This window comes from Amycolatopsis sp. CA-128772 (assembly GCF_002904295.1).
Classification (GTDB): Bacteria; Actinomycetota; Actinomycetes; order Mycobacteriales; family Pseudonocardiaceae; genus Amycolatopsis.
Genome location: NZ_PPHG01000029.1, coordinates 56,404 through 169,839 on the forward strand (window position 1 = coordinate 56,404; position 113,436 = coordinate 169,839).

Annotated in this window: 104 protein-coding genes, 1 tRNA gene and 1 pseudogene (1 of these 106 only partly in view); 54 read left to right on the plus strand and 52 right to left on the minus strand. The window is 71.9% G+C overall.

Going from position 1 to position 113,436, the window contains the following annotated elements; genetic code table 11:
* The 3 genes from C2L59_RS50085 to C2L59_RS48925 form a co-directional block, all read right to left on the minus strand.
* Positions 1–765, minus strand: the start of a protein-coding gene (locus tag C2L59_RS50085; protein ID WP_158263085.1) for an ROK family protein. 1,317 nt of this gene lie to the left of the window's left edge; the window shows 765 of its 2,082 coding nt (coding positions 1–765); the start codon lies at positions 763–765; its stop codon lies beyond the left edge, outside the window.
* Positions 766–893: 128 nt separating this feature from the next.
* Positions 894–3,341 carry a BTAD domain-containing putative transcriptional regulator gene (locus tag C2L59_RS14235; RefSeq protein ID WP_233223501.1) on the minus strand — a complete coding sequence of 816 codons (2,448 nt, stop codon included), beginning with the start codon at positions 3,339–3,341 and terminating at the stop codon, positions 894–896.
* Positions 3,224–3,787, minus strand: a complete 564-nt coding sequence (locus C2L59_RS48925; RefSeq protein ID WP_158263087.1) for a winged helix-turn-helix domain-containing protein — start codon at positions 3,785–3,787, stop codon at positions 3,224–3,226. The genes C2L59_RS14235 and C2L59_RS48925 overlap by 118 nt, the downstream gene beginning before the upstream one ends.
* 367 nt (positions 3,788–4,154) lie before the next feature.
* Here C2L59_RS48925 and C2L59_RS47095 point away from each other — a divergent pair, with 367 nt between their 5' ends.
* Positions 4,155–4,385 carry a hypothetical protein gene (locus C2L59_RS47095; RefSeq protein ID WP_146060385.1) on the plus strand — a complete coding sequence of 77 codons (231 nt, stop codon included), beginning with the start codon at positions 4,155–4,157 and terminating at the stop codon, positions 4,383–4,385.
* A gap of 28 nt (positions 4,386–4,413) precedes the next feature.
* Positions 4,414–5,226 carry a hypothetical protein gene (locus C2L59_RS14245; protein WP_103349984.1) on the plus strand — a complete coding sequence of 271 codons (813 nt, stop codon included), beginning with the start codon at positions 4,414–4,416 and terminating at the stop codon, positions 5,224–5,226.
* A 448-nt stretch (positions 5,227–5,674) separates the two neighbouring features.
* On the opposite strand, the gene C2L59_RS14250 is transcribed toward C2L59_RS14245, so the two are convergent.
* A tRNA-Leu gene (locus C2L59_RS14250) sits at positions 5,675–5,748 on the minus strand.
* 176 nt (positions 5,749–5,924) lie between these two features.
* Between C2L59_RS14250 and C2L59_RS14255 the strand changes: the two genes are divergently transcribed.
* The 7 genes from C2L59_RS14255 to C2L59_RS14285 all read left to right on the plus strand — a co-directional run bounded on the left by C2L59_RS14255 (position 5,925) and on the right by C2L59_RS14285 (position 12,937).
* A complete protein-coding gene (locus C2L59_RS14255) occupies positions 5,925–6,539 on the plus strand; it encodes an ANTAR domain-containing response regulator (protein ID WP_103349985.1) in 615 nt (204 codons plus the stop codon).
* Between the two features lie 423 nt (positions 6,540–6,962).
* Complete coding sequence (locus C2L59_RS14260; RefSeq protein ID WP_103349986.1) at positions 6,963–8,144, plus strand: branched-chain amino acid ABC transporter substrate-binding protein; 1,182 nt, start codon at positions 6,963–6,965, stop codon at positions 8,142–8,144.
* 88 nt (positions 8,145–8,232) lie between these two features.
* Positions 8,233–9,249, plus strand: a complete 1,017-nt coding sequence (locus C2L59_RS14265; RefSeq protein ID WP_103349987.1) for a branched-chain amino acid ABC transporter permease — start codon at positions 8,233–8,235, stop codon at positions 9,247–9,249.
* Positions 9,246–10,391: a branched-chain amino acid ABC transporter permease gene (locus tag C2L59_RS14270; protein WP_103349988.1), complete on the plus strand. Its 1,146-nt coding sequence runs from the start codon at positions 9,246–9,248 to the stop codon at positions 10,389–10,391. Before C2L59_RS14265 ends, C2L59_RS14270 begins: the two co-directional genes overlap by 4 nt.
* Positions 10,388–11,314, plus strand: a complete 927-nt coding sequence (locus tag C2L59_RS14275) for an ABC transporter ATP-binding protein (protein ID WP_103349989.1) — start codon at positions 10,388–10,390, stop codon at positions 11,312–11,314. Before C2L59_RS14270 ends, C2L59_RS14275 begins: the two co-directional genes overlap by 4 nt.
* Entirely contained in the window at positions 11,301–12,014 is a 714-nt protein-coding gene (locus C2L59_RS14280; protein ID WP_103349990.1) for an ABC transporter ATP-binding protein, read from the plus strand. Before C2L59_RS14275 ends, C2L59_RS14280 begins: the two co-directional genes overlap by 14 nt.
* A 161-nt stretch (positions 12,015–12,175) precedes the next feature.
* Positions 12,176–12,937, plus strand: coding sequence for a S9 family peptidase (locus C2L59_RS14285; protein WP_103349991.1), 762 nt, complete (start codon positions 12,176–12,178; stop codon positions 12,935–12,937).
* On the opposite strand, the gene C2L59_RS14290 is transcribed toward C2L59_RS14285, so the two are convergent.
* A complete protein-coding gene (locus C2L59_RS14290; RefSeq protein ID WP_103349992.1) occupies positions 12,903–13,874 on the minus strand; it encodes a LysR family transcriptional regulator in 972 nt (323 codons plus the stop codon). The genes C2L59_RS14285 and C2L59_RS14290 overlap by 35 nt on opposite strands.
* A gap of 4 nt (positions 13,875–13,878) precedes the next feature.
* Entirely contained in the window at positions 13,879–14,319 is a 441-nt protein-coding gene (locus C2L59_RS14295; RefSeq protein ID WP_103349993.1) for a hotdog fold thioesterase, read from the minus strand.
* A gap of 62 nt (positions 14,320–14,381) precedes the next feature.
* Here C2L59_RS14295 and polA point away from each other — a divergent pair, with 62 nt between their 5' ends.
* The 3 genes from polA to C2L59_RS14310 all read left to right on the plus strand — a co-directional run bounded on the left by polA (position 14,382) and on the right by C2L59_RS14310 (position 19,512).
* Positions 14,382–17,123 carry a DNA polymerase I gene (gene polA, locus C2L59_RS14300; protein ID WP_103349994.1) on the plus strand — a complete coding sequence of 914 codons (2,742 nt, stop codon included), beginning with the start codon at positions 14,382–14,384 and terminating at the stop codon, positions 17,121–17,123.
* Between the two features lie 157 nt (positions 17,124–17,280).
* Positions 17,281–17,808 (plus strand): EF-hand domain-containing protein, encoded by a 528-nt coding sequence (locus C2L59_RS14305; RefSeq protein ID WP_233223493.1) that lies wholly within the window; start codon positions 17,281–17,283, stop codon positions 17,806–17,808.
* 102 nt (positions 17,809–17,910) lie between these two features.
* Entirely contained in the window at positions 17,911–19,512 is a 1,602-nt protein-coding gene (locus tag C2L59_RS14310) for a serine protease (RefSeq protein WP_103349996.1), read from the plus strand.
* A gap of 75 nt (positions 19,513–19,587) precedes the next feature.
* Here C2L59_RS14310 and C2L59_RS14315 read toward each other — a convergent pair whose 3' ends face one another.
* A complete protein-coding gene (locus C2L59_RS14315) occupies positions 19,588–20,517 on the minus strand; it encodes an NADP-dependent oxidoreductase (RefSeq protein ID WP_103349997.1) in 930 nt (309 codons plus the stop codon).
* An 85-nt stretch (positions 20,518–20,602) separates the two neighbouring features.
* On the opposite strand from C2L59_RS14315, the gene C2L59_RS14320 reads away from it, so the two are divergent.
* Positions 20,603–21,418 (plus strand): helix-turn-helix transcriptional regulator, encoded by an 816-nt coding sequence (locus C2L59_RS14320; protein WP_103349998.1) that lies wholly within the window; start codon positions 20,603–20,605, stop codon positions 21,416–21,418.
* A gap of 69 nt (positions 21,419–21,487) precedes the next feature.
* Here the strand turns inward: C2L59_RS14320 and C2L59_RS14325 are convergent, their stop codons facing one another.
* Positions 21,488–24,355 carry a BTAD domain-containing putative transcriptional regulator gene (locus C2L59_RS14325; RefSeq protein ID WP_146060386.1) on the minus strand — a complete coding sequence of 956 codons (2,868 nt, stop codon included), beginning with the start codon at positions 24,353–24,355 and terminating at the stop codon, positions 21,488–21,490.
* Positions 24,356–24,486: 131 nt separating this feature from the next.
* Here C2L59_RS14325 and C2L59_RS14330 point away from each other — a divergent pair, with 131 nt between their 5' ends.
* The gene (locus C2L59_RS14330) at positions 24,487–24,936 is read left to right on the plus strand and encodes a hypothetical protein (RefSeq protein WP_146060387.1); all 450 of its coding nucleotides are present in this window, start codon (positions 24,487–24,489) and stop codon (positions 24,934–24,936) included.
* 104 nt (positions 24,937–25,040) lie between these two features.
* Here the strand turns inward: C2L59_RS14330 and C2L59_RS14335 are convergent, their stop codons facing one another.
* The 6 genes from C2L59_RS14335 to C2L59_RS14365 all read right to left on the minus strand — a co-directional run bounded on the left by C2L59_RS14335 (position 25,041) and on the right by C2L59_RS14365 (position 31,216).
* Positions 25,041–25,613, minus strand: a complete 573-nt coding sequence (locus C2L59_RS14335) for a TetR/AcrR family transcriptional regulator (RefSeq protein WP_103350001.1) — start codon at positions 25,611–25,613, stop codon at positions 25,041–25,043.
* A complete protein-coding gene (locus C2L59_RS14340; protein WP_103350002.1) occupies positions 25,610–27,508 on the minus strand; it encodes a YhgE/Pip domain-containing protein in 1,899 nt (632 codons plus the stop codon). Before C2L59_RS14340 ends, C2L59_RS14335 begins: the two co-directional genes overlap by 4 nt.
* Entirely contained in the window at positions 27,505–28,206 is a 702-nt protein-coding gene (locus tag C2L59_RS14345) for an ABC transporter ATP-binding protein (protein WP_103350003.1), read from the minus strand. Before C2L59_RS14345 ends, C2L59_RS14340 begins: the two co-directional genes overlap by 4 nt.
* Before the next feature lie 304 nt (positions 28,207–28,510).
* Positions 28,511–29,431: a GNAT family N-acetyltransferase gene (locus C2L59_RS14355; RefSeq protein WP_103350004.1), complete on the minus strand. Its 921-nt coding sequence runs from the start codon at positions 29,429–29,431 to the stop codon at positions 28,511–28,513.
* Between the two features lie 22 nt (positions 29,432–29,453).
* The gene (locus tag C2L59_RS14360) at positions 29,454–30,368 is read right to left on the minus strand and encodes a GNAT family N-acetyltransferase (protein ID WP_103350005.1); all 915 of its coding nucleotides are present in this window, start codon (positions 30,366–30,368) and stop codon (positions 29,454–29,456) included.
* Entirely contained in the window at positions 30,365–31,216 is an 852-nt protein-coding gene (locus C2L59_RS14365) for a class I SAM-dependent methyltransferase (protein ID WP_103350071.1), read from the minus strand. The genes C2L59_RS14360 and C2L59_RS14365 overlap by 4 nt, the downstream gene beginning before the upstream one ends.
* Positions 31,217–31,532: 316 nt before the next feature.
* Here C2L59_RS14365 and rpsA point away from each other — a divergent pair, with 316 nt between their 5' ends.
* Positions 31,533–33,032, plus strand: a complete 1,500-nt coding sequence (rpsA, locus tag C2L59_RS14370; RefSeq protein WP_103350006.1) for a 30S ribosomal protein S1 — start codon at positions 31,533–31,535, stop codon at positions 33,030–33,032.
* A gap of 137 nt (positions 33,033–33,169) precedes the next feature.
* Entirely contained in the window at positions 33,170–33,640 is a 471-nt protein-coding gene (locus C2L59_RS50365; protein WP_370444741.1) for a transposase, read from the plus strand.
* 87 nt (positions 33,641–33,727) lie between these two features.
* Here the strand turns inward: C2L59_RS50365 and C2L59_RS14380 are convergent, their stop codons facing one another.
* Complete coding sequence (locus C2L59_RS14380) at positions 33,728–34,342, minus strand: TetR/AcrR family transcriptional regulator (protein ID WP_103350007.1); 615 nt, start codon at positions 34,340–34,342, stop codon at positions 33,728–33,730.
* Positions 34,343–34,505: 163 nt separating this feature from the next.
* Here C2L59_RS14380 and C2L59_RS14385 point away from each other — a divergent pair, with 163 nt between their 5' ends.
* Positions 34,506–34,952, plus strand: coding sequence for an OsmC family protein (locus C2L59_RS14385; RefSeq protein WP_103350008.1), 447 nt, complete (start codon positions 34,506–34,508; stop codon positions 34,950–34,952).
* A gap of 67 nt (positions 34,953–35,019) precedes the next feature.
* On the opposite strand, the gene C2L59_RS14390 is transcribed toward C2L59_RS14385, so the two are convergent.
* On the minus strand, positions 35,020–35,268 hold the full coding sequence (locus C2L59_RS14390) for a hypothetical protein (protein WP_103350009.1): 249 nt from the start codon (positions 35,266–35,268) through the stop codon (positions 35,020–35,022).
* A 177-nt stretch (positions 35,269–35,445) separates the two neighbouring features.
* On the opposite strand from C2L59_RS14390, the gene coaE reads away from it, so the two are divergent.
* The gene (gene coaE / locus C2L59_RS14395) at positions 35,446–36,630 is read left to right on the plus strand and encodes a dephospho-CoA kinase (RefSeq protein WP_103350072.1); all 1,185 of its coding nucleotides are present in this window, start codon (positions 35,446–35,448) and stop codon (positions 36,628–36,630) included.
* Between the two features lie 240 nt (positions 36,631–36,870).
* Here coaE and C2L59_RS48930 read toward each other — a convergent pair.
* Positions 36,871–37,228: pseudogene (locus C2L59_RS48930) on the minus strand (hypothetical protein); the annotation flags it as partial.
* Positions 37,210–37,728, minus strand: a complete 519-nt coding sequence (locus C2L59_RS14410; RefSeq protein WP_103350010.1) for a DUF402 domain-containing protein — start codon at positions 37,726–37,728, stop codon at positions 37,210–37,212. The pseudogene C2L59_RS48930 and the gene C2L59_RS14410, both read right to left, overlap by 19 nt.
* Before the next feature lie 104 nt (positions 37,729–37,832).
* On the opposite strand from C2L59_RS14410, the gene C2L59_RS14415 reads away from it, so the two are divergent.
* Entirely contained in the window at positions 37,833–39,482 is a 1,650-nt protein-coding gene (locus tag C2L59_RS14415) for a DUF5685 family protein (protein ID WP_103350011.1), read from the plus strand.
* 150 nt (positions 39,483–39,632) lie between these two features.
* Positions 39,633–41,789: an excinuclease ABC subunit UvrB gene (uvrB, locus tag C2L59_RS14420; protein WP_304485939.1), complete on the plus strand. Its 2,157-nt coding sequence runs from the start codon at positions 39,633–39,635 to the stop codon at positions 41,787–41,789.
* A gap of 346 nt (positions 41,790–42,135) precedes the next feature.
* On the opposite strand, the gene C2L59_RS14425 is transcribed toward uvrB, so the two are convergent.
* Together C2L59_RS14425 and C2L59_RS14430 are read right to left on the minus strand one after the other, a co-directional pair.
* Positions 42,136–42,531, minus strand: coding sequence for a VOC family protein (locus C2L59_RS14425; protein ID WP_103350013.1), 396 nt, complete (start codon positions 42,529–42,531; stop codon positions 42,136–42,138).
* A 59-nt stretch (positions 42,532–42,590) separates the two neighbouring features.
* Complete coding sequence (locus C2L59_RS14430) at positions 42,591–43,976, minus strand: S28 family serine protease (RefSeq protein WP_103350014.1); 1,386 nt, start codon at positions 43,974–43,976, stop codon at positions 42,591–42,593.
* A 234-nt stretch (positions 43,977–44,210) separates the two neighbouring features.
* Between C2L59_RS14430 and C2L59_RS14435 the strand changes: the two genes are divergently transcribed.
* Positions 44,211–44,714 (plus strand): SRPBCC family protein, encoded by a 504-nt coding sequence (locus C2L59_RS14435; protein ID WP_103350015.1) that lies wholly within the window; start codon positions 44,211–44,213, stop codon positions 44,712–44,714.
* Here the strand turns inward: C2L59_RS14435 and C2L59_RS14440 are convergent.
* The 4 genes from C2L59_RS14440 to C2L59_RS14455 all read right to left on the minus strand — a co-directional run bounded on the left by C2L59_RS14440 (position 44,711) and on the right by C2L59_RS14455 (position 49,762).
* The gene (locus C2L59_RS14440) at positions 44,711–45,451 is read right to left on the minus strand and encodes an enoyl-CoA hydratase/isomerase family protein (protein ID WP_103350016.1); all 741 of its coding nucleotides are present in this window, start codon (positions 45,449–45,451) and stop codon (positions 44,711–44,713) included. The two genes, C2L59_RS14435 and C2L59_RS14440, sit on opposite strands and share 4 nt — an antisense overlap.
* A 32-nt stretch (positions 45,452–45,483) precedes the next feature.
* A complete protein-coding gene (locus tag C2L59_RS14445; RefSeq protein ID WP_233223494.1) occupies positions 45,484–45,846 on the minus strand; it encodes a hypothetical protein in 363 nt (120 codons plus the stop codon).
* A gap of 137 nt (positions 45,847–45,983) precedes the next feature.
* The gene (locus tag C2L59_RS14450; protein ID WP_103350017.1) at positions 45,984–46,907 is read right to left on the minus strand and encodes an ABC transporter permease; all 924 of its coding nucleotides are present in this window, start codon (positions 46,905–46,907) and stop codon (positions 45,984–45,986) included.
* On the minus strand, positions 46,904–49,762 hold the full coding sequence (locus C2L59_RS14455; protein WP_103350018.1) for an alpha/beta fold hydrolase: 2,859 nt from the start codon (positions 49,760–49,762) through the stop codon (positions 46,904–46,906). Before C2L59_RS14455 ends, C2L59_RS14450 begins: the two co-directional genes overlap by 4 nt.
* Before the next feature lie 304 nt (positions 49,763–50,066).
* Between C2L59_RS14455 and C2L59_RS14460 the strand changes: the two genes are divergently transcribed.
* From C2L59_RS14460 to C2L59_RS14475, 4 genes are read left to right on the plus strand one after another with little or no spacing between them, the layout of a single operon-like run.
* The gene (locus C2L59_RS14460) at positions 50,067–51,029 is read left to right on the plus strand and encodes a TerC family protein (protein ID WP_103350019.1); all 963 of its coding nucleotides are present in this window, start codon (positions 50,067–50,069) and stop codon (positions 51,027–51,029) included.
* Positions 51,030–51,080: 51 nt separating this feature from the next.
* Positions 51,081–53,036, plus strand: a complete 1,956-nt coding sequence (locus C2L59_RS14465; protein ID WP_103350020.1) for a S9 family peptidase — start codon at positions 51,081–51,083, stop codon at positions 53,034–53,036.
* Between the two features lie 40 nt (positions 53,037–53,076).
* A complete protein-coding gene (locus tag C2L59_RS14470) occupies positions 53,077–53,409 on the plus strand; it encodes a YciI family protein (protein ID WP_103350021.1) in 333 nt (110 codons plus the stop codon).
* Positions 53,402–54,037 carry an HAD family phosphatase gene (locus tag C2L59_RS14475; protein ID WP_103350022.1) on the plus strand — a complete coding sequence of 212 codons (636 nt, stop codon included), beginning with the start codon at positions 53,402–53,404 and terminating at the stop codon, positions 54,035–54,037. Before C2L59_RS14470 ends, C2L59_RS14475 begins: the two co-directional genes overlap by 8 nt.
* On the opposite strand, the gene C2L59_RS14480 is transcribed toward C2L59_RS14475, so the two are convergent.
* The 4 genes from C2L59_RS14480 to C2L59_RS14495 all read right to left on the minus strand — a co-directional run bounded on the left by C2L59_RS14480 (position 54,019) and on the right by C2L59_RS14495 (position 57,994).
* Positions 54,019–54,675 carry an RES family NAD+ phosphorylase gene (locus C2L59_RS14480; protein WP_086680664.1) on the minus strand — a complete coding sequence of 219 codons (657 nt, stop codon included), beginning with the start codon at positions 54,673–54,675 and terminating at the stop codon, positions 54,019–54,021. The genes C2L59_RS14475 and C2L59_RS14480 overlap by 19 nt on opposite strands.
* Before the next feature lie 51 nt (positions 54,676–54,726).
* Positions 54,727–55,308: a DNA-binding protein gene (locus C2L59_RS14485; RefSeq protein WP_103350023.1), complete on the minus strand. Its 582-nt coding sequence runs from the start codon at positions 55,306–55,308 to the stop codon at positions 54,727–54,729.
* Between the two features lie 483 nt (positions 55,309–55,791).
* Positions 55,792–56,769 (minus strand): LacI family DNA-binding transcriptional regulator, encoded by a 978-nt coding sequence (locus C2L59_RS14490; RefSeq protein WP_103350024.1) that lies wholly within the window; start codon positions 56,767–56,769, stop codon positions 55,792–55,794.
* Positions 56,770–56,875: 106 nt separating this feature from the next.
* Positions 56,876–57,994, minus strand: coding sequence for a helix-turn-helix domain-containing protein (locus C2L59_RS14495; protein WP_233223495.1), 1,119 nt, complete (start codon positions 57,992–57,994; stop codon positions 56,876–56,878).
* 84 nt (positions 57,995–58,078) lie between these two features.
* On the opposite strand from C2L59_RS14495, the gene C2L59_RS14500 reads away from it, so the two are divergent.
* Together C2L59_RS14500 and C2L59_RS14505 are read left to right on the plus strand one after the other, a co-directional pair.
* Positions 58,079–58,552, plus strand: coding sequence for an MmpS family transport accessory protein (locus C2L59_RS14500; RefSeq protein ID WP_103350025.1), 474 nt, complete (start codon positions 58,079–58,081; stop codon positions 58,550–58,552).
* A gap of 17 nt (positions 58,553–58,569) precedes the next feature.
* Positions 58,570–59,313, plus strand: a complete 744-nt coding sequence (locus tag C2L59_RS14505) for an ABC transporter permease (RefSeq protein WP_103350026.1) — start codon at positions 58,570–58,572, stop codon at positions 59,311–59,313.
* Here the strand turns inward: C2L59_RS14505 and C2L59_RS14510 are convergent.
* Genes C2L59_RS14510 through C2L59_RS14520 form a run of 3 tightly spaced genes read right to left on the minus strand, consistent with a single transcriptional unit; the run spans position 59,297 to position 62,318 of the window.
* Positions 59,297–59,983 carry a histidine phosphatase family protein gene (locus tag C2L59_RS14510; RefSeq protein ID WP_103350027.1) on the minus strand — a complete coding sequence of 229 codons (687 nt, stop codon included), beginning with the start codon at positions 59,981–59,983 and terminating at the stop codon, positions 59,297–59,299. The genes C2L59_RS14505 and C2L59_RS14510 overlap by 17 nt on opposite strands.
* A 10-nt stretch (positions 59,984–59,993) precedes the next feature.
* A complete protein-coding gene (locus C2L59_RS14515) occupies positions 59,994–61,877 on the minus strand; it encodes a Na+/H+ antiporter (protein ID WP_233223496.1) in 1,884 nt (627 codons plus the stop codon).
* Between the two features lie 33 nt (positions 61,878–61,910).
* Complete coding sequence (locus C2L59_RS14520) at positions 61,911–62,318, minus strand: nuclear transport factor 2 family protein (protein ID WP_103350029.1); 408 nt, start codon at positions 62,316–62,318, stop codon at positions 61,911–61,913.
* 56 nt (positions 62,319–62,374) lie between these two features.
* Between C2L59_RS14520 and C2L59_RS14525 the strand changes: the two genes are divergently transcribed.
* The 3 genes from C2L59_RS14525 to C2L59_RS47500 are packed head-to-tail and all read left to right on the plus strand — an operon-like array spanning position 62,375 to position 64,433.
* Positions 62,375–63,760, plus strand: a complete 1,386-nt coding sequence (locus C2L59_RS14525; protein ID WP_103350030.1) for a carboxylesterase/lipase family protein — start codon at positions 62,375–62,377, stop codon at positions 63,758–63,760.
* Positions 63,761–63,763: 3 nt separating this feature from the next.
* Entirely contained in the window at positions 63,764–64,135 is a 372-nt protein-coding gene (locus C2L59_RS14530) for a nucleotidyltransferase domain-containing protein (protein WP_103350074.1), read from the plus strand.
* Positions 64,125–64,433, plus strand: a complete 309-nt coding sequence (locus C2L59_RS47500; RefSeq protein ID WP_158263088.1) for an aminoglycoside adenylyltransferase domain-containing protein — start codon at positions 64,125–64,127, stop codon at positions 64,431–64,433. The genes C2L59_RS14530 and C2L59_RS47500 overlap by 11 nt, the downstream gene beginning before the upstream one ends.
* A 42-nt stretch (positions 64,434–64,475) precedes the next feature.
* Here the strand turns inward: C2L59_RS47500 and C2L59_RS14540 are convergent, their stop codons facing one another.
* The 4 genes from C2L59_RS14540 to rnhA form a co-directional block, all read right to left on the minus strand.
* Positions 64,476–67,547: a carbohydrate-binding protein gene (locus C2L59_RS14540; RefSeq protein WP_199199072.1), complete on the minus strand. Its 3,072-nt coding sequence runs from the start codon at positions 67,545–67,547 to the stop codon at positions 64,476–64,478.
* A gap of 117 nt (positions 67,548–67,664) precedes the next feature.
* On the minus strand, positions 67,665–68,894 hold the full coding sequence (locus C2L59_RS14545; protein ID WP_103350032.1) for a hypothetical protein: 1,230 nt from the start codon (positions 68,892–68,894) through the stop codon (positions 67,665–67,667).
* Between the two features lie 32 nt (positions 68,895–68,926).
* Positions 68,927–69,307 carry a YchJ family protein gene (locus tag C2L59_RS14550; protein ID WP_103350033.1) on the minus strand — a complete coding sequence of 127 codons (381 nt, stop codon included), beginning with the start codon at positions 69,305–69,307 and terminating at the stop codon, positions 68,927–68,929.
* A gap of 265 nt (positions 69,308–69,572) precedes the next feature.
* Positions 69,573–70,034, minus strand: coding sequence for a ribonuclease HI (rnhA, locus tag C2L59_RS14555; RefSeq protein ID WP_103350034.1), 462 nt, complete (start codon positions 70,032–70,034; stop codon positions 69,573–69,575).
* Positions 70,035–70,108: 74 nt separating this feature from the next.
* On the opposite strand from rnhA, the gene C2L59_RS14560 reads away from it, so the two are divergent.
* The 3 genes from C2L59_RS14560 (at position 70,109) to C2L59_RS14570 (ending at position 72,984) form a co-directional block, all read left to right on the plus strand.
* The gene (locus C2L59_RS14560) at positions 70,109–70,813 is read left to right on the plus strand and encodes a Crp/Fnr family transcriptional regulator (protein ID WP_103350035.1); all 705 of its coding nucleotides are present in this window, start codon (positions 70,109–70,111) and stop codon (positions 70,811–70,813) included.
* Between the two features lie 350 nt (positions 70,814–71,163).
* A complete protein-coding gene (locus tag C2L59_RS14565) occupies positions 71,164–72,117 on the plus strand; it encodes a hypothetical protein (protein ID WP_233223497.1) in 954 nt (317 codons plus the stop codon).
* Positions 72,118–72,201: 84 nt separating this feature from the next.
* Positions 72,202–72,984 carry a DUF1684 domain-containing protein gene (locus tag C2L59_RS14570; RefSeq protein WP_103350036.1) on the plus strand — a complete coding sequence of 261 codons (783 nt, stop codon included), beginning with the start codon at positions 72,202–72,204 and terminating at the stop codon, positions 72,982–72,984.
* Between the two features lie 27 nt (positions 72,985–73,011).
* Here C2L59_RS14570 and C2L59_RS14575 read toward each other — a convergent pair whose 3' ends face one another.
* Both C2L59_RS14575 and C2L59_RS14580 read right to left on the minus strand, forming a co-directional pair.
* On the minus strand, positions 73,012–73,503 hold the full coding sequence (locus C2L59_RS14575) for a hypothetical protein (RefSeq protein WP_103350037.1): 492 nt from the start codon (positions 73,501–73,503) through the stop codon (positions 73,012–73,014).
* 108 nt (positions 73,504–73,611) lie between these two features.
* Positions 73,612–75,594, minus strand: coding sequence for a UvrD-helicase domain-containing protein (locus C2L59_RS14580; protein ID WP_103350038.1), 1,983 nt, complete (start codon positions 75,592–75,594; stop codon positions 73,612–73,614).
* A 101-nt stretch (positions 75,595–75,695) separates the two neighbouring features.
* Between C2L59_RS14580 and C2L59_RS47105 the strand changes: the two genes are divergently transcribed.
* Positions 75,696–76,025 carry a hypothetical protein gene (locus C2L59_RS47105; RefSeq protein ID WP_146060389.1) on the plus strand — a complete coding sequence of 110 codons (330 nt, stop codon included), beginning with the start codon at positions 75,696–75,698 and terminating at the stop codon, positions 76,023–76,025.
* Between the two features lie 234 nt (positions 76,026–76,259).
* On the opposite strand, the gene C2L59_RS14585 is transcribed toward C2L59_RS47105, so the two are convergent.
* Positions 76,260–76,937 carry an MBL fold metallo-hydrolase gene (locus C2L59_RS14585; RefSeq protein ID WP_103350077.1) on the minus strand — a complete coding sequence of 226 codons (678 nt, stop codon included), beginning with the start codon at positions 76,935–76,937 and terminating at the stop codon, positions 76,260–76,262.
* A gap of 110 nt (positions 76,938–77,047) precedes the next feature.
* On the opposite strand from C2L59_RS14585, the gene C2L59_RS14590 reads away from it, so the two are divergent.
* Together C2L59_RS14590 and uvrA are read left to right on the plus strand one after the other, a co-directional pair.
* Positions 77,048–78,253: an acyltransferase gene (locus C2L59_RS14590; protein WP_103350039.1), complete on the plus strand. Its 1,206-nt coding sequence runs from the start codon at positions 77,048–77,050 to the stop codon at positions 78,251–78,253.
* An 89-nt stretch (positions 78,254–78,342) separates the two neighbouring features.
* Positions 78,343–81,204, plus strand: coding sequence for an excinuclease ABC subunit UvrA (uvrA, locus tag C2L59_RS14595; RefSeq protein WP_103350040.1), 2,862 nt, complete (start codon positions 78,343–78,345; stop codon positions 81,202–81,204).
* A gap of 3 nt (positions 81,205–81,207) precedes the next feature.
* Here uvrA and C2L59_RS14600 read toward each other — a convergent pair whose 3' ends face one another.
* Complete coding sequence (locus C2L59_RS14600) at positions 81,208–81,744, minus strand: fibronectin type III domain-containing protein (protein WP_103350041.1); 537 nt, start codon at positions 81,742–81,744, stop codon at positions 81,208–81,210.
* Positions 81,745–81,969: 225 nt separating this feature from the next.
* Between C2L59_RS14600 and C2L59_RS14605 the strand changes: the two genes are divergently transcribed.
* The 4 genes from C2L59_RS14605 (at position 81,970) to C2L59_RS14620 (ending at position 84,329) form a co-directional block, all read left to right on the plus strand.
* Positions 81,970–82,473, plus strand: coding sequence for a hypothetical protein (locus C2L59_RS14605; protein ID WP_103350042.1), 504 nt, complete (start codon positions 81,970–81,972; stop codon positions 82,471–82,473).
* A gap of 146 nt (positions 82,474–82,619) precedes the next feature.
* Complete coding sequence (locus C2L59_RS14610) at positions 82,620–83,171, plus strand: sigma-70 family RNA polymerase sigma factor (protein ID WP_026469270.1); 552 nt, start codon at positions 82,620–82,622, stop codon at positions 83,169–83,171.
* The gene (locus C2L59_RS14615; RefSeq protein ID WP_103350044.1) at positions 83,168–83,884 is read left to right on the plus strand and encodes an anti-sigma factor; all 717 of its coding nucleotides are present in this window, start codon (positions 83,168–83,170) and stop codon (positions 83,882–83,884) included. Before C2L59_RS14610 ends, C2L59_RS14615 begins: the two co-directional genes overlap by 4 nt.
* A gap of 1 nt (position 83,885) precedes the next feature.
* A complete protein-coding gene (locus C2L59_RS14620) occupies positions 83,886–84,329 on the plus strand; it encodes an SRPBCC family protein (RefSeq protein ID WP_103350045.1) in 444 nt (147 codons plus the stop codon).
* Positions 84,330–84,439: 110 nt separating this feature from the next.
* On the opposite strand, the gene C2L59_RS14625 is transcribed toward C2L59_RS14620, so the two are convergent.
* A complete protein-coding gene (locus tag C2L59_RS14625; protein WP_103350078.1) occupies positions 84,440–85,852 on the minus strand; it encodes a DHA2 family efflux MFS transporter permease subunit in 1,413 nt (470 codons plus the stop codon).
* 122 nt (positions 85,853–85,974) lie between these two features.
* On the opposite strand from C2L59_RS14625, the gene C2L59_RS14630 reads away from it, so the two are divergent.
* Positions 85,975–86,370: a helix-turn-helix domain-containing protein gene (locus tag C2L59_RS14630; RefSeq protein ID WP_103350046.1), complete on the plus strand. Its 396-nt coding sequence runs from the start codon at positions 85,975–85,977 to the stop codon at positions 86,368–86,370.
* A 97-nt stretch (positions 86,371–86,467) separates the two neighbouring features.
* Here the strand turns inward: C2L59_RS14630 and C2L59_RS14635 are convergent, their stop codons facing one another.
* The gene (locus C2L59_RS14635; protein ID WP_103350047.1) at positions 86,468–87,811 is read right to left on the minus strand and encodes a cation:dicarboxylate symporter family transporter; all 1,344 of its coding nucleotides are present in this window, start codon (positions 87,809–87,811) and stop codon (positions 86,468–86,470) included.
* Positions 87,812–87,900: 89 nt separating this feature from the next.
* Here C2L59_RS14635 and C2L59_RS14640 point away from each other — a divergent pair, with 89 nt between their 5' ends.
* From C2L59_RS14640 to C2L59_RS14650, 3 genes are all read left to right on the plus strand, one after another.
* A complete protein-coding gene (locus C2L59_RS14640) occupies positions 87,901–89,541 on the plus strand; it encodes a sensor histidine kinase (RefSeq protein WP_233223498.1) in 1,641 nt (546 codons plus the stop codon).
* A complete protein-coding gene (locus C2L59_RS14645; RefSeq protein WP_103350048.1) occupies positions 89,538–90,206 on the plus strand; it encodes a response regulator in 669 nt (222 codons plus the stop codon). The genes C2L59_RS14640 and C2L59_RS14645 overlap by 4 nt, the downstream gene beginning before the upstream one ends.
* A gap of 93 nt (positions 90,207–90,299) precedes the next feature.
* A complete protein-coding gene (locus C2L59_RS14650; RefSeq protein ID WP_103350049.1) occupies positions 90,300–92,054 on the plus strand; it encodes a M64 family metallopeptidase in 1,755 nt (584 codons plus the stop codon).
* 91 nt (positions 92,055–92,145) lie between these two features.
* On the opposite strand, the gene C2L59_RS14655 is transcribed toward C2L59_RS14650, so the two are convergent.
* The 8 genes from C2L59_RS14655 to C2L59_RS14690 are packed head-to-tail and all read right to left on the minus strand — an operon-like array spanning position 92,146 to position 102,050.
* On the minus strand, positions 92,146–93,513 hold the full coding sequence (locus tag C2L59_RS14655; RefSeq protein WP_103350050.1) for a beta-N-acetylhexosaminidase: 1,368 nt from the start codon (positions 93,511–93,513) through the stop codon (positions 92,146–92,148).
* 1 nt (position 93,514) lies between these two features.
* Positions 93,515–94,363, minus strand: coding sequence for a carbohydrate ABC transporter permease (locus C2L59_RS14660; protein ID WP_103350051.1), 849 nt, complete (start codon positions 94,361–94,363; stop codon positions 93,515–93,517).
* Positions 94,354–95,301, minus strand: coding sequence for a carbohydrate ABC transporter permease (locus C2L59_RS14665; protein WP_103350052.1), 948 nt, complete (start codon positions 95,299–95,301; stop codon positions 94,354–94,356). Before C2L59_RS14665 ends, C2L59_RS14660 begins: the two co-directional genes overlap by 10 nt.
* Positions 95,301–96,584, minus strand: coding sequence for an extracellular solute-binding protein (locus C2L59_RS14670; protein WP_103350053.1), 1,284 nt, complete (start codon positions 96,582–96,584; stop codon positions 95,301–95,303). Before C2L59_RS14670 ends, C2L59_RS14665 begins: the two co-directional genes overlap by 1 nt.
* 8 nt (positions 96,585–96,592) lie before the next feature.
* A complete protein-coding gene (locus tag C2L59_RS14675; protein ID WP_103350054.1) occupies positions 96,593–97,723 on the minus strand; it encodes a lactonase family protein in 1,131 nt (376 codons plus the stop codon).
* Between the two features lie 48 nt (positions 97,724–97,771).
* Complete coding sequence (locus C2L59_RS14680) at positions 97,772–99,160, minus strand: GntP family permease (RefSeq protein WP_103350055.1); 1,389 nt, start codon at positions 99,158–99,160, stop codon at positions 97,772–97,774.
* Positions 99,157–100,752, minus strand: a complete 1,596-nt coding sequence (locus C2L59_RS14685; RefSeq protein WP_103350056.1) for an amidohydrolase family protein — start codon at positions 100,750–100,752, stop codon at positions 99,157–99,159. The genes C2L59_RS14680 and C2L59_RS14685 overlap by 4 nt, the downstream gene beginning before the upstream one ends.
* A complete protein-coding gene (locus C2L59_RS14690; protein ID WP_103350057.1) occupies positions 100,752–102,050 on the minus strand; it encodes an amino acid deaminase in 1,299 nt (432 codons plus the stop codon). The genes C2L59_RS14685 and C2L59_RS14690 overlap by 1 nt, the downstream gene beginning before the upstream one ends.
* A gap of 151 nt (positions 102,051–102,201) precedes the next feature.
* Between C2L59_RS14690 and C2L59_RS14695 the strand changes: the two genes are divergently transcribed.
* The 3 genes from C2L59_RS14695 to C2L59_RS14705 are packed head-to-tail and all read left to right on the plus strand — an operon-like array spanning position 102,202 to position 104,275.
* Positions 102,202–103,137, plus strand: a complete 936-nt coding sequence (locus tag C2L59_RS14695) for a sugar kinase (protein ID WP_233223502.1) — start codon at positions 102,202–102,204, stop codon at positions 103,135–103,137.
* Complete coding sequence (locus tag C2L59_RS14700) at positions 103,134–103,892, plus strand: IclR family transcriptional regulator (protein WP_103350059.1); 759 nt, start codon at positions 103,134–103,136, stop codon at positions 103,890–103,892. The genes C2L59_RS14695 and C2L59_RS14700 overlap by 4 nt, the downstream gene beginning before the upstream one ends.
* Positions 103,892–104,275 (plus strand): RidA family protein, encoded by a 384-nt coding sequence (locus C2L59_RS14705; protein WP_103350060.1) that lies wholly within the window; start codon positions 103,892–103,894, stop codon positions 104,273–104,275. The genes C2L59_RS14700 and C2L59_RS14705 overlap by 1 nt, the downstream gene beginning before the upstream one ends.
* A 36-nt stretch (positions 104,276–104,311) precedes the next feature.
* Here the strand turns inward: C2L59_RS14705 and C2L59_RS14710 are convergent, their stop codons facing one another.
* The 3 genes from C2L59_RS14710 to C2L59_RS14720 are packed head-to-tail and all read right to left on the minus strand — an operon-like array spanning position 104,312 to position 106,349.
* On the minus strand, positions 104,312–105,307 hold the full coding sequence (locus C2L59_RS14710; protein WP_103350061.1) for a 1-aminocyclopropane-1-carboxylate deaminase: 996 nt from the start codon (positions 105,305–105,307) through the stop codon (positions 104,312–104,314).
* A complete protein-coding gene (locus C2L59_RS14715) occupies positions 105,304–105,939 on the minus strand; it encodes a GntR family transcriptional regulator (RefSeq protein ID WP_370444742.1) in 636 nt (211 codons plus the stop codon). Before C2L59_RS14715 ends, C2L59_RS14710 begins: the two co-directional genes overlap by 4 nt.
* A gap of 56 nt (positions 105,940–105,995) precedes the next feature.
* On the minus strand, positions 105,996–106,349 hold the full coding sequence (locus tag C2L59_RS14720) for a DUF1844 domain-containing protein (RefSeq protein ID WP_199199075.1): 354 nt from the start codon (positions 106,347–106,349) through the stop codon (positions 105,996–105,998).
* A gap of 203 nt (positions 106,350–106,552) precedes the next feature.
* On the opposite strand from C2L59_RS14720, the gene infC reads away from it, so the two are divergent.
* From infC to pheT, 7 genes are all read left to right on the plus strand, one after another.
* Positions 106,553–107,173, plus strand: a complete 621-nt coding sequence (infC, locus tag C2L59_RS14725) for a translation initiation factor IF-3 (protein ID WP_103350063.1) — start codon at positions 106,553–106,555, stop codon at positions 107,171–107,173.
* A gap of 69 nt (positions 107,174–107,242) precedes the next feature.
* Positions 107,243–107,437 (plus strand): 50S ribosomal protein L35, encoded by a 195-nt coding sequence (rpmI, locus tag C2L59_RS14730; RefSeq protein ID WP_013227847.1) that lies wholly within the window; start codon positions 107,243–107,245, stop codon positions 107,435–107,437.
* Between the two features lie 67 nt (positions 107,438–107,504).
* A complete protein-coding gene (rplT, locus tag C2L59_RS14735) occupies positions 107,505–107,882 on the plus strand; it encodes a 50S ribosomal protein L20 (RefSeq protein WP_004559056.1) in 378 nt (125 codons plus the stop codon).
* A complete protein-coding gene (locus tag C2L59_RS14740) occupies positions 107,879–108,694 on the plus strand; it encodes an RNA methyltransferase (protein WP_255410265.1) in 816 nt (271 codons plus the stop codon). The genes rplT and C2L59_RS14740 overlap by 4 nt, the downstream gene beginning before the upstream one ends.
* A gap of 48 nt (positions 108,695–108,742) precedes the next feature.
* Complete coding sequence (locus C2L59_RS14745; RefSeq protein ID WP_103350064.1) at positions 108,743–109,579, plus strand: DUF6159 family protein; 837 nt, start codon at positions 108,743–108,745, stop codon at positions 109,577–109,579.
* Positions 109,580–109,712: 133 nt separating this feature from the next.
* On the plus strand, positions 109,713–110,774 hold the full coding sequence (gene pheS, locus C2L59_RS14750; RefSeq protein ID WP_103350065.1) for a phenylalanine--tRNA ligase subunit alpha: 1,062 nt from the start codon (positions 109,713–109,715) through the stop codon (positions 110,772–110,774).
* Entirely contained in the window at positions 110,774–113,341 is a 2,568-nt protein-coding gene (gene pheT, locus C2L59_RS14755) for a phenylalanine--tRNA ligase subunit beta (RefSeq protein WP_103350066.1), read from the plus strand. The genes pheS and pheT overlap by 1 nt, the downstream gene beginning before the upstream one ends.
* Positions 113,342–113,436 lie beyond the last annotated feature (95 nt).

Genomic DNA, 113,436 nt, shown 5'->3' on the forward strand with positions numbered 1-113,436 from the left:
CGCGGTGCGCACGACGTCGGCGACCGGTTTGACGGCGGTCCGCAGGAGCTCGACCGCCACCGGGTCGGCGCCGTCGAGCGCCGACCGCAGCGTGGTTTCGAACGGCCCGTCCCCGGCCGGCCGCGACCGTGCCCGCCGGTCCCGGAACACTTCGCTCAGCCGGCGCAGCCCGGTGCCGGAGGCGAACGCCGCGACGTGGCCGGGCTGCCCGCAGTCACACCGGAGCTCGACCGGTTCGCCGTCGACGGTCACGGTCGCGGGCAAGTGGCCGATCTCGCCTTGCAGACCGAGGCTGTCCAGCGGGATCTCGCCGGTGCGCGTGTCGAGGGTCCGGCAGGCGATGCCGGTGCTGACCGTGACGAGCAGGATCTTGCGACGGCCGTCGGCGTGCGGCGACGCGGCGAGGTGCAGAAGGGCGGCAGTGACGTCGTTGACGACGTGCCAGCGGACATCGGGCCGCACGGACCGCAGCGCCTCCCCGAGGTCGAAGGGCTCGACGTGCGACCCCCACAGGGGCGCGGACGCGTAGACAACCCCGCTCCGGTGATCGAGCGCGGCACCGAACGACACCCCGGCGACCCCGCCGGCCGGAACCACTTCGGCCATCGCCTTGACCAGCGACACCTGCAGCTCGCCGACTGTCGCGTGTGGATGGTTGGTGAGACCGGGCGTCGGGACGCGGCGAACCTCGCCGAGCCCGGTTTCGGCCGACCAGCGAGCCGAGCGAAGGTGAGTGCCGCCGACGTCGAGAACGGTGATGGACACGGAAACCCTCCGGTGGTCGTGGGCGCCAAGACGACCACTCCGGCCGACCGGATGTCCACTGTGCGGGTTGCAGGCGCCGAGCTCGTGCGTGCCGGGGCCGAGGACCGGTGGCCTTGAGGTGTCAGAGTTCAGGGAACGAGGATGCGCAACGAGGAGTCGCCGAGACCCAGGCCGTCGAAGGCGCTGCGCCACTGCCGTTCGTGGTGCCCGGCCGACTCCCGGTCACCGAGGGCCGCGAAGACTCGTTCGGCGCGGGCGTGGGTCCGGGCGATCTCGAGCGGCGCGTCGAGCCGTCGCCAGATGGCCAGTGCGCGCGTGAGCGGCGCGACCCCGGCCGTGGGCTGGTCACGAGCGCGGGCGAGATCCGCGACGAGGCCGAGGGCGAGGCCGGGACCGAGCCAGTCGGCGTTGTCCTCGTAGGTACGCACGACGCCGTCCATGGCTTCGGCCGCGGCGCCCCACCCGCCCCGGAGCGCGTCCAGCTCGGCGTGGACGTGGTTCAGGTACGCCGCCATCTGGTCGTTGCGTGTCTCGCGCGCCGTGGCAAGTCCTTGTGCCACCACGGTTTCCGACTCCGCGATCCGGCCGGCCTCCATCAATGCGACCGCGCGTTCCACCTCGCAGCGCAGGCCCAGCCGGACGTCGCCGAGCAGGTCGGCCCCCTCGGCCGCCCGGTCGATGCAGGGCAGCGCGTCCCCCGGCCGCCCCGCCTCGAGGTGCATGCTCGCGGTGGCGACGTCCAAGGAAACTTTGGCCGGCGAGGTCGGGACGAGCCGCGGGCCCAGCTCGGCGATGCGGTGGGCGGCGTCGGTCAGCCGCCCGGCCCGAAGCAGTCCCCAGACGCCGTTGACCAGCGCCCGCTCCTCCGCGGGCCGGTCTCCCAGCCGCCGCGCGAGCTGCTCCTGCTCCGCCGCCAGCGCCAGCATCTGCCGGGCTCGCGCGGTCCGGGAAACCCAGGGGAACAGCACCGACAACAGCCGCAGCAGCGTCTCGTCCGGGCCGGTGCGGCGGACGTGCTCGACGACCGCGAGCAGCCGCCGGCCCTCGTCGGCGGTGAAGGCACGCAAGGTCAAGTAGGCGCCGAGGCTCAGGGCCAGCTCGCCCGCGACCGCGCTACCCGGCAGCCCGCAAGCCTCGTCGACCGCGGTGAGCAGGTTCGGCAGCTCGATGTCGAACCAGTCGCGGGCGTCCGCGGTGGCGTCGGCCAGCTGCCCGTCGGCCCTCCTGGCGCGGTCGAGCCAGGCGCTCAGGTGGCGCTCGACGACGACGGCGCGGGCCTGAGGCGTTTCCTCGGCCAGCGCCCGTTCGCGAGCGAAGGCCGCGACCAGCCCGTGCATCCGGTACCGGCGCCGGCCCAGCGCGTCACGCGCGGCGAGGTCGACGAGATGCAGATCGACGAGGTGGCCGGGCAGCGGGCTCGCGGGATCGTCCGACAGCTCCGCGCCGACCCAGTCGGGCCATTCGGACATCGGGACCAGGCCCAGGTAGCGGAACAGGCGCCGGGACCCGGCGTCGAGCGCCCGGTAACTGAGCTCGATGGCGGCCCGGACGTCGAGGTCCCCGATGCTGAGCCCGTCGAGCCGGCGGCGTTGCTGGGCGAGCTCCGTGGCCAGCTCGGCGATCGTCAGGTCCGGTCCGACGGCGACCCGCCCGGCCGCGATGCACACCGCCAGCGGCAGGCCACCGCAGAGCTCGACGAGCTCGGTCGCCGCGTCCGGTTCCGCCGCGGTCCGGGGCGCACCGGTGATCCTGGTCAGTACCGCCAGCCCCGCGTCCGGTTCGAGCACGGGCACGGTCCAGCGGGACGCGCCGAGCAGCGCGCCGAGGCGACGGCGCGAGGTGATCAGCGTGGCGCAGGACGGCGTGCCGGGCAGCAACGGCCGGACCTGGCGCCCGGCCGCCGCGTCGTCGAGGACGATCAGCATCCTCCGCCCCGCGAGCGCGGTGCGGTACCGGGCGACCCGCTCCTCCGGGTCGTCGGGTACCTCGGGCCCGGCGACCCCGAGCGCCGCCAGCAGCCTGCCGAGCACCGTGTGCGCGTCGACGGCGGCGCCACCCGCGCCCCGCAGGTCGGCGAACAGCTGCCCGTCGGGAAAGTCCCCGGCGAGCGCGGCCCCCGCGGCGAGCGCCAGCGACGTCTTCCCGATCCCCGCCGGGCCCACGAGCAGCCCGATCGGGGCGACGGTCCCCGTGGGCCGGTACAGGGCCGCCCGGATCTCGGCGAGCAACCCGTCCCGGCCCGCGAGCTCGGTCGTCAGCCCGGGGAGCTGCCGGGGTACCGCCCGGACCGGCGCGGCCGCGGCCGCGCCCGTCAACCCGGGATCCTGCCGGAGGATCCGCTCGTAGAGTTCGCGGGCGGCGCAGGCGGGCTCGACGCCCAGTTCGTCACGCAGCCTGGTCCGCAACGCGGTGTAAGCGTCGATCGCGTCGCTCTGCCTGCCCGCGCGGTACAGGGCGGTCATCGCGAGCACGACCAGGCTCTCGCGCAACGGATGGTCCGCGACAGCCTGGGCCAGCTCCTGTGGGGAGGGCGAACCGCCTTCGTCGAGCAGGGTGGCGAAATGACGCTCCAGCAGGGAAAGACGTCGTTCCGCGAGCGCGTCGGCTGCCCCGCGCAGGATCTCGCCGTCCAGCCCGGCCAGGCCGGTCCGCGCCACAGCCGCAGCGCCGCCCGCCGGTCCCCGGCCTTGGCGAGGGCGTCGAAGTCGACGACGTCGCACCGGAGACCCGTGAGGTCCATCCGGAAGCCCGCCCCCTCGGCCACGATGACCGACTCCGGCGCCCCGGCCGCCACGAGCGTCCGCCGCAGGGCGGTGACGAGGTTGCGGACCTGCCGGACGGCGGTGTGCGGGGGTGCGGCGTTCCAGACCGTGTCGACGAGCGAGGAAACCGTCACCAGCCGGCCCTCCGCGAGCGCCAGCGCCGCCAGCAGTTTCTGCTGTCTCGCCCCGCTCAGCGGCACCCGCGCGGCCGCCGCGTGCACCTGGACGTCACCCAGCAGCAGAATCGAGACCTCGCCCACGGTTCCCCTCCCTGTTGCCGACTTCAGCCGCACCGGCGCCGGGAAACGACCCGTCCGCCGGCGGTGCATGCGCGATGCACCGGCGATGCGGCCGCCCGCGAGCCTGGGTGAACCCGGAGAGGTTTCACCGAGGAAAGGGAATCAGCATGCAGGTGAAGGGCAAGGCCGGAAAGCTCGTGCGAGCGGCGGTGGCCGTCCTGGGGGTGGGCATCGCGGCTCCGATCGCGCTCGCCGGCCCGGCACAGGCGTTGACGTATGTCGGCAGCGACGCGGGGGGGTCGAGGGACGCTGCCACAACTCGACCTACTACCTGTGCCTGTACTACAACAGCACCCGGACGACGGCGTGGTGGGGCACCCAGACCTCGGTGTCGGATCTGGGCACCCGGACGTTCTTCGCCGGAACGGGCGCGGGCTCGGGAACACGCGTGAAGGTCAACGCGGCGGCTGTCTCGTGTGACGCCGGATCGAGCTCGATCTGCTACGTCTTCTCGCTGCCCGGCTACGCGGGTGGTCGTGACTGGCTGTACGGCGGCTCGAGCGGCCAGCTGCAGGAGACCTACAACAATGACGCCTCCGTGAAGATCAGCTGGGGCTGAGCCGATGCCCACGCCGTATCGCCGCTTGATGCCCGCTCTGCTCGTCCTCGGCCTGGTGACCGGCTGCTCCGCAGTGGCCGCGGTGCCGGCCCCCAGTCCGGCTCCGCCGGCCGACGTCGTGACCGGCGACCTCGAGCTCCCGATCAACGCCTACCGGTCGAACGCATGGGAGACCGGGGAGCTGATCCTGGCCCGGGCACTCCTGATCGACGACTGCCTGACCCGGTCCGGCCCGCGCCACCGCGCGGCGCCCGACCAGGCCGGGTCCGAGCGGCAAACCCGGAACCGGATAGCCGATTTCGGGTTCCACGGAAACAAGCGGCGATACGGCGTGACCTCGGCCGAGGACGCGCGCCGGTACGGCCACCACCTGCCGACCTCGGTGAACGGCGCCGAGGCCGCCCAGCCGGAGAAGGCGCCGCCGGGCCAGGCGGCATGTGCCGCGGAAGCGGGCAAGACCTTGGCACTGGAAAGCGGCGACGCCGAACTGGCGCGCGGGATAGCGTCGGCCTCCTTCACCGAGTCACTCGGGAATCCACGGCTGGCCAAGGCGGTGACGGCGTGGTCCGGCTGCATGAAAGCCAAGGGGGTCGAGCAGAAGGACCCGCTCACCGCGGTGTCGGCGTTCGACCTGAACGGTGCCCCGACCCAGCGGGAGCTCGCAACGGCCACGGCCGACGTCGCGTGCAAGCAGCAGACGGGTGTGGTCGAAACCTGGCGTGAGGTCGAGACCGAGTACCAGAACGCGAGGATCGCGGAGCACCAGGACGAACTGCGCACCATCCTGGACGAGCACACACAGCTGATGAAGCGCGTGGCCGCGGTCATCGCCGAACACTGACGCGGTGGTTCTGTTCTCGCGTGCCCTGCGCAGTGGGTGCGTGGCTGCTCGACGCTCGAAATCCGGCGTCCGAGGAAATCGTGTGGTCGCGGCGGTCGGCGTAGCCGCGACCGATACGCCGATGGCGGTGGCGTTTCGCTTTTCGCGGGAGGGGGTTCCGGATTTCGAGGGCATCCGGGGGAGGGCCGCAGGACTCGGCGAGGCCGATGTGCGCGACGAGCCCGGGGCCGAACGTCAGCTCGTGCTGAACCCGTCCTCGACGGCTCTGCGCGCTCACGAAACTCCGAGTCGGCATCGACCACGATACGGACCACGCCATGATCGGCAGCACCATGATCGGCAGCACACTGCCCGGCGACAAGATCGAGGAGGTGGCCACAGCCGCAGCTGACGCGGAAGCCGTCCGGATGGCCGAGCCGCAGGTCAACGCTGGTGTGGTTGCTGCGGGTGCCCCCGGTGAGATTCGAACTCACACTGGACGGGTTTTGAATCCGTTGCCTCTGCCAGTTGGGCTACGGGGGCGCGACGTCGTCACCCTACGGGATCGCCGCTCTCCTCCGTCGTCGGGGCGGGGGGAGTGTCATGAGGGCCACTTCGTGGTGAACGCCATCTCTTCCTCTGGATCGTTCCCGGTAGGCTTCGGGTTCGCGGGACGCCGCGAACCGCCAACGCCCGCCTAGTCTTTCAGGAGGACCCCGGTGACCGATCAGGCTACCGAGGCCCACGGTGCCGCCACCGTGCCGCAGCGTCGGGTGCTCGTCGCGGAGGATGAGGCTCTCATCCGGCTCGATCTCGTCGAAATGCTGCGGGAAGAGGGCTATGAAGTGGTCGGGGAGGCCGGTGATGGCGAGCAGGCCATCTCCCTCGCCACCGACCTCAAGCCCGATCTCGTGATCCTCGACGTCAAGATGCCGAAGCTGGACGGCATCGAGGCCGCGTCCAAGATCACCGGTGACCGGATCGCGCCCGTCGTCATCCTCACCGCCTTCAGCCAGCGGGACCTCGTCGAACGCGCTCGCGATGCCGGGACCATGGCCTACCTCGTCAAGCCCTTCGCGAAGCGGGACCTCGTGCCCGCCATCGAGCTGGCCGTCAGCCGGTTCTCCGAGCTGCAGGCCCTCGAGGCCGAGGTCGCCGGGCTCACCGACCGGCTCGAGACGCGGAAGGTCATCGACCGCGCCAAGGGCCTGCTGATGAGCCGGCAGGGCCTGACCGAGCCCGATGCCTTCCGCTGGATCCAGCGCACCGCCATGGACCGCCGGACCACCATGAAGGCCGTCGCCGAGGCCGTTGTGGAGAGCATCGGCAGCTGATCCACCCGATAAGGGGGTGGCCGCGAGCGCGGTCACCCCCTTTTTCGTGACGCTCCGGGTGCCCGAAAGGGCGTACTTGATACCTTTGCGAGCCTTCCCGGCGTGGCCGGGGACGATGATCGACGCCCGGTCCGTAGACTCTGCACACCTTGGACGGACCGTCAAGAGGCAGTCTGCGGGCTGTCGGGCACCGAGAGTCACCACCCGCTGGTCGTATTACGACGAGCGGGTGTAAACCATACGTTAATACTCGTGACGACCGTCACGATGTGGCTACAAGAGCTCGTGTGACTCTGTGCAACGGCCGCCAAGGCGGCTACTTTCAGCGGCCAGTCAGGTCCCACGCCGGGACAGCCGCCCGACCGGGCGGCCAGGTGGCATTTGGAGGAACGAGTGCAGAAAGCACGACTTGCGAGGGTCATCGTGCTGGCCAGTGTCGGGGCCATCGCCCTCAGCGCGTGTTCGGCGCGGACGGACAGCGGCTCGAACAGCAACAGCTCGAGCTCCCAGTCCCAGGCCGCGGCGCCGTCCGCCGCCGCCGACGCGGCCGACCCGGCCGGTGACGGCAAGGCCCAGTGTGCCCCGACCTCCATCGCGTACGCGGGCACCATCAACGGCGCCAACGCCGCGCTGGGCCAGAACATCCTGAACGGCGCGAAGCTCGCCGTCGACCAGCACAACAAGGCCAACCCGGGCTGCCAGGTCAAGCTGGAGCAGTTCGACACCGAAGGCACGCCCGACAAGGCGCCCGGCATCGTGACGCAGATCGTCAACACGCCGTCGATCATCGGCGTCGTCGGCCTGCCGTTCTCCGGTGAGTCCAAGGCCGCCGGCAACATCTTCAACGGTGCGGGCCTGGTCACGGTGACCCCGTCGGCCACCAACCCGACCCTGTCGCAGAACGGCTGGAAGACCTTCTTCCGCGGGCTGGGCAACGACAACACCCAGGGCCCGGCCGCCGCGAAGTTCATCACCGGCGAGCTCAAGGCCAACAAGGTGTGCGTCATCAAGGACGACTCCGACTACGGCACCGGCCTGGCGGCTTCGACCATCCAGGCGCTCGGCGACAAGGGCTCCTGCCAGGACAGCGTCAAGACGAAGCAGACCGACTTCTCGGCCGTGGTCAACAAGATCAAGAGCGAGAAGCCGGACGCGGTGTTCTACTCCGGGTACTACCAGGAAGCTGCGCCCTTCGCGCAGCAGCTGAACGACGCGCGCGTCGAGGCCAAGTTCATCGGCCCGGACGGCGTGAAGGACGAAGAGTTCGTCAAGGGCGCCGGCGAGGCGGCCGCGAACGCGTACTTCACCTGCCCGTGCGTCCCGGCGGACCAGTTCACCAAGTTCTCCGACGCGTACAAGGCGGGCTTCAGCAAGGACCCGGGCACCTACTCGCCCGAGGCCTACGACCTGGCGACGATCCTGCTCAAGGGCATCGACTCGGGCAAGAAGGACCGCGCGGGCCTGCTCGACTTCGTCAAGAGCTACGACGGCCAGGGCATCACGAAGCACTTCAAGTGGGACGACAAGGGCGAGCTCGCGAGCACGACCGTGTGGACCTACAAGGTCGAGGGCGGGAAGATCGTCCGCAACACCGAGATCAAGTAGCGCAACGCTTCCGTTCTGATTACCGGGGTGCACGTCCGGCGGCTGGATCCCGCCGGGCCTGCACCCCGGTCCCACATGGAGAACTAGTGTGTCATTGACTCATGACCTGAGCTCGCTCGTTCTGGCCCAGAGCAGCAGCTGGATCACGTTCGACGTGAACGCGTTCCTCGACCAGTTCTGGAACAACACGTTCGACGGGCTCGCCTACGGCAGCATCTACGCGCTCGTGGCGCTGGGGTACACCCTCGTCTACGGCGTCCTGAAGCTCATCAACTTCGCCCATTCCGAGGTGTTCATCTACGGCGTCTACGCGACGTGGTTCACCTTCTACGGCCTCGGGTTCCGGCCCGGTCTCACCCCCTCGCTCTCGGTGGTGGAGCTCATCGGCTTCCTGTTGCTCGCGTTGCTGGCCTCGATGGCGGTTTCCGGGGGCACGGCGGTCGTCCTGGAACGGGTCGCCTACCGGCCACTGCGAAAACGCGGGGCACCGAAACTGGTCTTCCTGATCACCGCGATCGGTGCTTCGTTCGTGCTGCAGCAGATCATCTTCATCTGGCGCCACGGCAACCCCGAACTCGGCATCCGCCTGATGCGCAACCAGGAAGTCTTCTCGCTCTTCGGCGGCAGCATCACCAACGTCACGATCATCACGGTCATCGCGTCGATCGTGCTGATGCTGGGCGCCAACTACTTCGTCAACAAGACGAAGTTCGGGCGCGGCATCCGCGCGGTGGCGCAGGACCCGGACACGGCGACGCTGATGGGCGTGAACAAGGAACGCGTCATCATGCTGACCTTCCTCATCGGCGGCCTGCTCGCCGGCGCGGCGGCCCTGTTCTACATGATGAAGATCCCGCAGGGCGCCTGGTACCAGGGCGGTTTCCTGCTCGGCATCAAGGCGTTCACGGCGGCGGTGCTCGGCGGGATCGGCAACCTGCGCGGCGCGCTGCTCGGCGGCCTGCTGCTCGGTGTCGCCGAGAACTACGGCCAGTCGCTGTTCGGCGGTGGCTGGCGTGACATCGTCGCGTTCGCCCTGCTGGTGCTGGTCCTGATGATCCGGCCCACCGGCATCCTCGGTGAGTCGCTCGGAAAGGCCCGGGTATGACGACGACCACGAACCAGCCGGCGGTGGCGACCCCCGGCAAGCACTCGCTCCGCGAGCGCTGGAACAACCTCAGCCGCGTGCAGCAGTGGGTCATCCTGATCCCGCTGGTGGTGCTGATCTACTTCCTGCCGGTGCTGAACCCGCCGATCCTGACCACCCAGCCGGGCTACGACTTCCCGATCGCGATGTTCGAGGTGGCCCGCTACGCGCTGGTCGCCATCGGCCTCAACGTCGTGGTCGGCCAGGCGGGCCTGCTGGACCTCGGTTACGTCGGGTTCTTCGCCATCGGCGCGTACGTGATGGCGCTGTTCACCAGCCCCGACTCCTCGCTGTCGCACCTGCCGTTCCTCGTCGTGCTCCCCATCGCGATGGTGGTCACGATGATCTTCGGCGTGATCCTCGGGACACCGACGCTGCGGTTGCGCGGTGACTACCTGGCGATCGTGACGCTCGGGTTCGGCGAGATCGTCCGCCTGCTGGCCGACAACGTCGGTCCGCTGCGCGGCAACTCCGGCTTCCACGAGGTCGGGCACCCGCCGGGCACGAACGCCAACGGCTCGGCGTTGTTCAACAACTCGAACGGCATCCCCTGGTACTGGCTGTGCGTCACGCTGATCATCGCCGTGCTGTTCCTGGTCGGGAACCTGGAGCGCAGCCGCGTCGGCCGCGCGTGGGTGGCCATCCGGGACGACGAGGACGCGGCCGAGATCATGGGCGTGCCGACGTTCAAGTTCAAGATCTGGGCGTTCATCAGCGGCGCGGCGATCGGCGGCCTCTCCGGCGCGCTCTACGCCGGTCAGCTCGGCTTCGTCAACAACCAGAAGTTCGACGTCGTGACGTCGATGCTGTTCCTGGCCGCGGTGATCCTCGGTGGCTCGGGCAACAAGGTCGGCGTCATCCTCGGTGCCTGCGTGGTGGCCTACGTCCCGCTGCGCTTCCAGGCGATCGCCGAGTACAAGTACCTGATCTTCGGTCTGGCGCTGATCATCCTGATGATCTTCCGGCCGCAGGGCCTGCTCGGCGCCCGCCAGCGCCTGCTCGCCTACGGCAGGCAGGCGTACCAGCGGCTGCTGGGCCGGGGTGAGCAGATCAGCAGTGACGGTGCGCTGCAGACCGAACCGACTCCGGGGAGCAAGCCATGACCGACCCCCAGAACGGCGGGCCCGAGGTCGTCGCGGAGGGCGGCCTCGTCGCCGAGCTGCAGCACATGACGGCCCAGGAGCGGGCGGAGCACGAAGCCGAGGTCGCCGAGGCCGTCGCGCCGGACCGCGACATCGAGGTCGAGGTCGGGCAGACGCTGCTCGAGGTCGACGACGTGACGATGCGCTTCGGTGGTCTCGTCGCGCTCGACCAGATCTCCTTCGGCATTCGCCGCGGCGAGATCCTCGGCCTGATCGGGCCGAACGGCGCGGGCAAGACGACGTGCTTCAACGCGATGACCGGCGTCTACCGGCCGACCTCCGGCGAGGTCCGGCTGGAAGGCCGGGCGCTGGGCAAGACGTCGCGGCACGGCATCACCCAGCTGGGCATCGCGCGGACGTTCCAGAACATCCGGCTCTTCAGCGAGATGACGGCGCTGGAGAACGTCGTCGTCGGCACCGACGCGCGACACAAGACCAGCCTGCTGGGCGCACTGGTGCGCTCCCCGCGGCACCACCGCGAGGAGAAGTCCGCCGTCGAGAAGGCGATGGCCCTGCTGGAGTTCGTCGGCATCGCCGACCGCGCGGCCGACCGGGCGAAGAACCTGCCCTACGGCTACCAGCGGCGCCTGGAGATCGCGCGGGCGCTGGCCACCGATCCGAAGCTGCTCTGCCTGGACGAGCCCGCGGCGGGCTTCAACCCGGCGGAGAAGGAAGACCTCATGGGTCTGATCCGGACGATCCGCGACGACGGCTACACCGTCCTGCTCATCGAACACGACATGAAGCTCGTCATGGGCGTGACCGACCGGATCGTGGTGCTGGAGTTCGGCAAGAAGATCGCCGAAGGACTGCCGGCCGAGATCCGCGAGAACCCCGCGGTGATCGCGGCCTACCTGGGGGTGCCTGACGATGACGTTGCTTGAGCTGTCGGACGTGTCCGTCCACTACGGACGGATCCAGGCGGTCTCCGGCCTGTCGATCTCGGTCGAGGAAGGCGAGATCGTCACGCTGATCGGGGCCAACGGCGCCGGCAAGTCGACGACGATGCGGGCGATCTCCGGGATCCGGCCGATCTCCGCGGGCAAGATCACCTTCGCCGGTGAGGACATCTCGAAGCTGCGCGGCGACCTCCGCGTGGTCCGCGGGATCTCCCAGGCACCGGAAGGCCGGGGCATCTTCCCCGGCATGACGGTGATGGAGAACCTCGACATGGGCGCCTACGCCCGCAAGGACCGCAAGGACCTCAGCGGGGACCTGGAACGCGTCTTCGAGCTGTTCCCGAGGCTGGCGGAGCGCAAGACCCAGCTGGGCGGCACGATGTCCGGCGGCGAGCAGCAGATGCTCGCCATCGGGCGCGCCCTGATGGCGAAGCCGAAGCTGCTGCTGCTGGACGAGCCGTCGATGGGTCTCGCGCCGCAGTTCATCCAGCAGATCTTCCGGATCATCACGGAGATCAACAAGCAGGGCACCACGGTGCTGCTGGTGGAGCAGAACGCGCAGCAGGCGCTGTCCCGCGCCCACCGCGCGTACGTGCTCGAGACCGGCCGGATCACCAAGACCGGCACCGGCAAGGAGCTGCTCGCGGACAACAGCATCAAGGAGGCGTACCTGGGCGTCGGCTGACACCCCGGGACGCCGGAAACCGGCCCCGCACGCTCCGGCGTGCGGGGCCGGTTCGCTTTTCCGGCGACAACCGGTGGTTGTCGATCACGCCGAAACGGCTGTTGGACCCGGCCCCCTCCCGGGGGTTTGCTTGGGGCACGAGGAAACCGAGGGAGCGTGAAATGGTGGAAGGGATCGCGGCCGGCGTGCCCTTCGTGGCGGTGCCGCCGGCGGACGAGAACGCGCCGGCGGCCCTGCTGGCGGGCTGGCACCTGATGGACGCGCCGGCCAGTGAGCAGGCGATGGCCGACGCCGTCCCGATGGCGGGCCTGCAGGCGTGGCGGGTGTACTTCGGGCTGCCCCTGTCCGGGAAGCGGCTGCCCGAGGGCGGTCCGCCCGAGGTGTTCCGGCGCGCGAGCGAGGACGCCGTGCTGAACGTGTTCGGTCCGGTGACCGAGCAGGCCGCGGACGAGTTCCCGGCGGCGCTGGCCGAGCTGCGCGACCGGCTGCCGGGCGCGACCGGGCCGCTCGGGGTGTTCGGCGGCTCGGCCGGGTCGCTCGTGGCCCTGGAGGTGCTGGCGCGCGGCGACGCCGCGATCACGGCGGCCGCGGTCGTGAGCCCGGTCGTCCGGCTCTCGCCGATGATCGCCGCCAACGAGCGCCGCTTCGGGGTGTCCTACGCCTGGACGGAGCGGTCACGGGAGGTCGCGGCGCGCCACGACTACCTCGACCGGGCGGCCGAGCTGACCGTGCCGCTGCTGCTCGTCACCGGCGCGGACGACGACGTCGCCGTGCGCGAGCCGGCCCAGGCGCTGCACGAGAAGCTGGGGGCCGAGCTGGTGACCGTCGACGGGATGGCGCACGAGTTCCCGCCGGGGACGCCGGAAGCGGCCCGCGTCGACGCCGCCTTCACGGAGTGGTTCGCGCGGCGGCTGCGAGGCTGACGTCGTCGTCCGGCAGCCAGGCGTGCTCCGGGTCGTGGGCGCACCAGTCCTCCTCGCGGCTGGCGCGCCCGGCCACGGCCAGCAGCCGCCGCAGCGCCGGGTGCGCCTTGCCGCGCCGCCAGACCAGCGACCACGGGAACAACGGCGACGGCTCGAACGGCAGCACCTTCAGGTTCAGCTCGGGCGCCAGCTCCATGTCGGCGCCGGCGAGGGTGACGCGCCGCTTGCCGTACCGCGTCTGTTCGAGGGTGTGCCGCAGGTCGTAGCTGACGCCGGAGTCGTCGATCGGCACCCCGAACCGGGTGCACAGCTCCGCGAGGTAGGACAGCCACTCGGCGGGGCCGCGGAGGCCGGGCAGCCAGATGCCGTCGGCGCGCAGCTCGTCGAGCGGCAGCACGTCCTGCACCGCCAGCGGGTGTTCCGGCGCGAGCAGCGCGACCAGCGGCTCGAGCCGGACGACCCGGTGCTCCAGCTCGTCGGGCAGCGGCCGGTCGCCGCCGGTGACCCGGCCGAAGGCGGCGTCGAGCTCGCCCGACAGCAGCGGCTCGACCGCGTTGGCGAACCCGCCGCCGGCGACCCGGTCGATCTCCAGTCCCGGCTGGCGTTGGGCGAGGCGGCGGAGCAGGAACATGGGGGAGAGCCGGTAGTCGAGGACGTCGAGCCGCAGCGGCCGGTCCTCGGCGCCCACCGCGGCCACCGCGGCGTCGGCCACCCGCAGCAGCTCGCGCGCGTGCGGGAGGAACCGCTCGCCGTCGGCGGTCAGCTCGACCGTGCGGGGCGTGCGCAGGAACAACGGGGCCGCGAGGGTGTCTTCGAGCTTCCGGATCCGCTTCGACAGCGCCTGCTGGGTGAGGAACAGCGCCTGGGCGGCCCGCCCGAAGTGGCGGTGCTCCGCGGTCACCACGAACGCCCGCACCTGGGCGAGGTCGAGGTCCACCGGCTCAGGCGCCCGGCGGCCGGTCCCGGACCACGCAGGTCAGCCGGGCGGTGCAGGTGCGGCGGCCTTCGTCGTCGGTCAGCACGATCTCCGCGGTGATCGTGCCGCGGCCGACGTGCAGCGGCGTCGCCACGCCGGTGACCGTGCCCGCGCGGACGGCCCGGTGGTGCGTGCAGGACAGCTCCAGTCCCATCGCCGCCTTGCCGGGGCCGGCGTTGAGCGCGGCGACCGTGGACCCCAGCGCTTCGGCGAGCACGGCGTTCGCGCCGCCGTGCAGCAGGCCGTACGGCTGGAGGTTGCCCTCGACCGGGATGGTGCCGACCACGCGCTCGGCCGTCGCTTCCAGCAGCTTCATCCCGACCTTGTCGTTCAGCTGCTGCTCCGCCGCCGCCGGGTCGATGCCCGACAGCCGCTCCACGTCGATGGGGGCGGCACTGTCCGTCACACAAAGCTCCTGTTCCTATGCGACACGTAAGAGTGTCAGACCCTCAGCCTAGACTCGGCCTCGTGAGCCCGAGTGAGAAGACGACCGTTGCCAACGCCACAGGAAACACCAGCCTCGCCGAGCGGCCGAAGCTGCTGCTGATCGACGGCCATTCGATGGCCTACCGCGCGTTCTTCGCCCTGCCCGCGGAGAACTTCAAGACGAAGACCGGTCAGGTCACGAACGCGGTGTTCGGCTTCACCTCGATGCTCATCAACCTGCTGCGCGACGAAGCGCCGACCCACCTCGCGGTGGCGTTCGACCTCTCGCGCAAGACGTTCCGCTCGGAGACCTACGCCGACTACAAGGCGAACCGCAGCAGCACGCCGGACGAGTTCCGCGGCCAGGTGGACCTGGTCAAGGAGGTCCTCGAGGTGCTCGGGATCCCGTCGCTGGTGAAGGAGAACTTCGAGGCCGACGACATCATCGCCACGCTCACGACGCAGGCGACGGCCGACGGGTTCGACGTCCTCATCTGTACCGGCGACCGCGACGCCCTGCAGCTGGTCACCGAGCAGGTCACCGTGCTGTACCCGAAGCGCGGCGTCTCGGAGATGACCCGGTTCACCCCGGACGCCGTCGAAGAGAAGTACGGGCTCACCCCGCGGCAGTACCCGGACTTCGCGGCCCTGCGCGGCGACCCCTCGGACAACCTGCCGAGCATCCCCGGCGTCGGTGAGAAGACGGCGGCCAAGTGGATCAAGCAGTTCGGCTCGCTCGACGACCTCATCGACCGCGTCGACGAGGTCAAGGGCAAGGTCGGCGACGCGCTGCGGGCGCACCTGTCGTCGGTCCAGCTCAACCGCCAGCTGACCGAGCTGATCCGCGACGTCGAGCTGGAGATCGCGCCGTCGGGGCTGGAGCTGCGCCCGTGGGATCGCGAGGCGGTGCACGCGCTGTTCGACGAGCTGGAGTTCCGCGTGCTGCGGGACAGGCTGTTCGCGACGCTGCAGAGCGCCGAGCCGGAGGCCGACGAAGGCTTCGAGGTCTCGGGTTCCGCGCTCGCGCCGGGCGCGCTGGGCGCGTGGCTGACCGCGCACGCGGCCGGTGGCGAGCCGGTGGCGCTGTCCTTCCGCGCGGTGGGCACGTCGGTCCGGTCCGACCTGCGCTCGGTCGCCTTCGCGACGGCCGACGGCGAAGGCGCGTATGTCGACGTCACAGCGATGGACCAGGCCGACGACGCGGCGCTGGCCGCCTGGTTCGCCGACCCGAAGATCCGCAAGACCGGCCACGACCTCAAGGTCCCGCTGCACGCGATCCGCGCCCGCGGCTGGGCCCTCTCCGGGCTCGCCATGGACACCGCGCTCGCCGCGTACCTGGTGCGCCCGGGCCAGCGCACGTTCGAACTCGACGACCTGGCGCTGCGTTACCTCCACCGCGAGCTGCGCTCGGAGACCGACGGCGGCGACGGGCAGCTGTCGCTGCTCGACGGCGGCGCGGAAGGCTTGGAGCAGAAGGAGATCCAGGACGAGCTGGTGAAGGCCCGCGCGATCTTCGAGCTGGCCGGCGCGCTCGACAAGGAGCTGGAGCAGATCGGCGGCGCGAAACTGCTCGCCGAACTGGAACTGCCGCTGCTGGAGGTGATCACCGAGCTGGAGGTCGCCGGCGTCGCGGTCGACCTGGAGCAGCTGACCACCCTCGAAGCGCACTACCTCTCGCGTGTCACGCAGGCGGCCGAAGAGGCGTACGCGGTGATCGGCAAGCAGATCAACCTCGGTTCGCCGAAGCAGCTGCAGGTCGTCCTGTTCGACGAGCTCGGCATGCCGAAGACCAAGCGCACCAAGACCGGCTACACGACCGACGCCGAGGCGCTGCAGGGCCTGTTCGAGAAGACCGAGCACCCGTTCCTGCAGCACATGCTGGAGCACCGGGACGCGACGAAGCTGCGCACGACGGTCGAGGGCCTGATCAAGGCCGTCGCCGACGACGGGCGCATCCACACCACGCTGCTGCAGACGATCGCGGCCACCGGGCGGCTGTCCTCGACCGAGCCGAACCTGCAGAACATCCCGGTCCGCACCGAGGAAGGCCGCCGCATCCGCGACGCCTTCGTCGTCGGCGAGGGCTTCACCGAGCTGATGACCGCGGACTACAGCCAGATCGAGATGCGGATCATGGCGCACCTTTCGCAGGACGAGGGCCTCATCGAGGCGTTCAACTCCGGCGAGGACCTGCACACGTTCGTCGCCTCGCGCGCGTTCTCGATGCCGCCGGAGGAGATCACGCCGGAGCTGCGCTACCGCGTCAAGGCGATGTCGTACGGGCTCGCGTATGGGCTGTCGGCGTACGGGCTTTCGCAACAGCTGCGAATCTCCACCGAAGAAGCCAAGGAGCAGATGGAGGCGTACTTCACCCGCTTCGGCGGCATCAGCGACTACCTCCACTCGGTCGTCGGCGTCGCGGCGAAGAACGGCTACACCGAAACGGTCTTCGGCCGCCGCCGTTACCTGCCGGACCTCAACAGCGACAACCGCCAGCGCCGCGAGATGGCCGAGCGGATGGCGCTCAACGCCCCGATCCAGGGCAGCGCGGCCGACATCATCAAGGTGGCGATGCTGAACGTCCACCGCGCGCTCGTCGAGGCGAAGCTGAAAAGCCGGATCCTGCTGCAGGTCCACGACGAACTGGTGCTGGAAGTCGCCGAGGGCGAGAAGGAGCAGCTGGAGCAGCTGGTCCGGGCCGGCATGGGCTCGGCGTACTCCCTGGCGGTGCCGCTGGAGGTTTCGGTCGGCTACGGCCGGTCGTGGAACGAAGCCGCGCACTGAGTCATCCGGGGCTCCGCCCCGGGGCGGGGGCTTCGCCACCCGGACCCCCTCAAGAGGTTCCGCTCACTCCCCGTCACGGCCATCATCACCGGGTCGTGGCGCGGGAGCACTCGGGCGGACGGCGCCGCAGGCACGCACCGCGGCGATGCTGGGCGCCATGGCCAGTGACTTCCAGCGACGCAAGATCTCCGGCGTGTTCGGCGCCATGGACCACGACGGCGACGGGTTCCTGACGGAGGCCGACTTCCGGGCGCTCACCGCGCGCTGGCTCGACCTGCGCGGCACCGACGCGGGCACGCCCGACGGGCAGCGGCTCACCGGCATCATGATGGGCTGGTGGGGCACCCTCGACGACGCCGCCGGCGGTGGCGGCAAGGTCAGCCTCGACCAGGTGCTGCAGGTCGTCGACGCCCTCCCGGCGATGCCGGGCGCGGTCACCGGCACGGCCGAGGCGATGTTCGAAGCCGTCGACGAGAACGGCGACGGCGTCATCTCCGCCGCCGAGTACGACCGCCTCATCGCGGCGTGGAACGGCGTCGGCACGCCGTCCGAAGACGTCTTCGCCCTCCTCGACACCGACGGCGACGGCCGCCTGTCCCGCGAGGAGTTCACCGGGCACTGGTTCGAGTTCTGGGCCGGCGACGACCCGGCCGCGCCCGGCAGCCGCGTCTTCGGACGAGTGTGATCCGGCGTTGCGCCGAACGGAGGACTCCGTTCGGGTGAGCCATTACCGCTGGGTAGGGAGGTCGGCGCCACCGCGTGGCGATCACGGCGTAGGGTCCGCCGAATGGGGTTCGAGCGTGAGCGACGACGCTGGCGGGTCCGGTTGCACGACGAACTCGGCCGGGTGTGCGGAGCGGGCACGGTACTGGACGAGTACCACGTGCTCACGAGCGCGCACGTCGTCGAGACCGCCGGCGGCCCGCGAGCCGCGCTGAGCGTCGACTTCGTCGGCCTGGCCGAGGCGATGCCCGGCGCCGCGACCGTCGTCGAAGGGTGCTGGGTGCCCTCCGACGGCGGCGGCCACGGCGATCTCGCCCTGCTGCGCCTGGAACGGCCCGAATCCCGCGTGTTCCGCGCGCCCCTGCACCGGATGCCGCTCGGCGAGCACCAGCTCGTCCGCGCGTTCGGGTTCCCGCCCGGCTCGGTCGGCCGCTGGACGCACGCCCGCCTCGGCGGCCCGGAGCAGACCGGCGGCGAGTGGGTCCGCCTGTTCCGCACGGCCGAAGCCGAGCCGCTCGGCCCGGGCTTCGGCGGCACCGCGGTGCTCGACGAGGCGACCGGCCACGTCGTCGGCATGGTGGTCGGCAAGGACACCGGCACGTGGATGGTGCCGGTCGAGACGATGCTCGGGCACCTGCCCCAGCTGAGCATCTGGACCTCCGGCAGCCCGGCCGTCGACGCGAGCTTCTCGCGTCCGGTCGGCGAGGCCGTCGACGTGTCCTTCGTGCAGCGCGTCGCCGACTGGTTTTCGAACGCCGAACCGGGGACGGTCTGGGTGGTCGACACGGGCGAGGCCGGTTCGCCGGTCGCGGCGGCGCTGCGGTTCGGGATCGTCCTCGCCGACCGGGAACGCTCCCTCGGCGTGCCCGGCCTGCCGCCCGCGCTGGGCGAGATGCCGCCGCCGGGCAGCGTGGACCTCGCGGTCGACGCGACGGGCCGCACGGCCGACGCCGTCCGCCACCGCATCGCCGACCGCCTCACCAACGGGGTCGCCGGCCGCACCCTGGTCGTCGACGCGATCGACGACTCGGCCGAGCCCGACCGGCTCGTCGGCGAGGTGCTGGCCCCGCTCGCCGGCCGCGCGGCCGAGCTCGGTCTGCGTCTGTTGCTGGGCTTCCGCGAGGAGTCGTCGCCGGGGGTGGCGGCGGTGCGGGCGAGCACGGGCCAGGCCCGCCCGGCCCCGGACGACCTCGCGGGCCGGCTCGAGGTGCTGACCCAGGCGGTGGCGGAGCTGGCGGAGATCGAGGCGTACCAGCTGCGCGTGGCCACGCGCTTCACGGGCGTCGCGATGCTCCCGGCCCGGGCGCAGCGGCTCCGCGGGGCGCTCAAGCAGCTCCGGTCGGCCGAGGTGGACGGCGACGCGGAGTGGGTCGAGCGCCACATCGACAGCCACGAGCACGCGGTGGCCCCGGCGGTGGAGGACGGCCGCCGCCAGCGAGCGGTCCTCGACGGCCTGGTCGCCCGCCGCGAGGAACTGCGCGCGAGACTGTCGGCCGACCACGACCTGGCCCGCGAGTACGGCCTGCTGGGAGACCCGGAGATCGAGCAGGCGTACATCCCGGCGAAGAGGTTGCTGATCGACGGCCCGTGCGAACTGACGGCCGCAGCCACAGCGGTCGACACGTACGCGGCAGCGATCCGGGCCCGCATCGAGGACCGCGGCTGAGCAGGCTGCGGGGCGCCGGAACTGTCGGTGCCTGCCGGTAGCGTGGAAAACGGGGGGCGCCCCGCGGCCCGTGGATCAGACCGTGAGGACCACCTTCCCCCGCAGGTGACCGCCTTCGAGCAGCCGGTGGGCGTCGGCGATGCGGTCGAACGGGAACGTCTCCTGGACGCTGACCCGCAGCGCCCCCTGCTCGACCAGCCCGGCCAGCCCGCGCAGCGCCACCGGATCCGGATCGACCGCGATGCCGCTGAACCGCATTCCGGCCGCCTCGAACCTCGCGATCAAGTCCGTGTCCTCCTCCGCCACCGCCGTCACGAGCTGGCCCCCGGGCCGGAGCACCGCGAGCGAGCGCGAAGCCGTGTCGCCGCCGATCGTGTCGAGTACGACGTCCACGTTCCGGACCACCTCCGCGAAGTCCGTCGTCGTGTAGTCGACGATCTCGTCGGCGCCCAAGCTCGCGACGAAGTCCCGCTTGCCCGTCCCCGCGGTCGTGATCACGTGCGCGCCCAGTGACTTCGCGAGCTGGATCGCCACGTGCCCGACCCCGCCGCCACCGCCGTGGATCAGGACGCGGTCGCCCTTCGTCACGCCGGCCAGGTCGACGAGGCCCTGCCAAGCCGTCAGCCCGACGATCGGCAACGCCGCCGCCTCGACGTGGGACAGTGACGCCGGTTTGCGCACCAGGTGCAACGCCGGCGCGGCCACGAACTCGGCGTACGCGTTGGCCGCCCGGGGGAACAGCGGCATGCCGAACACCTCGTCACCGGGCCGGAACCGCCACGTCTGCGACGCCGGCTCGACCACACCGCTGATGTCCCAGCCGAGGGTGAACGGTGGCGCGCCCAGCAGCGGGAATTCACCGGCCCGCAGGCGTGCTTCCAGGGGGTTCAGCCCGATCGCCTTGACGCGGACGAGGACCTCGGTCGGCTGAATGCGGGGCTCGGGCGCGTCCACGATGGTCAGGACTTCGGGGCCGCCGAGCGTGTGCTGGGTGATGACTCGCATACCCCCACCATGATCGCCGCCGCGGCGGCGTACCACCGGTGTGCCGCCAGGAAATTCCGGAAACCCGCCACCGTAGGGTGAGGTCATGATCGAGCCGGTGTTCCAGAACGGCGCTGCGGCGGCTTGCGGGCCCCTGGCCCACGGCGAGGACGTCGCCGCGCACTTCCACGACTTCGGTCAGCTCCGGTACGCCGCCTCCGGGGCACTGGTCACCACGACCCGGGCCGGCACCTGGGTGGCGCCGGCGAACCGCATCACCTGGGTGCCGCCGTTTTACGTCCACAGCAGCCGCTCGCACGGCGAGACCGTGATCCGGCTGCTCGCGGTGCCGGCGGCCCTGGCCGGGCGATTGCCGGCGCAGCCTTCGGTGTTCGCGGCCAGTGCGCTGATGCGCGAGGCCTACCTGGCGACGGGCACCGAGCCGGCCGGCAGCCCGCGCGCCCGGCTGCTGCTGGAGGTCGTCCTCACCGAGCTCGCCCGCGCTCCGCAGGAACCGCTGCGCCTGCCCGAGCCGGGCGACGCCCGCCTCAAGGCCGTGACCGACCTGCTGCACGCCGATCCGGCCGGCCCGGCGACCCTGGCCGAGCTGGGGCACCGGACCGGCTCGAGCGAACGCACCCTCAGCCGCCTGTTCGGCAGCGAACTGTCGATGAGCTTCCGCCAGTGGCGGACCCTGCTGCGGGTCCAGCGGTCCCTGCTCGAACTGTGCGCGGGCGCCTCGGTCACCGACACGGCGATCCGGCTGGGCTGGGCGAATCCGGGCAGCTTCATCGACGCCTTCACCGACCTCGTCGGCCAGACACCCGGCCGCTACCGCGCCGCGGCGCGCGCCGCCGCCGGTGCGCTGTCCGTGGACGGTGGCGGACCCGGTGACACGCCGGTCGGCGTTCGAGGTGGGTGAACGGCCGCCCGCTGAGTTGCACGCCAGAGCCGGAGCCGGAGCCGGAGCCGCAGCCGCAGCCGGAGCCGATCAGCCGGGCACCGCGTCCAGCGCCGCCTGCACGCCTTCGGCACGCTCGGGCAGGCCGACAGCTCGCCACAAAGCGACCGCCAGGCTCAGGTGGTGCCGGGCCGCGGCCGCGTCGCCGAGTTCGCTTTCGAGCTCGCCGAGCTGCTGCCAGCACGCGGCCTCGTTGCTGCGGTCCCCGTTGAGGCGGAAGACGTGCGCCGCGCGCTGCAGGGCCGAATCCGCCCGGGAGCGGTCACCGGCCTCCGCGTAGATGGCACCGAGCCGTTGGTCGGTGTAGGCGCCGCACCGCTCGTCGTTGATCTCGTTGAAGATCGTCAGCGCTCCGGTGAGGTCGCGCAGCGCGGCCGGGGTGTCGCCGACCCCCTGGTGGTACCGGCTGAGCGTGCGGAGGATCACCGCCTGCCGGTGCCGGTCGCCGAGGTCGCAGGCGATCCGCAGGCCGTCCTCGATCCACGAACCCGAGTCGGCGGCGCCCTGTTCGAAACCGATGATGCCGATGGCGGTCCGGATCTGCGCTTCCGCCTGCCGGTGCCCGGCGGCCACGAGGTGGGCCAGCGCTTCCTTGTCGACGGTCAGCGCCGCGTCGAGTTCGCCGCGGACGCGGTGCACCGTGCCCAGGCTCGCCAGGGCGAGCCCTTCGCCGCGGTGATCGCCGATGCCCTGGTACAGCTGCGCGCACCGGTGCAGGTCGTCGCGGGCTTCGGCCATTTCGTCGAGGTAGATGTGCACCTGGCCGAGCCCCTGCAGCAACGCCGCTTCCCCGTGGGCGTTGCCGGCCGCGCCGGCGGCGGCCAGGGCGATCTGGTGGCTGCGGTTCCAGTCCTGGTACAGGCTGCGGTGGTCGTAGTAGGGCACCGCGGCGATCGCCAGCTCCCACGCCAGTTCGTCCAGCTCCCATTCGGCCGCGAGCTCGATCGCCCGCAGCAACGTCCCGCGTTCGGCGTCGAACCAGGCGATGGGATCGACGACCGTGTGGTCCGGGGTCCAGCGCGGCGCGCGCCCCGGCGTGGGCCGGAACAGGCTGGGGTAGCACAGGTCGCGGGCCTGCTCGGCGAGGGCGAGCCAGGCGGAGAGGACCCGCTCCACCGCCGCCCGGCGGTCCTCGGCCGGGTAGTGGTCGTGAGCGCCTTCCGACGCGTAGGCGCGCAGCAGGTCGTGCAGCCGGTAGCGCGGCTGGCCGGCGCGGTCGGTCGTCACCAGGCGCACGAGGTAGGCGTCGACGAGGGTGTCGAGCACGTCGTCTCCGGCCGGGTGGCCGAGGAGCGGGCCGATCACCCACGCGGGGAGCGTTTCCGCGCCCAGCAGTCCCAGCAGCCGGAACGCCCGCACGGCTTCCCCGGGGAGCAGGCGCAGGCTCAGGTCGAAGTTGGCCCGCACGTCGAGGTCGCCGACCCGCAGCTCGCGCAGCCGCCGGGACTCGTCCTCCAGGCGTTCGCGCAGCACCTGCAGGGTCCACGCCCGCCGGCTCGCGAGCCTCGCCCCGGTGATCCGGATGGCCAGCGGAAGGCGTCCGCACAGCCGGACGATCGCGTCGGCCTGCTCCGGCTCGCGCTCGACACGCTCCGCCCCGGCGATGCGGGCGAGCAGGTCGCGGGCGTCTTCGGCGGACAGCACGTCCAGCTCGACGTGCTCGGCGCCGGCCAGGTCCGCCAGCCGGTGCCGGCTCGTGACCACCACCGCGCACCCCCCGGACGGCGGCAGCAGCGGCCGCACCTGCTGGGCGCCGGCGACGTCGTCGAGCAGCACGAGCATGCGGCGATCGGCCAGCCGTGACCGGTAGAGGGCGGCGCGTTCGTGCAGGCCCGGCGGCATGACCGCGTCCGTGACGCCGAGTGCGCGCAGCAGCTCGGCCAGCAGCATCGCCGGGTCGCGCGGCACGGCGGAGGTGCCGGCGAGGTCCAGGTAGAGCTGGCCGTCGGGGAACGCGTCCCCGGCCTGGCGGAGCGCTCGCACGGCGAGGGCCGACTTACCGGTCCCGGGTGCGCCGGCGACGACCACCACCCGGCGCTCGGCCAGCAGGTCCAGCAGCTCCTGCAGCGGCCCGGCGCGGCCGGTGAAGTCCGGGATGTCCGCGGGCAGCTGGGCGATCGACCGCGGCTCTTCGGTCGCGGTCGCCACGTCGAGCGCCGGATCGGCGCGCAGGATCTGGGCGTGCACGCGCTGCAGGCCGTGCCCGGGATCGGCGCCGAGTTCCTCGGCCAGCAGGCGCTGGATGTCGTGGAACACGGCGAGCGCGTCGCCCTGGCGGCCGCTGCGGTAGAGCGCGATCATCAGCAGTTCCCGCGCGCGTTCGCGGTACGGGTGCTCGTCGGTGAGCCGGGACAGCTCGGGGATGGCCAGCGCGTGTTCCCCGTGCAGCAGGTCGAGCTCGGCGAGGTCTTCCAGCGCGCCGAGGCGGTATTCCTCCAGCCGGCTGCGTTCGGTGGTGGCCGCCGGGGTGTCGAGGCCGCTGAAGGCGGGCCCGCGCCACAGCGTCATCGCCTCGGCGAGGTGCTGCCGGGCGGCGGTCAGGTCGCCGTCGCTCCTGGTTTCGCGCGCCCGGGCGAGCCGCGACGCGAATTGGGCGCTGTCGAGCTGGTCGGGCGCCACCCGCAGCAGGTACCCGGTGCCCACCGTCTGCAGCGAGCCGTCGTCGAGCTCCAGCGACCTGCGCACCTCGCCGACGTACTTCTGGACGAGGTTGACCGCGCTCTTCGGCGGGCCGCCGTCCCAGGCTCCCTCGATGATCTGCTCGCGGTCCACCCGCTGGTTCGCGTGCAGCAGCAGCACCCCGAGCACCCGCAGGCACTTCCCGGACCCCACCTCGACCGGGTCCTGGCCCCACCAGGCCGCGACCGGCCCCAGCACGCCGAATCGGACATCAGACACGCACCAGCCCCCTCCCCGAAGCCGAGCGTACCTCCGACCTGCCACGTTCCGTAAGACTGCAGTGCGATTGCAGTGAGCGTTGCCAAGCTCCCGACGCCAATGAAAACGTGTTGACGCGAGGGAGATCAACCATGGCCGGCACCGCAGTCCGACACCCCGATCGAGCAGGCTCGTCGGTTCCGTTCAAGCGCGTGAAGGCGGCCGCGGCCGTGACCGCGGCCGTGGCGGCGACCGTCCTGGCCGCACCGATCGCCACCGCGGCACCCGCAGCGGATCCCAGCTCCGAGTACCACCTCGAGTACGGCGCGAGCTACGCCCTCGGCCACGTGCGGTGGCACCAGCGATCCGTCGACGTCGACTACTCGATCAAGGCCTACGGCTGCCGCCAGCTGGTGGCGTACGGGTACGACGCCAACGGTGTGAAGCGAGGGTCCAACTACTCGGTGTGGGTCTGCGACACCACGTACACGGACACCATGAACGTGCCGGTGGACATCGCGGGCGGTCCGGCCTTCGTCAGGTTCTACTTCGTCGACGAGAACAACACCACGCTCGACACGAAGAAGTACCTCCACCCGTGATGGGGAGGCGGCCCGGGCCGGGGGGCCGATGACCGGCTCCTTCGTGCCGGAGGTTCGACCTCCGGCACGAGGGAGCCCGGTCGGGTTCGTCCCCGGGCCGCGCGCTAGCGGCGGCCCAGCCCGCGGATCAGCACCATCACCGCGTCCCGGACCTCCGCGCGAGTCCGCTGCGGCCCGAACACCTGCCAGTCCAGGGCCACCACCAGCATCGTCCCGAACAGGCCGGCCGCCGCCGTCGGGATCTGCACCCCCTCCGGCAGGCGCCCGGCCGCGTCCAGCCGGGACAGCTGCTGCTTCACGATCGAGATGATCTCCTCGCGCAGCAGCGACAACGTCCCGTGCCACTGGCCCGGCGTCCGCCACAGCTCGCTCACCAGGATCTGCGAGAACCCCGGGTACTGGGCGATGAACTCCAGCGTCGTGTCGACCTGCGCCTCGATCACGTCCAGCGGATCGGCGTCGGACACCGCCGCGCGCAGCCGGCCCGCGAGCATGTCGACGCCGTACCGCAACAGGGCGTCGACCAGGCCGTCCTTGGAGCCGAAGTTGTAGTACACCGTGCCCTTGGCGACGCCCGCCGCGGCGGCGATGTCGTCGACCGTCAGGCCCACCAGGCCCCGGCTCTTCGAGAGCTCCAGCGTGGCCTCGAAGAGCTTCTGCTTCGTCCCGCCGCTCACAGGCTGAGCTCGGGCTTGAGCGCGGACACCGTCCAAACGCGACGCTTGCGGGCGGCCAGCGTGGACACCAGGATCCCGCCCACCAGGTACGCCAGCAGCACGCCGATGTCGCCGAGCAGCCGGCCCGTCGAGGCGCCGCTGTAGAACAGGTGGCGGAAGCCGTCGATCGCGTAGCCCATCGGCAGCACCACGTGCAGCGGGTACAGCGCGTCCGGGATCGTCTGCCAGGGGAACGTGCCGCCCGCGCTCACCAGCTGCAGCACCAGCAGCACCAGGCCGAGGAACTTGCCGACCGCGCCGAAGAACGCGTTGAGCGCGTGCACCACCGACGTGAACGCCCATGACACCAGCACGGCGAACCCGATCGCGCCCAGCGGGTGGGCGATGTGGATGCCGACCAGCCAGGTCACCGCGCCGAACAGGACGACGACCTGCGCGATGCCCAGCAGCGCCGAGGACAGCCAGCCGCCGACCGCGACCCGGAACGGGGCCGCGCCCGCGGTCAGCGCGCGCGTCGAGAGCGGGCGCAGGATCAGGAACAGCACGAACGCGCCGATCCAGGTGGCCAGCGAGATGAAGAACGGCGCGAGCCCGGCGCCGTAGGTGCCGGCCGACGCCTCGCCGTTGGCGTTGACCGCCACCGGGTCCGCGATCGTGGTGGCCGTCGCGGCGCGCGTCGGGTCGTCCGGGTTCGGGATCTGCTGGAGCCCGGCCGCGAGCCCGTCACGCAGCTTGACCGCGCCGTCGGCGAGCTGGTTCGTGCCGTTGACCGCGGTCTTCTCGCCGTCGCTGAGCTGGGACGCGCCGTCCTTCAGCTGGTTCGCGCCGTCGGACGCCTGCGCGATGCCGCTCGCCAGCTGGGGCGACGCCGCGGCGAGCTTGGCCGCGCCGTCGGACACCTGGCGGGCGCCGTCGGCCAGCTTCGCCAGGTCGCCGTTGGCCTGGTGGATCCGGCTGTTGGCCTGGTCGACGGGGGAGCGCAGCTGGTCGGCGCGCGCCAGGATCTCCTGGACCTGCGTCTCCGGCACGCCCGCGCCGCGCAGGTCGGTCTGGAGCTGGCTGCGGTAGGAGTCGAGCTTGCCCTGGATGTCCGACGACGCCGTCGCGGCGGTCGAAGCCGCGTCGGCGACCTTCTGGTCACCGGCGGCCACCTGCGAAGCGCCGCTGGCCAGCTTCTGCGTCTGCGAAGGCAGGTCCGCGGTGGCGCTCTTCAGCGTGCCCAGGCCGGTCGCCAGCGTCGACGAGCCGTCCGCCAGTTTCGCCGCGCCGTCGGCCAGCTTCTGCTGCCCGGTCTTGAGCTGCGTGGCGCCGTCGGCAAGCTGCGAAGCGCCGTTCGACGCCTCCTGGATCTTGGCGTAGATCGTCGAGAAGCCGACCAGGAACCGGTCCGCGGCCTCGCTGCCGACCTTCTCCGCGATCGTCTTGCGCACCTGCTCGGCGACCTGCTTGGCGATGGTGCCGGAGAGGTAGTTGTTGGCGTCGTTGGTGGTCAGCGTGATGGTCGCCTGCTGGGGCTGGAAGTTGCCCACCGACAGCAGCGCGGCGGAGAAGCCGCTGGGGATGCCGATCGCGAAGGAGTACTTGTCGTCGCGGACGCCGTCGCGGGCCTCCTGCTCGGACACCTCGTGCCACTGGAAGGTGCCGGACTTGAGCAGCTCGTCGGTCACCTCGCGGCCGACGTTGCGCTCCTGGCCGCCGGCGTCCTTCGCGCCGGCGTCACTGGTGAAGACGGCGGCGGGCAGCTTGTCGAGCCGGCCGTACGGGTCGTAGTTCGCGTACAGGTAGAAGGACGCGTAGAGCAGCGGCACCAGCACGAGCGCGACCAGCGCGAGCTTCGGCAGGGTGCCGGTGGAGAGGCGGCGCAGCTCGTTGCGCGCGATCCGGAAGGCGTTCATTCGGTGACTCCGTCAGTGCTCTCGGGGAGCTCTTCGGTGGGTTCGGGTTCGGGGGTTTCCGGGGGAGCGCAGTGCTCCGGGGCGGGCTGCCCGGCCGAGCCGAGGAGCGCGGGCGTGACCGGCAGCGCGGCCGCCGGCGTCGTCGCGGCCAGCACGACCACGGCCAGGCCGCGCGTGGCCTGCACCCGGGCCGTCGCGACCCAGCTGCCGACGTCGCTGGTGTGCCGGTCGGGCGTGTCGAGGACGAGCACGCGCACGCCCTTGCGCTCGGCGGCCAGCTCGGTGAGCAGCCGGGTGCGCACCGCCGGGGCGAGGTTTTCGAACCGCGTGCCGGCGAAGGGCGCGGCGTCGTGCTCGCCGAGCCAGCGGGCGACGTCCTCCTTGCCCGCCGGGCGGTGCGCCAGCGCCAGTTCCTCGCCGACGACCACGCGCAGCGGCAGGGCGTCGTCGGGCTCGCTGACGCCGGGGGCGTCGACGACGGCGACGAGCTCGGTCAGCGGGGCGTCGACGCCCTCGGCGTGCACGGTGCCGGTGGTCGGCTTCAGGCGGCCGGCCAGCGCGAGGCCGAAGGCGGTGACGCCGACGCCGGGTTCGCCGTGCACGATCGCCAGGTCGCCTCCGCCGACGGTCAGCGAGGTGGGCGGTAACAAGGGGCCGTGGTGCCCTTCGAGGGACACCCGATCGGCTCGGACCTGCACGGTTTCTCCCGCTTCGCGAACTTTTGAACTGACCGGTCAGTTCAAAAGCTAGCCCGGGGCGCGGGTGGCAGCAAGATCACCGGACGCACGTCACACTTGTGGGTGGCTCACGAAGGCGATGCGGGCTCCGGGCACGGCCGACTGTCGCATTTCGGCGACACCGGCGCAGCCCGGCCGCCCCGGAGGGGGTATCGCGCAGCCCGGCCGCCCCGGAGGGGGTACCGCGCAGCCCGGCCGCCCCGGAGGGGGTACCGCGCAGCCCGGCCGCCCCGGAGGGGGTACCGCGCAGCCACCCGGGCCGTGCTCACCGGAGGGCCGCCGCCGGGCGCACCTCCCACGTGGTCCACAGCGGACGGTAGCCCTGCCGGTGCCAGAACACCGAGGACAGCGGGTTGGTCGGGTTGTAGTAGAGGTACGTCCGGGTCGCGCCGCCGCGGTGCAGCTCCCGGTGCACGTGGGCCATCAGCGCCCGGCCGAGCCCGCCGCCGCGCTCGCCGGGCGCGGTCACGACGTTGTTCACGTACCCCCAGCGCCCCGCCGGGAGCAGTTCGCCCGCTTCGCTGCCCGGCACCGCGTCGATCCACGCGCAGTGCGCGAACGCGCGGAGCTCGCCGCCGGCTTCGACCAGCCAGACCGGCGGTTCCTCCTCGGCGAGCGCCGCCCGCAGCGACGGCGCCAGCAGCTCGGCCGTGTTGGCCCGGCGGGGCGCGGCGACCAGCCCGGTGTAGTCGAACGTCGCCGCCGCCAGCGCCAGCCCGGCCGCGAAGTCGCCGGGCCCGGCGCGGCGGACGGTGACCCCCGGCTCGGCGTCGGGCGGGGGAGCGGTCCGCACGCCGACCGCCGACAGGGGGACGAGGCCGTGGTCGAGGAAGGCGCGGATCGCCTCGGCGTCCCGGCTGGGCCAGACGACCACGCACGCCGAGTCGTCGCCGGTCGCTTCCGCGGCGAGCCGGCCCTTGAGCGCCCGCAGCAGCAGGTCCAGGCCTTCGGTGCCGGTCGCGCCGAAATACGGGAAGAGCTGCCAGGTGTCGGCGGCCGACCACAGCATCGGGACGTCGCCGGGCGCCAGCCGCTGCCGCTGCAGCACGCCGGTGACCCGCGTGCCGGCGGCGGTCGCCGCGTCCAGGCGCTCGCCCTCGGCCGGGGGCGCGGCGGGCGGCAGCAGCGGGTCGACCGCGGCGAACCGCGCCCGGTGCGCCGCGAGCAACGGCTCGGCGATGTCCATGGTTCCCCCTCGGAGCGCGCGGTCAGGACCAGGCCGGACGCCGGATCCACATGGTCCACAGTGGACGATAGCCCTGCCGGTGCCAGAACACCGGCGAGAGCGGGTTCGCCGGGTGGTAGAAGAGAAACGTCCCGCGCGTCCCGGGCCGGACCAGCTCCCGGTGCGCCACCGCCATCAGCGCCCGGCCGACCCCGCCGCCGCGGGCCGCGGGCGCGACCGACAGCGTGTCGACGTACCCCCAGCGGCCCGGCAGCAGCCGCCCGTGGATGCTGTCGCCCGGCGCCGGCGAGGCCAGCGCGCAGGCGGCCATGCCGGACGGCACGCCGTCGGCCTCGGCCAGCCAGACCAGCCCGCTGAAGCGCAGCGAGCGGACGACCTCCGCGCGCAGCAGCGCGCGGGCGCCCGGGCGCGGCACCGCGGTGCCGACCAGCGACGTGTAGCGCCATTCGGCCAGGCGCAGTTCGGTCAGCGCGTCGACGTCGCCCTCGCCGGCCCGGCGGACGGTCACCCCCGCCGGCCCCGGCTCACCGGGCGGGTCCGGCGGCCGCACCGCCAGCGCCGTCATCGGGGCGAAGCCGTGCGCCAGCAGCACCGCCGCCGCCTCGGCGTCGCGGCTCGGCCAGGTCAGCGTGCAGGCCGAGTCCGGGCCGGCCGGCGTCCCGCGCAGCCGGTCGTGCCACGCGCCGAGCAGCGCGGCCAGGCCGGCCGCGCCGCTGTCGCCCGGCACCGCGGTCAGGTCCCGGATCTCCGCCGGTCCCCAGAGCGTCGGCCAGGACCCCGGCGGGTGCACGACGTGGGTCAGCAGGCCGCCGGCCCGGCGCCCGCCGGCCGTCACGACCAGGGGCTCGTTCGACGGCGACGGCGGGGCCGCGATCGGCGGGAGCAGCGGGTCGAGCGCGGCGAAACGGGCGTTCTGCTGCGCTTCGAGGGGGTTCACGAGCGGTGCGTGCGGAAGATCGCGGTGCCCGGGAAGAGCTTGCCGCGCAGCGGGCTCCACTGGCCCCAGACCCGCGTGTGCCCGGCCGGCCACTCGGGCTCGACCAGGTCGGTGAGGGTGAACCCGGCGCCCGCCAGCGCGCGCACGTAGTCGCCGAGGGTGTGGTGGTACTCGACGTAGGTGGCGGTGCCCTCGTCGTCGACCTCGACGTAGGGCGTGCGGTCGAAGTACGGCTGGGTGACGGTGAGCCCCTGCGGGCCCGGGTCGTCGGGGAACATCCACCGCATCGGGTGAGTCACCGAGAACACCCACGGCGCGCCCGGCTGCAGCACCCGGTGCACCTCGGCGAACACCGCGTCCACCGAGGCCACGAACGGGATCGCGCCGAAGGCCGAGCAGGCCGCGTCGAAGCTGCCCGACGCCAGCGGCAGCTGCTCGGCGTTCGCCTGCACGAGCGGCACGGCCAGGCCGGTGCGCGCGTTGCCGTCGCGGGCGTGGCGCAGCATGCCGGCGGAGAGGTCGGTCGCCACGGCGTGCGCGCCCTCGGCGGCCAGCCAGCGCGCGCAGGCGGCCTGCCCGCAGCCGACCTCCAGCACGCGCTTGCCGCGGACGTCGCCGAGCAGCCGGGCGTCGGCCTCCCGGACCCCCTCCGGGCACCAGACGAAGTCGGCGTCGCCGAGGAACCCGCCGTGCTCGGCCTGGTAGTCGTCGGCGTCGGCGTCCCACCAGGCCAGGTTCGCTGCCGCGGCCTCCGCCCCGCCGACCTCGCGGTAGGCGACCGCCGAGGTGCCCAGCCGGTGCTCCGCGGCGTCGTGGCGCCCCGGCGCGGGCGCCTCCTCCGGTGGCATGATGGTGTCTCCGGTCCCGGTGGGCCTCAGCTGCTCCACCTGCATCTCGGTGCGTGCGGTTTGCTTCCGCGAGGACCTTAGCGAGCCAGGGGGACCCTGATTGTGCCGCCTAGCGGCTGCCGCGTAGGATAAGTGTTAGCGCAGTGGGTTCGCGCTGCCTTCCGCTCAGCTTCTGGTTGGGACTCGGGTCGCGCACCGTATGCGGGTCATGCCGCGGTCGTTCACTGGTGGACGTTTGCTAGCAGGGTCGACGCATGCACCCATTCGCGCCGACAACTGCCAACCCTCGATTCCATCCACCGGAGCAACCCGCCTAATGACCACCGACACCGCCACCGCCCCGACCGCCCCGATCGGGGCCCCGCAGGTCGCCATCAACGACATCGGGTCGGAGGAAGATTTCCTCGCGGCTATCGACAAGACGATCAAGTACTTCAACGATGGTGACATCGTCGAAGGCACGATCGTCAAGGTCGACCGCGACGAGGTCCTGCTCGACATCGGCTACAAGACCGAGGGTGTCATCCCCTCGCGTGAGCTCTCCATCAAGCACGATGTCGACCCGGCTGAGGTTGTCACCGTCGGCGATGAGGTCGAAGCCCTGGTTCTCCAGAAGGAGGACAAGGAAGGCCGTCTGATCCTGTCCAAGAAGCGCGCGCAGTACGAGCGCGCCTGGGGCACGATCGAGGAGCTCAAGGAGAAGGACGAGCCCGTCAAGGGCACCGTCATCGAGGTCGTCAAGGGCGGCCTCATCCTGGACATCGGCCTGCGCGGCTTCCTCCCCGCGTCCCTGGTCGAGATGCGCCGCGTGCGCGACCTGCAGCCGTACGTCGGCCGCGAGCTCGAGGCGAAGATCATCGAGCTGGACAAGAACCGCAACAACGTGGTCCTGTCCCGCCGTGCCTACCTGGAGCAGACCCAGTCCGAGGTGCGCAGCGAGTTCCTCAACGCGCTCGCCAAGGGCCAGGTCCGCAAGGGCGTCGTGTCGTCCATCGTCAACTTCGGTGCCTTCGTGGACCTGGGTGGCGTCGACGGCCTGGTGCACGTCTCCGAGCTGTCCTGGAAGCACATCGACCACCCGTCCGAGGTCGTCGAGGTCGGCCAGGAGGTCACGGTCGAGGTCCTGGACGTCGACATGGACCGCGAGCGCGTCTCGCTGTCGCTGAAGGCGACCCAGGAAGACCCGTGGCGCCAGTTCGCCCGCACCCACGCGATCGGCCAGATCGTGCCGGGCAAGGTCACCAAGCTGGTTCCGTTCGGTGCGTTCGTCCGCGTCGAAGAGGGCATCGAGGGCCTGGTCCACATCTCCGAGCTGGCCGAGCGCCACGTGGAGATCCCGGAGCAGGTCGTCCAGGTCAACGGCGACGTCATGGTCAAGGTCATCGACATCGACCTCGAGCGCCGTCGCATCTCGCTGTCGCTGAAGCAGGCGAACGAGGGTGTCACGCCGGACACCGAGTTCGACCCGACCCAGTACGGCATGGCCGCCGAGTACGACGCCGAGGGCAACTACATCTACCCCGAAGGCTTCGACCCGGACACCCAGGAGTGGCAGGAAGGCTTCGACAAGCAGCGTGAGGAGTGGGAGCGCCAGTACGCCGAGGCGCACACTCGTTACGAGGCCCACATGAAGCAGGTCGTGAAGGCCGTCGAGGCGGACGCCGAAGCGGCGGCCGACGCGGCGACCGGCATCGAGGGTGGCGCGGAAAGCTACACCTCGGGCTCGGCCCCGGCCGACTCCAAGAGCAGCGGTGGCACCCTCGCCTCCGACGAGCAGCTCGCGGCGCTCCGCGAGAAGCTCTCCGGCGGTGCGTGAGCACTAGCTCTCCGAGCTGAACGGCAGAACCCCCGGTCCCTCGTGGACCGGGGGTTCTGCCGTTTCCGGGACTGTTGCTTTCCGCAGCCTGAGCCGGCCGTCGCGCGGGTCAGCGGTTGCGCAGCGCTCCGGCATGCATGGTCGCCGGCGTCGCGCGGTCAGGGGTTGCGCAGCGCTCCGGCGGTGGTGCGGAATCGCGTGGCGGGACGTGCCGGCGGTGTTCGGTCCGTGGCAGACGATGTGGACCTGGCCCCGCTCCACAGGGGGCTGGGTCGAACTACACGGATCTGCTGAGCGAGCCGCCTGATCACGCGATCGGCCGCTCCCGCGGCGGGTGGAGCACGAAGGTGCACCACCTCGTCGACGGCAACGGCCGACCGCTGGTGACGCTGGTCGGGTCCGGCCAGGCCGGAGCTGCACCGATGTTCCCGCACCTGATGCGGCACCTACGCATCCGCCGGGCTGGACGCGGTCGGGCGCGCACGAGACCTCACCGGGTTCGCGGCGACAAGGCCTACTCTTCGAGAACGATCCGCGGGCATCACCGATCAGCGGTCGTGCTGCACGCGGTGGTCACCTGGACCGAGGCATTGTCAGACACGCCCTAGATCAACCCTCCCCATCCCGAGTGGACCGGGGGCTCTGTCGTTTGCAGAGGCTCGCCCTTCCGCAGCCTGAGCCGGCCGTCGCGCGGGTCAGCGGTTGCGCAGGCCGAGGCCGGACATCATCGCGCTGACGCCCTGCCGGTACATCTCCTCGTTGGCCTCGTCGGTGGGCGGGATGAACCAGTCCGCCAGCGGCCGCCGCGAAGCGAGCATCAGTTCCGAGCCGACCAGGCCGTGCATGGTCGTCCACAGCTGGTACGCCGTCGACCGGGCGTCCGCGCCCGGCGGGCAGACCCGGTGGACGCGGGCGATGAACAGGCTGAACGTCGTCCGCAGCACCGCCGACCGCAGCGCCGGGTCGGGGTCGAAGCCCGGGACCGGGCGCTCGAACATCAACGCGTACCGCGTCGGGCTCTCCCGGGCGAAGGTCCGGTACTCCAGCGCGAGGTGCAGCAGGTCCGCGACGGCGTCCTCACTCGACGGCGGCAGGTTCTCCAGCAGCTCCCGCAGCGAGTCGAAGGTGCGCTCGTACAAGGCGTCGAGCAGGCCCGCGCGCCCGCCGAAACGGGCGTACACGGAGATCGTCGACGCGCCGGCCGCCTCGGCCACCCCGCGCACGGTCAGCCCCGGGACGCCCCGGTCGACCAGGACCGACAAGGCGGCGTCGAGGAAGCGCTCGCGGCCGCCCTGGTCGGCCGGCCGCATCGGCAAGTGCCTTGTGGCCACGGCGCACCCCCTTCGCGGCAGCCCGGCGCAAGCGGCGCCCGGGTGACCCACCCGCAGCAGAAGATACGATATCCGCGGCGTCTTGGGAATGTTCTGGATGTCCGGATCCGAGCGCCCCCGACCACTGGGAGGACTGGCGCGGATGGATCACCCCGAACCCGGCACCGTCGTCGTCACCGCGAGCGGCGACGGCACCTACACGCAGCGGGTCACGACGGCGGCCCACGAGCTGCTCGTCGACGAGCCGGTCGCGGTCGGCGGCGCCGACGCCGGCCCGAACCCGTACGAGCTGCTGCTGGCGTCCCTGGGTTCGTGCACGGCGATCACGCTGCGGATGTACGCCGACCGCAAGGGCATCCCGCTCACCCGCGCGACGATCCGGCTGCGCCACGACCGCATCCACGCCGAAGACTGCGCCCAGTGCGAAACCGAGCGGGGCATGCTCAGCCGGATCACCCGCGAGATCACCCTCGAAGGGGACCTCGACGACGACCAGCGCGCCCGGCTGATGCTGATCGCCGACAAGTGCCCGGTGCACCGGACGTTGTCGTCGGAGATCGCGATCGAGACGCGCGAAGCCGGGTCTTGACTCCCGGTTTCAGGGGGCGGGTGGTGAAGCCCCCGGCCCGAGGCGAAGCCTCGGTTGACCAAGACCCTCAGGCGGCGCGCACGGTCACCGCGATCGGGCGGGCCGGGCTGACGACCGGCACCCAGATGCGTTCGAGGGCGGCGGCGCGGGCCTTGCGGCGGAGGCCGGCGAAGCTGTGCTTGGCCGGCACCAGCAGGGCGCTCAGCCAGGTCCGGCGGTAGCCCGCCAGTGCGTCGCCCACCGGATGGTGGAGAAGGCAGTGCACCAGCCCCGGCGTGCCGAGCCGGTGCCGCCCGGCGTGCTTGCTGTCCGCCATCGTTCCTCCGCGTGGACGACTTCGTCGCGGGCACCGTACGCAGCCGGGCGGGGCCCGGTGGGTAAGCAACACGGCGTGTCCGGATATCGGTTGAGTCACGCGTCACGATCGACTTGCGGATCGGCCGTTCTTCGGGCATGCGCGCCGGGCGCCCGGCGGGTGACTAGGGTGATCGTCATGTTGCGTGTGGGGTTGACGGGTGGGATCGGGGCCGGGAAGTCGACCGTGGCGAACCGGCTCGCCGAACACGGGGCCGTGCTGGTGGACTCCGACCGGATCGCCCGGGAGGTCGTCGAACCCGGGACCGAGGGGCTCGAGCAGCTGGTGGCCGGATTCGGCGCGGAGATCCTGGCCGCGGACGGTTCGCTCGACCGGCCCGCGCTGGCCGCGAAGGCGTTCGCCGACGACGACTCGCGGCACCGGCTGAACGCGATCGTGCACCCGCTGGTCGGCGCCCGCACCGGAGAGTTGATGGCGGCCGCGAGGCCCGACGCGATCATCGTCCACGACATCCCGCTCCTGGTCGAGAACGGTCTCGCGACGGCCTACCACCTGGTCGTGGTCGTCGACGCGCCGGTCGAGGTCCGGGTGCGGCGGCTGGTGTCGGCGCGCGGCATGGCCGAAGCGGACGCGCGGGCGCGGATCCGGGCGCAGGCGAGCACCGAACAGCGCCGCGCCGTCGCGGACGTCTGGCTCGACAACGGCGGCGCCGAAGACGCCGTGCTCGCCGAGGTCGACGCGCTCTGGGCGGACCGGCTGGTGCCGTTCGAGGCGAACGTCCGGCTGCGCCGGCCGCGGCCGCCGATGGCGCCGAAGATCGCCGGCTACGACCTCACCTGGCCCGCCCAGGCCGAGCGGGTGCTGGCCCGGGTCCGCGCCGCGGCGGGGCCGCTCGCCCGCCGCGCCGACCACATCGGCTCCACGGCCGTCCCCGGCCTGCCCGCCAAGAACATCCTCGACCTGCAGCTCACCGTGTCCACAATGGACGACGCGGACGCGCTCGGCGAACTGCTGGCGGACGCCGGCTTCCCGCGGCTGGCCGGCGACTGGGCCGACGACGCCCAGGACGGCGACGGGTTGTGGCCCAAGCGCATGCACGTCAGTGCCGATCCGAAGCGCCCGGTCAACCTGCACGTCCGCGCGGAGGAGACGCCCGCGTGGCGGCTTGCCCTGCTCTTCCGCGACTACCTGCGCGCGAACCCGGACGAGCGCGACGACTACCGCGACGTGAAGCTGCGGCTGGCCGAAGCGCACGCCGCCGACCCCGGTTTCGAGGCGTACGCCGACGAGAAGCAGGAGTGGGTCAACGGCGTGTTCGCCCGCGCGGAGAAGTGGGCGGCGGCCACCGGCTGGACGCCCTGAGCCCGCATGTCCTTCAGCTGCGGCCAGCTTCCGGCCCAGCTCCCGGTCCGGCCGCTGAGCGGCCAGACCGGCATGTGCTCGCTGGCGTTGCGGATCCCGAGCCGGTTGCCGAACCGGCCCGACGATGCGCGCGTCGCCGAAGGGTTTCGCGATCTTCGACGGGGTCGTAGCCGACGAAGAGCACGTGGCGGGTGTCGTCGGCGGGACGGCCGAAGGACCAGAAGCCGCGGCTGGGGCTGGCTGCGGCCGGCCGTTCGCGCGCTGCCAGAGCAGCGTGGGCACCAGGGAGGCGGCGGCGATCAGGGCCCCCAGCCACAGCTTCGGCCGGCGCAGCAGCTCCCGCGGCCCGAACGCGAGCACGGCGAGCCCGGCCGGGGGCGAGGGTGTCCATCGCCCGGGCGAGGGCCGGCACGAGGGGTGGCTGGTCGGCGTAACCCCAGGCCAGGTGCTTTCCGGCAGCGAGGAAGTACAGCTCGTCGCCGAAGTAGCCGTAGCGGCCGGCGGTGAGCAGCAGCGCGGTGGCCGTACCCGCCGCGAACAGCAGGACCGGGAGCCGGGCGAACGGGGAAAGCCGCCGGGCTAGGGGTGCCGCCGCCAGGTCAGCGCGATGTCCCGGGTGGCCAGCCAGGCCGTGAGGTCGTAGCCGTGCGCGGCCAGCCCCTCGACGGCGGTGTAGGTGGTCTTCAGCGCGTGCTCGGCCTCTTCGGCGGTGACGAGACCCGCTTCGAGGGCCTCCAGGAGCTCGTCGGTGTCGATCACGCGGAGGGAGAGCTTGTCCTTGAGCACGATGTCGACGTACAGGTCGGTGGCGACCCAGCGCGGGCCGTCCCGGTGGACGCGGACGACGTCGAGGTAGAAGTCCTGGTCGCGTTCGTGGCCGGGGGAGAACCAGAAGTCGGTGAAGCGCAGGCCGAGCCCGGGCACCAGCCAGGACTCGAGGTAGTGGAACTGCGCGCGGCCCGGCGTCGGGCGGGCGAGGTAGAGGCCGAACGGCTCCTCGCGGAACTCCTCGACCTCCCGCACGATGCCCTTCGGGTCGATGTTCGCGCGCGCGGCGGGGTCGAAGACCTCGACCTTCGGGGGGTGCAGTTCGGCCATGCGGGTCATCCTGCCGGGCCGGTCACGAAACGCGAACTCCCGCCGCGGGCGTCACGCGTTCGGGCTAAGGTTCGCCGACCGTCCGTGACCGAGGGGGACTGGGGATGTTCGGGATCATCAGGCCGTGCCGCCACCGGCTGGCCGCCGGCCTGCACGCGGACTGGCAGGCGCACCTGTGCGGGCTGTGTCTCACGTTGCGCGACGAACACGGCCAGCTCGCCCGCATGGTCACCAACTACGACGGCCTGATCATCTCGGTGCTGGTGGAGGCCCAGACGCCCCGCGCGGACGGCCGGCGCGAAGCGGGACCGTGCCCGTTGCGCGGCATGCGGACGGCCTCGGTGGCCCGCGGCGAAGGCGCCCAGCTGGCGGCCGCGGTCTCGTTGGTCCTGGCGGCGGCGAAGGTCGGCGACCACGTCGAGGACCGCGACGGCCCGTTCGGCCGCCGCCCGGTGGCCGCGGCGGCCCGCCGGGTGGCGGCGCGCTGGGCCGAGCAGGGCAGCCGCACGGGCGGCCGCGTCGGGTTCGACACGTCGGTGCTGACGGAGGCGGTCCAAGGGCAGGCCGCGCTGGAGTCGTCGGTGCGGCTCGGCGATTCGCCGCTGGTCGCGACGGAACCGGCCGAGCGCGCGACGGCGGCGGCGTTCGCGCGCACGGCGGAACTGGCAGGCCGCCCGGGCAACGCGGGCCCGCTGGCGGAGGCGGGCCGCTTGTTCGGCCGGGTGGCCCACCTGCTGGACGCGGTCGAGGACGGCGCGTCCGACGCGGCGGTGGGGGCGTGGAACCCGTTGCTGGCGACGGGCACGGGACTGGCGGAGGCCCGGCGGCTGTGTGACGACGCGGTGCTGGGGGTGGAGCTGGCGTTGCGGGAGACGGAGTTCGCCCAGCCGTCGTTGGTGCACGCGTTGCTGGTGCACGAGCTGCGCCAGGCGGTGCGGAGGGCCTTCGGCCACGGCGCGGCTTGCGCTGCCGGGCATGACCCGTCGCCTGGCCACGGCTCACGGCCAGGGGTGGGCTCGTCCTCCGGCCGAGACCTGCTGCCCGGGGACGGCTCGTCGGCCGGGCAGTGCTCCCTGCCCGCCGAAGGCAGTTGGCAAGGCGCCCGGCCGGGCGAGCCGGCCGGGCAACAGCCGCCGCCCGGGTGGATCGGGCCGGGGCCGGCGCCGCAGCAGCACCCGCACCAGGCGCCGCCGGGGTGGATCGGGCCGGGACCGGCGCCGCAGCAGCACCCGCACCAGGTGCCGCCCGGCCGGAGCGGTTCCCCGCGGCCGCAGGGGTTCCCCCCACCGGGGCCGGTTCCGCCGCCGGGTGCCCCCGGTCCGGGCGGTCCGCACGGCCCGAACGGCCCGGGTGGGCCCGGCGGCCCGAACGGCCCCGGTGGGCGCGGCCCGGGTGGGCCCGGCGGCCCGAACGGCCCCGGTGGCCCGGGTGGGCCTGGCGGTCCCGATGACCCTGGCGGCCCCGGCGGCCCAGGCGGTCCCAAGGACCCCGGCGGCTCCCGCGAATCCGGCCCGTACGACGGCCAGGGCGGCGGCCTCTGGTACCCGAAATTCGCCGTCCCCCCGAAGAAGCGCAACTTCTTCCTCGGCTGCGCCCTCACGCCCTACATGTGCTGCACCTGCCAGTTCTGCTGCCGCGATCCCTATCCTGGCCCGTGGAGCGGAAAACCGGTGGCCACCTGCGACGGCTGCGATTGCGGCGGCGGATGTGACGGTTGTTGCGACTGTTGCAGCTGTTGCGACTGCAGCTGCTGAGGCACGGCCCGCCCCCGCTGTCGCCGCGCGAGGTCGACGCCGTCCTGCACTGCGCCGTCGACCGCCCCACTGTCACCTCGGTCACGCTCTTCCGGCCCCGCTGACCAGGGCCGACGGAAATTGTCGGTGGGTCGGCCTACTCTGGTCCACGTGGCTTTCGCAACCGAACACCCCGTGCTCGCCCAGTCCGACTTCCGGCCCGTCTCGGAGATCCCCCGGACCGGCGGCCGGTTCGAGGTGATCAGTGACTACCAGCCCGCCGGTGACCAGCCGGCGGCCATCGACGAGCTCGAACGCCGGGTCAAGGCGGGCGAGAAGGACGTCGTGCTCCTGGGCGCCACCGGCACCGGCAAGTCGGCGACGACGGCGTGGCTCATCGAGCGCGTCCAGCGGCCGACGCTGGTCATGGCGCCGAACAAGACCCTCGCCGCCCAGCTGGCGAACGAGCTGCGCGAGCTCTTCCCGAACAACGCGGTGGAGTACTTCGTCAGCTACTACGACTACTACCAGCCCGAGGCGTACATCGCGCAGACGGACACCTACATCGAGAAGGACTCGTCGATCAACGACGACGTCGAGCGGCTGCGGCACTCGGCGACGATGAACCTGCTGTCGCGGCGGGACGTCATCGTGGTCGCGAGTGTGTCCTGCATCTACGGCCTGGGCACGCCGCAGTCCTACCTCGACCGGTCGTCGAAGCTCGCGGTCGGCATGCAGCTGGACCGGGACGTCTTCCTGCGCGCGCTGGTCGACGTCCAGTACACGCGCAACGACATCGCCTTCGCGCGCGGCACGTTCCGCGCGCGCGGCGACACGGTCGAGATCATCCCGGCGTACGAGGAGCTGGCGATCCGCGTCGAGTTCTTCGGCGACGAGGTGGAGAAGCTCTACTACCTGCACCCGCTGACCGGGGACATCGTCAAGGAGGTCGACGAGGTCCGGATCTTCCCGGCGACGCACTACGTCGCCGGTCCGGAGCGGATGGAAAAGGCGATCCAGGGCATCGAGAAGGAGCTCGAGGAGCGGCTCGCCGAGCTGGAGCGCCAGGGCAAGCTCCTGGAGGCCCAGCGGCTGCGGATGCGCACGGCCTACGACATCGAAATGATGCGCCAGGTCGGCTTCTGCTCCGGCATCGAGAACTACTCGCGCCACATCGACGGCCGCGGTGCCGGCACGGCGCCGGCGACGCTGATCGACTACTTCCCGGAAGACTTCCTGCTGGTGATCGACGAGTCGCACCAGACGGTCCCGCAGATCGGCGGCATGTACGAAGGCGACATGTCCCGCAAGCGCAACCTGGTCGAGTACGGCTTCCGCCTGCCGAGCGCGGTCGACAACCGGCCGCTGACCTGGGAGGAGTTCTCCGACCGGATCGGCCAGACGGTGTACCTGTCGGCGACGCCGGGCCCGTACGAGATGGGCCAGGCCGGCGGCGAGTTCGTCGAGCAGGTGATCCGGCCGACGGGCCTGGTCGACCCGAAGGTGGTCGTGAAGCCGACCGAGGGCCAGATCGACGACCTGGTGCACGAAATCCGGGAGCGCGCGGACAAGGACGAGCGCGTCCTGGTCACCACGCTGACGAAGAAGATGGCCGAGGACCTGACCGACTACCTGCTGGAGCTGGGCATCCGCGTGCGCTACCTGCACTCGGAGGTCGACACGCTGCGCCGCGTCGAGCTGCTGCGCCAGCTGCGGGCGGGCGACTTCGACGTGCTGGTCGGCATCAACCTGCTGCGCGAGGGCCTCGACCTGCCGGAGGTCTCCCTGGTGGCGATCCTCGACGCGGACAAGGAGGGCTTCCTGCGCAGCGGGACGAGCCTGATCCAGACGATCGGCCGCGCGGCGCGAAACGTGTCGGGCGAGGTCCACATGTACGCGGACAAGATCACCGACTCGATGCAGCACGCGATCGACGAAACGGACCGCCGCCGCGAAAAGCAGGTGGCGTACAACAAGGAGCGCGGCGTCGACCCGCAGCCGCTGCGCAAGAAGATCGCGGACATCCTCGACCGCGTGTACAGCGAAGCGGAGGACACCGACCAGGTCTCGGTGGGCGGCTCGGGCCGCAACTCATCGCGCGGCAAGAAGCCGGAACAGGGCGACCGGGTCCGCAGCTCGGGAATGCTGGTGGACAAGAACGTGTCGGCCATGCCCCGCGCCCAGCTGGCCGACCTGATCCAGCAGATGACGGACCAGATGATGCAGGCGGCAAGGGACCTGCAGTTCGAGCTGGCGGCCCGCCTCCGCGACGAGATCTCGGACCTGAAGAAGGAACTGAGGGGCATGGACGCGGCCGGCATCAAGTAGCGCGGCGCCGGGCCGCCCCGGTCCGGGCCGCGGGTCGACTCGGGACCGGGGCCAGGCGAGGCCGCCGCAAGGCGGCTCGGCTCGGCTCCGGCAAGGGGCCTGAGCAAGCCCGGCAGCCCGCGAGCACAAGGCGAGATGGCCGCGGAACAGAACCACCAGCCACACCCCACCCTGCATCCCGATCCGAAGCCCCGACACGGCCGGTGCCACCGGGTCAAGGCACGCTTTCCCGCCTTGAGGCGGTGCCACCGGCCGTAGTCACAATGGGGCATCGGGATGAAGGGTTCTCATTCGGCAGAATCCCGGCCGGATCTCCTACGACCGACTCAGCCAAGCCCGCCCCGAGTCACTCCGGCGCCGGTGCAGGCGCGTTCTCATCAGCCTGCAGCATCCCGAAAACATTCCCCTCCGTATCCTTGCAATACGCCAGCCACCCCACTCCCGGAACCGGGCTCTTCGGCAACGCCAGCGTCCCACCGGCCCGGTTCACTTCCTCCAACGCACGATCCAGATCCGCCACGTCGATCGTGTTGACGAAACCGTGGACCGGAGCCGACGCCTCCGGCGCCGGGCCCTGCCGGGGTATCAGCCCTCCGTCGATACCGTCGCCCTCGCCGGTGGTGACCATCCAATACGGGGCATCGCCCCAGCGGTCGAACTTCCAGCCGAACACCGCCGTGTAGAACGCCGCCGCTCGTTCGGGGTCGCCCGCGTGGATCTCGAAGTGGACGGGACGAGGCATGCTCGCCTCCTCAGGCCGGGCCGTCAGGTGTGGTGAGAGTACGCCCGGCCTGAGGAAAGTTACAGCCGTGCCCGCAGCGTCAGGTCCGCGTCGAAGTCCGGGAAGCCGGCCGGAGCCGAGCGCAGGGCCAGCGATGTCGCCGGTGGCAGACCGGCCCAGCGCCGGACCGTCGCCGTCGCCGCCGCGGCGTCGGGCGTGGCCAGCTGGGCGATCTTCGAGCCGTGGTTGCCGCCCTCGACGTAATAGCGGTACGAATCCCGGCTGCCGAAGCCCAGTTCGAACGGCTCCGCGCCCCACGGGTCGTTCGAGCCGTACACGAACAGCAGGCGCGTGCCGCGGGACTTCACCCAGAAGTCGATGTCCGGCATCGCCAGGTAGTCGAAGCGCGGCAGGCGGATCGACGCCGGCACGAACGTCTTCGGCTGGTCCGCGCCCGGGTAGCGCAGCAGGTCGCGCAGATAACCGTCGTACGCTTCGGGGGAGCCCAGCTGGACCGCCGCCTGGTAGTAGTACGGGATGTAGGGCGCCAGGTCCTGGTCGGAGTAGGTGTTGAGGCTCTCCACCTTCTCGTACCAGGCGTAGACGTCGGCCGCGGGCGCTCCCGGGGCCGGCACCGTCGCGCAGTCGGACTGCTTCTGGTACTGCCAGAACGCGAAGTACGAGTCGATCACCGAAATCTCGAGGGACTTGTCCGCCGAGCCGACGATCGAGAACGTCAAGCCGCGCCGGGCCGCGTCCGCGGCGGCGATCGCGCCCAGTTCGGCACGCCGTTTCAGGGCGTCGCGCTGGATGGCCTTCAACGCGGCGCGGCACGCCGGGTCGGTGCCCACGCGCGAAAGGAACCGGTTGTAGACGTCGACCGGGTCGATGACGTCGTTGGGCGCGACGTACGGGATCGTCGCGTCGACGTCGTCGGGGAAGAAGCGGCGGAAGTACGTCGCGGTCATGCCGCCCTTGCTGCCGCCCGTGGCCAGCCACTTGCCCGGGTAGATCGCCTTGAACGCCTGCACCGCGCGGTGCTCGTCCGCGGCGGCCTGCCAGATCGTCAGCTGCTTCGCCCAGTTCTCCGGCTCCGGCCGCGAAGGCGTGAAGTAGCGGTACTCCATCGACAGCTGGTTGCCGTCGACGATCTGGGTGGGCTCGGACCGGTTGGGCGTGCTGCCGACGTTGTAGCCGCTCGTGTAGGCGACCGTCGGGGCGGCGAAGTCCCGGTGCAGCAGGGTGAACCGCTGCTGGAACGTGCCGGCTTCGGGGTGCCGGTGGTCGGCGGGCTGGGTGTAGGTCAGCTTGAAGAACCGGAACCCGGCCGGCGCCGCGTCCTCCGACACGATGGTCAGCCCGGGGATCCGCTGCAGCTCCGCCTTGATGTCGGGTGCCGCCGCGGCCGCCGGCGCCAGGCCGGCCAGCGCGAGCAGGACCGCACCGGCGGTGAACAGTCTGCGCATTCGAGCACCTTCCCGCTTGGAGCCTTCCGTGGGACCCTCACAGAACGGGCCGGGGTCGGCAATCGGCTGTCCGGGCGCAGAATCGGTCAGGATCCGACTTTCGGCGGGTGGCGCGACGCCCGGGGCGGCGTCCTCCGGTGTGCGCAGCCGCGGGCACCGTGCGAGTTGTCCGGGCGATCGGCGCCGCGTTACGGTCCGAATCCGTAGGCACCGGCATCGAGCGAGGGGTCCGCCATGAAGGTTTCCGACTGCCCTACGACCCAGGTCGAAATCCGCATCGCCGCGCAGCCGGCCGAGGTCTGGTCCTGGCTGCTGGACGTCGACCTGCCGGCCCGGTTCTCGAACGAGTTCCAGGGCGGCGGCTGGGTCGAGGGATCCGAGCCCGGCCTCGGCGCGCAGTTCCGCGGCCGCAACTCCCACCCGGTCGCCGGGGAGTGGGAGACGATCTCGACGGTGACGGGCTACGAGCCCGGCCGCCTGTTCGCGTGGGCGGTGATGGACGTGACGAACCCGGCGGCTTCGTGGCGCTTCGAGCTGATCCCGGACGGCGACGGCACGGTCCTGCGCCAGTGGGCCCAGATCGGCCCGGGCCCGTCCAACCTGACGAAGATCATCAGCTCGATGCCCGAGCACGAAGAGGAGATCGTCGCGATGCGCCTCGGCGAGCTGCAGGCCAACATGCAGAAGACGGTCCAGGGCATCAAGTCCCTCGCCGAGACCGGCGTGCACGCCGCCTAGCGCAGGACCCGGTCCACATAGGACTTCACCGCGGCCAGCGCCTCGGCGGACTGCCACATCCGCTCCACCTGCGGGTCGTCGGAGTGGCGGTATTCGGCGATCCGCTCGTGGAACGGCTGCCGGATCTGGGCCTTCGTGTGCGCGAACGGCTCGGCCGGCAGCTCGCCGAGCCGGGACGCGACGGCGATCGCCCGCTCCAGGACGTCCTCCGGCCGGGCCTGCTCGTCGGCCAGGCCCCGGCCCAAGGCTTCTGCGCCGCCCCATGTTTCACCCGTGCAGGTGAGCGCAGGCAGCTGCGTCGTTCCGTACGTGCAGCGGAGGACTTCCAGGGCGGCGAGCGGGAACGGCAGGCCGACCAGCAGCTCGGTCACGCCGATCGTGCCCGCTCCGAGCACGCGGTGGTCGCAGGCCGCCGCGAGGACCGCGCCGCCCGCGATCGCGTGGCCGTTGAGGGCCGCCACCACCGGGCGGGGGAAGCCGAACACGGCCAGCAGCGCGTCCGACAGCAGCGGGAGGAACTCCGCCACGTACGGTGCGCCGCCGCCGGCGATGCGCTTGAGGTCGACGCCCGCGCAGAAGATGCCCCCCGTTCCGGTGAGCACCACCGCGCGGGCCTGCTCGGCCTCCTCGAGCCGGAGCACCAGCTCGCGGCACGAATCCGTGTCGAGGGTGTTGCCGCCGCCGTGGTCGATCCGGAGCACGGCGAGGTCGCGGTGGCTGTCCAGGGTGATCGGCACGGCCCGACCGTACCGCGGTGCCGGCCGCCCGGTCAGCTCGCGACGCTCAACCGGACGACGCCGAAGTGCTCCCGCCGGACCAGGCCGGCGACCTCGTCGAGGGTCGGCAGCCGGCCGAGGGGGAACCTCAAGCCGATCATCCGGGCCGCCCGGCGCATGCCCAGCCCGGTCATCCGGTCCAGGTAGCTCCGGGGCACCTCGGCCCGGTCCTCGACGAGCACGCCGCGCATCGGCGTCGTCCGGTCGGCGAGGGTGACGTCGACGTCCGCGCCGCCGCGGAAGTCGAGCCGCCGGCCCGCCGGCGTCAGCGCGCAGAGGTCGCCGGCGACGCGGTGGGCGGTGACCGGCACGCGGTAGCGCTGCCCGGTCCGTCGGCCGGTGAAGGCGAGCAGCATGAACTCGCCGACACCGCGGCCGAGCGACTGGGTAGCACGCCGCGCAGCACCACGTTCATCGTCCGCACCAGCGCCGCGGGCGGCTGGTGCCACTCCACTGCGGACGTCATCGATGGAGCGTACGCCCGCCGGAGACGTCAGCTCGTGATGTCTTTTTGAGCGAACCGCCGCCCGGCGAAGAGGAAGAACACCGTCCCGTAGATCGCCGCCGACAGCATCCCGCTCGCCAGGTTGGTCCAGTCGACGTCGGTCGAAATCAGGTCCATCCAAGAGAACGCGTAGTGCGTGGGCAGGTAGTTGCGCAGGCCCTCCAGCGCGGTGATCTGGTCGAGGATCTGCGACAGGATCGCCGCCAGCACCGCGCCGCCGACCGCGCCGAGCGGGGCGTCGGTCGACACGCTCAGGGCCAGCGCGAGCCCGGCCACCCAGGCCAGCTGCAGGATGATGTACACAGTGGACAGTACGATGGCCAGCAGGCTGTCGCCGAAGGACACCGCGTCGCCGGTCGGGCTGATCGCGTCGCCCGCGCCGTACCAGAGCACCCCGACGCCGAGCGACACCAAGGGCAGCAGCACCAGCGCGAACGCCGACAGCAGCCCGGACACGATCGCCTTCTGCCGCAGCACCCGCTGCCGCGGCACCGGCACCGCGAGCAGGTACTTCAGGCTCGACCACGACGCTTCGCTGGCGATGGTGTCGCCGAAGAACAGCGCGACGATCATCGGCAGCAGGAACGTTCCGGACACGAACAGCGCCAGCACGACGAAGTTCGGCGCGGACGCCGTGGCCAGGTCGACGAACCCGCCGCTGCGCCGGTTCGGGTTCGACTGCCCGAGCTCGAACGCGATCACCAGGATGAACGGCAGCAGCGCGACGAACCCGAGCAGCAGCTGCGTGCGCCGCCGCTTCAGCTGGCGCCGCAGCTCGACGCCGAGCCGCAGCGTCCGCCGGGCGCTGTAGCCCTCGACGGCGCCGTCCGGCCCGACGCCCGCGTGCTCGGCCGAAGCGACGTCGCTCAGCTCGTCGAGCGCGTGCGGATCGGTGTGGACGCCTTCACTCACGACTCTTCTCCGACCAGTTGCAGGAACGCGTCTTCCAGCCGGCGCCGGGGCCCCGCCTGCTCCACCGCGACGCCGGCGCGAACCAGCACCGCCACGGCCTCTGCGCGGGGCAGCCCGTCGAGATCGGCGTGCACGAGGTCGCCCTCGACATCAACGGACGTGACCCCGTCCGCCTTCAGCGCCGCCGCGGCCGCCGCCGGGTCGTCGACCCGGAACGTCGCCTCGCCGCCGGCCGCGGCCAGCTCGCCGACCTCGCCCGAGGCGACCAGCGAACCGCGGTGCATGACCACGACGTGCGTGCAGGTCTGCTCGACCTCGGCCAGCAGGTGGCTGGACACCACCACCGTGCGGCCGGTCGCGGCGTACCGCTTCAGCACCTCGCGCATCTGGTGGATCTGGGGCGGGTCGAGCCCGTTGGTCGGTTCGTCGAGCACCATCAGCTCCGGCAGGCCGAGCATCGCCTGCGCGATCGCCAGCCGCTGCCGCATGCCCTGGCTGTAGGTCCGGACGCGGCGCTCGACCGCGTTGCCGAGCCCGGCGATCTCCAGCGCCTCCGCGAAGTGCGCCTTCTCCGCCGGCCGCCCGGTCGCCGCCCAGTACAGCTCGAGGTTCGCGCGGCCGGACAGGTGCGGCAGGAAGCCGGAGCCCTCGACGAACGAGCCGATGCGGGAGAGCACCGGCGCGCCCGGGGTGATCTTGTGCCCGAACACGCGGATGCCGCCCGCGGTCGGCGTGATCAGGCCCATCAGCATCCGCAGCGTGGTCGTCTTCCCCGCGCCGTTCGGCCCGAGCAGGCCGAGCACCTGGCCCGGTTCGACGCGGAACGACAGGTCCTTCACGGCGACGAACCCGCCCGCGTACTGCTTGCGCAACCCTTCGATGACCAGCGGAGTCGTGGCCAGCCCGGGGTCGACGTCGGTGGCGCGGCGTCGCCGAAGCGCCGCGAAGAGCACCGCCGCGAGGCCGACCGCCAGCGTCACACCGATGCCAACGAGCTGCCCGACCGGTGCCGGGGAACCGACCGACGTCCCGGGCACGATCGGCACGGCCAGCGCGGTGCCGCCGGCCAATCCGATGCGGAACACCGCGGGCGCGGCCGGCGCCGCGTAGCCCTGGTCGGTCGTGCCGACGACCAGCCGCAGCGAATGCCCGCCCTCGATCGGCCGGACGATGCCGGGCAGCGTCACGGTGACGTCGACCGGGGTGCCGTCGGCGGGCAGCCCGCTCACCCGGAACGGCGCGATGGCGTTGGCCGGCAGCACCCGCGAGCCGTCCTGGCCGACGTCGTAGAGCTTCGCGAACAGCACCGCGTCCGGCTGCGGGTGCGCCGGGTCCGCGGCGACCTGCAGGCGCACGGTCGACGACCCGCTGATCACGACCTGGCCGTCGAAGGCCGCCGTGGTGAACTGCGCCGCCTGGCCGGGCGGGTCGTTGCTGAACAGCGCACCGAGCCGGGAGGTGCTGCTCGCGATGCCGTTGAGGCCGGGGATCCCGCTCACCGCGGCCGGGTTCGCCCCGGCCGGGCGCACCACCGGCTGCGCGGGCCCGGCCAGCGCCAGCAGCCGCCGTTCGGTCGCCGGCCCGGTCAGCCCAGGGTAGGCGGCCGCGTTGACCGTGCGGACCGACGGCGTCCCGTTGGCGCGCAACGTGCCTTGGACGTCATAGCTGAAGCCGGTGCCCGGGTCGCCGCCGTCCAGCGCCGTCTTCAGGAAGTCACCGATCTTGGCGCGCAGCTGCGGGCCGGGCTTGCCGCCGTCGTGGCCGCCGGTGTACCAGATGGTCTTGACCTGGCCGCCCGCCGCGGTGATCTGCCGGGCGTTCGCGTCGGACTGGTCGAGGCCGAACAGCGTGTCGCTCTCGCCCTGGACCAGCAGCGTCGGCACGGTGATCCTGCTCGTCACCGACGCGGGGGAGACGCGGCGCAGCAGGTCGACGCTCGCCTGGCTCGCCTGCCCGGTGGTGCCGAGTTCGGTGTAGGCGCGGCAGACCGCGGCGGTGAACCGGCCGCACGGGTCGGCGGCCCCGCCGCGAGGCGCGCCCGCACCCGGCGGCGCCGCCGGGAGAGCGGCCGCCGCGTTCCCGGCGGCGCCGGCGGCACCGGTGTCGGTCTCCTGCCCGGCTTCCGGCGCTTCGGCGGACGGCGAACCGCTCGCCGCGGCGCCGGAACCGGCCGAGAAGAAGATGCCGGCCCAGCTCTTCTTGAACACGCCGCCGGTGGCGAACGCGCCGGCCGCCGGGGTTCCCGCGGCCGCGGCCGCCGGGGCCGCCGCGTTCGGGACCAGGCCCTGGGCGAGGTCGTTGTAGGTGATCACCGGCGCGATCGCGTCGACGCGCTTGTCCGTGCCGGCCAGCAGCAGCGAGAGCGCGCCGCCGTAGGAGGCCCCGGTGACGGCGACCTTCGGGTCGCCCTTGGCGTCGAGCGTCACCTGGTGCTCGGCGACGAGCCGGTCGATCAGCCGGCTCGCGTCGGCGACCTCGCCGTCCGGGTCGTTGAGGCCGATCTTGCCGGTGCTCTTGCCGAACCCGCGCGCGGACCACGTCATCACGACGAAGCCCTTCCGCGCGAGTTCGCGGGCGTCGTCGGCGACGCTGGCCTTGTCCCCGCCGAAGCCGTGCGCGAGCAGGACGGCGGGTGCGGGCACGGTCGCCGGGAGGTAGGTGGTCGTGTCGATCTCGACCTGCTGCGCCGAGCCGGGCGCGGCCGGCATGTCGAGCAGGGCGTCCTGGGTGGGCACGGCGGGCGGGGCCGTGTCGCGCGACGCCCAGAGGACGGTCGCGGCGGCGAGCACCACCACGACGGCGCCGAGCGCCGTCAGACGGGCTCGGCGAGTGCGCGGGAGCGGGAGTCGGGGCACGACGTGACCGTAGGTGAAGTTTCCTGAGAGTGTCCTCACCGGCTCACCTTGATCACACCTCCGCGACCACCAGGTGGACCGAAGTGACCGGAATTACAGGCCCAACCCGGTGACGTGCGCGATCCCGGCTGGCTTTCGGGGGGAGGAACCGGCAAACTGGACGCGCTGTGAGGGGAGTATTCCTTCGCGGCGGTGTCGTCAGCACGGTGGCCCTGCGCCCCCGGCACCGTCGGCCGGTGGTTGCCACCGGCGGGAGAGACCTCCGGTTAGTTGCTGCTGCGCACTATCCGGAGGTTCGAGTTCCATGACTGTCCCCCTGTGGCTGTGGATCGCCACGATCGGTGGCCTGCTCGCGTTGATCGCGCTGGACCTGGTCATCGTCGATCGCAAGCCGCACGCGGTGACCACGGGGGAAGCTGCTCGCTGGGTCGTCTTCTACGTCTCGTGCGCGATCGTCTTCGGCATCGGCGTGTGGGTCTTCGCCGGCCACGACCCGGGTGTCGAGTTCTTCACCGGGTACATCACCGAGTACTCGCTGAGCGTCGACAACCTGTTCATCTTCATGATCATCATGGGCTCGTTCAAGGTGCCCGCCATCCATCAGCACCGCGTGCTGCTGGTCGGCATCCTGCTCGCGCTCGCCATGCGGAGCGTCTTCATCGCCATCGGCGCCGCGCTGATCGCCCAGTTCGTCTGGGTGTTCTTCCTCTTCGGCGCCATCTTGATCTGGACCGCGATCAGCATGCTGCGCGGCAAGGGCGAGGACGAGGAGTACCACGAGAACGCCGTCACCCGGCAGGTCCGCCGGTTCGCCCCGGTGACCGACGACTACCACGACCACCACTACACGGTGAAGATCGACGGCAAGCGGATGATCACGCCGATGCTGCTGGTGATCGTGGCCATCGGCTCGGCCGACCTGCTGTTCGCCGTCGACTCCATCCCGGCGATCTTCGGCATCACGCAGGAGGCGTTCCTCGTCTTCACCGCCAACGCGTTCGCGCTGATGGGCCTGCGGCAGCTGTACTTCCTGCTCGGCGGCCTGGTGACCAAGCTCGTCTACCTCAGCTACGGCCTCGCGGTCATCCTCGCCTTCATCGGCGCGAAGCTGTTCCTGCACGCGCTGCACGAGTACCACGTCGTGCCGGACTGGCTGGACATCAACAACTGGGTCTCCCTCGGCGTGATCATCGTCGTGCTGTCGGTGACCACGGCGGCCAGCCTGGCCAAGGCGCGGCGTGACGAGCGCAAGCAGGTCGTGGCTTAACGTCCGGCAAAATCGTTCGCCTCGCTAAGGGTTTCGGGTACCGTCGGTGACGTGCGTCCAGCCGACATCGAAGTCCTCGTCACTCCCGGCCGTCCCGCCCTGCGCGGGGACCTGCTGCTCACCGCGCTGAAGAAGCCGGACCTGAAGGCGAACGCCTCGCTCGGCTCGGTGCGGCGGGTGTCGCTCGACGGCGGCGAGGCCGCGTGGACCCACGGTCCGCGCGACTCCGCCCCGGCGATCTCCCCGGACGGGCGCTGGGTGGCGTTCCTGCGCGCGGGGGAGGGCGACGGTGCCGACGGCAGCCCGCAGCTGCACCTGATGCCGTCGACCGGCGGGGAGGCCCGCCGGCTGACGTCGCTGCACCTCGGGGCGGGCGAGCCGGTGTGGGCGCCGGATTCGCGGCGGATCGCGTTCACCGCCCGCGTGCCCGAGCCCGGCCGCTACGGCACGCCGGACGCCGACGGCGAGACCCCGGAGCCGGCCGCCGAGGCCCCGCGCCGGATCACGCGGATGGACTACCGGATCGACGACGTCGGGTTCCTGCGCGACCGCATGCAGCGGCTGTTCGCCGTCGACGCGGTCGCGGCGCTCGATCAGGACGAGCTCCCGGACCTCGAACCGCTGACCGGCGACGGGTTCGACGCGGCCCACCCGGTGTGGACGCCGGACGGCACGCGGCTGGTCTTCACCGCGCCGCCGGACTGGGGCGCGGCCGAAAGCGACTCGCGCGACATCTGCGCGATCTCCGCCGAGGGCGGCGAGCCCGAGGTTGTGGTGCGCGGCGCGGGCTACTCGGAGCGGCCGGCCTTCGGCCCCGACGGCACGTTGTTCTACTTCGGACAGTCCTTCGAGCACCACCACGAAGCCGCCCCCACCGGGCTCTACGCGGCGACGCCCGAATTCGGCGCCGGCCCGGTGGCCGGCCGGCGGCTCACCGACGCCGAGACCGTGGACTGCGAGGCCGCGGCGGGCCCGCCGGCCCCGCGCGGCGACGACGTCGTGGTGGCGGTCCGCAACCGCGGCGCGGTGGAGCTGCGCGCGGTCTCCGCCGACGCCGCGGACGCCCCGCTGGCCGACCTCGCGGTGGTCCACGCGGAGCAGGCCGCGGTCCGGTCGTTCACCCTGGACGGCTCGGTGCTGGTGGCGGTGATCGCGACGCCGTCGACGCCCGGGGAGGTCGTGCTGCTCGGCGACGCCGGCCCGCGGGTGCTGACCGACTACGCGAAGCCGTTGCGGGACAAGGGCATCCGGCCGATGATCGAGCTGGAGACGACCGCGCCGGACGGCTACCCGGTGCACGGCTGGCTGGTGCTGCCCGAGGGCGACGGGCCGCACCCGGTGCTGCGCGTGGTCCACGGCGGCCCGTTCACCCAGCAGGAGTGGACGCTGTTCGACGAGGCGCAGGTGTACGCGTCGGCGGGCTACGCGGTGGTGGTCGGCAACCCGCGCGGGTCGGCGGGGTACGGGCAGACGCACGGCCACGCGATCACGCACGCCTTCGGCACGGTCGACGTCGACGACGTCCTGGCGCTGCTGGACAAGGCGCTGGAGCGCCCGGACCTGGACGCCTCCCGCGTCGGCATCATGGGCGGCTCGTACGGCGGATTCATGACGAGCTGGCTGGCCGCCCACCACGGCGAGCGCTTCAAGGCGGCGTGGAGCGAGCGCGCGGTCAACGCGTGGGACTCGATGGTCGGCAGTTCCGACATCGGCTACTTCTTCGTCGACGCCTACATCGGCTCGTCGCCGGAGGTGCAGCGCGACCGGTCGCCGCTCTCGTACGCGGCGCAGATCAAGATTCCCTTCGCGGTCGTGCATTCGGAGCAGGACTGGCGCTGCCCGCTGGAGCAGGCGGAGCGGATGTTCGTCGCCCTGCGCCGCGCCGGCGCGCCCGCGGAGCTGCTGGTGTTCCCCGGCGAGGGCCACGAGCTGAGCCGGTCGGGCCGGCCGCGCCACCGCGTCCAGCGCTTCGACGCGATCCTCGAGTGGTGGGCGCGGCACCTCTGACCCTTGTCCGGGGCGCCCCGGCCTGCGAACGTCGGTGGGTATGACGGTGCCCGAGGTGGACTTCGAGCTCGAGACGTGGCGGATGGTGCTGTTCCGGGCGGGCCCGCGGGCGGCGGAGATCCCCGAGGAGATGGCGCGGGAGCTGCGCGCGCGGCACCTGTCGTCGGCCCGGCAGCAGCAGGCGATGGGCACGCTGCTGTTCGCCGGGGCGGTGCCGGAGCCGTCGTCGACGCTGCCGGTGACGGGGGTGGCGTTCTTCCGCACGTCCGAGGCGGAGACCCGGGCGATCCTGGACGCCGATCCGGCCGAGCAGGCGGGGCTGATCGCGTCGGAGATCGTGGGGTTCGTCTGCCCGCGGGGCACCCTTGGCTGACGGCCTGGTCTGCTTCGACGTCGACGGCACCCTCGTGCCCGGCACGAGCTCGTGCGCGTGGGTGGCGGCCGCGCTGGGGCACGAAGCCGAGCTGGTCGCGGCCGAGGCGGCCTACGCGGCCGGGCGGATGACGAACCAGGAGGCGTCGGTGATCGACGCCCGCCGCTGGGCCGGGCACACCGAGGCGGAGATCCGGGCCCGGCTGGAGACGCTGCCGCTGGTCGGCGGGATCGCCGAGACGGTGTCGTGGTGCCGGGACCGGGGCCTGCGCCCGGTCCTGACCACGCTGGCGTGGGCGCCGGTGGGGCAACTGCTCGCCGGCCGCTTCGGGTTCGCCGCGTACTGCGGGCCGGTGCCGGAAGCTCTCGGCGGCCGCTACACCGGGCGGGTCGCCGAGCACCTGGACGAGTACGGCAAGGGGGACTTCGCGCTGGCGCAGGGCTTCGCGCCGGAGCGGTGTGCCGCGGTCGGGGACAGCCGGTCGGACCTGCCGCTGTTCGCCGCCGTCGGGACGAGCATCGGCTTCAACGCGGCGCCGGACGCCCGCGCCGTCGCGACCCACGTCGTCGACGGCCCGGACCTGCGGGCGATCATCCCGGTGCTGGCGGCTCAGTTCAGCAGCGTGTAGTTCAGCTCTTCGCAGACCCGGCCGAGCGGGACGTCCAGGCCCGGGTGGTCCAGCGGCAGCAGCACGTCCGGCGCGATCGGCAGCGCGGCGCCCGCCGGCGGGTCCCACAGGCAGATCGCGGGGTCACCGGAGTCCATCGACGAGCGGTACCAGAGGCCGTCGAGGTCGCTGAACGCGCCGCGGATCGCGCGGGCCCAGGCCTGGGTAAGTTTCTTCGGCCCGCTGGAAATTTCCTGGGACGCGCCGACCCGCGTCGGCCAGAGACCGGTCAGGTCGAGCAGGCGCAGCGTGCGCGTCGGGCGGACGACGACCAGCCGGGGGCCGCGGGTGCGGCGGTCGACGGTCGAGCTCGTCTGGAACACCTCGGCGACCGACGTGCGCACGGTGAGGCCGAAGTAGAGGACGCCGTTCGCGGGATCGGTGACCGGCGCGCCGCCGCGGCCGGGCGACTGCTGGTCGAACCGGCCGTGCGGGAGCGGGCCGGTGTAGCGGAACGAGTTCCACTGCTGGGGGTGGTTGCCGTGCGCGGTGAAGATCCGGACGAGCCTGGTCGCGGGCTGGACCGTCACCACGTCGCTGGCGCGGTTCAGCTGCCGGACCAGGACGGATCGGGCGGGCGGCAGCGGGAGCCGGGCCATGGGTCGGGGGTGGTCCGTCCTTGTCGGTGATCTTGCTCGGGAGGGTCCAGCCTAGAGTGGCGTGCCGAGCGTGGCGATGAGGCGGGCTACGTGGTCCGGATCACCACCGGAGAGGAGCCATTGGCGCGGGGTCGCCGCGTGGTCGTTGATGACCAGGTCGGCCTGCGGCGTGCTCATGAAGGCGGCGACGACGAGCGCGGGCTGGTCGTCGGGCAAAGCCTTCAGCACGACCTCGAGGCCGGGCAGCACGCCGGAGCCGGCGAACTGCCACGCGGGCAGCCGCCACCCGCCGTCCTTCCACCCGGTCAGCCTGCCTTCCTTGAGGCGGTGCCGGATCCGGCTGTCGTCGACCCCGAGGGCCTTGGCGGCCTCGTTGACGCTGAGCGCCCCCTCGGCGAGCACGGCGTGGGCGGCGACGGTCCGGGCCCGGAAGTCGGGTTCGTCTTCCCGGCGTGGCGAGAGGTCCAGCCCGACATCGGCGAGCGCGGCCCGCTGGTCGGCCGAGAAGTAGTGCGACGGATCGGGGTTCGGTGGGGAGAGTCTGCGCGCCGCGTCTTCGACGAGGGTGAGGAACTCGTTCGCGTCGACTTTGAGGCCCGCCTTGGCGAGGATGTTCTCCAGCGCTACAGACATGTGGCTCAGGTTAACCCGAAACAGCGCGCGTGTGCGGGTTCGTGCGGTTTCTTGCCCGGTAAGTGGGCGAATTCACCAGAGATCGACACTTACGGCACATCATCCAACACGTTGAGTAGGCAACTTCCGGTCAGTGTCCCCGGGAGGAGTGGGGTTGTCCAGCCCCGCACCGGCTTGACAGTGGTGGTTCGCGCACCTAGGTTGCCGATGAGTAAACGATTTCCGCTCCGTGCTCACAGGATCCGGCGTTCCGGCGCCGGTCATGGGGGACACAGGGGGTGGGGCGTGCCTGGGGGGCCCGGCACGAGCCGGCCCCCTGGGCACGTCGCTCCCGTCCTGGTGGCTGACCGCCTGGGTGCGCGAGCCGACCGTCTGGGCACGCGAGCCGACTCTTGAGGCGCGGGTGGGCCGCCTGAGCGCCCGGGTCGAACGTCTGGGTGCGCGAGCCGGGTCGGGCGTGCGTGTTCCGTCACCGTCCGAGCGTCAGCGGCGGGAGCTCTTTCGCTCGATCAGGCGAGCCTCCAGCGTCGTGGTCGTCGCTTCGCGGCTGCTGTCGGTGATCCTCGCCAGGAGGAGCTGCGCCGCGACCCGGCCCACCTCGTACGCCGGCTGGGCGACCACCGTCAGCGGGGGGTCGATCAGCGTTGTCCAGGGTGCGTCGTCGAACGAAACGATGCCCACGTCGCGGCCCGGGCGCAGGCCGCGGGCCGACAGGGCCTCCAGGACCCCGATCGCCATCGTGCTGTTCGCGACCAGGAGCGCGTCCGGCGGCGCGGGGGCGTCGAGGAGCTCGAGCGCGGCCAGGCGGGCGCCCTCCGCGCGGTACTCCGCCCGCCGGGACAGGACGTTCTCTTCGCCGACCACGTCCGCGTACCCCGCCAAGCGGTCGTCGGCCGTGCGGACGCCTGCCGGGCCCGTCAGGCAGCCCACGCGTTCGTAGCCGCCCGCGAGGAGGTGGCGCGTCGCCTCGGCGGCCGCGTGGCGGGTGTCGACCAGGACCTGGTCGCCCGCCGCGGCGGGCAACGGCCGGTCCACGGCCACCAGGGGGGTGCCCTGGCGGTGGAGGCCCTCGACGTTCGTCGAACGGCCGGTGGGGGACAGCACCACCCCGGCGACCCGCTCCTGCAGCGCGACCTCGATGTAGCGCCGCTCCTTCTCCTCGTTTTCATCGGAGTTGCAGAGGACCACCGAATACCCGGACCGCTGCGCGAGATCCTCGACGCCGCGCGCGATGGCGGTGAAGAACGGGTTCTCGACGTCGGAGATGATCAGCGCGAGCACCGCCGTCTCCTGCCGACGGAGGTTCCGGGCCAGCCCGTTCGGGTGATACCCCAGCTCGGCGGCGGCCTCCTGGACCCGCGCGGCCAGCGTGGGGTCCACAGTGGACTTGCCGTTGAGCGCGCGCGACACGGTCGCCGTGGAGACACCGGCTCTCGCCGCGACGTCGCTGATGGTGGCCACACGCCCTCCCTGATCACTCGTCGAGGGGGAGGATAGCGCTCTTGGTAGTCGTTTACCGTCCGCTTACCTTTTCGGGTGACCGGCCACTTCCGGTTGTCCGCGCGGGTTACGCCGAACGGAGTCGATCACGCTCCGCCACGTCCACAGTGGAGGGTCGCCGGAAGTAGGCGCGGGGAGTGAGGCCGGTCAGCGCCCGGCAGTCCCGGCTGAGGTGCGCTTGGTCGGCATACCCGGCGGCGGCGGCCAGCGCGGCGAGGGCGGGAATGTGCGGCGCCAGCGCGACGGCCCGCTGGAACCGGCTGACGCGCAGGTAGGTGGCGGGCCCGTAGCCGACCGCTTGGACGAACCGCCGCCGCAGCCGCCGTTCGCTCACCGCAACGGACGCGGCGGGATCTTCGACCCGCCTGGCCGCGAGCTCCGCCGGGCCTGCGCCAGGGTGGCTGGGGGCGGCGATAGTTTCAGGGTTGCGCGCGGCTTCCGGTTTGCCTTGGGCGAGGAGGGCGGCCGCTTGGGCGATGTGCGCGGCTTCCGGTTTGCCTTGGCCGACGGCCGCTTGCGCAATGCGCGCGCCTTCGGAGCCGGCTCGGGCGAGCAGCCTGGCTGCTTCTGCGATGCGCGCGCCTTCCGGAGCGGTTTTGGCGAGCAGGGCGGCCACCTGCGCGGCTCCCGGCCCACCCCGAACCAACCCCGCCACCGCCTCCCCGACCCGCCCAACCCCCGCGTCCAGCCGCGCGATCAACTCCGCCACCGCCAAATCCGGCGGCGCCACCTCCGAAACCCGCGACCCCACCGCCTCCGCCAACGACCACTCACCCGACAACAGCCGCTCCGCCACCGCCTCCCCGGCACGCCCCCACAACTCGCCCAGCGGCACCCGCCGATCCCGCAGCTCGTCCGCCGCCACGCCCAGGACCGCCGCCGCGCGGCCCGGGGTGAAACGGATTCCCTCCAGCACCGCTCCCGGCCGGCTCAGCGACGACCACGCCGTCGTGTCCGGGCCCGCCACGAACACCTCGCCGTCGCCCGTGACCAGGTCCACGCAGCCGTCCGGGACTATGCGCTTCGGTCCCTCCGAAGCCGATCGCCACACGCAGCGCGCCACGCCATGCAGCCGCCGCGGGGGTGCCATCTCCTCGTACACGCCCCCGATCATGCCCCCGGGGTCCGACAATTTCCGGCCGCACCGAAGACCCCCGTCCGGGTGAACATCGAAATCGGCGGCCACGAGCTGCTAACACGCAGTCAGGTCACGGCGAGATATACACCGACGCACTCGACGGAAGTGCGCGGGACGAGAGAAGACCTCTCCATGGGCGTTCCCACCGCCACCCGGGCCCAGCGCGAATGCGCCGGGCGGGCTCGGTCGGCCGGCAGCTTCGTCGTCGTCTTCGGGGTGCTCGCCGCGGCTTTCGCGGTGTCCGCCTACGTCGTGCCCAGATCCGCGCGTGGGCCGGTCGAGGCAGAGCCCGCCACCGCGCCCGTCGCGCCCGCCGCCGTCCGGACCGTGAGCCACAGCGTCGTCTACGAGCTGGTCGGCGCGCACGGTGCCCGCAACGTCACCTTCGCCGCCGCCGGCTCGGCGCTGACCCAGCACGCCGAAGTCGCGACGCCGTGGTCGACGCGGTTCACGCGGATCGGGCCGGCCGGGCGGACCGAGTTCTACAGCATCGCCGCCCGGAACCCCGGGCCCGGCGAGCTGCGCTGCCGGATCGTCGTCGACGGCGTCGTCGTCGCCGAGAAGACCGAGACCGAACCGGACCGCCTCTTCAGCTGCGCCGTCTAGGCGGGAGGATCGGCGGCGTGAACGCCGCGATCACCTTCGGACCCGCCCTCGTGGCCGTCCTGGTCCTGCTCGCCGTCGCCGGCGCGGCCGTCGTCCAGGCCGGCGGCCTCGGCTCGGGTCGCGTCGTCCTCGTCGCCGCCGTCCGGGCGGTCGCCCAGCTCGCCCTCGTGTCGCTGGTGATCACCGCCGTCCTGCGCTCGGCCCCGCTCACCGGCGTCTTCGTGCTGCTGATGTTCGGCATCGCCGCGGTGACGTCGGCGCGCCGGGTCGGCACCCGCCGGAACCTGCCGTGGACGGCCCTGGCCATCGCCGCCGGGGTCGCGCCGGTGCTCGCGCTCGTCCTCGGCGCCGGTGTCGTGCCGCTCAAGCCGATCGCCGTCGTGCCGATCGCCGGGATCGTGATCGGCGGCGCGATGACCGCGACGTCGCAGGCCGCCCGCCGGGCCCTCGACGAGCTCAAAGCCCGTCACGGCGAGTACGAAGCCGCGCTGGCGCTGGGGTTCCTGCCGCGCCCGGCCGCGCTGGAGATCTGCCGGCCCTCCGCCGGGCACGCGCTGATCCCCGCGCTCGACCAGACCCGCACGGTCGGCCTGGTGACGCTGCCGGGTGCCTACGTCGGCGTGCTGCTCGGCGGCGCCGGGCCGGTCCAGGCCGGGATGACGCAGGTGCTCGTGCTGATCGGGCTGCTCGCCGCCCAGGCCGTCTCGATCCTGGTGGCCGTGCAGCTCGTCGCGGCCGGGAAGCTCAGCCGAGCGGCGTAGCCAGGTGCGCGGTGTCGTTGAAGCGCCGCACGATCCAGGTGTCGCCGTGCAGCACCAGGTGGGAAACGGACCCGTTGTCGGCGCCGAGGAACGCGAACCGCTCGACCGCCCGGCTGGCCTGGGCGAACACCTCGCCGATCACGCCGCCGTGGGTGAACACCGCGACGCGCTGGTCGGGGTGCGCGGCCGCGATGCGGGTCAGCGCGCCGCGCAGCCGGGCGCCGAACGCCTCGTCGGACTCGGCGCTCGGGATCACGTCCCAGCGCTGCTCGGTCCACAGCCGGTCGACGATCGGGTGGCCGTCGGTCGTGTACTTCCGGAACAGGCCGTTCTCCCAGTCCCCGAGGTGGATCTCGCGCAGGTCCGGCTCGACGACCGGGGTCAGCCCCAGCTTCTCCGCCAGCGGCGCGGCGGTCTGCGCCGTGCGGCGCAACGTCGTCACGTAGATCGCGTCGATCCGCTCCCCGGCGAGCCGCTCGCCGACGCGCTGGGCGTGGTCGCGGCCTTCCGGGGCGAGGTCCGGGTCGGCCTGGCCGTCGACCAGGTCGAACGGGTCGTCGCCACGGGCCGGAGCGGACTCGCCGTGCCGGACCAGGAAGATCTCCGTCGAGCCCGGGGGCGGGCTGAAGCGGTGCTGGCGGTACTCGATCTCCTGCTCCGGGGTGCTCATGGCCCCGACTTTAACCGAGCTGCTTGTCCACGAAACACCAGCGCCACGTCTCGCCCGGTTCGAAGCTGCGCATGACCGGATGGCGGGATTCGTGGAAGTGCTGGGTGGCGTGCCGCCGGGGCGAGGAGTCGCAGCAGGCGACGTTGCCGCACTTCAGGCACATCCGCAGGTGGACCCACGTGGTGCCCTCGGCGAGGCAGGCCGCGCAGCTGTCGGCCGAGCTCGGGTCCTTGTCGACCCACTCGTGCGCCAGGTGCTTGCACGAACCGGCCGTCGCGGCCGGGGTGCGCAGCTCGCGGCCCTCCACCTCGGGTTCTTCCTCGTCGCGGTCGAGCATCGACTCCTCGATGTCGAGCCGCTCCAGGACCCGGCGCAGGACGTCGTCGTCGGCGCTGCCGCTGTCGCGGGCCTTGAGGAACTGGTCGCGTTCGACCTCCAGCAGCGCCAGCCGTAGCCGGCGGTAGGCGTCGCTCGGGGTCTCGGCCAGCGCGCTCTGCCGGCCGAGCTGCTCCCACGCCGAGTCGGCGCGGTGCTGCAGGCGGTCGCGCAGGCGCTGGATGATCTCCGGCGGGTCGTCGGGCGACTGGATCTCGTCCAGCTTGGCCAGGGCCGCCCGGGTCATGTCGTGCAGGACGGCCGCCTCCTGCAGGGCGTCCTCCGCGGGGTCCGGCCGGGGCAGGCGCAGCCGCCGGATCAGCGGCGGCAGCGTCATGCCCTGCACGGCCAGGGTGCCGGCCACGACGACGAACGCCGCGAGCACCAGCACGGCCCGCTGCGGGGTGTCGGCGGGCAGCACGAACGCGGCGGCGAGCGTGACGACCCCGCGCATGCCCGCCCACGCGATGACGGCGGAGTAGCGCCACGGCCAGATCTTCGCCCGCGGTTTCGCCGGCAGCAGCCGCCGTTCCAGCCGTTTCACCGTGCCGATGCCGATCAGGTACAGCACCCGGGTGAGGATGGTCGCGCCCAGCACGGCGACGCAGATCCAGGTCAGCAACACCAGCGACAGCCCGCTCTCGCCGACCTCGGCGAGGATCCGCCGCAGCTGCAGGCCGATCAGCAGGAAGACCATGTTCTCCAGCAGGAACTGGATGGTCTGCCAGTTCAGCCGGGACGCCAGCCGGGTCGAGCCGGAGAGGATCTGCGGCGCCTTGTGTCCGAGGATCAACCCGGCGATGACGACCGCGAGCACGCCGGAGCCGTGGATCGCCTCGGCCGGGATGTAGGCGATGAACGGGACGGCGAACGACAGCGCGGTGTCGAGCACCGGCTCGTCCATCCGGGCGCGGATGAACGCGGCCACGAACCCGACGACCAGGCCGACCACGGCCCCGCCGATGGCCGCGCGGAAGAAGTCGGCGCCGACCTGCCAGAGGCTGACCGACCCGGCCAGCGCGGCGATGGCCGTGCGGAGGGCGACCAGCGCGGCGGCGTCGTTGAAGAGGCTCTCGCCTTCCAGCAGCCGGATCAGCTTGCGCGGCATGCCGACCCGGCGGGCGACGACGCTGGCCGCGACGGCGTCCGGCGGCGCGACGACCGCGCCGAGCGCGATGCCGCCGGCCAGCGGGAGCCCGGGGATCACCGCCCAGGCGACCAGGCCCACGCCGAGCGCGGTGAACACGACGAGCCCGACCGACATCAGCCCGATCGCGCTCCGGTTCTTCCGGAAGTCGACCAGCGACGTCTGGATGGCCGCCGAGTACAGCAGCGGGGGCAGCAGGCCGAGCAGCACGACCTCGGGATCGAGGTGGACTTCGGGCACCCCGGGGACGTACGAGCCGGCGACGCCGACGACGATCAGGCACAGCGGGGCGGACCAGTCCAGCCGCCGCGCCACCGCGCTGACGACGAGGACGGTCACGACCAGCGCCACTATTTCTGCCGCTATGTGCACGGGGTAATCATCACCCGGGGGTCGCGGCGGGCGTCACCGGGCCGGGCGGGTGAGCACCTCGGCGACCAGCTGGGTGTCCATGTACTCGGTGATCTCGCGGATCCGGCCGTCCTCGAGGCGGAAGACGAAGCAGTACTTGTTGTCGTAGCGCTGCCCGGTCTTGGTGGCGACGCTGCCCTGCGTCTCGACCACGACGACGTCGTCTTCGGCGACGAACCGGCTCGCGGTGCTGGTGTAGGTGCCCTCGAACTGGTCGCCGAGCGGGCCCAGCAGGTCGCGGCGGACCGAGTCCTTGCCGGCGAAGCTGCCGGACCAGCTGTTGTGCCCGCTGACCGTCCAGGTGACGTCGTCGGCCATCGCGGCGAGCAGGGGCCGGATGTCGCCGGCCGCCCAGGCGTCGAACGCGGTTCTCAGCAGTTGCTTGTTTCCGGCTGCGCTCATGGCCGACAGTCAACACGCTGGAGCGCACTCCAGGGCAAGTTCGTAGGCTGGACCGCGTGACGACGGTGGAGATCGCGGCCGGTGCGCTGCGCGGGTCCGGGCGCGACGGAGTCCGGACGTTCCTGGGCGTGCCCTACGCCGAGCCGCCGGTGGGGGAGCTGCGGTTCCGTGCTCCCCGGCCCGCGAAGCCCTGGCCCGGTGAACGTGACGCGACGAAGTGGGCGCCCCGCGCGCCGCAGCCCGAGCTGACCGGGCGGGGCTTCACCGGTGACGAAGACTGCCTCTACCTCAACGTCTACGCACCCGCGGAACCCGGCTCGTACCCGGTGCTCGTGTGGATCCACGGCGGTGGTGGCGTGATGGGCGCGCCGCACCAGTTCGACGCCTCCGCGTACGCGCGGCGGGGTGTCGTCGTCGTGACCGTCGCCTACCGGCTCGGGGTGCTCGGGATGCTGCACCTGCCCGGGGTCGCCGACTCGAACCTCTCGCTGCGCGACCAGGTCGCCGCGCTCGGCTGGGTGCGGGACAACATCGGCGCGTTCGGCGGGGATCCGGGCCGTGTCACGCTCGCCGGGCAGTCCAACGGCGGCCGGACCGTCGGGACGCTGCTGGCCGTGCCCGCCACCCGCGGGCTCGTGCACCGGGCGATCGTGCAGAGCGGCACCGGGGTCGGCTCGGTCGTGCACACGCCGGCCGAAGGCGCGGCCGTCGCCGAAGCCGTCCTGCGGGAACTGGACGCCGGGCCCGGCGATCTTCCCGGCCTCCCGGTGACGCGGATTCTCGAAGCGCAGCAACGGGTTTCGGCGGTGTCGGGCACCAAGGTGACCTACCGCGTGGTCGTCGGCGACGAACTGCTTCCGCAGCGGCCGCTGGACGGCGTCCGCGAAATCCCCCTGCTCATCGGGACGACGGCCGACGAAGAGGACCTGTTCAGCTGGCTGCAGTCGAGGGGCGCGAAGCTGCTGGGCGTCGGCTCGACCATGCTGACCGCCGAAGAGGCCGAGCAGGCCGTCGCGGCCTACCGCGAGCTGCTCGGCTGGCCCGAAGACCAGGTCCGCAACCGCGCCCTGACCGCGGGGGACTGGTGGATCCCGGCCATCCGGTTCGCCGAACGGCAGCCGGCCGCGTGGATGTACCGCCTGGACTGGCGGATCGCCCCGCGGGGCAAGGGACTCGGTGCGCCGCACGGGCTCGACCTGCCGCTGGTGTTCGACGACATCCGCAACCGCAACTGGCGGTTCCTCTTCGCCGGCCGCGCGTTCCCGGCCGAACGGATGCAGGCGGTGGCGACGGAGATGTTCGACGCGTGGGTCCGGTTCATCGCGACCGGCGACCCGGGCTGGCCGCGCTACACCCGCGAAGACCGCGTCACGCGCCTCTTCGACGACGTCTCCACGACGGTCAGCGACCCGGACCGCGACCAGCGCCTGTTCTGGGAATAACCGATGCGAGAGCGGATCAAAAGCACCAACGTGCTGACCGAAGCTCAGCTCGACGAGGTGGAGACAGTGCTGACCCAGCTGGTCGAGGGGGCGAAGGCGGCGCTCGGGAGCGAGTTCGCCGGGGCCTGCCTGGTGGGGTCGTTCGCGCGTGGCGCCGGGGACGAAGCCAGTGACGTCGACTTCCTCGTCGTCACCGAGCACCCGCTCGGTGACGAGGCGGAGCAGGCGGTTCGCCGGCTTCACGCAGCCTTGCCGGAGCAGGAGTCCGCATGGGCGAAGCACCGCCGCGGAGACCCTCCTCGACGCGGTGGGACCCGGCCGGCTGAGGGCCGAGGCCGTCTCCGCCGTCCGCGCCATCGCCGCCGTGGCCGATGACGCGGCTCTCCTCTCCAGCGCGTGGGGCCAGCCGCACTGCGTCCTGGCCCTGTGCCGGTTCCTCTACACCGTCGCCACCGGTTCGGTGGCAACGAAGACGGCGGCCGGGGAATGGGCGATCCGCCACCTCAGCGCCCGCTGGACCGGGCTCATCCGCGCCGCGATCGCGAACCGCCCGGATCCGTGGCGGCGAGTTCACCTCCCCAGCGACCCGGCGACGGTGGCCCCCACCAGGGAGTTCCTGACCAGCGGACCGGCGTTCGCCGAGGAGCTGGCCCGCCGGTCCACCCTGCCGTGAATGGCACATCGAGGGATTCGGTGTGCCATTCACGGACTCGGGCTAGACGGTGATCTTGTCGACGTTCGGGCCGCCGTTGGCGGTCGTCGCGGTCGCCTTGATCTTGGAAGTGCCCGCGGGCAGGGTGACCGGGATCGTGACCGTCTGCCACGTATCCCAGTTGCCCGTGCCGCAGAAGGCCACCCCGGACGCCACCTTCGTGCCGTTGACCGAGATGTCCATCGGCCGGTTCGCCGTGGTGCCGTTGGCGAACCGCAGGACCACATCGGCCGGACCCGCCGCGGCCGCCTTCACGGTGAACTCCACCGCGCTGCCGGTCGCGTTGTCGTAGTTGACGAACCCGCTTCCGGTGTAGCCGGTGTGGTTCGACTCCGCGACGCCGCCGGCGATCGTCGCGTCCTCCGCCTGGTAGTCGGCGGGGGTGCCCGGGCCGGTGGAGCCGTCCGCGGGGATCGTCTTCGTCCCCGTGTTCCAGCCCGCGACCCGCACGGACGGCTTGGCGCCCTTGAGGTCCGCGGTCCGGTACGTCGCCGTCAGCGTCGTCGACTCGCCCGGCCAGAGGCTGACCTGGTTGTCGGTCCACCGCACCGGCAGCACCGGCGCGCCCGCCGCGCCGACCACGTGCGCGTCGACGAAGAACGCCGGCACCTTGCCGGACGAGTCGTTCTTCAGCGTCACCTTGGTCGTCGTGGTGCCGTCGGCGTTGGCCGTCGAGGTCGCCGAAGACCCGACCGTGACCGAAGCCAGCGAGTTGAGCCCGGACAGGTCCGCGTAGGCCGACTGCGGCGTGTAGTACCAGTCGCTCGCGCCCCAGTTCAGCGTGTCGGCCTTGGTGGACAGCCAGTACACGTTCCGGCTGACCTCCTTGCCCGCCGGATCGGTGAGCACCAGCTTCGCCAGGTACGTCGTCGACAGCCCGCTCACCGAACCGATGGTCAGCGCGGTCGTCTTGGCGCCGTCACCGCCCACCGAAACGGCCTTGGACTGGTCGTACTTCGCCGTGCCGTCCAGGTTGAACAGCTGCACGCGAGCGGTGAGGCCCGACGCCGCGTCGTGGTTGTGGTTCACGACCACGACGGACTTCGTGTCGTACGAGTACTGGATGTGCAGCGGCTCGTTCGCCTTCTTGGCCCCGAAGTACGAGCCGTTCTGGTCGAGGTAGGCGTCGAACAGCTGCCAGTGCAGCGACGTCCAGCCGCTGTTGAGCATCCAGTAGATGATCCCGGTGGCCGGGTTCGAGCTGTCGCTGAAGTTCCGCGAGTGCGACTCGAACTCGGCGCGGACGTTCTCGTACTGCGCCAGCTGCGCCTTCCGGACGAAGTCGTCCAGGCTCGCCGGCTTGCCGTAGCGCCCGGTCAGCGCGTCGCCGAAGAGCTTCAGGTCGGCGAACGTCGAGGACGACGACCGGTGGTACTGCGCGGTCGACGGGCTCTTCCACATCGTGTCGAGCTCGCTCGAGGACATCATCCGCTTGAGCGTGTCCATCGTCGGGATGTCCGGCCCCGCGCTGGTCTCGGAGTTGAAGCTCCACGCGCCACCGAGGTCGCTGTGCGCCTTGTCGTACCAGTAGTTCGGCGGGACGTAGTCGTACGGGCCGTTCATCTTCATCCCGGACGACCCCAGCTGCGGCGACGACTTCGCCGACGCGGCCGGCACCACCGGCGTCGGCCAGTCCGCGGCGTTCAGCGCGTCGAGGTAGTTCTTCTCGATCGTCGCGTCGGGGGCGAAGTCGCTGCCGATCAGGAACGAGATGACGCTCGGGTGGTCGCGCAGCCGCTCGGCCTCCGCGGTCATCGACGCCTTCGCGACCGGGTAGTCCGCGGCGGTCCAGGGGTCACCCTTCTCGTCCCCGTTGACCTGCCCTTCCCACTTGTCGCAACACTCCCAGCCGGGCAGGGTCAGCACGCCCATCCGGTCGGCGAGGTCGAAGAACTCGTCCGGCTCGATGTGCCCCTCCAGGCGCACGGTGTTGAGCCCGAGGTCCTTGACGTAGGCGAGCTTGTCCGCCGCGGCCTGGGCGTTCCAGCGCAGGAACAGGTCCGGCGAGTAGCCGCCGCCCTTGATCAGCAGCGGGCGCCCGTTGATCGTGTACGCCCGGCCGCCGCTCGAGTTCTTGTTCGCCGTCACCGTGCGCACGCCGAAGCTGGAGTGCGAGGTGTCCGACGCCGCCCCGCCGGCGCTCGCGGTCAGGTCGAGGTCGTAGAGCGGCTGCCCGCCCATCCCGGCGGGCCACCAGACCTGCGGGTTGTCGATCCCGACCACGCCGAAGGTGACGGTCTTCTTCTCCTTCGCCGCCAGGCTCACCGTCTGGCTGATCGCACGTCCGGCGACCGTGCCCGACACCGTCGTGGAGACGGCGGCCGCGCTGTCGTTGCGGACGTCGGCCTTCACCGTCAGGTCGGCGTGGCTCAGCCCCGTCAGCTTCGTGACGACGTGCCCGCCGCGCAGCGCCACCGGGCCGCTGCGCCGGACGAGGACGTCCCGCACGATGCCCATGTTCTGGTCCGGCGGGGTCTGGGCCCAGTCGATCCAGCCCATCGACAGGTCCTTGTTCGGGTCGTTCGGGTAGACCTTGAACGCGACGCTGTTCGTGCCCGCCTTCACCAGCGCGGTGATGTCCAGGTCGTGACGCGTGTAGGCGCCGGTGACCTGCGTCTTGTCGGCGACGCGCGTCCCGTTGACCCAGACGTCGGCCTTCGACAGCACACCGCTGAAGTCCAGGTACGTGCGCTGGGTGGTGTCGGCGACGGTGAGGTCGGTCCGGTACCACCACGGAACCTGGAAATCCGCGGTCGGCACGTTCTTCATGTTCGTCGAGTAGAACGGGTCGGCGTACTTGCCGTTGGCCAGCAGGCCGGCGTAGACGGTCGAGCGCGGCCCGACCGGGTACCAGCCCGACGTGTTGTAGCCGGGCTTCGAGACCGCGGAGTCGTCGCTGACCTGGGCGGACGTCTGGATCAGGAAGCCGGGGACCGCGGTGGCCGGTGCCGCGGCCGCGACGACGGCTCCCGCGGGTTCCTGCCCGGTGGCGGACGAGACGGTGGCTCCACTCACCGCGACGGCCAGCGAGGCCGCCACGAGTAGTGTCCGGGTTCTTCTCTGCCGATAGCTCACTAGCGCGCCTCCTAGGCATCCACGGCGGCGGGGGACAGCGGACCATCGTTAGGGAACTTTCCTAACAATTGCGGACGATCGTAGCGGGCCGGTCACCCCGGGAACAGGGCCGTTTCGTCAGACCCGGGCGGTCTGCCACGCCGCGGCGGCGCGCAGGGCCAGCAGGAGCGGCAGGGAACCGTCCTCCCAAAGCCGTGGCGGCAGTGTTTCGCTCAGCGGGACGCCGCCGGTCAGCGCGGCGCCGATCGCGGTGAGGTCGACGTCGAAGAGCGTCAGCCCGGCGCTGTAGAGCCGTTCGCCGCTGACCGGGCGGCGCCGCGTGACCTCGGCGCTGTCGACGGCCAGTTCGGTCAGCCCGAAGAACTCGGGCTTGGCGCCGCGTTCCATCCAGCGCGCGAACCCGACCACCTTCGTCGACCGGACGTCGGCGGGCTTGAGCCCGCTCTCCTCGCACAGCTCGCGTTCCATCCCGGCGCGGACCGCGGTGTGCAGCAGCCGGCGCGGACCGTCGGGCGTGCGCAGGTCGCGGGGCTCCAGCGAGCCGCTGCCCGACGGCGCGAGCAGCAGCCCGCTGACCGAGTTGAGCGACGACTGCCGGACGGTGACCAGCTTGCCGTCGGTGGTGAACGCGACCGTCGAGACGCCGACGAGGTCGGCCAGCGTGCTGCTGCTCAGCTCCCGCAGCGCGCCGGCGGTGTCGGTGAGCTCGGCCTTGCGCAGGTCGTACTCCTCGCCGGTGTCGACGCGCGTGATGCGCAGCGCGGCGAGTTCGTTCGAACAGACGGCGTCGAAGAACCGCGCCCGGTGCAGCCGGATCGGCGCGGGCCGCGCGCCGGCGGCGGGCAGCGGGTCGCCGCGCATGCCGACGATCGGGCCGTTGAACAGCAGCCGGCCGCGCGCCCGCAGCGGCAGCACGTGCGGCGCGGTGGCCTTGAGCGCGGGCGGCAGCCGGTAGGGCTCTTCGGCGACCTCGATCGTGTGCCGTTCGGTCCACAGGTCCCGGTCGATGTCCGCGCTGACCAGCGCGGTCCCGCGGGCGGGCACGGCGAGGTAGGCCGGCTCCGGGTAGGCCGCGGGCGGCGGCAGTTCGGCGGTCGGGAAGGGCGCGGCGATGGTGGTGAACTCGAACCCGGCCCACCGGCGGCGCAGCAGCCGGACGTCCCGAGCGAAGGTGGCGACGCCGAGGCCGAGCGCGACGGCGGAGAGCACCACGCCGACGGCGCTCGGCAGGATGGTGACAACGCCGAGCACAACCCCCAGCCCGGAGGCGGCGAGCGGCCACTCCCGGGCGCCGATGAAGCCGAGGTAGTCCGCCTTCGCCCGGGCGCGGCGCGTCAGTTTTCCCATCGCCGCACTGTTTAGCACGACGGCGGCGGGGTTCAGGCCCGGGCGTCGAGATAGACCCAGTGGCCGTCGTCACGCCGGAAGCGGCTGTTCTCTTCGAGGAAGCCGTCCCGGCCCCGGTGGCGGTAGTGCGCCCGGAACTCGACGGTGCCCTCGGTGTGCAGCAGGCCCCCACCGGTGCGGCCGAGGATCTCCAGCCGCGTCCACTCCTGCCCGGGATCGAGCTCGAGCCGGCGGGGCCGCGTGCCGGGGTGCCAGGTCCGGAGGAGGTAGCCGGTGTCCCGCACGGCGAAGGCGCTGAACCGCGAGCGCATCAGCAGTTCGGCGGTGGGAGCACTGAGCCCGCCGTCGTGGAACCGGCCGCAACAGGCGGCGTAGGACTCGGCGAGGCCGCACGGGCAGGCAGCGGGGGGCACCGGGGAATTGTGCCACGGGCCCGGGCCGGCGGCATTCATCCCCGCCATTTGCGGTAAAGGCGGCCGTCCGCGCCGATGGCGAAAGCGTCGATTCGCCCCGGGCCCGGTGTTTCCGCACGGTTTCCCCGCACGCCGATCCGCGGGAGAACAACAGTAGACCGCGTTCGGTGAACGAGGCGGAATCATGGGCCGGGCAAGCCGAACAACCGGCCGGCTCAGCGATATCGCTTGGCGGAAAAGGGTTCCGGCGCCGAAGATCGGTGGATCAACCGGTGTTGACCGGTTTCCCCGTCTCCCGCGCCTCCTGCGCACCCCGTACCGCGAGCCGGTCGGCTCGCTCGTTTTCCGGGTGGCCCGCGTGGCCCTTCACCCAGAGCCACTCGACCTCGTGCTCGCCGACCGCTGCGTCCAGGCGCTGCCACAGGTCCGCGTTCTTCACCGGTGCGCGCGCCGCCGTCTGCCAGCCGTTGCTCTTCCAGCGGGGGAGCCACTGCGTGATTCCGTTGCGGACGTACGTGCTGTCCGTGTACACGCGCACCTGCGACGGCCGGGTCAAGCTCTCCAGGGCGCGGATCGGCGCCGTCAGCTCCATGCGGTTGTTCGTCGTCGGGGTTGCTTCGCCGCCGTACAGCTCGCGCTCGTGGCGGCCGTAGCGCAGGACCGCGCCCCAGCCGCCCGGTCCGGGGTTGCCGCTGCACGCGCCGTCGGTGTAGATCTCCACGTCCACGCGGTGACCCTACCGGTCGTCACCCTCGCGGAACGCCGCCACGCCGGGTTACGGTGAACCTCCGGAGGGGAGTCATGAGCGGGCACGACGACACGGCGGAGGGGGCGCTCCTGGCGTACCTCGCCGACGCCGATCGCGAGTACCTGCTCGCCCGCGGCACCCGGCGCCGGTTCCGCGCGAACGACGTCGTGCTCATGGAGGGTGACCCGTCCGACCACGTCCACGTGCTGGTCGCCGGCTGGGTGCGCGTCTCCACGATCGTCGAGGACGGCCGCGAGGTGCTCTTCGGGCTGCGCGGCCCCGGCGAGGTGCTCGGCGACCTCGCCGCGGTCACCGGGCGGCCGCGGTCGGCGTCGGTGCGCGCGATCGAACCCTGCACCGTCTTCCAGCTGACCGGCGCGGAGTTCGTCGACGTCCTGCACGCGCGGCCGTCGATCGCCATCGCGACCATCAAAACCGTCGCGGCCCGGCTCCGCAACGCCGAATCCGCCCGGGTCGACTCGGCCGCCTTCGACGTCAGCCGCCGGGTCGCGGTGGTGCTGGTCCGGCTGGCCGAGGAACGCGGCCGGACCGTGCCCGAGGGCGTGGTGATCGACGCGCTGTCGCAGGAGGACGTCGCCGCGCAGATCGGCGCGGCCCGGCGTACCGTCGCCCGGGCGCTGCGCGTGCTGCGGGAGCGGGGCATCGTCGAGACGGGCCGGCGCCGGTTCCTCATCCGCGAGCCCCGCGTCCTGCGGGCCTTCGCCCGTTCTGCGCCAAACGGCACACAAGACCGGTGACATCGGGCATCTGAGGAAACCCGCCGCCCGGCGATCCTGGAACCGGCCGGAAAGAAATGCCAGCCGGCCGGTTTTCCTTTTTCGAGCGAGGCCGGGGAGAACCGGGTGGTGCGCGTCCACGGCCCGGATTCCGTCCCTGCGGAAACTGCTTCCCGCCTCGGCCGGGACGCGATGAGGAGGTGTGTCTGATGGAGAGCCACTCGATCTGGGCCTTGATCTTCGGGGTCCGCTGACCCGCGGTGCAGCCCGGCCGGCCGGCTCGTGGGGGGCCGGTCGGCCGGGCATCGGCGGAATTTCCGCCTGTTACCGTGAGCACTCTTTTCTGCGCCGGAAACGAGGGGGTGGGAGCGATGGACGAGCACACTTTGCCGTTCGTGCGGGAGCTGAACGAACTGCGCCGCGGCCGCGGGCTCGACGCGGCCGACCTGCACCAGCGGATCGGTCCCTGCCTGCGGGCGGCGTGCGCGATCACCGAAGCCGACCAGCCCGCCGCCGCGCGCCACAAGCTCGTGCTGCGGCTCACCGAGCTGTGCGGACGCCTGCCGGCGGACCTGCGGCTGGCCGCGCTGGCGGCCCTCGGCCTGCACGAGGAGGCCGCCGGCGAGTTCCTCGACCGGCGGATTTCGTGGCTCGCCACCGTCCTCGACCGCGACCCGCGCACCGCCCGCCGCCGGATCGACCTGGCGTTCCGCCGGCTCGACGAACTGCTCGGCGCGCCCGCACCGCGCGGCGACCGGCACCCGCTGGCCGGCTGGTACGTCGAGTCGATGAAGGCGATCGTCCGGCTCGACCGCGACCCGCCAGACCTGCGGGAGGAACGCCGGATCGTCGCCGAGACCGACGAGCTGGACGAGCTGATCCTGCCCTTCAGCGTGCCGGCGGAGCCGGGCAGCGACGCGGTGCCGGGCATCACCGCGGACGCGCTGTTCGGCGGCGAAGTCGTCGAGACGCGCCCGGTCTCGGCGAGCCACGCGCAGTTCGTCCTGCGGCTGCCGAGCCCGTTGCGGCTGGGCCAGCGGCACGAGTACGGCATCCGGTTCACCCCGCGCCGCGCGGAACTGCGGCCGTACTACGTCATGACGCCGCTGCGCCGCTGCGAGGAGCTGTCGGTGCGGGTGCGGTTCGACCGCGCGGCACCGCCCTCGCGGGTGTGGCGGCTCAACGGCGTGCCGGGCCGGGTGGTCGACGACGGCGTCGACTCGGGCGACGCGCTGGCCGTCAACCGGGTCGGCGAGGTCGGTCTCGAGTTTCACGACCTGCACCAGGGCCTGAGCTACGGCCTGCAGTGGTCCTTCGGGGACTGAGGCCGCCGTCCGGATGCTGGGACGCGGAATAGCGGCGCGGGCGCCGGGTTGGCACCGTCGTAGCCGACGGAAAAGGGGCCCGCGATGAGCACGTTCACGCAGGAGTGGCAGGACTGGAAGGCCCGGCGCGAGGCGGACCTGGCCGAACCGCACGGCTGGCTGGCGCTGGTTTCGCTCGACTGGCTGACCGACGCCCCGCGGGAGTACCCCGGCATCCCCGGCCGCTGGTGGCAGGACGCGGACGCGGCGTACGTCGACCCGGCCGGCGCGTCGCTGGTGCACGAGGGCGAGCCGATCACCGGTGTCCGGCGGTTCGAGCTGGTCAACAGCGGCGCGGGCACCCGGGTGCTGGCCGGTGACGTCGAGATCGAGGTGGCCCGCCGCTCGGGGTACCTGATCCGCGTCCACGACCCGAAGGCCGAGGTGCTGCGCGAGTTCCACGGGGTCCCGGCGTACGAGCCGGCGCCGTCCTGGGTGCTGTCCGAGCGGTTCGAGCCGTTCGAGGCACCGCGCCCGACCACGGTCGGTGCCGTGGTCGAGGGCCTCAGCCACGTCTACACCGCGCCGGGCGTCGTCCGTTTCACCCGGGACGGGCAGGCGCACGCGCTGACGGCGTTCAACGGCAAGGACGGCGGGCTCAGCATCCTGTTCACCGACGAGACGAGCGGCGTGACGACGTACGCGGCCAACCGCTCGCTGCCGGTCGGCGCGCCGGCCGCGGACGGCTCGGTGACGCTGGACTTCACCCGCGCGCAGAACCTGCCGTGCGCGTTCACCGACTTCGCGACGTGCCCGCTGCCGCCGGCCGGCAACCACCTGCCCTTCGCGGTCGAGGCGGGGGAGAAGACTCCGTACGAGCGCGGGTGACTCCCCCGCCTGCCGCTCGGTGTGCTCTCAGTGGGCGACGTCGATGACGACGCGGTTGGGCGCGGTGAGCGTGAAGACGTTCACCGCGGTCCGCGACCGCACGCCGAGGCCGATCGAGAGGTGCGCCTCGAAGTCCCCGGTGACGGCGACGGCCATGACGTTGGCCAGGTTCCGCGTCCGGAACTTCTGCGGCCCGGTGTAGGTGGGTGTGCCGTTGGCGTCGTGCGCGGCGGCGGGTGTCGCGGTGACGTTGACGAAGTACGCACCGGTGAGCCAGACGACCTCGCCGCTCGGGTCGGCGGTGAGCTCGTCGGGGAGCTGGTAGCCGACGGCCGGCGCGGGCCCGGCGCCGAGGTCGAGCACGACCCGGTCGAAACCGGCGTTCACGCCGGTCCGGATGTTCGTCATGGCGGGGATGACGGGCGCGGCGGCCTGCGCGGGCGCCGCGGCGGCGAGGATCCCGCCCCCGCCGAGCAGCATGATGACGGCGGCGAGCGCGCGCCGCGGGGTTCTGGACATGTGGGCCTCCTGGCGGAGAGAACCGATGGAAGTCCCAGCGCTGGGTTTGCAGTGGACGCCCGGTTCGTCCGGTAAGTTGCCCCGCGGCGGTGTTCGACGCCCCAAGCGTTACCCGGCTGCTCCGAACGTGTCCTCGACGACACCCCACCAGAGGAAGTCGCGGGCGCGCGTCGCCGCGACGAGGCGTTGCCGGTCACGCAGTTCCGACGCCTCCTCCGCGGCGGCGCCGGGCTCGCCCGGATCGCCCGGATCGCCCGGCTTGCCGGTGAACTCGACGACCAGGACGGCCCGGAAGTCGAGTCCCTTCGCCCGGTGCACGGTGCCGGCCTTGAGGTGGTCGTCGGGTGCCCCGGAGTAGTCGTCGAGGGAGAGGACGGGGATCCCGGCCTCGCGCAGGATCCGGCGGCAGCGCACGAGGTCCTGGCGCTGGAACACGATCAGCGCGGTCTGCCCGAGCGTGTCGCGGAGTCCGGCGATCCGCCGCGTCAGCTCGGCCGGCAGGTCGCGTTCGGAGCCGCGCCAGGACGCCGTCGTGCCGCCGGCGTTGCCCGCTTCCACGTTCCGCAGCGTGACCCCGGCCGCGCCGTCGAGGTCGTCGACCTCGTTGCGCGCGTCGAACCGCTGGGCGAAGGCCAGTACTTCGGCGCGGTTGCGGTAGTTGACCCGCAGCACCTCGCCGCGGCCCTGGACCGGGATGCCGGCGTCGGACAGCCGCCAGCCGCCCGGGTAGACCTGCTGCTGGCCGTCGCCGACCAGGAGGAGCTGGTTCGGGCCGGTGCCGCCCAGCTCCTTGATCAGCCGGAGCCCGGTCAGGGTGATGTCCTGGACCTCGTCGACGACCACCGCGGCGTAGCGGGTCTCGAGCGGCTGCCGCCGAAGCTCGGCCAGGGCGAGGTCGATGACGTCGTTGTGGTCGTGCAGCCCGCGCTCGGCGAGCATCTCCTGGTACGTCTCGTAGAACTGCCAGACCGCAGCCTTCTGTTCGTGCCCCAGCCGGACTTCGCGCCCGCGCCGCACCGACGGCCGGCGGTATTGCTCGAGCGTGGTGAACCCGCGTCCCTTGATGACGCGGTCGAGTTCGGTCCGCCAGTACTCGTCGTGCCGCTCGATCGGCTCGAGCACGGCGCGGTGCCGCGTCCAGGCGCGGCCGAAGGCGGTCCGCACCCCGCGCGGGTCGACCTCGACCGGCCGGCCCCGCCCGGCCAGGAACCGGCGCACCCAGGCGTGGAGGTGGACGAACTCCGCCCGGTCGCCGAATTCCGGGGCCAGCCGGCGGAAGGCGGCCTCGTGGACGGGCGGGAGGGTGCGCACGAAGGTGGTGAACAGCAGCGGCCCGCCGGTCCGCCGGGCGACGTGCCGCAGCCGGTGCAGCGCGACGACGGTCTTCCCGGTCCCGGCCGGCCCGCTGATCCGGGCGGGCCCGCGGTAGTCGCGGCTGACGACCGCCCGCTGGTGCGGGTGCAGGAAGGTCAGCCACGAGTCGAAGGGCCGCAGCTGGGCGGCGGCGACCTCGGCGTCGACGAGGCTGCCGGCGTCCAGGAACCCGTCGCCGGCCTCCCGCGGCCCGGGCGCCTGGACGCGCAGGGGGACGTAATCCCGGAAGAGCTTCCCGGCCTGTTCGCCGATCGCTTCGACCTGACGGCGGTCGAGGTGCGGTGCGGTGGGTTTGACCAGCTTCGCCAGCTCGGTCTCCGCGAGCACCCGGAACGGCCCGGCATCCGGGACGGCCCGCCGCGGACCGGGGGTGACGAGCACGAAGTGGACGGCGCTGCCGGTGAGCACCCGCCCACGGCCGTCCCGGATACCGGCGCAGCTTTCCTCGGCGTGCCGCACGAGCTCGTGAAGCCCGGGCGGCTGCGGCGGCTCGGGGGCGATGGTGACGGCGAAGAGTCCTTCGGGCCCGACGAGGAAGGCGTCCGCTCGCTCGGCGAGGGGAGCGGCGCGCACGAAGAGGCGCCAGTGGCCCGCGGTCTCGACGAGCAGGGCGGTGAGAACCCGGCGCCGATCGGCGCCGAGGTCCGGGATGTTCTCCTTCAACAGCGCCGAAGCCTGCTGCTGGAGCACCCGCCTGGCGTGCCGGCTGAGCGCCACCGCCCCTCCCCGTCCTGACGTGGTTACCCTCCGACAGTACCCAACCTGCCGCGAACCGCCGTCCGGCTGCCGCGCACGATTCGGAGGGACCGTTGCCGAAGGTGCCTGACGCTCGCCGGCCGGGCCGTGCGGCGGTCAACGCGCTGCGGACGCTCCTGGAGAGGCACAACCCGGAACAGAAGTTGGACGACGAATCGGTTGTGAACTTCGTCGCCGAGGATCTGATCTTCTGGCAGCGACCAGGTGAGGGATTCGCCACCCTGCTCCACAGCGACCTCGGCTGGCCTGCTTCGCAGCGGCCGAGTGGGCTCGTGAACCCGTCGCCGGTGATCCGCCGCTTCGCACCAACGTCGACGCGCGTGACAGCTACGTGGCCAGACGAGTCGAACACCATCTTCGGGTCGAGCCATCGCCGCGGAGCTGGACTCTGATGCCAGACGGTTGCCGAAGCGCTTTCGCAACCGTGGCGCGAGATCGACGAGCAGCTCCGGATCGTCTGGCGATGCCCGCGGCCGGCCGGGGAATACGGTTTCGACGCGCGGATCGGGTGCCCGAGCCTGCGGGAGGCACCGTCCCGCGAGCGCCTTGCGGCTCACAAGCTCAGACCGGGTGACTTCCCTGGAGGAACGGGCCGTCCGTGACATCGGACGGCCCGTCCGGGAAGATCACCAGCCGCGTTCGCGCCACTCCGGCAGCTTCGAACGCTCCGCGCCCAGCGTCGAATCATCCCCGTGGCCCGGGTAGAACCACGTCTCGTCCGGCAGCTCGCCGAAGATCCGCGACTCCACGTCGTCCAGCAGGGATGTGAAGTCCGCCGGCGACCCCGTCTTCCCCACGCCGCCCGGGAACAGGGAATCGCCGGTGAACAGGTGTGGGTGGCCCGCCGGGTCCTGGTACAGCAGGGCGATCGAGCCCGGGGTGTGGCCGCGCAGGTGGATCACCGACAGCGTGACTTCGCCCACCGAAAGCGTGTCGCCGTGCTCCACCAGGAAGTCCGGGGGTACCGGCAGGGGCGCCGCGTCCAGGGGGTGGGCCGCCGTGTTCGCGCCGTTCGCGCCCGCCACCGCGCCCAGGGCCTGCCAGTGGTCCTGGTGCTGGTGGGTCGTCACGACCGTGCGCAGCGCCGGCCGGTCCGGGCCGTGGCCGATCAGGTCGGAGATGCGCTCCGGGTCGTTCGCCGCGTCGATCAGCAGGGCCTCGTTCGACGCGCGGCACACCAGGAGGTACGCGTTGTTGTCCATCGGGCCGACGGACAGCTTGGTGATGGTCAGCGCGTCCAGGGTGCGGCGGGTGGCGTCGCCGCCCGGGTCGACGTGCCCGGTGTAGGTCTCCACGATGTTCACCGTGCACACGGTAGTCGTTTCGCTCCAAGCGGTTCCACCCGCACAAGAGCCCGCACGCCGCGGCACGTAGGCTCAGCGGGACCCCCGCCAGCCCCGACCTCAGGACGACCGTGCCCACCTCCCCGACGCCGCGCCGGATCAGCTGGGACCTCCTCCGGGTCGTCGCCGTTCTCGCGGTCATCCTCGGGCACGTCACCCACCAGGGCGCGCTGCTGCACCCGGAACTCACGGGGTACCCCGTCCGGGTGACCGCCCAGTTCGGGGCCGCGATCCTGCTGGTGATCTCCGCCTTCTTCGTGTGCGCCGGCCTGCGCAAGGGCCATCCCGGCCGGTGGCTGTGGAACCGCGTCGCGCGGCTCGTACCCGCCTACTTCGCCGCCGTCGTGGTGACCTACGTCATCACGCGGTGGGCCGCCATCTCCTTCAGCGGCCTGCCGTACCCGCCGGGCGTCACCGGGTTCCTCTTCGGCGTGCCGCCGGGCCCGCCGGCGGATCCGTCGCCGTGGTACATCCCGACCTGGCTGGACCTCGTCACCAACCTCGGCATGGTGCAGGAGTGGGGCATCCGCTGGGACGCCTTCTACTACCTCGACGGCTCGTACTGGACGCTGCCGGTGCAGCTGCTCGCCTTCACCGGCGCCGCCCTGCTGTGGCCGCGGTCGTGGCGCACCCACCGGCTGACCGTCGCGCTGCTCTGGGGCCTGATCCTGGTCCCGCTCGCGCTGCGCTTCCTCGTCTTCCCGCCCGGCACGGCGAGCCCGGTCGTCGAGACCTTCTACTACGGACTGGGCCTGCACCGGCTGCACGTCTTCGCGATCGGCATCGCCGTCTGGCTGTGGTCGCAGCGGCGGCTCAAGACCTGGCACGCCGCGCTCTTCGCCGTGGCCGCCGTCGCCGCGCAGGACCTGCAGGTCTTCCCGTTCCACGTCGCCCTGCCGCAGGACGCGCAGCGCTGGCCGTCCACCATCGGGTTCGCCGTGCTGCTCCTGCTGGTCTGCGTGGCCGCCCGGGGCCCCGACTGGCGGTTCCCGGGACTGGCCCGGATCGCCCCGGCCGTCACCTGGCTCGCGGGCATCTCGTATGGTCTTTACCTGGTGCACCAGGAACTGGGCTACATCCTGGCCCGCGCCCTGCTCGACCTCGGCCTCCCCGGCTGGCTGCGGCTCCCCGCGGTCATCGGCGCCGCCGTGCTGGCCGGCTGGGCGGTCACCGCGGGGGTCGAACGCCCGGCCCACCGGTGGCTCACCAGACGGCGGAAGCCCGAAGAACCGCAGGTCAAGGACGCGGAACCCGTTTTTGTCGGTGGTGGCTCGTAGCATGGATCGCGGCCACCCGTGCAGCCGTTTCCGGCACAACCGACCGGGTCGGCGACCGCAGCTGAAGAAGACATTGAGAGGACCCTGGCGTGGCTGATCGCCTCGTTGTTCGCGGTGCCCGCGAGCACAACCTCCGCGGCGTGGATCTCGACCTGCCCCGCGACAGCCTGATCGTGTTCACCGGCCTGTCCGGGTCGGGGAAGTCGAGCCTCGCCTTCGACACCATCTTCGCCGAAGGGCAGCGCCGCTACGTCGAGTCGCTCTCGGCGTACGCCCGGCAGTTCCTCGGGCAGATGGACAAGCCGGACGTCGACTTCATCGAGGGCCTCTCGCCCGCGGTGTCGATCGACCAGAAGTCGACCTCGCGCAACCCGCGCTCCACCGTGGGCACGATCACCGAGGTGTACGACTACCTGCGGCTGCTCTACGCCCGCGCCGGCAAGGCGCACTGCCCCAAGTGCGGCGAGGCGATCAGCAAGCAGACCCCGCAGCAGATCGTCGACCAGGTGCTCGCCATGGAGGAGGGCACCCGGTTCCAGGTGCTCGCGCCGGTGGTGCGCGGGCGCAAGGGCGAGTACGTCGACCTGTTCGAGAACCTGCAGCAGCAGGGCTACGCGCGTGTGGTCGTCGACGGCACCATGCACGCGCTCACCGACCCGCCGAAGCTGAAGAAGCAGGAAAAGCACCAGATCGGCGTGGTCATCGACCGGCTGACCGTGAAGGCGGCCTCGCGGCAGCGGCTCACCGACTCGGTCGAGACGGCGCTGCGGCTGGCCGACGGGCTGATCGAGCTCGAGTTCGTCGACCTGCCGGAGAACGACGCGCACCGGATCCGCGGCTTCTCCGAGAACCTGGCCTGCCCGAACGGCCACCCGCTGGCCATCGAGGACCTCGAGCCCCGCTCGTTCTCCTTCAACTCGCCCTACGGCGCCTGCCCGGAGTGCACCGGCATCGGCATCCGCAAGGAGGTCGACCCGGAACTGGTGGTCCCGGACGACGAGCTGTCGCTGGCCGAGGGCGCGATCGCGCCGTGGTCGGGCGGGCAGAGCGCGGACTACTTCATCCGGCTGCTCGAGTCGCTGTCGGAGACCATCGGCTTCCGGATGGACACGCCGTGGCGGCGGCTGCCCGCGCGCGCCCAGAAGGCGGTGCTGCACGGCGTCGACGAGCAGGTGCACGTCCGCTACAAGAACCGCTACGGCCGCCAGCGCTCGTACTACGCGGCCTTCGAGGGCGTCATCCCGTTCCTCGAGCGGCGCCAGGAGCAGACCGAGTCCGAGTACATGCGCGAGCGGTACGAGGGCTACATGCGCGAGGTGCCGTGCCCGGCCTGCCAGGGCACCCGGCTCAAGCCGGAGATCCTCGCCGTGACGCTGCAGCACAAGACCCGCGGTGACATGTCCATCGCCGAGGTCTGCGGGCTGTCCATCGCGGAGGCGTCGCAGTTCCTCGACGAGCTGGAGCTGGGGCAGCGCGAGGCGATGATCGCCGGCGCGGTGCTCAAGGAGATCCAGGCCCGGCTGCGCTTCCTGCTCGACGTCGGCCTGACGTACCTGTCGCTCGACCGCGCGTCCGCCACTCTTTCGGGTGGTGAAGCGCAGCGCATCCGGCTCGCGACGCAGATCGGTTCGGGCCTGGTCGGCGTGCTGTACGTGCTGGACGAGCCGTCGATCGGCCTGCACCAGCGCGACAACCACCGGCTGATCGAGACGCTGACCCGGCTGCGGAACCTGGGCAACACGCTGATCGTCGTCGAGCACGACGAGGACACCATCCGCTCCAGCGACTGGGTGGTCGACATCGGCCCGGGCGCGGGCGAGCACGGCGGCCACATCGTCCACAGTGGACCGTACAAGAAGCTGCTCAAGAGCAAGGAGTCGCTGACCGGGCAGTACCTGTCCGGCCGGCGCCGGATCGAGGTGCCGGCCATCCGCCGCCCGATCGACAAGAAGCGGCAGCTGACCGTCGTGGGCGCGCGCGAGCACAACCTGCGCGGGCTGGACGTCTCCTTCCCGCTCGGCTGCCTGGTCTCGGTGACCGGCGTCTCCGGCTCGGGCAAGTCCACGCTGGTCAACGACATCCTCGCGACGGTGCTGGCGAACAAGCTCAACGGCGCCCGCCAGGTGCCGGGCCGCCACACCCGGGTCAACGGCCTGAACAACGTCGACAAGCTGGTGCGCGTCGACCAGTCGCCGATCGGGCGGACCCCGCGGTCCAACCCGGCCACCTACACGGGTGTCTGGGACCACGTCCGCAAGCTGTTCGCCGCGACCACCGAGGCGAAGGTCCGCGGCTACCAGCAGGGCCGGTTCTCGTTCAACGTCAAGGGCGGCCGCTGCGAGGCGTGCGCCGGCGACGGCACGATCAAGATCGAGATGAACTTCCTGCCGGACGTCTACGTCCCGTGCGAGGTCTGCAAGGGCGCCCGGTACAACCGGGAGACCCTCGAGGTGCACTACAAGGGCAAGACCGTCTCGGACGTGCTCGACATGCCCATCGAGGAGGCCGCGCAGTTCTTCGAGCCGATCAAGGCCATCCACCGCCACCTGCAGACGCTGGTGGACGTCGGCCTCGGCTACGTCCGGCTCGGCCAGCCCGCGCCGACGCTGTCCGGCGGTGAGGCCCAGCGCGTCAAGCTGGCCAGCGAGCTGCAGAAGCGCTCGACCGGCAAGACGGTGTACATCCTCGACGAGCCGACCACCGGCCTGCACTTCGAGGACATCAACAAGCTGATCGGCGTCATCAACGGCCTGGTCGACAAGGGCAACTCGGTGATCGTGATCGAGCACAACCTCGACGTGATCAAGACCTCCGACTGGATCATCGACATGGGCCCCGAGGGCGGCTCGGGCGGCGGTCAGATCGTCGCCGAGGGCACGCCGGAGTACGTCGCCGAGGTCGAGGGCAGCTACACCGGCGAGTTCCTGCGGACGGTGCTCACGGCCGAGTAGCGGCTACCGCTCCTTCCCGGTGGTCTGGTGGACCACCGGGGAGAGCGGGCCGTAATAGAGCGTCCGGAGCCGGAAGGCCGAGCCCTCTTCGCCGGGCAGGAGCGACAGCGCGCACGTCGTCACGTCCGGCTCGGTGACTTCCACCGGGTCGAAGTCCGGCGCGCCCGGGCGCCGGATCTCCAGCAGGAAGCCGGCTTCGTCCGGCGTGCGGTCGGCCCACGTGACCGTCACCGTGCCGCCCACGACCGCCGTGCGCAGGTCCGTCGAGACCGGACCGGTGAACGGCTGTTCCCGGTAGTAGAACGGCGTCTCGGGGATCAGGTCCGGGTGGTGGTAGCTCGTCGTGTGCGCGGGCAGGAACCGCAGCGTCGTCCACGGCCCGGCCGGGTCGTTCGCGTACTCGACGCGGTGGCCCGCGCCGTCGTCCGGCCAGCTCAGCACGACGTCCGTGGGCGAGGTCAGGGTCGCCGTGAACGACGGCGCGGCCGTCGAGCAGCCCGCGGCCAGCAGGGCCACGGCGACGAGGGGTTTCACGGGCACGGCGGCCTCCCGGAACGGGCGGGGGCGGCGGTGCGGACGTGACCAGCTTAGGAACCCCGCCCGCACGGCGACAAGATCGTGCCGATCACCGGGACACACCAATCCGCTCGTGAACCGGCACCGAATCGCGCGAAACCCGGCTGAACCGTTTGCGGCGACCGTCCGTGTTCCCAGGTGTCGAGGTCCGCCGGACGGCGGTGCCGCCCTCACCGAGGAGAGAACGTCATGAACCGTATCCGGCCGGTGGTCGCCAGCGCGGTGGCGCTCGTCGCCGTCGCCTCGTTGTCCGCCTGCGGTGACATGGCCGACGGCGCGCAAGGGCCGCAACACGGCGAGCCGGGGCACAAGATGCTCCAGGTCTCCACGATCAACGGCGTGGGCGCCCTGGTCACCGACGCGGACGGCAAGACGCTCTACCGGTTCGACAAGGACATCGCGCAGCCGCCGACGTCCAACTGCGACGGCGACTGCACGAAGTCCTGGCTGCCGATGGTGGCCGGGGTGGCCACCCCGATGCTCAAGGGCATCCAGGACACCCAGGTCGGCACCGCGACCCGCAAGGACGGCAGCAAGCAGATCACGCTCAACGGCTGGCCGCTGTACGAGTACGCGGGCGACAAGGTGGCGGGCGACATGAACGGCCAGGGCGCCAACGGCACGTGGTTCGCCGTCGCCCCGGACGGCAGCAAGATCACCGCGGGCGGCAAGGCCGGCGGCGCCGGGTCCTGACAGACGACGGTTTTCCGGGCAGCACGAGGAAGGACGGGCAGCCGATGAACGCCATGGTCGCGCTGCGCTCGGCGCACGCACCGCCGGTGGCACTGAGGGTTGCACTACTGTCCTCGACGACTCAGAACACCGTCGGGAGGACGAGGGTGGCCATAGGAGGCAGGCGGCCTAAGAAGGCCAAAGGCGAAGACCTGATTCGGCAGCTGTACGCCGAACACGGGCGAAGCCTGCTGGCCTACGCGACGAGGCTGACCGGGGATCGCGCGGCAGCCGAGGACGTGGTCCAGGAGACGCTCGTCCGGGCGTGGAAACACGCGGACGACTTGCAGAACGACGGCAAGGGCTCGGTGCGCGGCTGGTTGCTGACCGTCGCGCGCAACCTGGTCACCGACCGGGCCCGGGCCCGGGCGGCGCGGCCACAGGAGGTGGCCGAACCGGCCGAAGGCGTGCCGACCCCGGCCGTCGAGCGCGACCACGCCCAAGGGGTGGTCGATTCGATGACCGTGCTCGGGGCGATGGACGGGCTGTCCAACGAGCATCGAGAGGTCCTGGTGGAGATCTACTACCGGGGACGGACGGTGGCCGAAGCGGCGAGAACACTGGGCGTCGCACCCGGTACCGTGAAATCAAGGTCGTACTACGCACTACGAGCACTCAGAGCAGCGATGATTTCGAGCGGAACGGAGGTGGCGCGATGAACTCGGTCGACGAGAGTCACACGCAGCTCGGCGCGTACGCCCTCGGCGCGCTCGACCCCGCGGAAGCGGCCGACTTCGAGCGGCGGCACCTGCAGACCTGCGCGCAGTGCCGGTTCGACCTGAACGAGCTCGTGGCCCTGCGCGACTCGCTCGACGAGGTGCCGCCCGAGGCGTTCCTCGACGGGCCGCCCGAAGGCGGGGACCTGCTGCTGCAGAAGACCCTGCGCCGGGTGCGCGACGAGGAGGAGACGGTGGCGCCGGCCCGCTCGGGCGGACGCCGGGGCCTGGCCCTGGTCGCGGCGGCGGTGCTCGTGGTGGCCGCGCTCGGCGGCGGCATCCTGGTCGGGCGCCAGACGGGCTCGGACAGCGGTTCCCTCGCGGTGCCCGCGCCGGCGACCGACGTCCCCGGCACGAAGAGCGTCGAAGGGCGAGATCCGACGACCGGCGTGCAGCTGGCGGCTTCGGTGAGCCCGTTCCAGGGCTGGGTCCGGGTCAACGTCGCCGTGAAGGGCGTCAAGGCCGGGGAACAGTGCCTGCTGCAGGTCGTCACGAAGGAAGGCCAGGCGGTCACGGCGGGCAGCTGGAAGGTGTCCGAGAAGTGGGAGAGTTCGGGCTTTTCGCTCGACGGGTCGGCGCTGGTCGCCCCGGACGACGTGAAGTCGGTCGACATCGTCACGGTGGACGGCCGGAAGCTGGTCTCGGCCCAGGTGTGACTTGACGGGCGCGCTCTACCGGTTCCGCAGCACGTGGCTGCTGCCGACCAGCGCGCCCGGGCGGGTGTTCGACGTGGTCACCGACCTCGCCGGCTACCCGCGGTGGTGGTCGGACGTCCGCGCGGTGCGCCGCGTGGACGACGACACCGCCGAGCTGGTTTGCCGGTCCCGGCTGCCGTTCCGGATCACCGTCCGGATGCACCGGGACCACCAGGACGAGCGCACGGGCCTGATGCGGGTCAGGCTCAGCGGCGACCTCGACGGGGTACTGGCCGGTGCGGTCCGCGCGGCGGGCGCGGGCACACTGCTGGAGATCACCCAGGACGTCCAGGCCCGCAAGGAGTTGCTGCGGCGCTTCGACACGGTGGCCCGGCCGCTCTTCCGCGCGAACCACGCGCTGATGATGCGGCGGGGCCACCGTGGGCTTTCCGCCTACCTGGCTTGAGGCCGGGCCCCGAACGCCCCAATGTGGCGTTGGTTGCGCTGGACGCACCCAATGTGGCGTTCGGTGCGTCAGACGCACCGAACGCCACATTGGGGCGCATGAACCGGGGGTTACGCCCGACCGGCGGTGCAGAGCTCGGGAGTGGCGGCGGTGGGACGGGCGCGGCGCCCGAGGACCAGGCCGCCCAGCGCCACCGCCGCGATCAGAAAGCCCGCGCTCACCCCGTACGCCAGCCGGAACCCGGCCGCCAAGGCTTCACGGTGGCCCAAGGGGCTCAGGCTTTCCGTGCGGGACGCGGCCGCCGCGGCCAGCACCGCCGTCCCGACCGCCGCGCCCACCTGCTGGGTCGTGTTGATCAGCCCCGACGCCACTCCCGCGTCCGCGGCCGGGACGTCCGCCATCGCCAGGCCCATCAGCGCGGGGATGGCCGCGCCGGCGCCGAGGCCCATCAGCAGCAGCGGGGGCAGGACGTCGGCGAAGTACGAGCCCGACACCCGGGTGAGCAGCAGCAGCCCCACGATCACCAGGCCGAGCCCCGTGAGCAGCACCGCACGCGGCCCGAACCGCGTCGCGAGCCGGTCCGCGAAGCCCAGCGACGCCACCGCGATCACCACCGGTACCGGCAGGAACGCGACGCCCGTGCCCAGCGCGTCCAGGCCCAGCACCTGCTGCAGGTACAACGCCGTGACGAACTGGAAGCCCAGCATCCCGGCCACCATCAGCACCATCACGACGTTGGCGCCGGCCACCGCGCGGATCCGGAACAGCCGCAACGGCAACAGCGGCGTACGCGCCTTCGCCTGCCGCACCGCGAACGCCGCGAGCAGGACGACGGCTGCGACGAGCGCGCCCCACGCGGACGACGAAATGCCGTACACGCCCAGCATCACCGCGGCGGTGACCAGGATCGCGCCGAACACGTCGAGGCCCGCCCGCAGACCGGTCCCGCGGTCCGGCGAGACCACCCGGACGGCCATCAGCAGGGCCACCACACCGATCGGCAGGTTGACGTAGAACGTCCAGTGCCAGTTCAGCGCCTGGGTCAGCGCGCCGCCCGCGATGAGCCCGATCGACGCGCCCGCCGCCTGCGTGAAGCTGTACACGCCGATCGCCTTCGCCCGGGCGCCCGGCTCCGGGTACATCGTGACGATCATGCCCAGCACCACGGCCGACGCCGGCGCGCCGCCCACGCCCTGGACGAACCGCGAGACGACGAGCACGCCCGCGCTTTCCGAGAGCCCGGCCACCAGGGACGCGAGGGTGAACAGGCCCAGCCCGCCCAGGAAGACGCGGCGGCGACCGAGCAGGTCGCCGAGCCTCCCGGAGAGCAGCAGCAGGCCGCCGAAGGCGACCAGGTACGCGGTCACGACCCAGGCGAGCCCGGCGGCCGTGAAGCCGAGGTCGGCCTGGATGGCGGGCAGGGCCACCGCGACGATGCTGCTGTCCAGTACGACCATCAGCGAGGCGGCGCACAGCACCGCCAGCGCGAGGCCGCGGGAGCGGGTGGGGTGGTTCTCGGCCACGTTGTTGTCGAATGGCACAGCAGGCCCCTCCGGTCGAGAGTTCCCCTGGTCATCGCCAGGGCACTTCTTGTAACAGTGCCCATCATGTGTGACCATTGGTGCCCGCGTAAGGAGGCACTTCCATGTCCCAGGGGAACATCGGTGTACCTGTCCAGGTCACCGAGATCGACCCGGAGAAACTCGACGTCTGCACGGTGCTGGAGGTCATCAACCGGATCAGCGGCAAGTGGGCGATCGGCATCCTGCTGGAGGCCATCCGCGGGCCGGTGCGGTTCACCGAGCTGGAACGCGCGGTCGAGGGGATCAGCCGCCGAATGCTGACGCTGACCCTGCGCAACCTCGAGCGCGACGGCCTCCTGGTCCGCACGATCTACCCGACCGTTCCGCCGCGCGTGGAATACGAGGCCACGGCGATGGCGAAGGAGCTCTACCAGTCGCTGAACGGCCTGCTCGGCTGGGCCGAGCGGCACCGCGACGACATCGCCGCCGCCCGCGTCACCTACGACGCGGCCGGCTGAAACGTGGAACGGGCCGCGGTGCGAAGTCGGGGGACTCGCACCGCGGCCCGCGGTGGCTCGTGCTCAGCGGGGGCAGTGAGCACGAACGTTCAGGGGGTCACCTCGCCGGCGCTTCCTCGGGCTCGGGCTGCTGCTCTTCGTCGATCAGCGTGGCCTCGTCGAACGGCGCGTTCCCGGCGAACACCCGTTCCGCCTGCTCCCGGTCGAACTCCTTGGTCCAGTTTCCGATGAGGACGGTCGCGACGGCGTTGCCGGCGAAGTTCGTCAGCGCGCGCGCTTCCGACATGAACCGGTCGATGCCGAGGATGAACCCGACGCCGTTGACCAGTTCCGGCCGGTGCGACTGCAGGCCGCTGGCCAGGGTGGCGATGCCGGAGCCGCTGACGCCGGCCGCACCCTTCGACGCGATGATCATGAACACCAGCAGGCCGATCTGCGAGCCGATCGACAGCGGTTCGTCCTGGGCCGCGGCGATGAACAGCGTCGCCATGGTCAGGTAGATCGCCGTGCCGTCCAGGTTGAACGAATACCCGGTGGGCACGGTGATGCCGACGACCGACTTGCCGACCCCCAGGTGCTCCATCTTCGCGATCAGCCGCGGCAGCGCCGATTCCGACGACGACGTCGACAGGATCAGCAGGAACTCGCGGCCGAGGTAGCGCAGCAGGTGCCAGATGTTGACGCGGGCGCCGAGCCACAGCACCAGGCCGAGGACGACGAACACGAACACCAGGCAGGTCGCGTAGAAACCGATCATGATCACGGCGAGGCTCTTCAGTGCCGCCCAGCCGGTCGCGCCGACCACGGCGGCGATCGCGCCGAACGCACCGATCGGGGCGGCCCACATGATCATCGCGAGGATCCGGAACACCAGCCGCTGGATGTGCTCTACGCCGCGCAGGATCGGGGCGCCCTTCGGGCCCAGCTTCTGCAGCGCGAAGCCGACGAGCAGCGCGACGAGCAGCGTCTGCAGGACCTGGCCCTCGGTGAAGGCGGACACGAGCGTCTTCGGGATGATGTGGAGCAGGAAGTCGACCGGGCCGTCGGCGCCGGTGGCGGACTTCTGGACGCTCTTCACGTCGGCGGGGTTGAGGTGCAGCCCCTCGCCCGGGTGCAGCAGGTTGCCGACGACCAGGCCGATGGCGAGCGCGAACGTCGACATCACGATGAAGTAGACCAGCGCCATGATGCCGACCTTGCCGACCTTGGCCGCCTTGGCGACCGAGCCGACACCGATCACGATGGTGCAGAAGATGATCGGCGAGATCATCATCTTGATCAGGTTGACGAACCCGTCGCCGAGCGGCTTGAGGCCCTTGGCGAAACCGGGGAAGAGAAAGCCCACCAGGATCCCGAGCAGGACCGCGACGATCACGGCCAGGTACAGGTAGTGGGTTTTGTCGCGGCGGCGCGGCGCCGCGTCGGGGGTCGGTGTAGGCACCGTTGCCTCCAGCTAGGGGTGTCCAGGTTGCGGCACACTGTAGGCGCAGTTCGGTGATCCGGCTCACTTGTGTTCATTGAGTTCGTGTGATGATCGCACCGTCCCGTTCGGACACCGGCGCGCGCGTGTGCTGGTATGAGGAGGTGCCCCCGACGTTGCGGTCCCGCTGGAGCCTGGCCCGCCAGCTGCTCGTGCTGCAGCTCGCGGTGCTCTGCGTGCTGGCCGGCGCCGGGGTCGCGTTCGCCTACCTCGACGCCCGGCGGGCGGTGGACGAGAACGCGCGCGACCAGGTCCGCGCGGTCGCGGCGACGGTCTCCGACTCGCCGGCCGTCGCGGCCGCCGTGACGACGCCGGACCCGAGCGCGACGCTGCAGCCGTTCGCCCTGCGCGTGCAGGCCCACACCCACGTCGACTTCATCACGATCATGAACCCGGCCGGGATCCGCTACACCCACCCGAACCCGGCCCTGATCGGGCAGCACTACATCGGCACCATCGACCAGGCCCAGCGGGGCGGGGAGCTCACCGAGACCTACACCGGCTCGCTCGGCCCGTCGGTGCGCACGGTCGTGCCGGTGTTCGACGCCGGCCACCGGGTGGTCGCGCTGGTCGCGGTCGGCATCACCGTCGCGGCGATCTCGGCCGAGCTGCGCGAACGGCTGTGGCCGCTGTTCGGCGTCGCCGCCGCGGTGCTGCTGGTCGGGGCGCTGGGCGGCTGGCTGATCAGCGCCCGGCTGCGGCGCCAGACCCGGGGCATCGCACCGGACGAGCTGAGCAACCTGTTCGAGTACCACGAGGCCGTGCTGCATTCGGTGCGCGAAGGCGTGTTGCTCGTCGGCCGCGACGGGCGGATCGGCCTCTGCAACGACGGCGCCCGCGCCTTACTCGGGCTCGGCATCGACCCGGTCGGGCGCGACCTGGCTTCGCTGGGTCTGCCGGACGGGCTCGCAAAAGCGTTCAGCTCGGCGGAAAACCGGGCCGAGGAGCTGCACCTGACGGACTCGCGCGTGCTGCTGGTCAGCACGTCCGCCGTCCGCTCGGGCGGCCGCGCGCAGGGCACCGTCGTCGTGCTGCGCGACCACACCGAACTGCAGACGCTCACCGGGGAGCTGACCACCGCCCGCGGGCTCGCGGAAGCGTTGCGGTCGCAGGCGCACGAGGCCGCGAACCGGCTGCACACGGTGGTTTCCCTGGTGGAGATCGGCCAACCCGAGCAGGCCGTCGAGTTCGCGACCGCCGAACTCGCGCTGGCGCAGGAGCTGACCGACCGGGTCGTCGGTGCCGTCGCCGAGCCGGTGCTGGCCGCGCTGCTGCTGGGCAAGGCCGCCGAGGCGAGCGAACGCGGGGTCGAGCTGACCGTCACCCCGGACACCGTGATCGACGACGTCTCGCTCGGCATCGAGGCCCGCGACCTGGTGACGATCCTCGGCAACCTGATCGACAACGGCCTCGACGCGGCCGTCCGCGGCGGCGGCAGGCCGTCGGTCGTCGTCACCGCCCGCACCGGCGACGACGGGCTCCTGCTGCGCGTCGCGGACACCGGACCCGGCGTGCCGGAGGGCGCGGACGTGTTCCGCCGCGGCTGGTCGACGAAGGCGGAGGACGGCCACGGCCTCGGCCTGGCCCTGGTCGGCCAGGCGGTGCGCCGCTACGGCGGCACGGTCGACGTCGGCCGGGACGGCGGCGCGGTGTTCACCGTGCGGCTCCCGCGGCAGGAGGCCGGCCGGTGATCCGGGTACTGGTGGTGGAGGACGAGCCGGTGGCCGCCGAGGCGCACCGCGTCTACGTGGAACGCCTTCCGGGCTTCTCCGTGGCGGGAGTGGTCCATTCCGGCGGGGACGCCCTGCGGTTCTGCGAACGCGAGCCGGTCGACCTGGTGCTGCTCGACTTCTACCTGCCGGACACGCACGGCCTGGCGGTCTGCCGCTCGCTGCGCGCGGCGGGCCTCCCGATCGACGTCATCGCGGTGACGTCGGCCCGCGACCTCGGCCTGGTCAAGGCGGCGGTGTCGGTCGGCGTGGTGCAGTACCTGCTCAAGCCGTTCACGTTCGCCACCCTGCGCGAAAAGCTGGAGCGTTACGCGGAATTCCGCGACGCCTCGGGCGAGGTGACCGGCCAGGCGGAGATCGACCGCGCGCTGGGCGCCCTGCGCACGACCGAGCAGCCGCCGCTGCCCAAGGGGATGAGCGTCCAGACCCTGGAGGCGATCACGGACGCGCTTTCCGGTGCGGTGGAGGGCCTTTCCGCGGGCGCGGCGGCCAGTGCGATCGGCGCGTCCCGCGTGACCGCGCGGCGGTACCTGGAGTACCTGGCCGACAACGGGATGGCCCAGCGCGAGCCGCGTTACGGGCAGGTGGGCCGGCCGGAGGTGTGGTACCGGCTGGCCCGCGTATAACGACCTATACCTTCGCGTCTGCGACTTCCGGCGGTTCCGGCGGCGCTTCCCGTGCGGTAGACCGGGAAGATCACCGACCAGGGGAGTGCCGCCATGCGGAAGTGGGCCGGGTTCGTCGCAGCGCTGGTGGCCGGTCTCGGGGTCGCCGCGCCGGCTCACGCCGCCGAGCCGGCGGCCGCTGTCACCGAGGTGCAGGTGACCGGGCCGGTCGCGCAGCGGTTCACCCTCGTCGTCCTCGGGGACGGCTACACCGCCGCCGAACGGCCCAAGTTCCTCGCCGACGTCGAGCGGCACGTGAGCACCCTGTGGTCGCTCGAGCCGTTCAAGTCCTACCGCAGCTACTTCAACGTCTACGCCGTCTCGATCGCCTCGCCCGAGTCCGGTGTGGACTGTGACCCGGCGCTCGACGCGCCGCGCCGGGACACCCCGCTGAACATGGGTTTCTGGGGCGGCTGCAACCCGCAGAGCGTGCAGCGGCTGCTGACCGTCGACGACGCGGCCGCGCAGCGGTACGCCGGCCTGGTGCACGGAACGACGGCGGCCAACCGGCAGATCCTGGCCCTGGGCAACAGCACCACCTACGGCGGCGCGGGTGGCGCGTACGCGACGGCGTCGGGCGGCAACGCGCTGTCGGCGCTCATCTCGCCGCACGAGCTGGGGCACTCGCTCGGCGGTCTCGACGACGAGTACGACTACTACGCCCGCGCGGTTCCCGGTGGCGCCTACCAGGGCGGCGAACCGGCGTCGATCCACCACACCCTGCTGACCGAGGCGCAGATGCGTGCGCAGCACGCGAAGTGGTGGCGCTGGCTGGGGGAGCCGAGCGAGTCCGGCGGCACCGTCGGCCGCTTCGAGGGCGGGCTGTACAGCCAGACCGGCGTGTGGCGGCCCAGTGCGCATTCGATGATGAAGACCCTCGGCTACGCCTTCGACCAGGTCGGCCGCGAGCGGATGACGCAGCGGATCTCGGCGAAGGTCCCGCTCATCGGCGGCGGCACGCCGGCCGGGACGATCGGCGCCGACCGGGTCGTGTGGTTGCGGGCGATGCACCCGGTCGGCCACCGGCTCGACGTCCGGTGGACGCTCGACGGCGTCGCGCTGCCCGGCCGGGAGGCGGTCGACCTGCGCCAGGTGCGCGTGAAGCCCGGACGCCACACGTTGACGGCGAAGGTGACCGACCCGACGCCGTTCGTCCGCGACCCGGCGGTCCGGCCGGCGGCGACCCGCACGTGGACCGTCGACACCGCGGTGGTCACCCCGCCCGCGAGCGGGCCGGCGGTGGCGGCGGCGACGCCGGTTTTGCGGCCGGTCGGCGGCCGTGACGTCGTGTACGTCGAAACCGGGGAGCCGACGGGCTCGATCCCTGGGGTTTCCTGGGCGCTCGACGGCCGGTTCGCCGGCACCGGCGCCGACTTCGCCCTCGGGGAGACGACCGGCACGCACACGCTCACCGCGACGACCGGCGGCACCACGCTGACCTGGACGGTCGACGCGGACGGCCCGACGACCGCGGTGGAACTGCCCCCGGCGACCGGCAACGTCTTCCACGGCTCGTTCACCATGCGCCTGACCCCCTCCGACGGCCGCCCGGAGTTCCGCGTCGACGGCGACGGCTGGCACAAGTACTACGGCTGGCCGACCGACCCGGCGGCCCCGTACGTGTTCACCCCGCGCGGCACCGACATCGACGGCCTGGCGTACGGAAACCTGGGCTCGGGCGGGCTGACGGTGTCGCCGTTCGCCGAGCGGACCCCGGGCTACGGCACCCACCGCATCGAATACCGCTCGCTCGACGCGGCCGGAAACGTCGGCCCGACGCGTTCGGTCACGGTGACGCTACAGCCGTAGCGGGCGGGAAGCCGGATGACGGTGGACGGCGGCTTCCGGGCCCGGCTGCCGGACCGGCATTGCCGGGTGAACCGAAAATCGTCTCCCGGGATCAGCGTGGCCGGCCCGGCACCCCCGGCCGCGTCTGCCACGGATGCGGCCCGTCCAGCGGCCGGTACTCCACGCCGAGGGCGTCCAGGCGCGGCAGGTGGTGCTCGCGCAACCGGGGGAGGAACTCCGCGTAGTCCCGCGGTCCGCTGCTCCACGCCACCTCGGCGAACGCCGACAACCGCGGGAACGCCATGTAGTCCACGCGCCGGACGCTGTCCAGGTGCTCGCTCCACACCTGCGCCTGCACCCCGCGCAGGCGTGCGCCGGTCAGTGCCGGCTCGTAGGCGTACACGTCCTCCAGGGTGTGGATCCAGCCGACCGGGATCGGCTCTTCGGGGTGCGAAGATTGCCGGTGGTCCAGGTACACGTGCTGCTCCGGGCACATCACCACGTCGTGCCCGGCCGCTGCCGCCCGCAGGCCCGCTTCCTCGTGCTGCCAGGCGGCGACGACCATCGGCGGGAGGCCGTCGACGTCCAGAACCTCGTCCCAGCCCATCGGGGCCCGGCCGCGGGCCACCAGGTGCTCGGCCAACTGCCGGACGAATGCGCGGTGCTCGCCGGTCGCGCCCGGTGTCTCGTCGCCGCCCAGCGCGATCACCGGCGAGGGGAAAATCTCCAGCAGGTGGTCGAACACCCGCCGGAAGAAGTCCAAAGTGGACGGCGACGGCGAGAGCAGCGAAGTGCTGATCCCCCAGGAGGTCCAAATTTCGTAGGACGACGACGTCCCCAGCGAAGGGTAGGCGGCCAGCGCGGCTCGCGCGTGGCCGGGGATGTCGATCTCCGGCACGACCGTGATCGCCCGCGAAGCGGCGTAGGCGACGATCTCCCGGAGGTCGTCACTCGTGTAGTACCCGCCATGCGGACGGCCGTCCTGCGCGCCCCCGCTGCCCACCATCGACGACGGCCGCCAGCCGCCCACGGACGTCAAAAGGGGAAACGCCGGCACTTCGAAGCGCCAGCCCTGGTCGTCGGTGAGGTGCAGGTTCAGCACGTTCAGCTTGTGCGCGGCCAGCAGGTCGACGAACCGCAGCACCTCGGCCTTGGTCCGGAAGTGCCGGGCGACGTCGAGCAGGCAGCCACGCCAGCCGAACCGCGGGTGGTCCTCCACGACCCCGCAGGGCAACGACGACGGCGCGAAGCCGGCGACCCGGAACGCGGCCGGGCCCGCCAGCTGCCGCAGCGTCTCCCGCCCGTAGACCTCCCCGGCCGCGTCGCCGCAGTAAATCGCCACACCGGACGGGGCGATCTCGAGCCGGTAGCCCTCGGGCGGCAGGTCGGCGGACCGGACGTCCACAGAGGACGGCCACGGGCACGACCCTTCGGCGGGGGTCACCGAAACCGGGCGGGGGAGCAGGGTGTCGAAAGCCATGTCAGCCCTTCACGGCGCCGGCCATGCCGGACACCAGCCGTCGTTGGACCAGGACGAAGAACACGAGCACCGGGATGGTCATCAGGGTCGAGGACGCCATCACTGCGCCCCAGTCGGTGTCCTCCGGCTTGAAGAACACCAGGATCGCCTGCGGCAGCGTCTGGTTCTCGGTCTTGGAGATGATGAACGTCTTGGCGAACAGGAAGTCGTTCCAGGCGTGGATGAACGCGAGCACGCTCACGGCCACCAGCCCGGGTGCCACCAGTGGGAACAGGATCTGCCAGGTGAACCGCATCCGCGAAGCGCCGTCGAGCTTCGCGGCCTCTTCGAGCTCCACCGGCACCGCGGCCACGAACCCGCGCAGCATCCAGATCGCGAACGGCAGGCTGAACGCCAAGTGCACCAGCACCAGCGAACCCAGCTCGTTCAGCCCGAACGCCGGCACCACGCCGCCGATCTGGCGCATCAGGAAGAACAGCGGGATGGTCAGCGCCTCGACCGGGACCATCTGCGCGACCAGCGTCATCACCAGCAGCACCGTGCGCCCGCGGAAACGGAACCGCGTCAACGCCACCGCCGAGAGGAACGACAGCAGCAGCGACAACGCCACGACGACCAGGGCGACGATCAGGCTGTTGACGAAGAACCGCCCGAAGCCCGACACCGTGAGCACGCGCGAGAAGCTGTCGAACGACGGGCTGAGCGTCCCCGGCTTCGGGTTCGCCGACTGGATTTCGCCGGCCGGCTTCACCGCCGAGAGCAGCATCCAGTACAGCGGGAACGCGATCAGCCCGGCGAGCACGACGGTGACGACTTCGGCGATCAGGCGCCCCGGACGCTTCACAGCCATGCCGCGCTCCGGCGTTGCGTCCGGACGTACAGCCCGGTGACCGAAAGCAGCAACAGCGTCATCACGACTCCGATCGCCGAGCCGAGGCCGTATTCCTGCCCGGCGAAGGCCTGCTGGTAGGCGTAGACGTTGAGGACGAGGTTGCGCCCGGCCACACCGCCGCCGTTGGTCATCACGTAGATCTGGGTGAACACCTTGAAGTCCCAGATGATCGACTGCACGGTGGCGATCATCAGCAGCGGCCGCACCATCGGCAGCACGATCGTCCACGTCGTCCGCCACGCCGACGCGCCGTCGAGCGACGCCGCTTCGAGCACCTCGTCCGGCACGCCCTTGATCCCGGCGTACATCGTGACCAGCACGAACGGGAAGGAGCACCAGATCACCTCGGCGGCGACCAAGCCGAACGCACCGAGCGTGCCGAAGGTCCACGAGTGGTGCTCGAACGGCAGCCCGAGCCCGGTCAGCACCTCGTTGACCAGGCCGAAGTCGGTGTCGAAGAGGAACAGCCAGACGTAGGAACCGGCGATGGCCGGCGTCGACCACGCGCCCAGCGCGGCCAGGAACAGCAGCGTCCGGGGCAGCGATCGCACCCGCGAAGCCAGCACCGCGAGCCCGGTGCCGACGATCAGCGAGCCGGCCACGCAGGCCGCGGCGAACCCGACCGTCTTGCCCAGCACGGTCCAGAACTGCGCCTGGGACAACAGGTCGGCGTAGTTCGCGAAGCCGAGGAAGACCAGCGGCGCGTTGCCCGCGGCCTGCGGCTGGCCGTAGTCGTAGAACGAGATCAGGACCAGCTGGTAGATCGGGTAGGCCAGCAGCGCGGCGAGCAGGATGCCCGCCGGAGCCAGGTAGCGCGCGGCGGCCCCGCCGTCCCCCTTCCGCCGCGGCCGCCGCGCGGGGGCCGTGACGGAAGGGGTCTCTTGGATCGTCACCACTAGCCGAAGGCCTTGTTCATCGCCGCGGCCGCGTCGGCCAGGGCCGCCGCCGGGTCCTTCCCGCCGGTGGCGACCTGCTGCACGGCCGTCGGCAGCACGTTCTGGCTGTCGATCTTCGACCACGCGGGCGTCGCCGGGACGAATTTCGTGCCGGACTTCAGCGTGTCGACGAACGGCTTGAGGAACGGGTCGTTCGCGGCGAGCTTCTGCTGCACGCTGCTCAGCGTGGGCAGGTTGCCCATCGCGGTGTACATCTTCTCCTGGTACTTCGCGCCGCCGAGCAGCTCGACGAACTCCAGCGCCAGGCTGCGGTGCTTGCTCGCCTGGAAGACGCCCAGCAGGTTGCCGCCGGCGAACGCGGGCGCGATGCTCCCCGCAGTGGTGCCCGGGATCGGCACGACGGCGTACTTGCCCTTCACCGCGCCCTGTTCGACGGCCTTGCGGTTGAAGTCGCCGCCGATCGTCATCCCGGCCTTGCCGCCGGCGAACGCCGTGACGCTCTGCGTGCCGGTCAGGTTCGCGCACTGTGCGGGCGGGCAGACGTCGTCCTTGAGCAGGCTCGCGTACTGCGTCACGCCGGCCTTGGCCTTGTCTTCGGTGACGGCCGACGTCCACTTGCCGCCGTCGTCCTTCGCCAGCTCACCGCCGTTGGCCCAGAGGAACGGCAGCATCGCGTAGGTGTACTTGCCGCCGACGGAGATGCCGTAGAGGTCCGGCTTGGCGGCCCGGATCCGGCGGGCGGTGTCGGTCAGCTCGGCGAGCGTCGCCGGCGGCTTCAGGCCCAGCTCGGTGAAGACGTCCGTGCGGTAGTACAGCGCGCGGATGCCGGTGTACCAGGGCAGGCCGTAGGTCTTGCCGCCGGACTTGGCGGTGTCCAGCACGGTCGGGATCAGGTCCTGGCCCGCCGGCCACGCCGCCAGGTCGCCGGTCAGGTCGGCGAGCGCCCCGGTCGCGGCGTAGCTGGAGACGTCGGTGTTGCCGAACTCGGCGACGTCGGGGGCGTTGGCGGGGTCGTTGAAGGCGCCGGAGAACTTGTCGGCGCGGCCTTCGACCGGCACCCACTGGACGTCGACCTCGACGCCGGAGTGAGCCGCCTTGAACTCGGTGATCGCCTCCTTGACCGCGGCTTCCTTCGGCGCGCGGTTGGCTTCGTCGAACAGCCAGACGCGGACGGTGCCGGTCTTGTCGTCCCCGCCGCCGCCCGCGGGCGCGGACTGGGTGGGCGCGCAGCCGGCCAGCAGGGCCAGGCCGGCGACGACGGGCAGGGTGCGGCGCAGTCTCATGGTGAACCTCACGAAGCGAAGTAGACGGAGTTGACGCTGCCGACGGACAGGCTCCCGGCGACCGCGCCGGGCAGGCCGGTGGCCGGATCGCGCGGCAGCCAGGTGACGGTGCCGGAACGCTGGTTCGAGACGTAGAACCAGTTCTCGCTCGGGTCGAGGGCGACGTGCCGCGGCCAGTTCCCGCCGGTCGGCACGGTGGACACCAGCTTCAGCGTGGCGCCGGAAACGGTGAATGTGGCCAGCGTGTTCGGGCCACGGACGGTGGTGTAGGCGAACTTCCCGTCCTTCGACAGGGTGATTTCGCCCGGGTACAGCTCGCCGGTGCTGCCGGCGGGCACGGCCGGGACGACGGAGAGCGCTTTCAACGTCCCGGTGGCAGCGTCCCAGCTCGCCACCGTCACCTCCGGCCGCAGTTCCTGCAGGACGTAGGCGAACTTGCCGGTGCGGTCGAACGCGAGGTGCCGCGGCCCGGCCCCCGACGGCAGCTTGAGCTGCTGGTGCAGCGAAAGCTTCCCGGTGGCGACGTCGAGGGAGTAGACGTACACCGAGTCGGCGCCGAGGTCCACCGACAGCACCCAGCGGCCGGTCGGGTCGTTGACGACCTGGTGCGCGTGCGCCTGCCCGGTGTCGGCGTGGTGGGTCATCAGGTCGGTGGCCGCGCCGAGCTTGCCGCCCGCCTGGATCGGCAGCACGACGACGCTGCCCGAGCTGTAGTTCGCGGCCAGCACGTACTTCTGGCTCGAATGCACGCTCAGGTGCGTCGGCGCGCCGCCCTTCGACGAAACCTTGTTGAGCAACTTCGGTTTCGCGGGGTCGGCGAGGTTCAGTGCCGAGACGTACCCGTTCGGGTCACCTTCGTTGGTGACGTACAGCGTCTTGCCGTCGGCGCTGCGGTCGAACCACGACGTGTCGGTGATGCCGGGCACCGTGCGGACGGGGTTCAGCGCGGCGCCGGACCGGGTCGTGACGTCGAGCCCGTGCCCGTTCGCCCCGCTGGTGTAACTGCCGATGTACACGGTTCCTCCGGCGAAGCAGCCTTTCGGCGTGGTGGCGGCCGACGCGAGCTGACTGCCGAGCACGGTGGCAGCGCTCGCGCCGGCCGCGGCGCCGAGGAACGTACGACGGGTGAGTCCGGTCATCGTCTTTGTCTCCCAACGGGTTTCGGCGGTGACAGGACCCAGTATGGTCTAGACCACGGCCATGAGCAATGCCGAAGCCCCGAAACCCGAAAGGGAAAGCACGGTTTCCAGCGCGGTCCAGGACTTCAGCGTCTGCGGCACGGTGAGGTTGAAGTACCGCGAAACGATCCAGAAGCCGCCGTCGTTGACGTGCGAGGCGATGATCGAGCCGGCCGAAATCGCCATCACCAGCAGCGCCAGCTGGATCTGCGAATAGCCGAGCTGCGCCACGGTCGGGGCGATGATCCCGCTCGTGGTCACGATGGCGACGGTCGCCGAGCCCTGCGCGATCCGCATGCCGCAGCTGATCACGTACGCCGCCAGCAGCACCGGCAGCCCGGCGTCGTGCAGCGAGTCGGCCACGGCCTTGCCGATCCCGGTGGCCGAGAGCACCGCGCCGAAGAACGCGCCCGCGCCGACGACCAGCAGGATCATCGCCACCGGCCGCAGCGACTTCGCGGCCAGCTCGTTGAGGTCCTTGCCGGTGAACCCGCGCCGCAGCCCGAGCAGCCAGGACGCCAGCAGCACGGCGACGGTCAGCGCGACGGCCGGGGTGCCGATGAACGCGGCGACGCCGGCGAGCGCCGAGCCCTTCGGCAGCCAGATGCTGCCGAACGTGCCGGCCAGAATCAGCACCAGCGGCACCGCGATGATCGCCGCGACCAGCCCCAGCGACGGCGGGTTCTCTTCGCGCTCGCCGTCTTCCTCGGCGAAGACCATGTCCTCGGGCACGTCGACCACGATCCGCTTGCCGATCCACGTCGAGTAGAGCACGCCGCCGATCAGGAACGCGGGGATGCCGCAGGCCAGGCCCATCAGGATGATCCAGCCGAGCTCGACGTGCAGCAGCCCGGCCGCGGTCACCGGACCGGGGTGCGGCGGCAGGAAGGCGTGCGTGATCGACAGACCGGCCAGCAGCGGCATCGCGTACAGCACCAGCGACTTGCCGCCCTGCTTCGCGGCGACGTAGACCAGCGGCGCCAGCACGAAGATGCCGATGTCGAAGAACACCGGGATGCCGAAGACGAACCCGGCGACGCCCATGGCCAGCGGCGCCCGCTTCTCGCCGAACGACCGCAGCAGCGCGCCGGTCAGCACCTTCGCGCCACCCGAGCGTTCCAGGATCGACCCGAGGATCGTGCCCAGCCCGATGATCGCCGTGATGTGCCCCAGGATGCTGCCGAACCCCTTCTCCAGCAGTGAGTCCGACGCCTTCTGGGCGCTGCCGACGATGGTGCCGACCGGCAGGCCCGCGGCCAGCGCCGTCAGCAGGCCGACGACGATCAGCGCGATGAAGGGTTCCAGCTTGAGCTTGATGATCAGCACCAGCAGGACGGCGATCGAGACGGCGGCGAGCGTGAGCAGCCCGCCCGTGGTGTGTTGCAGCCAGTGGATCATCGAGCTCTCCGGGGGTTGCGCAGGGAGTGTCCGGCGAGGGCGCCGGTGGGACTTCCGTCGTCGAGGGCGGTGACGCCGTTGACGAAGACGTGGGTGATCCCGGCGGCGGCCTGCCGGGGATCGTCGAAGGTGGCGGTGTCGGTGATCGTTTCGGGGTCGAACAGCACGAGGTCGGCGGCGTACCCGGCGCGGACCAGCCCGCGGTCGGTCAGCCGCAGCCGCCGCGCGGCCCGCCCGGTCAGGTGGGCGACGCACTCGGCGAGGTCCAGCACGCCCAGCTCGCGGACGTACCGGGCCAGGTAGCGGGGGAACGTGCCCCACGCGCGCGGGTGCGGCCGGGCCCCGACGAGCAGCCCGTCGCTGCCGCCGGTGTGCGTGGCGTGCCGCATGATGGCCTGGACGTTCTCCTCGTGCCCGACGTGCATCAGGCACGACGTCCCGAGCCGTTCGCCGAGCAGGGTGTCGAAGTACAGCTGGGCCGGGGCCACCCCGGCTTTCGCGGCCGACGCGGCGACGCTGTGCCCGACCAGGTGCGCGTTGCCCTCGGTGCGGACGCCGTTGATTTCGATGGCGTCCCAGTCGACCGGGACGCCGTGGGCGCCGTCCGAGCCGGTCTCCTCGATCTCGGTGCGGATCCGCTCGCGTTCGTCCACATCGGACAGCCGGGCCAGTGTCGCGTCGAGCCCGCCTTCGGTGGCCCAGCTCGGCAGCAGCGCCGAGAGGTAGGTGGCGCCCGGCAGGTACGGGTAGGTGTCCAGCGAGATGTCGCAGCCCTCGTCGAGGGCGTCGTCCAGGAGCTTCAGCAGGTCGGGCGCCTTGCCCTTGTTGACCGAAAAGTTCATCGTCGCGTGGGCCAGGTGCAGCGGGCAGCCGGACCGGCGCGACACGTCGATCATCTCGGCGAACGCCTCCAGCGCGCCCCTGCCGTAGCTGCGGTGGTGCGGGCTGTAGAACCCGCCCAGCTCGCCGACGACCCGGCACAGCTCGACCAGTTCGCTCGTCTCCGCGTACATCCCCGGCGTGTAGGTCAGGCCGGACGACATCCCCATCGCGCCCTCGGCCAGGCCGGTGGCGACGAGCTCCTTCATCCGGGCCAGCTCGGCGCCGGTGGCGGGCCGGTCCTCCCAGCCGACGGCCAGCATCCGGACCGTCCCCTGCGGCACCAGGTAGGCGGCGTTGACCGCGATGCCCCGGTCGAGGCGGTCGAGGTACTCGCCGACCGACCGCCAGTTCCAGTCGAACCCCGGCGGGTCGTCGTTCCAGCCGGCCAGCTGCTGGCGCAGCGCTTCGAGCACGACGTCGTCGACGGGCGCGTACGACAGCCCGTCCTGGCCGAGGACCTCGGTCGTCACGCCCTGGGTGATCTTGGCCGGGTGCTCCGGGTTGGCCAGCAGCTGCAGGTCGGAGTGCGAGTGCATGTCGATGAACCCGGGCGCGAGCACCAGGCCGCCGGCGTCGATGGTGCGGCCACCGGTGAGCGAGCCCGGGTCGGCGACCTCCGCGATCTTCCCGCCGGCGAGGCCGACGTCGTGGCGGGCGAGCGGGTCGCCGGTGCCGTCGGCGACCAGCGCGTTCCGGACGACGACGTCCATCAGAACCACGTCCGGACGTAGTCGACGACGGTTTCGCCGTCGGCCGCGGTCACCGGCAGCAGCGGCCACTTGTCGAACACCGTGCACGGGTGGGACAGGCCGAGCCCGATCCAGTCGCCGACCTCGACCGGCGATCCCGGCGGCAGGGCGAGGAAGGCGTGCTGGTCGTTCAGCTTCGTGACGACGTGGTCGCCGAGGGGTTCGGCGGGGCCGCCCGGCGTCCGGCGCAGCTGCGGCTCGGGCATGCCTTCGTCGAAGGACGCGTCCCGCTTGCCGATGGTGAGCAGCGCGAGCTCGTCCGACGGCTTCGACGTCACCTGTGCCCACGCCCGCAGCGCCGGCCGGAAAGAGTCGACGCCGTCGATGCGCGGGTGGTCGCCCAGCGGGGAGATTTCGCGGTAGAAGCCGTCGTCGTGGGTCAGGTAGGCGCCGCTGCGCAGCACCGGCAGCACGTCGAGGCCGTCCGGCCACGGCTTGGTCAGCTCGTTCGCGACCTGGTCGAAGTACGCGCTGCCGCCGGCGGTGACGATGATCTGCCCGTCGAGCAGTCCCTTGTCCGCGAACGAGATCGCGAGGTCGCGCAGGCCGTCCACATAGGAGCTGATCTTGTGCAGCGCGGCTTCGTCGGTGCCGTGGGACAGCGCGCCCTCGTAGCCGCCGGTGCCGCGCAGCCGCAGTACCGGGCTCGCCTGGACCGCCTCGGCGATCGCGAGCGCGGTCCCGGTGTCGCGGACGCCGGTCCGGCCGCCGTCGGCACCCAGCTCGACCAGGACGTCCACCGGGCGCTGGGCGCCTTCGAGGGCCGCGGTCATCAGCTCGACACCGCGGACGGAGTCGACCCAGCAGAGGAACTCGAAGTCCGGGTCCGCCGCCAGTTCGGCGGCCAGCCAGCGGAGGCCGGCCGGGTCGAGCAGCTGGTTGGCCAGCAGGATCCGGGACACCCCGAAGGCGCGGTAGATCCGCAGGTGACCGGCGTTCGCGCAGGTCACGCCCCACGCGCCGTGCTCGATCTGGCGCGCGAACAGCTGCGGCGCCATGGTGGTCTTGCCGTGCGGGGCGAGCGCGACGCCGCGCGCGGCGCACCACGCGGCCATGGTCCGCAGGTTGTGTTCGAGCGCTTCTTCGTCGAGCACGACGAAGGGGGCGAAGAACCCGTCGGTGAACAGGTTCAGCCGGCGGTCCGCGGCTTCTTCGAGCGTGAGCCCGGCCAGCGCGGGGGCGGCCGAGCGGAAGCGCCAGTCGATCCGCTCCCGGCGGAGGGCATCGAGCGCGGCGGTGTTCATCGTGCATGCGTTCATCGGCGGCGACCTCTGTTGCATATAGTGCAACGACTGTTGCGCATTTTGAGTGCCATAGGTGTAGCATCCGGGTCGCCACAGGTCAACGGGGTGAAGGGCAGGGAGACGGAAAGTGACGAGCGGGCCCGAGGTGTTGTGTGTGGGCGAGACGATGGCGCTGTTCGTGCCCGCCGAACCCGGCCCGCCGGACGAGGTGAAGCACTGGGTGCGCACCATCGGCGGCGCCGAGTCGAACGTGGCCTGCAACCTGCCGACGCTGGGGATCCGCAGCGGCTGGGTGAGCGCGGTCGGCGACGACCCGTTCGGCCGGGCGATGCTGCGCGAGGTCGCGTCCCACGGCGTCGACGTCAGCGCGTGCTCCGTCGACCCGCTGCGCCCGACCGGGCTCTACGTCAAGGAAAGCGGCGCCGGCGGCAGTCCCGTGCGCTACTACCGGGCGGGCTCGGCCGCGTCCGGGATGGGGCCCGAGCTGCTCGACCGGCTCGACCTCGACGGCGTCCGCGTGCTGCACCTGTCGGGGATCACGCCCGCGCTGTCGGACAGCTGCCTCGCGCTGGTGCGCGCGCTCCTGGAGCAGCCCCGGGGCGACCGGCTGATCTCCTTCGACGTCAACCTGCGGCCCGCGCTCTGGCTGGGCCGCGACCCCGGCCTGCTCGCCGAACTGGCCGGCCAGGCCGACATCGTGCTGACCGGCGACGACGAGGCCGAACGGGTGTGGGGGACCGGTGACCCGGACCGGCTGCGGGCGCTGCTGCCGCGGCCGCGCACCCTGGTCGTCAAGCACGGCGAACGCGGCGCGACGCTGGTCGAGGGCGAACCGCTGTTCGCGCCCGCGTTGCGGGTCGACGTCGTCGAGCCGGTCGGCGCCGGCGACGCGTTCGCCGCCGGCTTCCTCGCCGCGACCCTGCGCGGTGCGACCCCGCTGGAGCGGCTGCGGCAGGGGCACCTCCAGGCCGCCGTCACCCTGCTGACCCACGACGACGTCGGGGTGCCGCTGCCGCCGGAGGTCGTGGATACCCTGCTGCACGCGGACCCGGACGAGTGGCGTTCGGTCCGGCTGACCGGCGAAGGGGTGGTGCGCACGTGAGCCAGAGCCTGGACCGCGCGTTGACGCTGCTGAACTCGATCGCGCAGGACGCGCGCACGCTCGACGACCTCGCCGACGAGATCGGCGTGCACAAGTCGACCGTGCTGCGGCTGCTGCGCACCCTCGAACAGCACCACTTCGTCCGCCGCGAAGGCGCGCGGCACTACCGGCTGGGCAGCGCCATGTTCGACCTCGCCAACCAGGCCCTGGACTCCTTCGACGTCCGGCGCAGCGCGCAGCCCGCCCTCGCCGGCCTCAACGCGCGCACCGGGCACACCGTGCACCTGGCCAGCTACGAGGACGGCGAAGTCGTCTACATCGACAAGTTCGAAGGCCGGCACTCGGTGCGGATGTACTCCCGCATCGGCAAACGCGCGCCGCTGCACTGCACGGCGGTGGGAAAGGTGCTGGTCGCGGCGATGCCTCTCGCCCGCCGGGAGGAGATCGCGCGGTCGATCGAGTACCCGGTCCGGACGCCGAACACGATCACCACGCCCGCGGATTACCTGGCGGAGCTGGAGCGCGTGGACCGGCTCGGGTACGCCGTCGACAACGCCGAGCACGAGGATTTCATCCACTGCATCGCGGCGCCGGTGCGAGGGACCGGCGGCGAGGTGCTGGCCGCCGCGTCGATGTCGGTGCCGAAGGTGCTGCTCGACTACGACGGCCTGCTGGCGCTGGTGCCCGAACTGCGGGCCGCCACCAGGGAAGCTTCCGTCCACAGTGGATGGACGGAGAACGGAAAGGGGCACTGATGAGCAAGACGGCAGTTTCCACCGAGAACGCGCCGAAGCCGCCGGCGAAGTTCTCCCAGGCCGTCCGCAAGGGGAACCTGCTGCAGGTCGCCGGCCAGGTCGCCTTCGACCCGGCCACGAACGAGGTCGTGGGCGACGACGTCGTGGGCCAGACCCGGCAGACGTTCAAGAACATCGAGGCCGTGCTGGCGGAGGCGGGCGCGAGCCTCGCCGACGCGATCATGGTCCGGGTGTACCTGACCGACACGGCCCACTTCGCGCCGTTCAACGAGGTGTACAACGAGCTGATCGGCGACGCCCCGCACGCGGCCCGCACGACGGTGTACGTCGGCCTGCCGGGCGAGCTGCTCGTCGAGATCGACGTGCTCTGCGTACTGGACTGAGCCTTCGGTGGGCCGGGGTTTCCCCGGCCCACCGGTTCAGCCGAGGACGCTCGTGTAGCCGTTCAGGGCCGGCTGCCCACCGAGGTGCGCGTAGAGGACGTTCGAATCGCGCGGGATTTCGCCCTTCGTGACGAGGTCGATGAGCCCGGCCATCGACTTGCCCTCGTACACCGGGTCGGTGATCATCCCTTCCAGCCGGGCGCAGGTCTCGATCGCGTCCACAGTGGACTTGTCCGGGATGCCGTAGATCCCGGCGTGGTAGCGGTCGTCGAGTTCGACCTCGGGGATCTCCCCGGCGCCGATCAGTTCGGCGGTGTTGCGCGCGATGCGCGTGACCTGCTCGCGGGTTTCTCCGGGCTTGGCCGAGGCGTCGATGCCGAGGATGCGCCGCTTCCGGCCGAGTGCCGTCCCGGCGACCATCCCGCCCTGCGTGCTGCCGGTGACCGAGCAGACGACCACGGCGTCGAAGAAGACGCCGAGTTCCGCTTCCTGTCGTTCCAGCTCGACGATCCAGTTCGCGAAGCCGAGGCCGCCGAGCCGGTGGTCCGAGGCACCGGCCGGGATGGCGTACGGCTTCCCGCCCTGCGCTTCGACCTCGGCGATCGCGTTCTCCCACGCCTCCTTGAAGCCGATGCCGAAGCCGGCCTCGACCAGCCGGACGTCCGCGCCGAGGATCCGCGACAGCTGGATGTTGCCGACCTTGTCGTAGAGCGGGTCGTGCCAGTCGACCCAGCTTTCCTGCACCAGCACGGCCTTCAGCCCGGCGCGCGCCGCGGCCGCGGCGACCTGGCGGGTGTGGTTGGACTGGACGCCGCCGATCGACACGAGCGTGTCGGCGCCCTGGGCGAGCGCGTCGGCGACGAGGTACTCCAGCTTGCGGGTCTTGTTGCCGCCGTAGGCCAGGCCCGAGTTCACGTCCTCGCGCTTGGCCCAGACCCTCGCGCCGCCCAGGTGCTCGGTGAGGCGTTCGAGCGGGTGCACCGGCGACGGCCCGAACAGCAGCGGGTAGCGGGGGAAGTCGGCGAGGGTCATCGGTCCTCCAGCAGATCGGTCCAGATGGTCGAGATGACGGAGACGGCCGTTTCGGCGTCCCGCCGCTCGAGCGCGTCGATGAGCATCGTGTGGCGCTCGACGGAGTTCCAGGCCAGCGTCGAGCTGAACCGGGCGTGTTCGAGACGGCGCAGGAGCGGCGTGTAGCGGTCGAGGGTCGCGGCCACCGCCGCGTTGCCCGCCAGGCGGACCGGCACGTCGTGCAGCTCGTCGTCGGCCTGCACGGCGGCCGCGACGTCCCGGGCTTCGATGGCGGCGGCGAAGCGGTCGTTGGCCGCGCGCATCGCGGCGATGTCGGCGGGACGGCACCTCGCGGCGGCCCGGCGGACGGCGAACTCGTGCAGCAGGCGGACGATCTCGCGGGCGTCCAGGACGTCGGGGGACATCACGTCGGAGACCCGCGTGTAGCTCTGCGGCTTGGAGTCGACCAGGCCGTCGTCGGCCAGGCGCAGCAGGGCCTGCCGGACCGGGGCCTTGGACAGGCCGAGCTGGTCCGCCAGGTCGGCGTCCCGGAGGGGGGCGCCCGGGGGCAGCGTGCCGTCCACGATCGCGTGGCGGATGCGTTCGTAGGCCTCGTCGCGCAGCAGCGGACGGGTGACCTTTGAGAGACTCACATGTAACATGTTAGTTGCTCGAAGGCTCGCCCGGCAACAACCGGACGAGTGAAAGGTCAGTAGACGGGACCGGTGTACTTCTCGCCGGGGCCCTGCCCGGGCTCGTCGGGTACGGCCGAAGCTTCCCGGAAGGCCTTCTGCAGCGACTGCAGGCCGTCGCGCAACGGGCCGGCGTGCAGGCCCAGGTACTCCGCGGACGCCGTCACCAGGCCGGCGAGCGCGGTGATCAGGCGGCGGGCTTCGTCGAGGTCGCGGTGCGGGGACGTCTCGGGGTCGGCATCGGCGAGGCCCAGGCGTTCGGCGCCGGCCGACAGCAGCATCACCGCCGCGCGGCTGATCACCTCCACGCTCGGGATGTCCTCGAGGTCGCGGGAGGAATACGGGGGCTGTTCGGAGGGTTGATCTGACACGTCTGGTACCCTTCCACGAGCGACCAGCCCCCGAGCGATCGGGGGCGGCAAGTGGAGCCCCGCTCCCACCCGCGTCACCGTACAGGCGGCCGGGTCCGGTCTCGCCCGGGCGTGCAGCCCAGGGTGAAGTGCCCGGCTTCGCGGCCGGGTGCGATCGGAAACAGAGTGGGCCCCGCGCACCGAACGGTGTCGGGGCCTTCGCTATGTGGGCACCAGGTCGAAACGAGAGCAGGAAACATTCCTCGGACCAAGGAGGCCCCATCAGCTCCGAGACACGCATCAACGACCGTATCCGGGTGCCGGAAGTCCGCCTCGTCGGACCCGCCGGCGAACAGGTCGGCATCGTCCGGATCGAGGATGCGCTGCGCCTGGCGCAGGAGAACGACCTCGACCTCGTCGAGGTCGCGCCGCAGGCCCGCCCGCCGGTGTGCAAGCTCATGGACTTCGGCAAGTTCAAGTACGAGAGCGCGCAGAAGGCCCGCGAGTCACGGCGCAACCAGCAGCTGACCGTCATCAAGGAACAGAAGCTGCGCCCCAAGATCGACCAGCACGACTACGAGACCAAGAAGGGTCACGTGTCGCGCTTCCTGGCGGCGGGCAACAAGGTCAAGGTCACGATCATGTTCCGCGGCCGCGAGCAGTCCCGGCCGGAGCTCGGCTACCGGCTGCTGCAGAAGCTCGCCGAAGACGTCACGGAGCTCGGCTTCGTCGAGTCGTCGGCCAAGCAGGACGGTCGCAACATGATCATGGTGCTGGCCCCGCACAAGAACGTGAAGCCGAAGGCGAAGGCCGAGGCGGCCCCCGAGCCGACCCCCGACGCGTAGGCGCCGACCAGCACGAGTCAGCGGCTCACCGGTTCCTCCGGTGAGCCGCCGCACGAAAGAGGACACCAAATGCCGAAGATGAAGACCCACAGCGGGACGTCCAAGCGCATCCGCAAGACGGGGACGGGCAAGCTGCGCCGCCAGATGACCGGCCGGCGCCACCGCATGGAGAAGAAGTCCAGCCGCGTGACCCGCCGTCTCGAGGGCACCACCGAGGTGTCGAAGACCGAGGCCGGCCGGCTCAAGCGCCTGCTCGGCATCTGATCCCGCAGAACTTGCTGTAACCACCCGGGGCGTCCCCCTCGCCCCCTGAGATCGACAGGATGGACCCGTGGCACGCGTCAAGCGGGCGGTCAACGCCCAGAAGAAGCGTCGCGCAACTCTCGAACTGGCCAGCGGCTACCGCGGCCAGCGTTCGCGGCTGTACCGCAAGGCCAAGGAGCAGACGCTTCACTCGCTCAACTACGCCTACCGGGACCGCCGTGCCCGCAAGGGTGACTTCCGCCAGCTGTGGATCACCCGCATCAACGCGGCCGCCCGTGCCAACGGCGTGACCTACAACCGGTTCATCCAGGGCATCAAGGCCGCGGGTGTCGAGGTCGACCGCAAGATCCTCGCGGACCTCGCCGTCAACGACGCCGCCGCCTTCACCGCGCTGGCCGAGCTCGCCAAGGCCAACGTGAACACCGGCGAAGCGAAGTCGGCCTGACCGGCAGCTTTCCCCGACCCGGGGCGGATCCGTTCACCGAACGGACCCCCCGGGTCGTTGCTGCGCGCAAGCTGACGCGGCGCGCGGAACGCGACAAGGCCGGCCGGTTCCTGGCCGAAGGCGCCAACGCTGTCGAGGCCTCGCTCGCCGACGGCACGGTGCACGAGCTGTTCGTCACCGCCCGGGCGGCGGAGCAGCACGCGGACCTGGTGGACGCGGCCCGCGCGGCCGGCGTCGGCGTCTCGCCGATCACCGACCGCGCCGCCGATGGCCTGTCGGAAACCGTGACGCCGCAAGGCATCGTGGCCGTCTGCGCGCTGGTGGACCGCCCGCTCGACGAGGCGGTGACCCCCGCCGCCCGGCTCGTGGTCGTGCTGGTGGACGTCGCCGACCCCGGCAACGCGGGCACGGTCATCCGGGTCGCCGACGCGGCCGGCGCCGACGCGGTGATCCTGGCGGGCGACACGGTTGACCCCCACAACGGCAAGTGCGTCCGCGCCGCCGCCGGCAGCCTGTTCCACCTGCCGATCGCGCGCGTCCGCGACGTCCCCGCCGCGCTGGCCGCCTGCTCGGCCGCGGGCCTGCGGACGTTCGCCGCCCACGGCTACGCCGACGCCGAACTCGATCGGGTGGACCTCGGCGCGCCGACCGCCTGGGTGTTCGGCAACGAGGCCCACGGCCTGCCCGCCGACGTCCTCGACCGGACCGACCTCGCAGTCCGCATCCCCCTGTACGGCCGGGCGGAAAGCCTCAACCTGGCCACCGCGGCGGCCGTCTGCGTCTACACGAGTGCGATGGCGGTGCGGCGCTGACCGGCCAGTAGGCTGCCGCGGTATCCATTGTGGCCATCGGGGGGATCCATGGGCAGGCTTGCTCGGTCGTACGCGTTGTTCGTCGCTTCGTTCCGGGTGCTGCGCGCCCACAAGGGCCTGGCGTGGTTCCCGGTGCTCGGCGGGATCGCCGGGCTGCTGGTCGCCGCGGCGTTCCTGACGCCGGCCTTCTTCGCGTCGCACGCCGAGATCACTGAGCACGGCCGGCTCACCGCCGGGTCGTGGGTGCTGCTCGGCGCGTTCTACCTCGTCTCGGCGTTCGTCACCATTTTCTTCAACGCCGCCTTGATCTCCCAGGCCGACCTCGCCCTGCGCGGCGACGGCGGCGTACCCGGCATCGGTGCCGGGCTGGCCGCGGCGAGCCGGCGGTGGCCGGCGCTGCTGGGCTGGGCCGGCGTCACCGCGACGGTCAGCCTCATCCTGCGGACGGTGGAGGAACGGCTCGGCTTCCTCGGCGGCATCGTCAGCAGCCTGGTCGGCCTGGCCTGGCGGTTCACCACGTTCCTCGTGCTGCCGGTCGTCATGCTCGAAGGCGCCGGGGTCCGCGGCGGCGTCAAGCGTTCGGTCGAGCTGTTCCGCCGCACCTGGGGCGAGAACGTCGCCGGCGCCGCGGGCCTCGGCGTGATCGGGTTCCTGCTCACCCTCGCCGGCTTCGTCGTGTTCCTCGGGGCCGGCTTCCTGCTCGGCGGCACGGCCACGGTGTTCGTCGCGGTCGGGCTGGCGCTCGTCTGGACCCTGCTGGTGGCGGTGTTCACCACCACGTTGTCCGGCATCTACCAGACGGCGCTGTACCGCTACGCCGCCGACGGCGTGGTGCCCGGCGAGTTCGCGTCGGTCGGCTTCGCGGAGGCGTTCCGCGCGCGCTGACCGTGCGTCCGCACGCTCCCGGGGCGACCGGGGGCGCGCGGACCCGATCCCATAGACTTTTCCCGCCTTTGACCTCTCGCGTGCCGTGTGCGGCGGAGCGCGAACGACCAGTCCCAGCGGACGCCGAGGAGTTATGTCCGGAGCCACGGAGAAGGAAGCCCAGGGCGCGGTGCTCGCCCCCGAGACGCTGCAGGAGGCGGTCAAGGCCGCCCAGGTGGCGTTCGCCGCCGCGACCGGGCTCGAAGCGCTGGCCGAGGTCAAGCCGGCGCACCTCGGCGACCACGCGCCCCTGCTGCTGGCGCGTCGCGAGATCGGCGCCCTGCCCAAGCAGGAGAAGGCCGAGGCCGGCAAGCGCGTCAACGAAGCCCGCCAGGCCGTCCAGGCGGCCTTCGACGCGCGCCGCGCCGAGCTGCAGGTGGAGCGCGACGAACGCGTGCTGCGCGAGGAGGCCGTCGACGTCACCCTCCCGTGGGACCGCGTCCCGCGCGGGGCCCGGCACCCGATCAGCACCATTTCCGAACGCGTCGCGGACGCCTTCGTCGCGATGGGCTACGAGATCGCCGAGGGCCCGGAGCTCGAAGCCGAGTGGTTCAACTTCGACGCGCTGAACTTCGGCAAGGACCACCCGGCTCGCCAGCTGCAGGACACGTTCTACGTCGGCGACGAGGACTCCGGCCTGGTGCTGCGCACGCACACCTCGCCGGTCCAGGCCCGCACGCTGCTGCACCGCGACCTGCCGGTGTACGTCGTCTGCCCCGGCCGGACGTACCGCACCGACGAGCTGGACTCGACCCACACCCCGGTGTTCACCCAGGTCGAAGGTCTCGCGGTGGACAAGGGCATCACCATGGCCCACCTCAAGGGCACGCTGGACGCTTTCGCCCGCGCGATGTTCGGCGAGAACTCGAAGACCCGGCTGCGCCCGCACTTCTTCCCCTTCACCGAGCCGTCCGCCGAGGTGGACGTCTGGTTCGAGGAGAAGAAGGGCGGCCCCGGCTGGGTCGAGTGGGGCGGCTGCGGCATGGTCAACCCGAACGTGCTGCGCGCCTGCGGCGTCGACCCCGAGGTGTACTCGGGCTTCGCTTTCGGCATGGGCATCGAGCGCACCCTGCAGTTCCGCAACGGGATCCCGGACATGCGCGACATGGTGGAGGGCGACGTCCGCTTCACCCTTCCCTTCGGAACGGAGGCGTAGTGCGAGTCCCAGTCAGCTGGCTGACCGAACACCTCGATCTCGCTGAGGAGGTCACGCCGCAGGACCTGGCCGACGCGTTCGTCCGGATCGGCATCGAGGTCGACGACCTGAGCGAGCTCGGGCCGGTGACCGGCCCGCTGGTCGTCGGCCGGGTCGCCGAGGTCGAAGAGCTCACCGAGTTCAAGAAGCCGGTGCGCTTCTGCCGCGTCGACGTCGGCGAGCCCGCCGACGAAGCCGGGGACCTCGACGAACTCGACGACGACGAGGACGAAGACGACGAAGCCGGCGAGCTCGACGAGGGCCCGCACGGCATCAAGACCCGCGGCATCATCTGCGGCGCGCGCAACTTCACCGAGGGCGACCTGGTGGTCGTCGCGCTGCCCGGCGCGGTTCTGCCCGGCGACTTCACCATCGCCGCCCGCAAGACCTACGGCCGGATCAGCGACGGCATGATCTGCTCGGCCCGCGAGCTCGGCCTCGGCGACGACCACACCGGCATCCTGGTGCTGCCCTCGGGCACGGCGAGCCCGGGCGACGACGCGAGCGAGCTGCTCGGCCTCGGCGACTCGGTGATCGAGCTGACCCCGACCCCGGACCGCGGCTACGCGTTGTCGATCCGCGGGCTGGCCCGCGAGCTGTCGAACGCGCTGGACGTGCCCTTCGGCGACCCGTCCCTGCTGGAGGTCCCGGCGGCCGAGGGCGACGCCTGGCCGGTCCACGTCGAGGATCCGGAGGGCTGCCCGCGGTTCGTGCTGCGCCGGGTCACCGGCCTGGACGCGACGGCGCCCAGCCCGTGGTGGATGCGGCGCCGGCTGATGCTGGCCGGCATCCGGTCGATCTCCCTGGCCGTGGACGTCACGAACTACGTGATGCTCGAACTCGGGCACCCGCTGCATGCGTTCGCCACCAAGGCCATCCAGGGCGACCTGGTGGTCCGCCGGGCGAAGCCGGGCGAGAAGCTGACCACGCTGGACGACGTCGAGCGCGCGCTCGACCCGGACGACATCGTCATCGCCGACGACAGCGGGGTCATCTCGCTGGCGGGCACGATGGGCGGTGCCAGCACCGAGATCACGACGGAGAGCACCGACGTCCTGCTCGAGGCGGCGCACTGGAACCCGGCCGCGATCAGCCGCACGGCCCGCCGGCACAAGCTGTTCTCCGAGGCGGCCAAGCGGTTCGAGCGGTTCACCGACCCGCAGCTGTGCGCGGCGGCGGTCGAGCTGGCGGCGCGCCTGCTGCGCCAGTACGGCGACGCCGCGATCCAGCCCGGCCGCACCGACGAGGGCGTGGTCGAGCCGAACCCGCCGGTCGTGATGCCGATCAACCTGCCGGACAAGGTGGCGGGCGTGAGCTACCAGCGCGGCGTGACGGTCCGGCGGCTGACCCAGATCGGCTGCAAGGTCACGGTCAGCACGGGCGACGACGGAACGGGACTGGTCACGGCGATCCCGCCGTCCTGGCGCGGCGACCTGCGCCAGCCGGCGGACCTGGTCGAGGAGGTGCTGCGGCTGGAGGGCTACGACAGCATCCCGTCGACGCTCCCGGCGGCCCCGGCCGGCCGCGGCCTGACCGACGCCCAGCGCCGGGTCCGCGGGGTGGCCCGCGCCCTGGCCGAGGCGGGCTACGTCGAGGTCCGCCCGTTCCCGTTCGTCGGCGACGCGGTCTGGGACGCTTTCGGCCTGCCGGAGGACGACATCCGCCGCAACGCGATGGTGGTCCGCAACCCGCTGGAGGCCGACCGCAACCGCCTGGCGACGACGTTGCTCCCGGGCCTGCTGGACACGCTGCAGCGCAACGTGTCCCGCGGGATGAAGGACGTCTCGCTCTACCACATCGGCCAGGTGGTCCTCCCGGCCCCGAACCCGCTGAAGGTCCCGGACCTCGGCGTCGACCGGCGGCCGTCGGACGAGGAGCTGGCCCTCCTGGAGGCGGCGGTGCCGCAGCAGCCCCTGCACGTGGCGGTGGTCCTGGCGGGCAACCGGCGCCGAGCGGGCTGGTGGGGCGCGGGCGAGCCGGCGAACTGGGCCGACGCGGTCCAGGCGGCCCGCACGGTCGCGGAGGCCGCGGGCATCGAGCTGACGGTCCAGGCGGCCGACCTGCCCCCGTGGCACCCGGGCCGCTGCGCCCAGCTGCGCGTCGGCGACTGGCCGGTCGGCCACGCGGGCGAGCTGCACCCGAAGGTGGTCGAGGCCCTGGGCCTGCCGCCCCGCACGGTGGCGATGGAGCTGGACCTGGACGCGATCCCCCTGCCGGACGCCCGCCCGGCCCCGAGCGTCTCGGGCTACCCCCCGGTCCTCCTGGACGTGGCCCTGGTCGCGGCGGCGGACGTGCCTTCGGCGGACCTGGCAGAAGTGCTGCGTTCGGGCGCGGGCGAGCTGCTGGAGGAGATCACGCTGTTCGACGTGTACGCGGGCGAGCAGGTGGGCGAGGGCAAGCGATCGCTGGCGTACAAGCTGCGTTTCCGCGCCCCGGACCGCACCCTGACGGTCGACGAGGCCACCAAGGCCCGCGACGCGGCAGTGGCCGCGGCCGGCGAGCGTTTCAGCGCAACGCTGCGCGCCTGACGGCGCCGCAGGACGCTGGGTGAGGGGCCGGGAAACCGGCCCCTCACCGCATTTCCAGCCCTTTCGCCTTCCAGACCCGCGAGCCGACCGCCCAG

What these genes read in the sequence shown, in the direction of transcription:
- C2L59_RS14245 (WP_103349984.1), top strand. Translation starts at nt 4,414, where the DNA reads ATGCCCGCTCTGCTCGTCCTCGGCCTGGTGACCGGCTGCTCCGCAGTG.
- C2L59_RS14270 (WP_103349988.1), top strand. Translation starts at nt 9,246, where the DNA reads ATGACGACGACCACGAACCAGCCGGCGGTGGCGACCCCCGGCAAGCAC.
- C2L59_RS14275 (WP_103349989.1), top strand. Translation starts at nt 10,388, where the DNA reads ATGACCGACCCCCAGAACGGCGGGCCCGAGGTCGTCGCGGAGGGCGGC.
- C2L59_RS14280 (WP_103349990.1), top strand. Translation starts at nt 11,301, where the DNA reads ATGACGTTGCTTGAGCTGTCGGACGTGTCCGTCCACTACGGACGGATC.
- C2L59_RS14285 (WP_103349991.1), top strand. Translation starts at nt 12,176, where the DNA reads ATGGTGGAAGGGATCGCGGCCGGCGTGCCCTTCGTGGCGGTGCCGCCG.
- C2L59_RS14305 (WP_233223493.1), top strand. Translation starts at nt 17,281, where the DNA reads ATGGCCAGTGACTTCCAGCGACGCAAGATCTCCGGCGTGTTCGGCGCC.
- C2L59_RS14310 (WP_103349996.1), top strand. Translation starts at nt 17,911, where the DNA reads ATGGGGTTCGAGCGTGAGCGACGACGCTGGCGGGTCCGGTTGCACGAC.
- C2L59_RS14315 (WP_103349997.1), bottom strand. Translation starts at nt 20,517, where the DNA reads ATGCGAGTCATCACCCAGCACACGCTCGGCGGCCCCGAAGTCCTGACC.
- C2L59_RS14320 (WP_103349998.1), top strand. Translation starts at nt 20,603, where the DNA reads ATGATCGAGCCGGTGTTCCAGAACGGCGCTGCGGCGGCTTGCGGGCCC.
- C2L59_RS14330 (WP_146060387.1), top strand. Translation starts at nt 24,487, where the DNA reads ATGGCCGGCACCGCAGTCCGACACCCCGATCGAGCAGGCTCGTCGGTT.
- C2L59_RS14340 (WP_103350002.1), bottom strand. Translation starts at nt 27,508, where the DNA reads ATGAACGCCTTCCGGATCGCGCGCAACGAGCTGCGCCGCCTCTCCACC.
- C2L59_RS14355 (WP_103350004.1), bottom strand. Translation starts at nt 29,431, where the DNA reads ATGGACATCGCCGAGCCGTTGCTCGCGGCGCACCGGGCGCGGTTCGCC.
- C2L59_RS14365 (WP_103350071.1), bottom strand. Translation starts at nt 31,216, where the DNA reads ATGCCACCGGAGGAGGCGCCCGCGCCGGGGCGCCACGACGCCGCGGAG.
- rpsA (WP_103350006.1), top strand. Translation starts at nt 31,533, where the DNA reads ATGACCACCGACACCGCCACCGCCCCGACCGCCCCGATCGGGGCCCCG.
- C2L59_RS50365 (WP_370444741.1), top strand. Translation starts at nt 33,170, where the DNA reads ATGGTCGCCGGCGTCGCGCGGTCAGGGGTTGCGCAGCGCTCCGGCGGT.
- C2L59_RS14380 (WP_103350007.1), bottom strand. Translation starts at nt 34,342, where the DNA reads ATGCGGCCGGCCGACCAGGGCGGCCGCGAGCGCTTCCTCGACGCCGCC.
- C2L59_RS14385 (WP_103350008.1), top strand. Translation starts at nt 34,506, where the DNA reads ATGGATCACCCCGAACCCGGCACCGTCGTCGTCACCGCGAGCGGCGAC.
- C2L59_RS14390 (WP_103350009.1), bottom strand. Translation starts at nt 35,268, where the DNA reads ATGGCGGACAGCAAGCACGCCGGGCGGCACCGGCTCGGCACGCCGGGG.
- coaE (WP_103350072.1), top strand. Translation starts at nt 35,446, where the DNA reads ATGTTGCGTGTGGGGTTGACGGGTGGGATCGGGGCCGGGAAGTCGACC.
- C2L59_RS14410 (WP_103350010.1), bottom strand. Translation starts at nt 37,728, where the DNA reads ATGGCCGAACTGCACCCCCCGAAGGTCGAGGTCTTCGACCCCGCCGCG.
- C2L59_RS14415 (WP_103350011.1), top strand. Translation starts at nt 37,833, where the DNA reads ATGTTCGGGATCATCAGGCCGTGCCGCCACCGGCTGGCCGCCGGCCTG.
- C2L59_RS14425 (WP_103350013.1), bottom strand. Translation starts at nt 42,531, where the DNA reads ATGCCTCGTCCCGTCCACTTCGAGATCCACGCGGGCGACCCCGAACGA.
- C2L59_RS14430 (WP_103350014.1), bottom strand. Translation starts at nt 43,976, where the DNA reads ATGCGCAGACTGTTCACCGCCGGTGCGGTCCTGCTCGCGCTGGCCGGC.
- C2L59_RS14435 (WP_103350015.1), top strand. Translation starts at nt 44,211, where the DNA reads ATGAAGGTTTCCGACTGCCCTACGACCCAGGTCGAAATCCGCATCGCC.
- C2L59_RS14445 (WP_233223494.1), bottom strand. Translation starts at nt 45,846, where the DNA reads ATGCTGCTCGCCTTCACCGGCCGACGGACCGGGCAGCGCTACCGCGTG.
- C2L59_RS14460 (WP_103350019.1), top strand. Translation starts at nt 50,067, where the DNA reads ATGACTGTCCCCCTGTGGCTGTGGATCGCCACGATCGGTGGCCTGCTC.
- C2L59_RS14470 (WP_103350021.1), top strand. Translation starts at nt 53,077, where the DNA reads ATGACGGTGCCCGAGGTGGACTTCGAGCTCGAGACGTGGCGGATGGTG.
- C2L59_RS14480 (WP_086680664.1), bottom strand. Translation starts at nt 54,675, where the DNA reads ATGGCCCGGCTCCCGCTGCCGCCCGCCCGATCCGTCCTGGTCCGGCAG.
- C2L59_RS14485 (WP_103350023.1), bottom strand. Translation starts at nt 55,308, where the DNA reads ATGTCTGTAGCGCTGGAGAACATCCTCGCCAAGGCGGGCCTCAAAGTC.
- C2L59_RS14500 (WP_103350025.1), top strand. Translation starts at nt 58,079, where the DNA reads ATGGGCGTTCCCACCGCCACCCGGGCCCAGCGCGAATGCGCCGGGCGG.
- C2L59_RS14510 (WP_103350027.1), bottom strand. Translation starts at nt 59,983, where the DNA reads ATGAGCACCCCGGAGCAGGAGATCGAGTACCGCCAGCACCGCTTCAGC.
- C2L59_RS14520 (WP_103350029.1), bottom strand. Translation starts at nt 62,318, where the DNA reads ATGAGCGCAGCCGGAAACAAGCAACTGCTGAGAACCGCGTTCGACGCC.
- C2L59_RS14530 (WP_103350074.1), top strand. Translation starts at nt 63,764, where the DNA reads ATGCGAGAGCGGATCAAAAGCACCAACGTGCTGACCGAAGCTCAGCTC.
- C2L59_RS14545 (WP_103350032.1), bottom strand. Translation starts at nt 68,894, where the DNA reads ATGGGAAAACTGACGCGCCGCGCCCGGGCGAAGGCGGACTACCTCGGC.
- C2L59_RS14560 (WP_103350035.1), top strand. Translation starts at nt 70,109, where the DNA reads ATGAGCGGGCACGACGACACGGCGGAGGGGGCGCTCCTGGCGTACCTC.
- C2L59_RS14565 (WP_233223497.1), top strand. Translation starts at nt 71,164, where the DNA reads ATGGACGAGCACACTTTGCCGTTCGTGCGGGAGCTGAACGAACTGCGC.
- C2L59_RS14570 (WP_103350036.1), top strand. Translation starts at nt 72,202, where the DNA reads ATGAGCACGTTCACGCAGGAGTGGCAGGACTGGAAGGCCCGGCGCGAG.
- C2L59_RS14575 (WP_103350037.1), bottom strand. Translation starts at nt 73,503, where the DNA reads ATGTCCAGAACCCCGCGGCGCGCGCTCGCCGCCGTCATCATGCTGCTC.
- C2L59_RS14605 (WP_103350042.1), top strand. Translation starts at nt 81,970, where the DNA reads ATGAACCGTATCCGGCCGGTGGTCGCCAGCGCGGTGGCGCTCGTCGCC.
- C2L59_RS14615 (WP_103350044.1), top strand. Translation starts at nt 83,168, where the DNA reads ATGAACTCGGTCGACGAGAGTCACACGCAGCTCGGCGCGTACGCCCTC.
- C2L59_RS14630 (WP_103350046.1), top strand. Translation starts at nt 85,975, where the DNA reads ATGTCCCAGGGGAACATCGGTGTACCTGTCCAGGTCACCGAGATCGAC.
- C2L59_RS14640 (WP_233223498.1), top strand. Translation starts at nt 87,901, where the DNA reads ATGATCGCACCGTCCCGTTCGGACACCGGCGCGCGCGTGTGCTGGTAT.
- C2L59_RS14650 (WP_103350049.1), top strand. Translation starts at nt 90,300, where the DNA reads ATGCGGAAGTGGGCCGGGTTCGTCGCAGCGCTGGTGGCCGGTCTCGGG.
- C2L59_RS14655 (WP_103350050.1), bottom strand. Translation starts at nt 93,513, where the DNA reads ATGGCTTTCGACACCCTGCTCCCCCGCCCGGTTTCGGTGACCCCCGCC.
- C2L59_RS14660 (WP_103350051.1), bottom strand. Translation starts at nt 94,363, where the DNA reads ATGGCTGTGAAGCGTCCGGGGCGCCTGATCGCCGAAGTCGTCACCGTC.
- C2L59_RS14670 (WP_103350053.1), bottom strand. Translation starts at nt 96,584, where the DNA reads ATGAGACTGCGCCGCACCCTGCCCGTCGTCGCCGGCCTGGCCCTGCTG.
- C2L59_RS14675 (WP_103350054.1), bottom strand. Translation starts at nt 97,723, where the DNA reads ATGACCGGACTCACCCGTCGTACGTTCCTCGGCGCCGCGGCCGGCGCG.
- C2L59_RS14680 (WP_103350055.1), bottom strand. Translation starts at nt 99,160, where the DNA reads ATGATCCACTGGCTGCAACACACCACGGGCGGGCTGCTCACGCTCGCC.
- C2L59_RS14685 (WP_103350056.1), bottom strand. Translation starts at nt 100,752, where the DNA reads ATGGACGTCGTCGTCCGGAACGCGCTGGTCGCCGACGGCACCGGCGAC.
- C2L59_RS14690 (WP_103350057.1), bottom strand. Translation starts at nt 102,050, where the DNA reads ATGAACGCATGCACGATGAACACCGCCGCGCTCGATGCCCTCCGCCGG.
- C2L59_RS14695 (WP_233223502.1), top strand. Translation starts at nt 102,202, where the DNA reads ATGGCGCTGTTCGTGCCCGCCGAACCCGGCCCGCCGGACGAGGTGAAG.
- C2L59_RS14705 (WP_103350060.1), top strand. Translation starts at nt 103,892, where the DNA reads ATGAGCAAGACGGCAGTTTCCACCGAGAACGCGCCGAAGCCGCCGGCG.
- C2L59_RS14710 (WP_103350061.1), bottom strand. Translation starts at nt 105,307, where the DNA reads ATGACCCTCGCCGACTTCCCCCGCTACCCGCTGCTGTTCGGGCCGTCG.
- infC (WP_103350063.1), top strand. Translation starts at nt 106,553, where the DNA reads ATGTGGGCACCAGGTCGAAACGAGAGCAGGAAACATTCCTCGGACCAA.
- rpmI (WP_013227847.1), top strand. Translation starts at nt 107,243, where the DNA reads ATGCCGAAGATGAAGACCCACAGCGGGACGTCCAAGCGCATCCGCAAG.
- C2L59_RS14745 (WP_103350064.1), top strand. Translation starts at nt 108,743, where the DNA reads ATGGGCAGGCTTGCTCGGTCGTACGCGTTGTTCGTCGCTTCGTTCCGG.
- pheS (WP_103350065.1), top strand. Translation starts at nt 109,713, where the DNA reads ATGTCCGGAGCCACGGAGAAGGAAGCCCAGGGCGCGGTGCTCGCCCCC.